Below are 115,343 nucleotides of genomic sequence, written 5' to 3'. Positions count from 1 at the left end.
CAAACGATACGATAAATGTACCAGAAGGAACGTACAAGTTATCGAAACAACTTCTAATCAATAAAGCCGTCACTGTTAAAGGTATCGGGGAAGTGACAATCAAATCTGCGGAAGCCTTTGACGAGGGTACTTATAACGCAGATAAACACCTAGTTTCTATTAATAATGTTAACGGTCTAGTCCAACTGGAAAACCTCACAATCAGCAATGCCAAACGGACTGGAATCAATGTCTTTGAATCTACAAATGTAAAGTTAATAGATATTGTTTCTAAAGATAATGCGGCTGCAGGATTGAATGTTAACAATTCAGTAGTGGTGGCTGACAATTTAGAAACAAGCGGCAATGCTTGGTATGGCGTTAATGTTGATAATGGATCTAGTCCAGGTGAAGGGGCGCCAAAAAGCAAACTCACATTAAATAGTGGAGTACTATCTGAAGCTACTCAAATTGTATCTGATAAAGGCGACGTTACTGTTGTAGCTGAAGGATATGCTGAATACAAGGTGCACGGAACAACAAAAACCATTTGGTCAAACAAACCATTAACGAATGTTATTACAATAGACGGCAGTGATACTGTTTATACGTCTATTCAGACAGCGATAGATGAAGCTAAGATAAACGATACGATAATTGTACCGGAAGGAACGTACAAGTTATCGAAACAACTTCTAATCAATAAACCCGTCACCATTAAAGGTAACGGAAATGTGACAATCACAGCTGCGGAAGGATTTGATGAGGGTACTTATAACGCGGATAAACACTTGGTTTCTATTGATAAAGTTAACGGTCTAGTTCAATTGGAAAACCTAACAATCAGCAATGCCAAACGGACTGGAATCAATGTCTTTGAATCTACAAATGTAAAGTTGAAAGATATTGTTTCTAAAGATAATGCGGCTGCAGGATTGAATGTTAACAATTCAGTAGTGGTAGCTGACAATTTAGAAACAAGCGGCAATACCTGGTATGGTGTAAATGTTGACAATGGATCTAGTCCAAGTGTCGGAGCGCCAGATACTAGTTTTACACTAAATAGTGGAACACTATCTGAAGCTACTCAAATTGTATCTGATAAAGGCGGCGTTACTGTTAAAGCTGATGGATATAGTGAATACAAGGTGGATGGAACAACAAAATCCATTTGGTCAAACAGAATAGACGGCGACAGTGACACAGACGCAGACGCAGACGCAGACGCAGACACAGACGCAGACACAGACATAGACGCAGACACAGACATAGACACAGACACCAACACAGACATTGACACTGAAGCTAACAATGACAATGTTTATGAGTCTATTTAAGCGGAATTCAGGTGCAAAGCGGAAAAAAGATATAGCATTGGCGGTCTGGGAGATAGAGCTATAGAAGCTTTTAAAGCTGCCTATAACACTAATTGACTACCTCTTAACAAATGAGATAGATATAACAATCCTGTTTACGACAACGAAAAAATTCCTCAATCAGTTATTTGGCTGAGGAATTTTTTTTACGTTATGAACCTTTTAAAGGGGGATAGATCAAAAGGTATACTTTGTTAATCATCCAATAGAGTGCTCATTTAAAAGAAAAAGTGTTTGAATCACTCATCGGCTTAGAATTTGAGTATCCACAGAAATAAAAATATTTTAAAGACAAGTGATGTGAATCGAGGTAGATCCATGTATAAGCTATTAGCTTTCGAATTAGACGCGGGCGCTAATTACAAGGGCACAGATACAAAAGGAAACACCAAAATCGGCGGCTATTTCTCCTGAGTTTTTCTGCTTCTTACTTTGAAATATAAAGTGGAAAACCAATTACCATGCCCAGTCAATTACATAAATAGTATGAAAATAGTTCGATGGTAATGGGGTGAATTCATTATGACGTTTTGATGATTATAAAATTGGGACAAACAATATCTAGAGAAATGGACACAAGAAGAATTATGAAACAGACCATGTAAGGAATGACAGAGATTCTCAAGAATCCAACTACAGGTTCGCAATAATTGCATAATAAAAATTAGACTTTTTCCGTCATGTCTACTGATGCAAAATATTGAATGGACCAATTATTAATTTAAAATGAAAAAGGAGTAATAAAGTATGAACAAAAATAAAAAGAAAAAAGGTTGGTATTTGGAAATAAAACATAAGGAAATAGGGGAGAGTGATGTTAGTACACCTATTAATTACGATAGAAGCATAGAAGTAGCAAGTCATTTTCTAAAAGACACCGAGAAAATAACCAGTAAGGCATTGAACCTTGCTATTAAAGACGGTATTTTTTATAAAAAAGATGAACCCCAAAATATAATAGTGCATTTAAATAACTACAATAAAGGGTTAATCATAGGTCGTTATGTTATGAAATTTAATAAAGAATCTAATGAATTAGTTGGACATTATAATGGGTGGGAATATTATACCGTCGATGGAAAAGGAAGTATTGAACCCTTTAAATACTCTTACTCGTTTAAGAAAGTATTTATGCTACCTATAATTTTTGTATGTGTTTTATGTTTGATACTTTTAATTAATATTATATTCAGTTCAGCTGATGACATGGTTAAAACAATTTTAACGTTCTTGGCATTTTATTTAATGATAGTATATTCAGTTATGATTTTAATTAATAAGGATATAGCAAAGCATCACTTTATTAGAGAAAGACGCAAAAATCTTTTAATTTCGACCTTCATTTTTGAGGCTTCATACTGGATAGCAGCTCTTATAACTATTCTTAATATTAGTAGTATAAACGGTGTGATGAACTGGGGGATATTTTTAGGCATCTTAATACCAGTGTATGCATTTCTGATTTTTAAATTCGCTTTGTCAATGGCGTTTGATATTGACAAAATGAAAATTTAATTAGTAAAAAGTTCACATAGAAGTGGTTCTAGAGTTAATCAGAGTTCCTATTGAATTCGGAAATGTCCTGGAAACTAGAACCGCTTTTAATTCTAACGGGTCGAGTACATATATTCGGGAGTAATTCATTTGTTTTATTTAATGAAAAACTGTTTGTCTATGCTGTTGTATTGATGGGTATGAACCTCTTATTGTTAGGAATGCATTCTAATTAGATAGCTTTGTGAATATAGTTGTTATAGGCAATTCTTCTATTAGCTACTGTTAAAACCAGAGTTGCTTTTTTAAAAAAATCTGAATTCCCTTATAATCTATCTTAATATACGAGGGGGACGGGTATGGGGCATACACCGACTTTTGTGTTAGGGTTAGTCGGATCCATCATGGCGATACTGGGCTGTATGTTGTGGATTTGGCAAGGGACGTTTTTTTGGGCTGGTTTTATAGAAGGTATTAAACAAATTGAAGGTGAAGAACTTCTAGATGAATCGATTAGAATTGGATTTATCATCGCTGGTATCCAAACGCTGTTGACGCTTCCTTTTTATATTGTAACGCTCGTCAAAAGCTGTTCTTCAAAAAGTTTGCGATCTGTCGGACTCTGGCTACTGATCGTTGGTATTGCAACACTACTCATAAATGTTTTTCATATCATTCCATGTATTTTACTTATTATCGCCGGAATTTTAGCGCTCATAAAAGAAAAGGGATCGAAAGACGATGAAGAAGTTACTTCTTTTAGAGTTGAAAAGAGTGATCATATCGCATGATTGCTCTTTTTCGCTTGAATCTACTACGCATCACTTTTATTGGAACTAGGGCTTTTTCCTCTAACTTTATCTGTATATAATTTTAGGGAAAAGTTGAAAGGTGAATTAGGAGGAGTTATTTTATGAATAAGATATTTATTAATATCATCTTAATTCTGATCATGATTTTAGCATTTCTATATGTGATTATTTCAAAGACTGAGCCACAACTTGGTTTGCCAAGATTCTGGGCTTATTTTGTGATGTTTTTTTGCTTCTCTTCATTAACGGCGAAAAAGAAAACTTCAACCGATGTCAACAGTGACTCTATTGAAAAGAGAAAAAGGAAACATGATGAAGAATAACAAATGAGTGAACGCTATTGAGTGTTTGGAGTAATTCCGTCATTTGAAAAAATTACATTCAATCATTCGATTCGAATGGGATTTTTTTATATCTATTAGTCTCCTGTCAGAAACTTCATCTCAAACCATTTAGGGTACCAGGTTCTCATTGAATTTAGAATTGTCCCGGAACCTGGTACCGTTTTTGGTTTAGCGAACGATAAGTCGATGCTTTCTTGACGCAGTTCATTCCAGACAAATTGTGAAGTCGCATCGTCTCCTATTACTGTAATAAATGCTGAAGGCGCACCCAGTCTAGAAACGCCCGCCGCCACATTCACTGTTGTCACGCCAAGGAATGTATTAAAAGTCGTGTTTAAATAATCTCTAACTAGATAATCGACAAAAACATCACCGTAAATCCAGACATGTTTTTTCTTAGATACAATCATGTATGTACTTCCTATCATTTCGTTTTTTCAATCATAGCATTTCATTATACAAAAAATACTTCTTTCGTGGAATACTGACCGTTAGAAGACATATCGCTAATGTCAAAGTTTGTATGAATTTGTCGAAAAACTTAGAGATAAGTTACTGATTGTTGTTTCTATGCGTTATAGTATTGTGTCAGCGAGAATTACTTTTATAGCATCCATTTTGTTTTTAATTGTTGGTTAAATCGTTTACAGGAAGGGCAGTCCGGGTGGAGTTATGCGGGATGATTGCATGGATTCGGTGTTGTTATGACGCGATTAACAAAAGAGAAATTATAAAGACAGCCATCTGGGTCTGTCTTTTTTGCTATGTACTTTTATAAACGAGCAGTTCTTTGCTCTGCCCCTCTGCTTGCTAGTATACTTAATGAATAGAAGCATTCGTTCGACTACTACTAGTGGTTGTAAAAACACAAAGTAAAATATAACGTGAAATTTCAAATAGAAGGTGGGAAGATACGTGGCGATTATACAAGTATCTCAAGGCGGGGCATCTCGTTACAAAACGATTCAGGCTGCAGTAATGGCCGCGCTGCCAGGTGATACCGTGGAAGTGGATACGGGCATTTATGATGAACATGTAACGATCGATAAGCTGCTCGTTCTTCGAAGTTCAGAAGGTGTTGCTAGCTCAGTTCGTGTAACTGGAAGTGTTCGTATCGCGATAACTGAAGAAGTGCGTATCGAATCGATTTGTATTGGAGGAGGTACTGATCCAGTTGACTGTGGTGTACATATCGAATCAGGAGATGTAACGCTTCACGATTGTCTGTTCTTTGAGATTCAAGGAGTCGCTATGCGAGTGGATGCAGCTGCAAAAGTATCCGTAGAGCATTCGACATTTCAAAAAACCCTACAGGGAATTGACGTTTTAGGGCGACTGTCTTTGTTTGAATGCATCGTGGAAGACACAATCAAAACTGCGCAAATTCGTGTGCGCGCGGGGGGAGAAGTCGCAATTGCGAGTTCCGGAATTTTAAGTGGGCAAGAAGAAGGACTTTGTTTGTCTGAAAAGAGTCGAGCAACGATTACCAAAAGCTCATTCATCGGAAATCGTGGGGTGCAACTCCGTTTGGAACAAGACAGTTCGATGGATGTAGAAACTACGAATTTTTACGTTGGACATGCCCAAGGGATTTATTGTGATCAATCGAAGGGTATTCTGAAAAATTGTGCTTTTAAAAACCAACGTCTCGAGCATGTGGCTTTTATGAATGGATCCCGTATTGAAGTCGAGTCGAGTACGTTTGAAAATGGTGAAGCTGAAGGAATGAACGTCAGTCGTTCAGCAGTTGAATTAGCAGACTCCCTCTTTAAAAATCAAACAGGTGACCACATTACGTGTAACGAACAGAGCACCGTTTTGATGACGAAAACAGAGATTTTTTCGGGCAAGTCTAGAGGAATTGTGTCTGGACATTCGACTTGTACACTCATCGATTGTGAAGTGAAGTACAATCAGCTGACGCAACTCTCTGCGTTTCATCAAAGCGTTTTGACGATTCGGGATTGCGAAATTGAGAGTGGAAACAATAAAGGGGTTTACGCTACGAGTAGTCAAGTGAACATATTGGATTCACTGATTAGCCATCATCGTGGTGTACAGATTTTTGCTTCTGACCAATCTGACGTCAATTTGTCGGCGACGGAAGTGAAGAGTGGAGATAGTGCTGGGGTCTCCGCGAAAGAATCCGAGTTGACCGCATCCAATTGCATTATCTTCGGTCATAAAGGATCGAATGTGTTAGTAATTGGTGCGGCGAAAGCGGAAATAACCGATTGTAAAATCTCGAGTGGCGATAAGAACGGCATACTTGCAGGTCCTGAAGTAGTTGTTTCATTGGAACGGACGATTGTGTTCAATCATAAGCGAGCGCAAGTACGCGCAAAGGAATGTGCAGAAGTGTTTATAACGGAGTGTGAAATCTATGATGGTCAATCGTCAGGAATCGAATTCAGTCAGGTGGAGCGTACGGAAGTGACTGAAACGCGCGTACACGGCCATCTTGATGATCAAATCATCTTGCAAGATTGTTCGAATGCTGTATTCAATTCGGTGCAATTGATGAATGGAAAGAAGGCTGGACTGCGACTCGAGCGTTCAGTTCCGGTTCTTGACGGTTGTTCATTTAAGGAAAACCGGGCAGGAGATTTAGTTCGTTGGGATGACAGCGTTCCTGTGCTGACGAATACGGACTTACAGATTCCGCCGATCACGAGTAAGTTGGGCGGTAGTACTGGAAGTGCCTCGACTGTAGACACAAATACTACGGATGCAATGAACGTTTCGATGAATGCGTTGACCGGTTTTATTGGACTGGAAGATGTGAAAGACAAAATCCAGGAGTTTAAAAACTTGGCGGAGATTAATCAATTCAAATTAGAGCGTGGCATGAAAGTGAACGCGATGGTAGCGCCCCATATGGTCTTTCAAGGGAATCCGGGTACTGGCAAAACGACGGTCGCTCGCCTAATCGGCCAGATTTTTAAGGAACTAGGTCTCTTGAAGTCAGGACACGTAATCGAAGTGAAGCGAGAGGATCTCGTTGGCACACATGTCGGTGAATCAGAAGAACGTACGAAAGTGATTATTAAGGAAGCAATGGGCGGCGTGCTCTTTATAGACGAAGCATATACGCTTGCGGGTGGGGGTAACTCGAGTCGGGATTTCGGGAAGAAAGTCATTGAAACATTGCTTCCTGCAATGGAAAATGCCCGTGGTGAATTTATTGTCATCGCGGCGGGTTATACGGAAGATATGGATCGGTTCCTTGCATCTAATCCTGGATTGAAAGATCGTTTTACGGAGAAGATTACGTTCCAAGACTATACGCCGGATGAGTTGTTGGAAATCTTCTTAGTGCAATGCGAAGGAAGTTATACGCTGACTCCTGCTGCGAAGCAAGAAGTTTATGAAGAGTTCGTGGAACGCTATCGAATGCGTGATGAGACATTTAGTAACGCTCGAATGGTGCGAATAATTTACGAACAGATCGGGCTAGCGCAGTCAATGAGAATCGCGAAAATGCCGCGTGAGCAATGGACGGAAGAAGTATTGACGACGTTTGAAGAGGAAGATGTTGTCCAAGCAGTTTCAGAGCGTGAAGAGAAGACGTTTGAAGTGCCGATTGATGAGGTGTTGTTGGCTGAGAAACGAGCAGAACTGCATCAGTTTATCGGCCTTGATACGGTGAAGGCTGAGATTGATGAAATGATTGAGTTAATGAGATATTACAGGCGCGAAAATCATTCTGTGGACAAATTGATGAATCACACGTTGTTGATCGGTAAACCGGGAACGGGTAAAACGGAAGTCGGCCGTGTGCTTGCAGGTATTTATCAAGCGCTAGGATTGTTGACACGAGGCGATCTGATTGAAGTGGATCGTAGCGATTTAGTCGGCAGTCATATTGGTGAAACAGAGAAACTGACAGCCGCGCAGATTGAACGATCGATGGGTAGTGCGTTGTTTATTGATGAAGCCTACACACTTGCGAGTGGTGGAGAGAATGATTTCGGGAAAAAAGCAGTGGAAGTGTTGCTGAAGAAAATGTCCGATTGCCAAGGCGAGTTCTTATTGATTGCCGCAGGGTACGAAGATGAAATGAATCGTTTCCTGGATAGCAACGCTGGTCTCCGTCGACGTTTCGGACTAACACTCCATTTTGAAGATTATACACCAGAGGAATTAATGGAGATTACCGAGCTTTATATCGAAGGATATGGAATGACAGATGAAGCGAAGCGTGCGTTAGTGCATCATTATGAAGAGGTTTATGCACGTCGGGATAGCAGCTTCGGAAATGCCGGGCTTGCGAAAAAGATCGCGAAAGAAATGACACGTAAAGTCGATTATCGAATGGCTGTGGCGAGCAATGAGCAGGAGAAACCTGCGTTGGAAAAAGAAATTACGACGGATGATTTAGTTTTGTTAGAGAGTTGAGAAAGTCTGTTTTATGTGCCTGTGTATGGTTGAATGTAGACAATACACTGCATTAGTAAAGCCTATTACTGAAGGTTGGCTTTATGTTACTTTGCCAACGGAGAAAAACAGATTGTTGACATTAAGCCTCATATGAAGGGTATATTAGAAAAGCTGCAAGACCCAGAGTTCTTTAAACAGGTATTTGTTGATTCTGAGCTGGAGACGGTAAGCTGGCCTGGGGAGATAGACCTTGACCCGGACAATCTCTATAAGCAGGGAATTAATATTAGCGTTATAAGATATTTATCAAGTATTTTATCTGAGGATATATCAACATATGATTCGAATGAACATCGGGGTAGAGCATAGATTTACCGGTGCCAGATTCTCGTAGAATTTGGTTTGATTCAGGTGACTGGAATCATTTTTAACATAGTGAAATACGCGGAGGTTGTTGTTCCTAAGAAAGGAGTAGCAACCGCCGTTTAAATAGTGAAATGAACAAGTGCAGGTTCTCATTGAATTCGGAATTGTTTCAGAACCTGGTACCGTTGTTAGCACCATTCTCAATCGCATAGTTCAACGACTGGTATATTTGGTTTAGATGGATGGTGGATTGGCAGAAAAATGAGGGTGCCAAGTTCTAGTTGAGTGATTTCAGCATCTGGCACCCTACTCTAATTACACCTTGTTCCAAATATAGATAAACTGAGCTGCCTCTGATTCTAGTGCAATCAATTGATCGTCATTGCAGTTGTTGTCTGTGATGAAGTTGTTCTTTTGAATGTTTAAGACAGAGTGATGGACTGCTTCACTATGTTTCTCTTCATAAAAAGATGAATTTAGAAGAGCCAACACCGTCTGAGTTGTTCGTTTATCTACTTTTTCTTTTTTTCCTTTAAAATAAAGTTTAATTAGATGGGGTTCGCCATCAATCATTAACCCTAGTTCTGGAGAGGAACGAACCGCCAATTCATCACTTATCCATCTTGCTTTACCAGGGTTAAACCATGAAACGTCCTTATTTTTTAGAAATTTTCGATACTGTCTGATTGCAAATGTATAATTTTCTTTTTTCTTTTCGTCTACGCTTTGAATCAAGGTATCAAGAAACTCTGGTTTATGATGTTCACTGTGGTATTTGATTATCCCATCACGGAGTTGTTTCCAATAATCAAGTGCCGGATGATAATCATCCTGATATTTAATTTTGCGGACCATGTTCATTTTAGCGCTACTACCCTTAACGGTGAAATCAATGAACTGAGTTAGTCCTATATCGACTTTAGCTTGTGTAATCATAATATCACCTCCTCCTATTGACACATTCGATATAGGGAAGCAAAATACCTACCCGAATTGGAATTTACCTAAAATCAATTTGCTGCATGATCAGCAGGATATCACTTTAATCCACCCAGTTTAATAGAGGAGAATAGATATTAGAACACTTCCTTGCTACTCAGTTGGCGGATACTGTTTAGTAACCTGATATAGAAGTTACTACAAATGTAGATCCCTCTCGACTTGCCTACGTATCTGGTAAATGACAGTTGGAACAAACTGTGTAGCAAGCAGGAGTTCCTTCTCGTTCTGTCGAATATCGATTGTAGAGGGATAGGCGTCCGTACAGGACATTCTTTTTTAGAGGGGGATTGGGTTTGGAGCATCAACAGATGAAGCTGATCCATATTGAGTGGACAGGCCCTTATACGTTAGAAAATATTACTGATCTGATGAATGAGGAAATGGACTATGGAATCTATCAAGTCTATGGAAAGCATCCCGTGTATGGGAGTAATGTATTGCTGTATATCGGTAAAGCCGATTTGCAGACGATTGGTAAAAGGATTTCACAGGAGAATTGGTGGAATACGAACGACTCCAATAGGCTTTTGATTTATGCCGGGCGTCTAGTCGGAGAACAAACGCCGGAGGAGATTGATTGGTCAATTGAAATTGATTTAGCGGAAAAATTGTTAATTTACGTGCATAAGCCGGCCTATAATTCCAAAAACCTAACAAATATCCCGCATCATGCTTTGCAAGATATCCATATTTTGAATTGGGGTTCCTACCGTGACTTACTGCCCGAAGTATCTGGATTACGATGGACGAGTAAACTGGATTATCTTGAACATGAAGTGTATAGGTTAGGATGATAGAGGGTTTAATTCAGAAATGCTCCTAGAAGCATGAAAAGCATAAAAGCATTGATTGATCACTTATTTGAGTGGTCTTTTTTATTTTGTTGAAAAAATGAAGAGGAGGTGCTGAGGGGAGGGTGTTGCAGAGAAGTTGCTTGTCGGTAGGATTTTGCTGTCGGGAAACATTAATAGGGACTAATGTTAATTTGAATAATCGATGATACGTATGTTGAAAGGCCTAGTAGTGCATTGGATTGTATGTACTTGACCATGGATTCAACATGCCGCTTCTCATTCCCGCTGTCCGGATTACAGAATTCATAACGAACCCCGTTATGGGCTGCGAAAAACGCTCAAATTCCTCAGTCAATTTCCGTTCCCCATTCGGCAGGACCTTTTTCACTGTTGGTGCAAGGTTATCAAAGCGATTTCGTAAAACCGCCAAGTGCAGGTGAAATGTAAGCCGAAATATAAAAGAACACACCAACATTGTATATGACACGATAGAAATGTGGAAGACAACAGCTAGGTAATATATAATGGTTGTATGGGACTTAAATACCTCTCCTTTCCTAAAATATAGCTATTCCGAAGGGGAGAAATCAAACATACTTAAAATTGAGGGTACCAAGCAGATTACTTAGTTAGGAGAAAAGTTTATATGTCTCAACTGGAAGAAAAAGAGCAATTCCACTACAAAAGGTGCACGTTGTTTAGTGAAAACCATCCGATGTGCACCGAAGATTACATAACGAAATACTATTATTTTACGCTCTTGTATGCTGTCCTTGAACCGGATCGGGAATTTTCACCGTTTTTAAACGCAACGATGAAAGTTTATCAACATCACTTCGGTATTACGGACGAAGATTATGTGAAAGTAGCGAATGACGAGGCAACGAATACGATTGGTGACGTCACCGATAAATTAAAGGCAATTCGTAAAAACTATTATTCATTTACTCGATGGAAATTGTATAAGCGTAACTATAAATATATTTTCATAGCACATATTTTGCTTTTGCATGATTCTGTCCAAGGCACGAAGTTTTTTCAAGAGATCAGAGTCTACTTGAACATCAAGGAAGAAGCGTTTAGCGGCCTCCTTTCATACGTCCAACAGTTGAATCAGGGGGAAATACGCAATGCTAATCATTTACTGATGGGGCATAAGGAACTGGAGAGCCTGACATATTTCTCTGAAGAGCTCAATAAACAGGCTACAGCACACGATGACACAGGCCCTGAAGTACTCGTCGTTGCAACGATGAGTGCGGGAAAATCGACGTTCATTAACAGTATTATCGGTAAAGATCTGCTCCCGAGCAAGAACGAGGCTTGTACGGCAAAGGTAATCTCTTTGACGAACCGAGTCGGCTTGCCATTTTATGTTGGATACAAGACTAGTGAACCGAGTAAGTTTGATAGTTTCGTGGACCGAGAACGGCTGTCGAAGTGGAATGAAGATGATAAGGAAATGCGGATTTATTTGGAGGGTCAGTTTTCGACGATTTTGCCACTTCAATCGAATTTGACGATCGTAGACACACCTGGACCAAATAACTCCATGGATCGGCAGCATTCGGCTGTAACATTGGAGTTATTAGCTGCCAAAGAAAACAGCCATATTTTTTACTTGTTGAATGCGGCGAACATGGCGACTGACGATGATCGGGAATTGCTCCTTCAAGTATTGAAGCATGTGCCGAAAGTGAATTGGTCGAAGGAGATTACGTTCATTATTAACCGGATGGATGAAATCGATATGGAGATGGAAGAGTCGATCGATGGCGTCATCGAAAATGCGACAACTTATTTAACCTCACTAGGAATAAAAGATCCTAGAATCATTCCGTATTCATCGAGGGCATCGCTCTTGCTGCAAAAGGCTTTGCATGAGGAAGATTTCACAAGAAAAGAAAGATTGGATATGGAGAATTATTTGGAACTTTATCAGGATGAAACGTCTTCATTGGCGAAGCGTTCCACTGTGGAATTTATCGAAGCGCCAATGATTGAAGCTGTTATAGATAGAGAAAACGTCAAAGTGGCGTTGGAGAATTGTGGTCTTTACTCGGTTATTCACTGTTTAAGACAGTTGACCGGCATTCCCCGACAAAATGACGTAAAGGAGAGCATTAGCGTATGACGACGATTCACATCAACTATAATCCATTTACTGTAGAAACGAATATTATTTACAACGATGTAGATCTGACGGGAACCGGGTCGTTAAGCCGGTTCAAAAATGAACGATTCCAAGTTTGGGTTGAACAGATCATCCCTATTCTGGTCGATGAAATCCTTAACGAGGTTACGTTTACGCTCGTGTTCCACGGTACAACCCCTGATTTTGATGACTTGGAGGAAGTTTGCAAGTTCTACAATGAAAGTCAGGGTACGAAAATCCAACTGGAGCATATCCATGCGAAAGAGACGGACGATAAAATCTCGGAACTTGCGAAAATCGTTCAACATATGCAAACAGGTCCATTTGAATCATTGCGAAATGAGAAAATCCAGAAGGATTTCGAAAATGCGATCAACTCCGAATTTGAAATCGGTGTAATCGCGACGATGAGCTCTGGAAAGTCGACGTTGATCAATGCGTTGCTTGGTAAGGAATTGATGCCTTCGAAAAACGAGGCATGCACCGCGGTAATCGCGCAAATTAAGAACGAAAAGGAACGCGAAGGATTTATAGCGGCTTGCTATGATCGTGCCGGTTATGAAATCATCAGTGAGATACCAATTACAGCTGAGGATATGGGGCAGTTCAATGAAAACGAGAATGTGTCGACGATTAAAATTGCGGGAAATATCCCAGGTATCCAGTCGTACGATATGAACTTGGTTCTTGTCGATACGCCAGGGCCGAACAACTCGATGAATTCAGCGCATAGGGATCATACATACCGCGTTATTAAAAAAGACTCCAAACCAATGGTGCTGTACGTCCTGAACGGTACAAACCTAAGCACGGATGACGATAATACGCTACTAGCTGCTGTCGCGGAACAAATGCGAGTCGGTGGGAAGCAGTCGAAGGACCGGTTCATCTTTGCGGTGAATAAAGTCGATCAATTCGACCCTGACAAGGATGAGGACGTAGGAAGAATCCTCGAAAACGTTAAGGAATATTTGGCGAAGCACGGCATCCATAATCCAAATATTTTCCCGATTTCGGCAGAATTGGCGAAAGTGATCAGGATGCATCAAAACGGGGAGAAATTGACGGCTAGGCAGAAAATGGCCTTGGGCGGTTCCATTCTGTTCATTGATGAACCTAAAATGCATTTAAGCCAATATAGTCCGATTAGTCGAGCGGCAAAAAAACAAATCCGAATAGCGATTAAAAATGCGAATGATTCTGATGATCTATACGGTGAGGCACTTTATCATACAGGAGTGCCATCGATTGAAGCAGCCATCAATGAGTATTTGGAGAAATACGCATTGACATCCAAAATCTCGAATGCCATTGAGACATTCCAAAAGATTATTGAAGATCAGCAGATGACTCAAAAGCTGATGGAAGAGCTGGAACGCAATAATGAAGAGCGCCAAAACATGCATGAGCAGATGGTACGTATCGAAAAGATACTTGAGGATGGCAATAAAGCATTTACTTTAAAAGCGAAGATTCAGGAGTTAGATCTTGATGTTACGGATGATGTTTTACGAGTTCAAAGCAAAATACAAAAGGAACTCGTTTCCGTTTCCGGGGAGTTCAATGAATCCAAAATAACACTTCGTCAAGCACAAAATAAAATCGAAAGAAGCGAGAAGAAAGTCGAAGCACTCCAAAGTGATGTACTTACGGATTTGGAAAAAATAACGAAGGATTATATGACAAACAGTGCGAAGAAATTAATAGATGAGTACAAGTCTTACGTGGCGGAAATCGTCGATCAAACGGGAATGGATTCGATGAAATTCAATCAAGTGAAACTTTTGACTGCATCCATGCCCGATGCCGATGAATTGGTCAATCAATATACGTACTCGGAAGAGGTAGAGGCTGGCGAAAAAGAAGTTAAAAATCCAAAACGGAAATTGTATAAGCCGTGGACATATATCACGCAGCCTAAGTACGTTACCGTCACGGAATATAAGACAGTTGAATTCGTTGATGGCGTGAAACTGAGGGATGAATTTATCACTCCTGTTAAGCAGTCGTTAGAAGACAATATCGACAGTGCATTGGATCATTTGGAAGAACAAAAAAAGATGTTGCGTGATAGCTTCATAATTGAATTAGATCTTTTGAATGAGAAATTGGGCGAGAAAGTTAATGAAATAAAGGACCTAGCGAAAAACGAGAAGTCCTTGGCGGAACAAATCCAGCGAAACGAAGAAAAGAAAAGGTGGCTGGATGATCTTGTAAAACGTTTGGAAAACGTACTGGAAATATAATCTTGGAGGTTTTTATATATGGAATTCAAACCAAATACACATTTGCAAAAAGCAATCGACAACCACAATCTTCGCCATATCCGAAGTGCCGTTTCCTCTTATATGGTGAGCGATCCGGCTGACGGGAGAAGGGAAATCCAACCCGCAGTCCGGTACGTTGAACAAAGCGGAATCACGGATCTTTGGCAAGACCATGACGGACGTCCGTTCAAAGAGATGGCGGAATGGGATGAGGATTACTATGGCCTTCTTCAAGCTCAATTAATGATGAATTTTTCAAAGGACCGTTTCAATCATACGCTTGAAGTCGGTAAAAAAGTACATGGCAAAGCTCGAGTCGAAATTCAAAGACCGATGGCTGAAACAGCGGCGACCTTTGCAAGACCGGCAACGAATACGAAACCGGCAAACGACTTGGGAAAGTATGCGCCGATTCTAATCGGCGGAATCGGCTTGCTGGCAGTGGCGACACTGATCGTCTATTTGATAAACGAAAAGTGAACCGTCTTGAAAACCGAGAGATGGCGGAACATCTGATGTATTTATCACAGATGACTAAAGAATAGGAAGGGGGGAGTTTTCCGATGCATGAACTTGATACACGAAAGCAGGAAGAGCTCCAACGCGCATATGTACTGTCGAATGAATTTGTGGAGAAGAATTATTTAAGTGAGTTAGCTGAATGCAATGTTGCGACGTTGCCCAAAGAAATCCAGGCGTTCAATACGCAAAACAATGTACGTTTGTTTAAAGTGAATAAACTCGTCTACGATAAAAACGAAAGCAATCTCGATAAATTGGTTACGGTTTTCAACACAATCGGCAATATCGATAGCTCGCTCATCTTTTTGATCGATAGCGATGGGGATCATACGGATCTCTATGTCGGCATAAGGACTAGCGCGGCTGATCAGCTTGCCAACCCGGCGAAGGAGGCGCTCGAAAAGAGCTTTGCCGGGAATTTTCCTGGCAGTGACATAAGAAGTTTGCGGAATTCGGAAATTGAGAACGTCATTGAACGGGTCTTTACATCCGATTTGTCATCTACTGAAAAAGTGATCTCATCGGTTTCAGGGATTCCTTCCTTGAAAGTGGAGGATAAATCAAAGTTCGTCCAAGGGATTGAGAAACTGATTGACGCCATGAAAGGTGAAAAGTTTTCCGCTGTATTTGTCGCTGATTCGGTCAGCTTCCAGCAGATTTCTACCATACGCCGAGGCTATGAAAAATTATATTCGCAGCTAGTCCCTTTCCAAACATCCGAATTGAGCTTCGGCGCGAATGATAGTCAGACAGTCACAGAAGGTATCACGAAAGGATTCACACATACTGTTAATGAAAGTTTGACTGATACCCAAAATTACACGCAAGGTCAATCTGACACGGTAACGACAGGCACGAACTCCTCGACTTCCCGGAGCCCGGGTATGGGACTTACGACAGGTGCGGCGGTTGCCGGCATGGCATTGATGACTGTGAACCCGATTGCGGCTATTGGCGTAGCTGTCGTCGGCGGAACTGTCGGAGGCTTAATTGGGAATAAAACAAAAGGCGAAAGCAACAGCGAGGCGGCTTCAACGAACAGTTCAACTACAACGGGCACATCTTCGACGAAAGGGAATTCGGAATCAACATCGACGACAGAGAATGAATCCGAGGCTTGGACGACTGGGCAGTCAAGAAATTTACAGATGAAATTTGAAAATAAATCCGTAACGAATCTGTTGGAGAAAATCGACGAACAACTTATTCGCCTAAAAAGCTCCGAAGACTTCGGAATGTGGAATTGCGCGACGTACTTCCTTTCGGAAAACCCTCAAACATCACGTGTGGCGGCAAGCACTTATAAAGCGATCATGCGTGGGGAAAATTCATCAGTCGAGCATTCATTCATCAATACATGGGACCACCAAAACAAGAGGAATTTACTCGAAGTCGGCAACTATTTGAAAAAGTTGCACCATCCGTTGATTGAATACAAAACAAATGAGTCTGGACTGCCATTCGTATCCCCGGGTTCATTAGTGAACGGAAAAGAATTGGCCATCCAGTTCGGCCTGCCGCAAAAGTCAATTAGTGGCATTCCTGTCATTGAAACTGCAGAATTCGGACGGAATGTGATGACGTATGATATGAATGATTCGAGGGGCGATCGGATTCCGATCGGACAAGTCTTTCATATGGGAAGGCCGGAAAAAACGCCTGTCCAGTTAGATTTGAACAGTTTAGCAATGCATACGTTTATCACAGGATCCACGGGAACAGGTAAATCGAACGCTGTTTATAAAATTCTAGACGAAGTGAATCGCAAAGGTGTCAAGTTCCTCGTCATCGAGCCGGCAAAAGGGGAGTACAAGCAAATCTTCGGCGGGCGTCGGGATGTCCATGTCTTCGGCACAAACCCTAAATTTGCGCCTTTATTTACAATTAACCCATTCAGATTTCCGGATGAAATCCATGTGTTGGAACATATCGACCGCTTAGTCGAGATTTTCAATGCGTGTTGGCCGATGTATGCGGCGATGCCCGCTGTGTTGAAAGATGCTATTGAGCGTACGTATGAATCTGTCGGTTGGGATTTGGACAGCTCGATGCATTTCGATTTGCAGCCGATCTTCCCGACATTGCATGATTTGCTAAAAATCCTTCCTGAAGTTATTAATGAGTCTGCTTATTCCGAAGAGCTGAAAAGCAATTATATCGGCGCACTCGTTACGCGGGTGAAATCTTTGACGAACGGGTTGGTCGGAAAACTATTCGCTGATGAGGAAACGCCGAACGATGTTTTATTCGATGAAAACTGTCTGATCGACCTTAGCCGCATTGGCTCCACTGAAACGAAGTCGCTGCTTATGGGGATTTTATTCATGCGGCTGCAGGAACATCGAATGTCCGAATCACTCGGCATGAATCAGAAGCTGAAACATATTACCGTATTGGAAGAGGCGCATCATCTTTTACGCCGTACATCGAGCCAACAGTCGCAGGAAGGGGCAAATCTTCAAGGGAAATCGGTTGAGATGATTACGAATGCGATTGCAGAAATGAGGACGTATGGTGAAGGTTTCATTATCGCCGATCAATCGCCGAACCTATTGGACTTCTCTGCAATCCGCAATACAAACACGAAGATCATTTTAAGGCTCCCGGACGGCTCTGATCGCGAAGAGGTCGGTGCTTCCGCCAGTTTGAATGAAGACCAAATCAATGAAATTCCGAAATTGAAAACAGGCGTAGCTGTCATTTATCAAAACAATTGGCTGCAGCCTGTATTATGCGAAATTGAAAAACATGAAAAATTGCAAGGGTATATCCATGAGTACAATGAATCGATGCTGTTGAATGAACGGAAGAAAAACATGGGTTCACTAATGCGGATCCTTTTACTAGGGCGGATTTCTGTAGAGGATCAAGTCGATGAATTGCTTGCAGAAACTGAAGGGCTGAAGAGTTGGCTTTCCACCATTCCAATGGATAGGCGTTTAAAACAGGAATTGCTTGCGGAGCTTGATCGGTTCCAGACAACGAAAAAGATGAAGTACTGGGAGCAGGAAGAATTCCATGAGCTTTCATCTGTAATTTGGAAGCTTATCGACGGAGAAAAGTTCATCGGTTATGCGAAGGAAGCGAAGAACTTTGAATTGTATAATGAGAAAATGGGTCAAGCGGTTAGAAGATTTGTAGAGATTGAACAACCGGAACTTGAACGCGTACTGACGCAAAGTATCTTATATTACCATTCAATTGAAAAGCCGGGATTCAAAGAGTTCTATTTTAATTGGGTGGAGGATAGTAGAAAGAAGGCGTTTTGGTTATGATAGAGATGCTGGCGAAGGAAGTTATCGAAATTCCGAATCAGGAAGTTTTAAAAGGAAGTTCTGACGTCCCTACATTCGCGAAAGGCATGGCACCTGAGACAATCACAAGTTACGACGATGCCAATCTGCCGATTATGAAGGAATACGCTGTAAAAGATGTCCAAGACGTTGAGGGAATGAAAAATGCGTTGACGGATGGGCAGAAGTTGCGGATTAAGGAAGAGAGTGGTTATTCGGATGAAGTGATTGCCCATATTAGTAGTTGGGAAGAGTATGAGGTATACAGTGATGCAGGTTTGAAAGAGACGACCATTAACGGCCGGCCTTGTCTCATCCGGGATATCGACATGGATTACGTCGATCAAAAGACTGGATTAACAAACCGTGAATTGATGGAAAAAGGACTTTCGCCAATAGACGCGAAAACTGGTGAAAAAATCGAGTTGCATCATATTGGACAAGAAGCAGACTCGCCTTTTGCAGAGCTGACTGCTGATAGTGAGCACGGGAAAGAATATAAGACGTTGCATACAAAAGAAACAGAAAGCTGGAGAAATGATACGTCACTGAAAAACCAATACAATAATGTTGAGCGGCCCAACCACTGGAAAAGCCGTGCAACCGAGGAGGTAGGAGTATGAGTAGAATCGATCAGTTTGTACAAAGTCATTCGGCAGATATTTTGACTAGCCCAGTGAAGCCGAACATAGATACAATTCGCGAGGCAGAGGAATTGCTCACTTTCACATTTGGCAAGCAACTGAATTCATATTTGACCACATACGGGTTTTTGATCTATCAATTCATCGAATTGCATGGCATTAATGAAAGACAAAAAATGTCTTCCGATTTGATCATAAACACTCAGAAAGCCCGTGAAAATTTCGGTGACTTGGAAGGATTCGTTGTTATCGAAAACCTAGGTGGAGGCAACTACATTTTATGTGATGAACAGGATCAAGTGCATGAATACCTTCCAATGAATGAAAAGAAGATGAAGCCCCTTAAATTAACGTTTGACGAGTATGTCATTAACCGGTTTAATGAAATTGATTAAGCAACTCGCATGACATTTGATTTTAACTCCTCATATTTGTTGTGAGGTAGTGAATAAACCAAACCAGCCATTAGAACGCGTGCTGTTCTAATGGCTTTTTCAGATTGAAGCATCTTCAGTGTAAGTCCCGATCTAGATGGAAAAGGCCTTTAACCCATATAATTATACAAAATTTTTTGTTGGCTGTTTGCTACCCATTCAGCAGCTTGTTGTGAAAAAAGAAAATAAAAATTTCGCCACCCTTTTTCCGAACGAATATGAATTTATATGCCGTTAATGCCCCAAATGCTGTTACCCTTCAATCCGGAACTATATGTTAGAGTTTTCAATTGTGTTGGTGCCTGGTACCCAAATGCCAAGTTTAAAATACTCAATAATGAACTCTGCGATATAGCCATCATTTAACCGTTGGCTGTAATCATAAATGAAATAACTAAAATATAGTTGCCTAAGGAATTAAATAGAGGGAGCAAAGAGAAATAGGAGGTTGTAACTGTCAAGGAGGATAGACTCCCATGACAGCTTGTTTTTAATTGCTAACCAATACCTAGGCGCTTTGCGGTTTTTCACCTGAATCATCAGAAGGTAAAATGATGTAAATATTAGCCCCAAGTCCACCAATTCCGGGATGGAAATAGTGAAGTTTTTCGATGATCCGCAGTTTAACGAGTTTCCGGATGGCTCGTTGCACTGTCGCGATTGATTTCCCCGTGACTTCCTGCATTTCCGGGTATGTCAACTGGGCCGCACCGTGCATTGCTGAATGGTGTAAAATTGCATCCAATACTTGATGATCTGATTTTGTCAGTTCGGCGGCGTGTAGTGTGATCTGCTTTCTCACAGCTGCGTACATGTCATTGTTATTGTCGAATCGTGTGTACTCTTTTAGATTAAGTGTCATTGGTGATTCCCCTTTATCCTTTATATAGATGGGAGAGGTCAAAAAGGATACTCGTGGAGGAATCTTTTTAAAAATGAGCTATCTTTTGCTTGCAATGCAATGAATGGCCTTCGCAATAAAACGAAAACAGCCTGCAACACAAGGTAATTCAATCACAACGAAACAAAGATCACTTGCAATACAATGTACCTCCATCGCTACGAAACGATAACAGTTTGCAACACAACAAAAGCCGCTCGCATTGTAACAATCCGTACATTTTACCGATACAAATAATAACTAAGCAAGCTCCCCAATAATTCATTCATGACAATAAAACCCCTCAACCGGCTTATCGAACAGCATAAATATATCCTTGAAATACGTCTCCTCGACCAACTTGTCCAACACACCTTTATAATACCCAGGCAAATTGCGGATCGACTTCTTTTTCGTCGCCATCACAGTGATCATGAGCGCACGATAGGCAAGGTCTTCGAAGATGTGCCTGTCGTCTTTATAGATATCATATTTCAACATGCGTCCAGAGATAGCCCGATGAATTCCGAAGAATTCACGGGCTATTTTAGTGTCACCAATTGTTCCCGCAAGCAGTTGTTTCATTCGACTGAATAGACTTGTGGATAACTTTTGCGATTCCGGAGGAGACGTGTAGTTAAGATCTTTAAATCTTAGTAAAGATTTAGAAAGAAGAGCTTCGTCTTCTGAAATCAGCTCGTTTTCCTTGTTGTCATGCGGTTTATCGTCATCAGCCCGGTCGTTCATTTTCCCCTGGTCATCGAACGGCAAAATAATGTAGATGTTGGCACCTAAGCCGCTCATTACTGGGCGGATGTAGTGTGCTTTTTCGATGATTTCAAGACTGACGAGTTTCCTGATGGCACGTCGGACGGTTACGTTTGATTTTCCAGTAGCATCTTCAATCGTTCCATGCTTCAAATGTGCTGCCCCGTATTTCACCGAATAGCGGCGGATTACGTCGAGCACTTGGCGATCTGATTTCGTCAATTTGTCCCAGCGAAGTAGAAGATGCTGTTCGGCAGCTGCGTCCATTTCCGTGATTGAGGCGAAGCGTGAGTATTCTTTAAGATAGTGTGTCATTTTTAGTTCCCCCTTTACCCTCTATATAGATGGGAGAGGTCAAAAGGGATACTGCGTGAAAAAAATAAATTTACGAAAACAATAATCAACCATCCATCCCGCGAAACAGTCGTGAGAATGGATGGTTGTTTATATTCGTCGTTTATTAAGAATCGAAAATAAGGCAATTTCTGCAGTTTTAATGCGTTCATTGAGGAAAATGATGGTTTTTGCCTTGAAAGTTGAAGAATGGCCGGGGAGAATGAATTTTCTCGTTCGGTGAACAATTCAATGGGTCGGTACGATGAAATCACCCGGGAATAAAAGGAATCATGCATGATCAGAAAGAGTTCTCCATGCAGGAATTTGAAGATGTCTTAGCGCAATATGAACCGATGATTTCACACTCGATTCGAAAGTTGAATATTTACCGCGACCATGAACAGTACAGGCAAGTTGGAAGAATCGCGTTATGGCAAGCTTGGAAACGGTTTGATACTGAGAAGGGGGATTTCACGCCATTTGCATACCGGAGTATCCGAGGTGCGATGCTGGACGAGTTGAAACATGAGGCACGTTTCGAAGAACGCTTCATGCCGGCAATCAATGAGGTTATCATTGATTATCTAGGGGCGGAGGAAAAGGGGGTGTATCATTTGCTCCATGACGCGATTGAACAATTGGACCCTCGCGAAAAAGCGTTTATCCAATGGTCTTTTGTCGAACAATGCAGCTTGGCAGAGTGCGCAGAACGAGCGGGAATTTCAGTTGCGGGCGTAAAGAAGAGAAGGGAAAGGATGATGAGGAAGCTAAAGGAGATGATGAAAGCGGCGGGTCAATAACGAAGTGTGGAGAGAAGTGGACTACGGGGTTATGTCGTAGTTCGCTTTTCTATGACGTTTTTTGATAGAAAACGACGATTTTCGCTAGAAATCAACAAAAATCCCATAATTTGTAGACTATTAATAAATTTCATTATATACTAAATATGGTGTGAATAGGGAGTATTTAACTATGTCTGGAATAGGGAGAAAAAGACTAGGGGAACTCCATATACACTGGATGGTATCGCTTACAATCATGCTGTTTGCGAGATGGTTTGAGTGCATTTGAGGAGGTGAGTGAAGTGTGATCCAATTATTCCATGGAAATCCCCAGGTGAGACAAGTCCGGCAAGACATACACCTGAGGAACCGTGTTGGAGTAAACCAACCTATCGTTAGTATACTCCTTCTTACGTTAAACCGTAAACGTTAAATAACAAGGGGGAGTCAAAGATGAGAAAAAATTACTCAGTTTTCATGAATCGAAACACGATTGCTTATGTTAGCGCGTTCAATGAGATGGGGGAACTCGTAACAGACATCTACACCACCAAAGGGATTTATCGGGTCGATATTGAACCCATCAAGCTGATAGATAAAGTATTCAAAAATTACGGTTCCAGCTATAACGGGGCGAAAGAAGGTTCAAAATGGATTTTGGGCGACATTGACATGCCGCCGTTAGTCATCGGTGGGGCGGAAGGATTGTACTTGTTTCCTAGCGAGTCACCATCAAGCCCAACTTGCAAGTGGTTCTTCCTACATCATATCGTTCATCATAAGGCGATCGAAAAGAAAAAAACAGCGGTGTATATGACTGGTGAGCTTGTGTTGACGGCGGATATAAGCAAGTCTTCCTTTGAAAGCAGATTGACGCACGCAACGTTATTGAAAGTCCGGATGGAAGGACAGAATCTGGGCTATCTCACATTTGATACGAGTTTGAACTATCGAATGGTGCAAGAATTGAAGGTCGATGCTTATAAGGTGAATAGGCATTCTTAAATAGATGCGGTGTGAACTCTTATTTCGGAGCAGGATGACCAGCATTATCTCAGGGAATATAGCTATGGGGGAAGTGTGATAAGGGGGAAGTCATTAGCTTGAAGTTGTGGATGGAAGGTAAATTGATTTGAAATAGAAGGAAAGAGCCGCTCTGTACGTTGTTCGGCTCTTTCCTTCTACTGCAGTGCTTCTTTTATTAGATGTCCTACTTAATTGTCTTCTTTAATCACTAAATTTGCCAAGCCGTTCTCTTCGAATTCCTTTTCGTATCGCTCTTCGATTTCAAGCAATCTGAGGAAACGGTCATCCAGCGTGTCAAATGTTCCCCCTTCTTGATCAAGATCTCTCTTGGCTAGGTTACCGGACAGTTTCTCCCAGAATACGTAGTCATCATTGTCATCGATGATTGGATGCAGCTGTTCTTCATACTCTTTTGAGGGATAATAGGCGTTTAACTCGCGGTCATAGGGGACGAGGTCATCGTATCCCATGTCTTTCGCATGCAAGCAAATGTATTGGAACAGCTCATCGTAGTCGGCAAACCGTTCGTCGTCGGGACGGATTGAATTTGCAGTCCATTCCCCTAAATAGGCAAGGTCCAACAGCGTTTTGAATTGCTTTTTCGTGAAATTGATTTTCATTTGTATACTCTCCCTCAGTTTGCTTTTCAGCTATTTTACCATAGGAGGCATTGTGAGGGTTGGAACGCAAAGAATGTGGTCTGCAAAGCAAATTCAGTTTAAGAATGGCACGTCTGACAGTCTCGTTTGATTTCCCCATAGCTTCTTCAATTGTTATTTCCCTCCCTGTTAGTCATTTAAAATCACGATAGTTATCTTAAATAGTATCACTACTAGTAGGGGCAATTTATCTATCTAGGATTGTAATACAGTGTTTTTGAAATTTCGGAAAAAGTGGGAAGGTATTTCCAAACAAATAAAGAATATAGTCTATTATGGGGATTTTTGTCATAGATACCCCCCGAATATCCCTACCCTTACCATGAAAAATAGTAGGGTACCAGGTTATTCATACTGGGCCGACTGCATTATTGGTGAGGAAGTACGGTAACTTTATTCAACAGGAGGTGAAGTACAAGCATCAAATTACTTTATTGCGTAAAACGGTTCATTAGGGGGGATGGGCACTAATACACTGGATCGTAAAGATTTTACGCCACTTGGGGAAAGTACATCTAAGACATCAAAAGAAAGGAATTCACCAACTTTGAACAAGTATATGAAACAATCATTTTTACGGATATGGAAGACCTTAAACCCACACAACTTGTATTACGTTGGAACTTTTGATTTTGTCGTTACGAAAAAGGCCAACGTAAAGTTGCATCGCCAATATAATGGAGCGTATAGCTTATTCGTTTCGGAAAAGGGTGGGAAATATAATGACACTCTTGTTGTAAATCCAAGTACATTTAAAAAAACCGCAGTTGGCTCTACAATCAAATGCGGAGTGATTAAACATCGGGGATATGATGATTTTGCTGTTGTAACAAGGGAAACGGAAGGATATAAAGCGATCAAGTCACTTGTTTCAGGTTCGCTGATAAAATTAATATTTTTCCTCGTGATCCTAGTATTCATCATTCTTCAATTAAGCTTTTTTCTCAACTTTTTGTTAAGTCTTGTACTTTAGTAGATTAATAGAAAATGATGTAGGAAAGTCGAGGTTGAATTATGGATGAAAAGAATTCGGAAACAAATTTTAAGCCTATTCCTCGTCTCACTGCTGGTTATTACTTCATTGCCAGCAAATGCTACCTTTGCTGCAGTCGATAATACAGCAATCGAGGCACAAATCATGGAGGAATTGGAAGCTATTTTGGAAACTATTGACGTAACAGACCCCACTGAACTAACAGATGACACCAACCTCCAAGACTCAACAGACCTCACAGAACAGACAGAAGATCCACTACTCCAAGAATCTACAGAACTCGACAACACCACTGAATCTCAGGATATGAATAAGTCACCTGAAATCACCACAGATGAAGAGATAGAAGCGTATAAAAATTGGGAAAAAAGCTTACGAATTATCCCTCGTGCGTTGGCGTCCGGAACAAACTGTTCAACATTCCGGTTGTCCTTCTATTAACTGTTCATCCTAAAACCAAGCTTCAACTTATATCCTCGCATGGTGTAAATATTAGCCTAAGCTCAACGATGACAGTATGGAAATAGTGAATCCTTTTGTGATCCTCAGTTTATTGAGATTACGGATGACGCGTTGTACAGTTGCAAGTGACGTCCTTACTCTCTGATATATGCCAACTGTGCAGCATGTCATGCCTCGCCGCTCGGATATCTCCCCTCGCGCTCGTAAATCGGAAACTACGCTCGTATATTCCCGTTCGCGCTCGTAAATCGGAAACTACGCTCGTATATTCCCGTTCGCGCTCGTAAATCGGAAACTGCGCTCGTATATTCCCGCTCGCGCTCGTAAATCGGAAACTGCGCTCGTAAATTCCCGCTCGCGCTCGTAAATCGGAAACTGCGCTCGTAAATTTCCATTCGCGCTCGTAAATCGGAAACTGCACTCGTATAAAAGCCTGTTCGTAACGTAATTAAAACAGCCAGCAAAGCACATTTAGCATTGAAGGCAAAGGCCTTGAAATATCCCATACAATGGCTGATTGAAAGACTTTAGAACTGATTAATTAGACCGATATAAGCTATAAAGATTTAAGGGAGAAGGTGTTTCCATGTTTTGTTCAGATTGTGGGTTTAAAAACGCTAAGGGTGTCAATTTTTGCGGGAGTTGCGGTAAACCGATACAAAAAAAGAGCCATACAGGGTGGATGCTGCTAGTCATTTTTGTCTGTATCTGTGTGCTTGGCGGTGTCGGATATGCGTTCATTCAAATCAGTAAACAGGAAGCACTGAAAACATCGACACTTGCGGATGCAAATGAAAAAGACGCTCCTGTGGAACAGCCGGTCCGTATTATTGAACGGCAAGTTGCGGAACGTCCTAAAAATAAGCCGGTCGAAAAAGAGAAAACAGAACTTATCGAGGAAACATTGCCGAGGGTATTTACCATAGTGACGACAGATGGTTTCGGTTCAGGTTTTCTGTATGCCAAGGGTGGTTACATTGTCACGAACGCTCATGTCGTATTGGGCTATACTGATGTGAAAGTGAGGAATTCGGTCGGCAGGGAAGCCCCAGGGAAAGTGATCGGGATCTCTGATACATATGATATCGCACTCATCCAGTCTGATGCGTATAAAGATATCAATCCGCTTAAGACAGAAGTGAATGAAACGAAGGTCGGTACTGAAGTTATCGCTTTAGGCAGCCCGAACGGATTGGAAAACTCAGCTTCTGTCGGTTATTTGACAGGTACAGGCAGAGACATTCGGGATGATTTCATTTATGAAAAAGCTTATCAGATCGATGTCCAGGTCGAAACTGGCAGCAGCGGCGGTCCTTTGATTGACGCAAAGACTGGAAAAGTGATTGGTATCAATTCACTCCTGCTGGAAAAAAACAGACGGATTGGATTCTCTATTCCTCTGTACACGATGACATATTTATTTGATGACTGGATAAAAAGTCCGATGAGTGATCGACAGGTGGCATCCGTGTTTGGCGTGTACGATGACAATGGGTCTTCAAATTTCTACAATGAGGATTCCTATAATTACGATGCGAGCGAAGACGAAGTTGAGGGTTACGAGGGGGACGTCTACTTCTACGAAGAATGGCTGCAGGATTTCATTCTGGAATTCCGGGCGGTTTATGAGGATGCCTTGTCTAACGAGGACTTCTACCAGATCGAGCATTATTTATTGCCAGGCGGCAGTGCACATGAAGAATTCGTGAATTACTTTGCTGAGATTTCCGGTGAAGGCATGCACTTCGACTTTATTGAAAATGTCGTGACGGGAGTAACCATCTATGACGATTATGCACTTGTTTCCACCTACGAAACATTAAACTTCCGCAATAAAGCGGGGAACGAGAAGTATTATGTGAAAGAGAAGAACTATGAAGTGGTTATTCACACTAATGGTACTTACCGGATTAAAGATGTGAATAATAGGTGAAAATAAACACGCCCAACGATTGCTTGCTAGATTGCTGGGCGTGTTTTTACTTTTTAGATCTTGAAATCCAAAACCTACCACCTATTCCACGAAGTGTCGTGAAGATAGGTGGTTGTCTTTGACAGTGCTGATTCGCCTAAGTAGTCGTTACTCCATTGTGACAGGATCTGTTCGGGTATGTATTGGCGTTTTGATTGTTTATAGAGCAGCGTCTTGCATAGGGATACTTTTGAGGAGATAGAATTTAAAAGGCACCAATTCAATAAATGCAAGTTTGTATAGATTTGTCGAAAAATATCGAATAAAGTTATTGCTTGTTGATTCTATTCGTTATATCATTGTATCTAAAATTCAGAAAAGGGAGGGTTCAGCGATGATTACTTTTATAGCATCCATTTTATTATTGATTGTTGGTTATATCGTTTACGGGAAGGTGGTTGAACGAATTTTTGGCATCGATGACAAGAATCCGACGCCTGCTTATACAAGCAACGATGGTCTTGATTATATGCCGATGAGCTGGTGGAAAGCGAGTTTGATTCAGCTTCTGAATATCGCTGGGACCGGCCCGATCTTTGGTGCAATAATGGGCGCGCTTTATGGTCCAGTAGCATTTGTATGGATTGTTATCGGTAGTATCTTTGCTGGGGCGGTACATGATTACTTTTCGGGTATGTTGTCGCTTAGACATAATGGAGTACAATTTCCAACGCTTGTCGGAAAATACTTAGGTGGTAAAATGAAATTCATTATCACAATCGTTTCAATCGTGTTAATGGTTTTGGTGGCGGCGGCATTTACTTCAGCACCTGCCCAGCTACTTACAGAAATAACACCGATTAACTTTACGACGTGGTTAGTCATTATTTTCATTTATTTTATACTTGCGGCGGTTCTACCGATTAATAAGATCATCGGAAGAGTGTATCCTATTTTTGGAGCTATCTTAATTTTCATGGCTGTATCGATCGGTATTGGATTGTTCTTTTTTGATCATTCCATCCCCAATTTAACATTCAGTAATTTACACCCTGGAGACATGCCTATATGGCCATTGTTAATGGTAACAATATCGTGCGGAGCGATTTCTGGATTTCACAGTACACAAAGTCCAATTTTAGCTCGAACATTAAAAAAGGAAAGTGAAGGAAGGAAAGTTTTCTATGGGGCAATGATCGGCGAAGGGATTATTGCAATGATCTGGGCAGCAGCAGGGATGACCTTTTTTGGCAGTACGGGTGCGTTGCAAACAGCACTTGCAGCTGGTGGTCCAGCTGGAATCGTGAATGAAATTAGCTTATCAACGCTAGGTGTTTTCGGCGGATTCATTGCCATTTTAGGTATTGTTATTCTGCCAATAACGACCGGTGATACAGCATTACGTTCCTCCAGAATGATGCTTGCTGAATTATTAACTGACCTGACGAAGAAAGACTTTAATGGGAAAGGGAAATTAGCCTTTCTTATCATACCAGTAGCAGGAATAACGCTATATCTAACTACGATTGATTATAGCTTCCTCTGGCGCTATGTCGGTGGATCTAATCAAATCGTTGCTGCGGTTATGTTATGGACCGCATCTATGTACCTCGTGGAAAACAACAAGTTCCATTGGATCTGCAGTATTCCGGCAATATTCATGACAGCGGTGGTCAGTACGTATTTCTTCTATGCACCGGAAGGCTTTAACTTGGACTACGGTATTTCCCTGGCGCTAGGAGCGGTTATTTGGTTGGCAGTACTTGCATGGTTTGTTATGCGTCTTATTAAACATAAAACGGTTGGCGGCTATAAGGATTTGGATGTTAAAGTGGGATAGTAAGAATCAGGCATGCGCTGTTTGAAACAAACATGCCCAGCAATCGTTTGCTAGATTGCTGGCGGCGTGTTTTTTGTTTTTCGAATCTCAAACATCCAACAACCAACCTTTCCACGAAGCGATTGGAGATGGGTGGTTGTCTTTTTAAGAGTTATTCGCCTTAGTAGTTGTTAAATGGCTAAGGGCTGTGTATTCAATACTTGGTCCTTTGCTTTCTACATCAAACATCATTCAAAGGACCTATCAATTAAACCAATCTCCAACTATATAATGATAATTGGAATAACAAACTAGTTGTCCACTTATAGTAGAAAAGAAAAGGCGATTAATCAGTAGTTGCAAGGAAAAGATATTCTGGAAAATCAGTGTAACTTTAACTGATTCCTGTCGTCTAAGTTATGGAATGAACAAATTAGGAGGTAAACTGTTTGGTCAAAAAACATAAACACGGTAAGCTCTTGACGTCAGCCGCCGTGCTGACGAGTGCCATTGTAGCACCTGCTGTTGTTTCTGCCGCTCCGACGTATTACAAGGATGTCCCACCATCTCATGTTGCTTATGATTCGATTATGTATATGTCTGGCAAGGGCATTATTAACGGGTATGCCGATGGGACATTCCGCCCTTCTGAAAAGGTGACCCGAGGCCAGGCTGCGAAGATATTGGCCATTTCATTGAATTTGGATCTGAACAACGTCCGTAATCCTCATTTCCGTGATGTCCCGACTTCCCATGGGTTTTACAAGTACATTGCGGCGCTTTACGAGGCAGGCATCATCGATGGGTACTCGAACGGCAATTTCGGAGTGAATGATCCTTTGAACCGTGGACAGATGGCGAAAATCTTGGCCCTAGCTTATCAACTCGAAAAGCAGCCATTGCGTACGGCGAAGTTCACTGATGTCTCTTCAAATGCATTTTACGCCGGCTACTTGCAGTCCTTAATTGACAACAAGATCACTTTTGGAATCACGCCTACCCGATTTGCACCAAACCAATATGTAGACCGTGGGCAGATGGCGATGTTCGTACACCGGAGCGAACTGGCAACGAACCGGACAGATACTGTGAATGCAACGATTTCAACTTTTGATGGGTACTCACTGCAAACTGATAAGGGCTTTTACGACATTCCTGCATCCTTGCGCTATTTCTTCTCTTCCCAAAACTACAATGCTTTAAAAAACGCAAGAATCTCTTTCAATCATGACAAAGGTGCCCTGACGTCCATCACGCAACTTGAACTCAGGAACTCAGGAACCTCGTCTAATATAATTACATTGTACGGAAACAACACAACCTTGAATGGCAGTCTGGTCATCGATGCCGATTACCTCAATGTCAGGGATCTGACAGTTACTAAAAACCTCAGCTTCGGTTCTGAAGCACAAAATTATTTCACTGGAGATACGCTGAACATTAAAGGCTCTACGACTAGTAACGAATACACTTCTACTTCTAATCGAACTCTTAACCTCACATTCAATAACACCACGTTAAACACAGTACAATTATCCAAATCCAACACGAATTTCACACTCACCAACAAGTCATTAGCAAAATTCATTACAATGAAGGCAAATGGTACGTTCAGAACATATGACACATCCCGAGTTGAAGAGGTTTCATTGGAGGGATCGGTGTCAGAGGCCGCAATCCATTCGAATGTCCCTAAACTTTCCGTCTCCACTACGAGGGACGTAACAGTGAATGGATCAGGTACAATTACAACCTTCAACATCCTTACGAACCGCCTGGTGACAATCAATACAGCGGGAACCATCTCAACCCTGGACATTCCGCGTGATGGCTATGTAAATGTAGGCACGCAAACATGGGTGTCCAATGTGCTTATTCCGCGGAATACTTCAATTAAAGAAGTCATCCGGAACTACGATTCTGCAAAATACCGTATTGACCGGATTAACGGAGTCAAAAACCCGGATCAGACGCCTCCTTATGAGCCGCCGGTCTACCAGGACATCACGATCCGAGCTGCAAGTATGGACGCCAATGGAGTCATCTCCATGACATTTGACCAAAATCCTACGAAGTACAAGATGACAACGAAAACTAAAATGTATGCTGGGGACGTAAAAACAAACCAAACGCTGGAACTGACAAATCTCTCCATTGGTAATGGGAGTTACACGAGCGGCCAAGCGGGGACATTCACGTGGACCGAAGGAAAGAACCAATATTCCACTTCCTACTCTACAGTCTCTTCGAGTGGCAGCTGGAAGACGGTTACTTTCTATGAGGATACCCGCTTAAAGAACAAGATATTTGGAATTACTTATCGGGTCAGCAGTTTAGGGTTGGAAGTTGCAACTGACTTTACGGACGATACAGTAACTTTCCTGAACAACTCCACATTCTCTGTCGTAGGTACTAAAGGATCGTATACTTCGATTGCCGGTTCAAAAATTGCTGTTCCAACAGGTACTATTACAAATGAAACTGAATTACAAAGAGCACTCTCTTTGAAGGTTCCTGAAATAACGATTTCCAAAGATATTACGATCACTAAGCCAGTAGCGATCAACTATCCAAATGTAAAGATTCAAGCGATCAATGGAGCGGCCATTAAAGTTTCTGATGGATTACGGTACAAAGCCGAAGAAGCTGCCATTACATTTGATGAAAATGCAAAGAATGCAAAGTGGCAGAATGTGAAGTTGGTCGGACATTCCGGTACACGAGGCCATGGAATACTCGTCAATTCCGACAATGTCACTTTCGAGAATGCTGAGGTCACGAACTTCGCAGGCTACAATATCATTTCGTACAATTCGTCATCCGTTACTTTGAATAAAGTGAAACTATCCAATGCCAAAGGCGGTTTGCATGTCTATACATCCAGAACTTCATCCCCGACAACCGTCAATTTAACCAACGTTGAAACAACGAATAACCAAGACGGCGGGGTTAATTTAGTTGCGGATCGGGGAAGCAGTAAAATCATCGTTACTGGGAAAGGCAACAAGCATAATGACCAGTCTAAAGGTGTACCGGCTCCTGCATTTTGGACAGATGGGAATGGAGAGTTCGATTTTAAACTTGCGGACTTACATCTTTACACAAAAATACAAAATGCCTATTATCATATCGACAATGACCTGGAGTTTTCTCATGCTGTCTCACAGTTAAGTAAAACAAAAACAGAAAAGCAGACTCCGAGAATGAACATAGCCGACAATTTCACAACCAACAAATCAATTAAAGTAAACGAAGCAATTTCCATTAACGGGAATGGAAAGACGATAAGTCTTAATTCAAAAGGGGACCCAAAAAAGGATGCTCAAGGACTATTGATCAGCTCTTCTGTTGTCATTGACAACCTCAACTTCACTTCCGGAAAAGACATGATGGATCATCTAATTGAAGTAAGCGGAAATGGAGCTTCACTGGCACTATCAAACACAACGTTGAAAGATTCCAGGTTAGGTGCAATATACGTAGGGAATTCCGAGAAGAAAGACACTAAAGAGAAACTTACACTGAAAGGTTCAATTGCCTTTTCCAACAATGAATTGGGTGGAGTTGGGGCAATGAATGGTGTAACGATTACAGCGAAAGAAGCAAAAATCACTTACACTCCTTCCACACGTACGAACAATGTTGTCTATAAGAATACAAATCGAAAAGGCAGCATTAAAGTGGAGCCGATTTTCTGGGCAGACTCCCTGGATGTACTAGTTGACCTGCCAGATGGATTCAAGAGTTATGAGGTATCTAGGGATAAGAAGAATAACAAGATATTGTCCAATGATCGAAATTCTGCTACTGAGGTTATTTATAGTAGATAACATAAAGGCCTTCCCGCAAGTTAGGGGAGGCCTTTCATCAAATATTAATTATCGAAAGTTGGCGGCGCTCATTAGTCATGTGTAGCCGTACGTAAAATGGGTTTCGCGCTCGTAAATAGTATTCTACGCTCGTAAAATCACCTGTGCGCTCGTAAATAGGAATCCACGCTCGTAAACTTCCTCTTTGCGCTCGTAAACAAGAAGCCACGCTCAAGAATTTCATTTAATTAATTCATTAAGAAAACAGGTGAAAGAATGCTATCCGCATTCAATCACCTGTATTTTCTATTACTTCACAATCACTTCAATAGGCTCACCAACAATATTCCACTCCGTACCAAGCATAGTGAATGTGTGCTTCACGAATACTTGGGCTGTTCCAGGAGAGACAGCTTCGATTGTGTTGCCAGTCAGTTTGACGACGCCGTTGTCATCAGCGACAAACAGTTCGGATGCGATGTTCTCCTTTTTAGCGGTGCGGTAATTGACAAAGGCTTTTGCTTGGACTGTGGATGTTTTGCCTGGCTTCAGATTGATTTTCTTGATGGGTGTTTCGAGTCTGATCGGTGAATCTGTCAGCCATTGCATGTAGTCAGTGATGGGGCCGACGAGTCCTTGGGCGAGTTTATCGCGGAAAGGCTCTTCAGCACGGAATGTCCAGTGCATCGTTAGCATGCCGCGTTGGCGCATATACGTAATGAATTCTTCGTACGTGCTTCCATAGCTTGCATTCAATGTGACTTGATTCGATGTTCCGTAGTCCATCATCTTTTGGGCATTTTTGATTTTTGCTTCTGTCGTTGTTGGTACTGCAGCGGAATACAGGTAACCGACAGGGATTTCAGGTTTTAATTCAAAGGAATCGATCATGCTACCAAGGTCGAAGCTTTGCAGGACGACTTGGTCGACCATTCCTTCTTCTTCGATTTCCCTGATCACCTGCTCCTCGATGCCGACGCCTTTCAATTCAACGAGAAGGATGACGTCTTTCCCTTTGAATTCTTGAAGGAACTCTTTGAATGTCGGCACTTGCTCTCCAGCGAATTCTTCACTGTATTTGATGCCTGCATCAAGCTGACGGATTTCATCGAACGTCAGGTCTTTGACCGCACCCGTTCCATTTGTCGTCCGGTTTACCGTCAAGTCATGCATGATGATGAGGTGGCCGTCTTTCGTCAATTGCAAATCCGTTTCGATCTGGTCAGCGCCAAGCTCGTAAGCCAGTCGGTACCCAGCCATTGTGTTTTCAGGAGCTAGCGACGGGACTCCGCGGTGGGCGGCGACGATCGGTCGTTTGACGATTGTGTTTTCAGGGTACTTTCCGAGCGCTTCGATGGAAGCGGCAGGGTTATTGGTGATGATGCCATCTGCTCCTGTATGGATGAGCACATGTGCATGGTCTTCATCTTCGGCACCGATTCCCCATACAGCCACCATTCTTGTATGCAAGTAGTGGACATTTTCCGCATCTAGCAGTTTTTCCGGAATGAGCGCAACTTTTGCATTGCTAGCATGGACGGTCCGGATCAATTCGTTAATGTCATGCTTGTTGAAGGAATTCTTCGTGTAGATGATTCCCCCTCTTGCTGTAGGCATCAGGTTAGTGATTGCCTTCACGATTTCCGGATGGGACGAGACGATATGAACGTCAGTCGTCTGTGCGGCATCCAAGCTTTCTATGATTGCATCTTCAATGCTTTCCGTTTCGATTTGCAAGATCGGAATGCGCTTGTTTTGTACATTGGCGAGTGCTTCATTCAATGGCACGCCATTTGTCACTAACTCACCTGCGCTATCCTGTTCAACTTTCAGGAGCACGGATGCTGTATTTGAAGATTCTGCGGCCGACAGGGATTGTCCGATTAGCGTAGGTGCGTTTATGATATTCGTCTCCGGCTCTTGTGGAAGGAATGCACCTGCGTTTTCAACTGGCGGCAACCCTTGCTCGAAAGATGAAACCTTCACGTTGTCGAATAGGACGGTGGATCCGTTCGCTTGGAAACCGATGTCGCCGTTAAGTAAACCGGATGCTTGATCTGTATTGATGACAAGTTTGTTATTAATGAACTGCTGGAGTCGATTATTGCTTGCAATGATTTTAATTCGATAAGGCTTGTTGTACTCGAACTTTTCCGTGAAGAATGTCGCTTCGGGAACGACCCATTTGTTCTGGGCATTCCTTTCTGCAAACTCCGCGCCATTCAACGCTGTCGTACCTCTTCGGATTGCGAATTGATAATATGGATAATTCGCCGATTGCACACGGAACATCATTGATGCCCATCGAGTATCTTCGACTGCGGAAACGAAAGTCATATCCGCCTCAAACACGATGTTTCCGTTCTTATCGGGGAGCGGTACAAGCACTCTCGCCGGTGAAGCTGACGAAGGCGAAGTTACCTTCAGTGCTCCATCTTCAACGGATGTTTGTCCTTGAATGACGCTCCATCCTTCCGGCATCACACCATCCAATTGCTCAAAGTCCTCTTCGACGAGTACGGTTTGATCGGCACTCGCCAGATTTCCAGCACCGAATAAATAGCCGATACCCGCCACCAGTGCGACAACGCCAAGGGTTACCCACTTCATAGTTCCTTTCTTCATCCCAATTCCTCCTTTCGAATTAGATCGCCAATCTAGCAACCTAGGTAGCAATCGGTTAGAAGTATACATGATTCCCAATTGTTTGAAAGTTAAATTATTGTAAAGGGGCTAAAAACAATTCTTTATTACCGGAAGCGCTATTAATTCCGTTTCAAATGAACTAGTTCACCTCGTAGGGTGACAGACTCATAACTAATATGGTTATGGAAATGAGTGAAAGATCTAAATAATGTTTATTAAAACACAGAATACTATTGCAATTATATGAATCTACTGTATACTATGGGTAGTTGAATATAGGCAGAGACGATGAGATGAAAGCCTAGAATGTAAGCCCTTTCTGGAAAAGGGGTTCATTTGGCGTTCCTCTCTTTTTTCTTGCCTAATAAAATCTTAGGGGGATTTTCATGAAAAGATTTGGTGGATTGGCTGCTAGTATCTTGTTGGCTACAGGATTGCTAGCCGGTTGTGCAGGGGGAGCTTCAGAAGGTGACGGAGATGGAAAAGGAGGGGGCAGGATCACTCTTTATTCACCGGAAACACCTGACTTTACGAAGGAATTGGCTCAGAAGTATGAGGAGGTACATGGCGATAAAGTCGATGTACACTACGCCGGGACGAATATCCTTGTCAATCAGATGATGGCTGAGAAGGACAATCCGAAAGCGGACGTCTGGTACGGCGGTGGAGGCATCCTTCCGTTTGAAGCAGCAGTAGATCGTGGAATCCTTGCTTCTTATATCCCGGATTTCGCAGCAGATTGGGATGTTGTGGAGAATGGCATTAAATTAAAGCACCAGGACGGTAAATATGTCGGTGTAGAACTTTTCGTATTAGGATTTTCCTATAACACGGATTTGGTGACGGAAGCAGAAGCACCGAAGACGTGGGCAGACTTGCTTGACCCGAAATGGGAAGGGAAGATCCAGTTCCCGAACCCTGCAGCATCCGGTACCGCCACTCTAATGGTTATGGACCAAATGATGCAGCAAGGTGAAGACGAAGCTTGGGCGTATTTCGAAAAACTTGTAAAGCAAGCGAACTCGATCCCTGACTCCGGTTCAGCTCCAACTAAAGCCGTAGCGATGGGTGAAGCGCATATCGGCGTAGGGTTTGACTTCATGGCTTATGAGCAAAAGGCTAAAGGTGAAACTGTAGACTTCATCGTTCCTGATAAAACACCAGTGCTTGTTAACCCTGCAACTTTGATTGAAGGCGGTCCGAATGCTGAAGGCGGCAAGAAGTTCATGGATTTCCTTCTTTCAAAAGAAGCTCAGCAGATCATGGCGGATTGGTACCATATCCCGATCAACCCGGACGTGGAATCTAAAACTCCATTGACGCTTGATAAGGTGAAAGAACATGCTGTCGATCTTGATATCGATTGGGTGAATGAAAACTACGATCGCGTTCGTAACGAGTGGAAAGACAAATTTCAATAAATAAGGGTGAATATGTATGGGGTCAGTAAAAATTAAGAACATGACAAAAACGTTTGGGGACTTTACTGCCCTTCACGACATTAACCTTGATATCGAGGAGGGCGAATTTTTCGCTCTTCTCGGTCCTTCGGGATGTGGGAAAACGACAACGATGCGGTGCATTGCTGGTTTCGAAAATCCTACATCGGGATCCATTTACATAGGAAATCGTGAAGTGGAAAAGATTCCTGCAAACAGACGGAATTGCGGTATGGTCTTTCAAAGCTATGCATTATTTCCACATATGAATGTGTTTGAAAACGTTGCATACAGCTTGAACATCAAGCAGCTTAATGCAAGCAATCCGATTAAACAAATGGGGATCTATGCACGTCTTTTGACGAAGCGTTTCGGAAAATATCCGCAAGATCTGAAGAATAAAGTAATGGAAATATTAGAGTACGTTGAATTGGAAAATCATGCAGAACGGTTGACGAGTGAACTGTCTGGCGGCCAGCAGCAACGGGTGGCGTTGGCAAGAGCGTTGGTCATGGAGCCCGCAGTTCTTCTAATGGATGAGCCGTTGTCCAACTTGGATCAGAAATTACGGCATTCCATGCGAAATACCATCCGGACGATTCAACAGGATTTGGGCATTACGACGATTTTCGTCACGCACGACCAAGAAGAGGCGATGAGCATGGCGGACCGTGTTGCGGTCATGGATAAAGGCGAAATCGTTCAAATCGGAACTCCGACAGAGCTATACAGTAATCCGTCTACGCCATTCATCGCGAATTTCGTTGGTACTTCAAACATTTTGAAAGGCACTGTCGAAAGCGAAGAGAATGGATTCACTGTCGTCAAAGGGGAAGGGTTTTTACTCCGTTCATCCAATAAAGCGAAGAAAAAAGAAGTGGATGTCATCATCCGTCCGGAACACGTAAAAGTGGAAGCTGCGGACAGTGTGATTGATCACGCGAAGACGAATGTAATTGAAGGAACTGTCATCATGTCCACGTATTTAGGGTCGATCGTCAGGTATGACGTCCAAGTCGGCTCCTATCAATTAATTGTCGATACAACGTATTCCTCAGGAGCTAATATTTTTGAGGAAGGAAAGAAAGTGAAGTTGACTGTGGACCACGAGAGGGTGCTGTTAATATGAACCGTATCAAAAACAGCTTCAATGGGTTGACGGTCGTAAAAGTCCTCATTTATGCATTCTTTGGCCTGTTCATGTTGCTGCCGCTTCTCTCCGTGTTCGTTGTCAGTTTCACTGGTGAACCGACGAACCTATTAGGCTCCTTGACGGATCCGGCCATTTTCAATTCGACGCTTGAAAAGTTCAAGAACATTTCATTGGATAATTATAAAAGGATCTTCTCGGGCAAAGGTTATTTCTCTGCATTGAAAAACAGCCTTGCTTTGGCGTTTACCGTTACCATCATCATTATCCTCGTTTGTATTCCCCTTGCATATGGAATTGCAAGGACGAAAATGCCATTTAAAAAGACGATTTCCGCATTATGTATGATTCCATTGATCGTACCGACGTTCATTTCTGCATATGCGTTTATCATCATGTTCGGACGGGCTGGATGGGTGACGCAAATCTATAACGCGCTGGGCGGGGAAGGCATGTTATTGAACCCCTATTCGATGGCCGGGGTCGTTGCTGTGCAAGTCTTCTTCTTTTTCCCTTACGCATTATGGCCGTTAGTGGCGGCATTCAAGGTTAGTGATATCAGTTTGGAAGAGGCTTCCCAAAATCTCGGGGCGAAAAACTGGTTCACCTTCATCTTCGTGACGTTCCCGCTTGCTTTACCGGGCGTCATTTCGAGCGCATTGCTCATCTTTACGGTGAGCTTCTCGGATTTCGGAAGTCCGATTGTACTTGCACCAAAAGAATTGAATTTGCTTGTTGTTGAAGCGTATCGAGAGATTTCCGGGTTCTTCAACTGGGGCGGGGCAGCCATCCTGACAGTTGTCATGGTGATTGTTGCGGCATTCTTCTTCTATCTCCAGCATCTATACACGAAGGGGAAAAACTATGGCTCGGTTTCCGGAAAGCCGAAGCAGCAGAAGCTCATTGAGAATAAAGTATTGACGCGCGTGCTATCTGGCTATTCTCTATTTGTCGTATTGATTCCGCTATTGGCGATGCTTTCAGTGGCACTTCAATCCGTTGCAACGACATGGGGCAAGGATTTATTGCCGAGCGGCTATACATTGAACCACTATAAAACAATTTTTTCAACGTCGATGGGCAATATCCAAAACAGTATTATGCTCGCGACTGGCGCATTAGTGTTAAGTGTTATCATCGCAACATTTGTATCGTACTTCGTCGTCAGACAGAATTCGGCGAAATTGGATTTCATCGCTTCCATTCCATTGGTCGTGCCGGGAATCGCATTCGGGATCGCATTGATCCAGACATTCAATACGATGCCTCTGCAATTGACGGGGACAGCTTTGCTATTGATTATCGCTTATACGATCAGACGACTTCCGTATATGGTCCGTTCGACAATGGGATCCATGCGGGCCATCAAACAGGATATCGAGGAAGCGGCAGTGAATCTGGGGGCCACCCCTCTGACTGCGGCGATTACAATTGTAGGACCGCTAATGCTGCCTGGAATTGCAGCCGGATCCGTACTTGTTTTCATTACGGTCATTAAAGAGGCAAGTGTTTCGATTCTGTTGGCTCCGCCTGAATGGGCACCAATGAGTTTGGCGATCTTCCAAAACATCCTTCGGGCAGAGTACTACTCGGCAGCGGCGATGTCTATCGTCCTCATCGTCTTAGTACTAGTTTTGCAGGGCATTGCCAGTTTTATCGGGAAAAAACAACGTCTTTAATTGGAAGAGTGAAGTGTGAGCTTGTAAACAAATCATGTTTTAGGCATAACTGACTTGGAGTGAGGGTGTTGAAAGGGTTTATCTTTGATTTAGATGGAACAATTTATCTGGACGACCATATTATCGATGGGGCGCCGGAAGTGATAAAAGCGTTGAAAGAGCGTGGGGATAAAGTGGTGTTCCTGACGAATAAATCAATTGCGAATCGCAAAGAGTACGTTGAGAAATTGAATCGTTTAGGGATTGAAGTTGAGCTTGGCGAGGTCATTAATTCCAATTATATTACTGCGCATTACTTGAAAACGGTCATGGGTGATGGTGATTCTGCCTACGTCATCGGGGAAGAGCCTTTATTCGAGGAACTGGCAAATGAAAATATAAAGCTGGCGGATATTCCCGCCAGCGCATCTCATGTAGTGTTAGGATGGGATCGGCAATTCACGTATGATAAATTGAACAATGCCTTCCAAGCATGGCGAAATGGGGCCGAAATACTGGCGACCAATCCGGATCGGACTTGTCCGGTCAAGGATGGTGAAATCCCGGATTGCGGTGCGATGATTGGTGCGCTTGAAGGCGCGACTGGCGAGCCGGTGAAGATGATCACTGGAAAACCGTCTTCGTTGATGGCTGAATATGTACTGGAAAATGTGCTCGGTATGAAAGCGGATGACTGCTTTATGGTAGGTGATCGCCTGGAAACGGACATTAAGATGGCGAATGATGCCGGTATCCATTCCGTGCTTGTCCTTTCAGGCATTACGACTGAGGATATGCTTGCAAGTTCCGAGCATCTTCCTGAACTCGTATTGGAAAGTGTCAAGGATCTTATTACATTATAAATCGAATTTCCACATTGCAGGGTCACCGGAGGAAACCGCCAAAGCACCTGCTTCCAGGGCTTCATGGACTTCGGCCAGATTAGTGATCAATCCGCCAGCAATGATTGGGTAATCAAGTTCCCTTGAGAGCTGGTCAATGACTTTCGGAATGATGCCAGGGAGAATTTCGACGGCATCCGGTTGACAGGATTTGACCATCTCAATCCCTTTCTTAATGGCAGCGCGATCGATGAGGAAGATGCGTTGAATGGTTTTCAACCCAACTTCATTAGACATTTTAACAATATGACTTTTCGTTGTTATGATTCCTGTAGGATTCCAGTACTCAGCGACGTAGTTGAGCGCATTTTTGGAATTGGAGAGTCCGTCGATAAAGTCGAGATGAAGAAAGACATATTTATCCGCCTCGCGCAGCTGTCGGATATAGTCTGCAATGGTCATCAGATTCCCGGTGAGAAGAAAGACAATGTTGCAATTCGATGTGAGAGCGTGCTGTAAATCCTCCTCATTCTTTACGGAGGCAATCATTTGGGATTCGACCATGTCAACTAGACTCAAGTTAATTCATCCTTTCGAAAAATGTGAAGTGGTGTACTATTATAATACCATAGCGTGATGTTAGGAAAAGGAAAATTTTATAAGGTCAGAGATTATGAGAGAAGGCCATTACAATCCCCCTGCAATGAGCAGGGCTATTGTAATGGTCTTCTTCAATGATAGGAGCGTATTACAGATGAAATCATTTTCATTTACAGGCAGACGGGAACTATTGGACAGCATTGAAAACAAGCAATACGATGTCATTATTATCGGGGGCGGAATAACCGGGACGGGCATAGCTCTTGACTGTGTGACGAGAGGTTTGAAAACGCTTGTCATCGAAATGCAGGACATTGCAGCCGGGACTTCAAGCCGTTCCACGAAACTTGTCCACGGTGGACTGCGATATTTGAAACAATTTGAAGTCGGCATGGTTGCGGAGGTGGGGAAGGAGAGGGACGTCGTCTATCGGAATGCCCCCCATGTCACTCACCCCGAATGGATGCTCTTGCCGATTTACCACAAAGGGACGTTTGGAAAGTATTCCACATCGTTAGGATTGAAGGTTTATGATTTCCTGGCGGGCGTGAAGAAGAAAGAGCGCCGGAAGATGTTAACGGAGAAAGAAGCATTGAGGAAGGAGCCTCTATTAAATAGGAAAGGATTACTTGGCGCAGGCTATTATGTGGAGTATCGGACGGATGATGCCAGGTTGACAATCGAAGTGGCGAAAAGCGCTTTTGCGAATGGAGCGGACTTGCTAACTTATGTGCAGGCGGAGTCATTCACGTATGATGCGGATGGAAAAGTATCAGGATTGTATTTCAGAGATATGCTTGAAGATCGTCGATATTTTGTTTTGGGCAAAAAGCTCATAAATGCTACAGGGCCATGGGTTGATGATGTTATTAACATGGATAGAGATATCGAAGGAAAGAGTCTTTTCCATTCAAAGGGCGTTCATATCGTCATAGATAACGGGAAATTTCCATTGAAACAAGCAGTCTACTTCGACACGCCGGACGGTCGGATGGTATTTGCAATTCCGCGGAACGGAAAAACGTACGTGGGCACAACAGACACCGAGTATCATAGCGATTTGATCCATCCTGAAATAACGAAAGAGGATAAGCAATACTTGTTGGGGAGCATTGCATTCATGTTCCCGGAAGTGCAGCTGGACTTGCAGGATATCGAATCCTCCTGGGCTGGAGTGCGCCCACTCATCCGGCAGGAAGGAAAAGGACCGTCCGAAATTTCGAGGAAAGACGAAATTTGGACATCGGATACCGGATTGATTACAATCGCCGGAGGTAAATTGACCGGGTATCGAAAAATGGCGGAGACGGTGACGGATATGGTTTGTGAGCGGCTTAGAGTGGATGGAGTGGGTTGCACGAAATCAGTGACGAAGCGTTTGAAGCTGTCAGGCGGGGATTTTGAGAAACCTGAGGATTATTCACGTTTTATACACGAAAGAGCTGGTGACGTCGCAAAGGTGGGAATCTCATTGGTCGATGCCACTAGCATCCTCGCGACATATGGAACCAATACGGAATCAGTGATACGGTATGCGGACCAAGTGTTGAATGAAACCGATTTGCCGCTATCCATCAAACTGACCCTTCACTACGCGATTGAAGAAGAAATGGCCCTCACGCCGGCCGATTACTTCATTAGACGGACAGGAGCGGTTTTGTTCGACATTGATTGGGTGAATAAGTGGAAAAAAGAAGTTATTGAGTATATGGCTATCGTGATGGGATGGTCAGCTGAGGAAAAGGAAATGCATTGGGGGGAGTTGGAGGCTAGGATTTGGGAAGCTGGGGAGAGTTGATGAAGTTGTAGTGTAATATGTCGATTTTTAACCCCTCCCTTTGTATAAGGGAGGGGTTAAAAGTGAGATATGCAACGCTCGTAAAATGGACTGTGCGCTCGTAAAACTACGCCCGCGCTCGTAAAGTTAGCCCGTGCGCTCGTAAAACTATCCCGGCGCTCATAAAGTCAGCCAGAGCGCTCGTAAATCCCGGCCGACGCTCGTAAAGTCATCTAACGTGCTGTATTTACCGGTATACAACGCAGGTCCGACTATTTGGTTCCCTCTTAAACGAGCACATCATACTTATATTGCACCAACCCGGTTGTGTTGGCATAAAGTGCAGCCTGCGTACGATCGCCAAGATTCAATTTCGATAAGACTTGCCCAACATGTTTTTTTACCGTATTCTCGGTGATAAACAGCCTCTCAGCTATTTGTCGATTTGAAAACCCTAATCCCAGTTTTTGTAATACCTCCTTTTCTTTTGAGGTAAGTTGCTCTATAAAACTGTTATCCACTTGAGGTTTCTTCTCAAATTGCATCAGCAGTTCTATGATGTCCGGATCAAAATACTTCCTTCCCCTGTGAATAACGTGAAGAGCGTAAATGAGTTCTTCGGGATGTGCTTCCAGTGAAATGTACCCGTCCACTTCCAATGCCTTTGCATGTTCAAAAGATGTCAGATCTTTTGAATAGGTAAGGATTGCAAACTTACACTTGTAACCCAGTCGTTTCGCCTCAGAAATCACTTCTAATCCAGATTCTTGTCCCAATTGGAAATCAATGATAACCATATCGGGTTCTTCCCGTTGAATTAACCGAAGCGCTTCTTGCTTGTTCCCCGCCTCTCCGGATACTTCTATCGTATCCTGTAATGAGAGAATCGAGATTACTCCTTTGCGGACGAGCGTTTGATCATCCACCAACACGATTTTCATCAATTCATTGCCCCCTCACTCAAAAGATATGAACGCTTCACATAAAAGGCGTTCAAATGAAATGAGGCCGGTTGCACCACTGACTCCATACATCCAAGGTGCCCAGATAGAGGATGTATTTCCTAGTCTCCTAACTAATTCCTTTGTCCTTTAAGTATACCCAGTAAATTGTAAAAACTTTGTCGGTTTTTCGAAGTGGATAAGCACTATTTTTGAGAGGTTTTAGTTAATTCCGTCGTTTCGTCGCTTTTAGATTGGACAAACCAGATATTCGAAACATCCCATTAAATGAAGCAAAACATGCATGGCACGAAAGTATACTAAACGAATCATCCAAAAGGGGAACGCCAAACTGTGAAAAATCACTCATTCGAGGGAGGATGGATTGTTTCGCTATGTTTATACTAAAGGTAGTTCCATTTCATAGTAATCAAACGAGGCCCAAAGGAGGAGATTGGCTGATCAAGGGGCTAACATCTGAAATTGAATACCTATTAAGAAATTGGCATTCTACTTCATTTATCACTGGTTGAGGAACTACGTTAGCAAAAGTGATTCAGCCGAATACTTCTCAGAGTGGAATATTAAGTCATTACGGCGAAATGAAAGACCGGAAGCAAAAACAGTTACTTGAACTATGAACATGGCGCATGGAACCAATTCAACATTGTTTAGAACATAAGAAACCGTAGGGCAGCTTGAAAAGATTTGAACGATTAAGTACGAGCAAAAAAAAAACTATAAAAAAACTGGAGGAATTTTAAATGAACTTGAAAAAGAAATTGGCAATGAGCATCGCAACTGGAGCATTGGCTGTAAGTATGATCGGTGGGGGAACTTATGCTTATTTCAATGATGTTGAAGTGTCAACTAACCAATTTAAGGCGGGGACACTTAATTTGGCTATGAATCCATCAACGCTTATTAATTTAGATAAATTGAAACCTGGCGACTGGATGCCTCGCTATTTTGAACTGGAGAATAAAGGAAACTTGGATATTAATCAGGTACTTTTATCTACAGAATATACACAAGGCGGTGGAGGAGATGTGGATTTTGGTAAACATATCAGAGTTAACTTCCTTACAAACGTTGATAAGGCCGGAATCTCCGGACCGATTTGGAACCCGAAAGTAAAACCGTCTAATCCGATTGTCAGCAAAACCTTGTATGAATTAAAAACAATGACTCCTGATGCAGTGGCAAACTTGTCAAACACAATTTTCACTTTTGAAGATAGTGGATTGAAAGCTGGAAATACAGATCATTTATTCGTGGTGTTTGAATTTGTCGACGATGCAACAGACCAAAATGCACTACAAGGTGCTTATATAGATCTTAAGTGGTCATTTAAGGCAACGCAGCATGAAGGATCAATGAAATAATATATCCCGGGAGGAGAGCCCTTCTCCTCCCTCATTCTATTTCACCAAGCCGCCGGTGACCTTTCTTATATATATTTCTCAGCATATAACTCTATTTTTGTGTATTGAGTAATATATTTAAGGATATTCTAGCAATAAAACCTCGAAAGGCGGGATCGGTTTGAAAAGCAAACGTATAGATCGGAAGCGCAAACGCCAAGAACGTAGGCGCAGATATAAGAAAAATTATCAAAGTCTTTTCCTGAGTTTGAAAATTGCATGTATATGTTATTTAGCCATCTTTGGCACTAGTTATATGTCGTCAGGAACGTCGGCTTTTTTCAGCAATCAGAATGTAGTCTCGTCGACGATTACTGCGGGTAATTGGAATTATTGTGGTGAGGGAAATGAATTGGATGCAGCATCGGGTGAAGAAATTATTGTTGACGGTGAGGATAATGAAGACATGCTTAATGAAGAAGATGAAAGTGATGCACTTCCGATCGAGGAAAATGGTGTTGACTCCGTTGATCAGGAAGAGTTAATGGAAGAAAACGAACAGAATATAGGTACAAGCGATGAAATTAATATCGACCCAGTTGTCAACGAAGATAATTTTGTTGAAGAAAATGTAGGAGTGGCTGCATCGGGCAATGAAATCGAGGTTGACTGCGAAGAAGATACTGCACCAATCGATGTCGATTGCAAGGATGAAGATGACTCTAAGGAAGAACAAGATGTAACTTCAAGTAAGGGAACTAAAGCTGAGTGCGTGAATAAAGAAGATCAATTAAAGGAAGAAAATGAAAAAGATAACGCCACGGAAGAAGAAAAAGCAACAGAGGGTACAAAGGAAATCGTGGATCGGGATGTCAACGCGGAGAACGAAAGCGAAAATAATGTAGATTCAAATGGAAGTAAAGAGAAGGAACAACCTGACAGCGGCAGTCAAATACAACCGGACAATAAAGATACGATGCCTGTTACCGAAACTACAGAAATAAAACCGGATAACGATTCTGTAGAAAATAAAGGTTCAGAAGAGGAAACAAACGCAGCTATAAATGAAGCAATAGAAAAAGAAAAAGCGGAGGGTGATTCAAATGAAAGAGAAAAAGAACAAGAAGATAAAAGTAATGAAATGGGTGAATAACCTCGTATCCGGCATACTGATGGTCTTGCTCATTACAGTAGCCTCTGTAGTAGTCATCACGAAAGCCTCTGGCGGGGAACCGCAGCTTTTCGGTTATCAAATAAAAACTGTTCTGTCGGGATCCATGGAGCCGGGCATCCAAACAGGTTCAATCATTGCTGTGAAACTGGCTGAAGAGAAAACCAATTTTAAAGCAGGCGATGTCATCACCTTCCGGGAAAATGAAGAGATGTTGATTACGCATAGAATTACGGAAGTGGTTTCGAATGGGGATTCCGTTCTTTACCGGACTAAAGGGGATAACAACAATGCAGAGGACACGGAACCGGTTCTTCCAGACAATGTCGTAGCTGTATACACTGGGTTTACAGTACCATACGTCGGTTACTTTGCTAACTTTGCTCAATCCAAGAATGGTGCTCTTCTTCTGTTAATTCCTGGATTCCTTTTGCTGATCTACTCGGCGGTTACAATTTGGAGAGTACTGTCTCATATTGAATTGCCTCAGAAAAAACAAGCAGATATTTTGGGAGAAGATGGTGGAAAAAGTTCTTCCTGAATCAATCGATTAAATATGTAAGGAGACATTACCATGATTAAACTGTTTCGATATATCCCATTTCTATTATTGATTAGCATGATATGTTTATTTCCTACTACGAGCGCGGTTGCAGATGAAAAAAACGCCTCGGACAAAAAAGAAGTAGAGATCAGCCTTTCACCAAAAGATACTTTATTTGATGTCAGCAATATGAAGCCTGGTGACTGGGCGCCCCGAACCCTTACAGTCAAGAATTCTGGCATTGTTGACTTTGACTACCATATGCAACTTCGAAATAACGGCGATGAAATGCTGTTCAATGAATTGCTGATGGAAATAAAGTCTGGCGATAAAGAATTGTACTCTGGAAGGCTATCTGCATTTCAAGGATTACCGGCAAGATTTCTGGGTAGTGGCAGCGATGAGAATTTGGATATAACAATCCGTTTTCCGGAACACCTTGGAAATGATTTTCAGGGAAAAGGCGTGGAATTCAGTTTCAACTTTATAGCTGAAGCTAAAGATGGAACGGTAGTACATGTCATGACGAATGGGCATGTTGAAGGCGTGATGAGTCCAGCGGTTGCAGGGTTTCGATTGTCTGACGGATCGACAAATTTACTGTTTGGTTTTTTAGCTATAACCGCTGGTGTTATTATGATTATCATTTTCAAATTCTACAGGCAGTTAAAACTTGTTGATAGGACAAACTAATCGGAGGAAATATCACTCTTCTTTTTCGGTGCCTGTGCGGCATACTATTCAGTTTATTAACTACAATTGCATATTGTTGATAAAGAAGGTCAGCCAATTTAATCAATGGCTGACTTTTCTTTGGGTTTTTATACTTTTCGTTGAATTGTCATAAATGTGTCGTGCATAGGCACCGCATCAAACGTTTATTATTATTCGAAATATTTTGGAATCAGGGTCTTTTATTTGGTAGAATGTTGGTAGAGAATTCAAATATATAGACTTGGGAAAGGCTGTGAGATGGATTGAGAAGAAAGATTGAGGCTTATTCCTTAAATACGATTACACTTGAAAACTTATTGGAAATGTCAGTGACTGTGGATTATTGGGAGTTTGAAAGGGAAATCAGCGGGTTAGTGGACGAGCATTTGTTGAAACCAATGAAAAGTTCTCTTCTTAATGGCAGGCAACCGCCTCTTTATAATAAATATCGTATTATCAGAGCAAAACCAGATTACTCGGCGGTATTGGAAAATATCAAGTTGTTGCATCCGAAGTTCGACCATTCCAAGTATGCAGCACAGCCCGAGGCATACGTGAAGCACAAAGAAGAAATTGACGACTTGAGCAGATTTTTATGGGAGAAGGAGGCTTTACTGGCGGAGCCGCTTTCAATCAATGAACGCTCCTTTCAAATATGGGGTGTGGAAAAGTTGTTAAAGGATACTTCGATCGTGAAAAGTATTTTCCGCTTTAACGAATGGGATCTCTCTTCCCTGAATTATTACGAGACCCCGGAACCTTTTTTTGACTACAACTATACGGTTGCAGATGAGATGAATGTGTTGATTGTTGAGAATAAGGACACATGGTATAGCCTGCGTAAAATCATGCAGGAAGGGGGAGGCAACCGGTTATTCCGGCCATACCATATTTTATTGTATGGAGAAGGAAAGAAAATCCTCAGTAAGCATAATCGGCTGAATGAGTATGATCAACTTCTGCCGACTAGTCGCAATGTCTATTATTATTTTGGCGATGTGGATTATGAAGGCATTGATATTTATGAGTCGCTTGTGGAGGGGAATCCTGATCTTGATGTTCGTCTTGCAAATGAGTTATATACAGCAATGCTGGCTCTTGCTGATGGAAGAAAGCTTCCTTTTTCGAAAGAGGGACAGCGTCAAACAGATATTAGCCACTTTTTACAACAATTCGATCAGGAAGCCGTTGAAAAGATACGCTCAATACTCGGACAAGGACTTTATATACCTCAAGAGATATTGAATTATTCGTGGATGAAGAAGAATATGTCAACAGAGATGGAGGTATAGAGGATGGATTTCCTGGAAGGGTTCAGCGAGCGGATGAAGCTTGTGGGCATCGTGGATTCGATTGTGAATCGGAAGCGAAAAAACTTGGAGATTGAAAAATGGTTCCAGGAGCATGAATTGACGAATATTGTCATGTCTGTGTTGTTGAAAATCATGGATAAAACTTTGACGGAAAACAAGGAGTGCAGCAGCCGGGACATCAAGCATTTCCTAGCATCAATCCTTCCCCATTACAAGGTTGCGCTTAACGACTCGCAAACAGAATCTCTGACCCATTACATATTGAAATCCATATTGCAGAACGATGGACAGGCGTCATATTTCCGTTCGATGGATTATGGAAAGGGAGAGGCGAAAGAGGTCGCGGTCCGTCTGATTGCAGATCGGGTAAGGGAGGAGGACGGTCGATTCCATATTACTTATTCATTGACTGATCAAGGTTTCGATTTCATATTCCGGACAAAGGAGGTCAATCAGGAAATCAAGATGACAATCGAGGAATTGAAACTGAGGGAATTTATTAAACGGAAAAATTTCAGCAATGCACAGATTCAAAGCCAGGAACTGATTCATCTCATCCGGCAACAGAAAAAGGCAATTGAACTCTTTATCACGAAAATAAAGGACAATATTTATGATGCAGACGTAGGGGAATTCGAGAACTTGATGGACCACACGTATGATCTTTTGAAAGGCGAGTATGAATTGCTTGGTGAAATCATGGATATGGTGCAGAAATCCGAGGAAATGATCCGACACGAGTTTGAAACTACTAATCATCTCGATGACCGATTACGAAAAGCACAATCTGAAATCAGGCAGATCAATTTCAATATAAAGTCGGCATTAAGTGAGCAAAGAGGATTAATTTTGAGTCGCCAAAACCTGTCTGACCTTTATATCGAAACAATCAGTGAGTCATTCCATTACAGTATGGAAAAACGTTTCGATTTAGAGGAAGCTATCCTCCGACCTATGGAACAACATACAGGCAATGTCGAAAAATTTTGGCGGCTACTCAATCCACTGTTTCTACCAAACCCTTACAAACATTTGAATCCTTCCATCGTTTATGAACCACAAAGTCTATTGAAAGTAGTAGATGAACCTGACGATGAAGGGGTAGAATCCGAAAAGCTTGCAGAAGATAAACAACAGGAAAAGGTGGAGCGGCTTAGCCGGGCTTATGTAGAAATCATGGACTTTTTGCTTGTTACATTAATGGAACTGAAAGGTGAAACTACTGTCGATGAGCTTTTGCGCAAGCTGGAGGAAAAAGCAGATAACCAACTTGGACGGTTAATGGAGGAACGGCTTTTTTTTACAACGTTGCTGAAACTTTATGATATAGGGACGATTGATTTGGAGAAATGGCGTGGTTCGCGCGGTGGGATGTTCATGAATGCTACGGAAGAATTCAACTTGGAATATTGCCTAGAGTGCCTCCATGAGAAAAGTGACCGTTTTGGACAGTTGATGAAAATTGAGTTGACTAAAATTCCTGGCGAAAAAATCAATTATGAAATTAGTAGAAGTATGGAAGAGGGCTTGGAGTTTGTTGAAAAGTTCCAGATTACGAATTTAAGAGTAAAGGCGGTGATGCAAAATGGGGAATATGAAAACAGCGGTACGGATATTCAAAATCCTGTTAGAGGAGGGGCAATTGGACAGGGCAATGCATAATGATTTGTTTATCGACTATTTGGATTCGGGGGTTCAAGAGGCGCTGAATGTTTTCGAGTCGGAAATGGAATGCAAAATCTTGAAGATCAACAATACGATCTATCTATTGCCTGATAATGACAATGGGCTTCTCGGCTTTCGAAATAAAGAGTACCGTGAATGGCTCGGTTCTAATGCGAAAATGAATGATATATACCTATCCTATTACATAACTATACTCATCTTCCATAAATTTTACGGGGGGAAGAATAGAAATCCCAAAAAGATCAACTTTCTGAGTGTGATGGATTTGTTGGATGATCTTGACGAACGATTCGATGCGATACTTACAGCAGGATCAGACAAGATTTCTGCTCAAGAAGAAAGACTTGGCATTAATATGACAAGTGTCGCAGAGGGGTGGAAACAGAGGATAGTCCATCAAGACAATCGACGGACAACGAAGCACGCTTTTGTGATACGAATTTGCGGAATGCTTGAACAGGAAAAGCTGCTTCGCCTTGTTGAGGATAAAACCGAAATCCGCACAACTAAAAAACTGGATGATTTAATGGTGCATTTCTATTTGAACGACAGCAGGCTGGATGAAGTAAATTCAATTTTTGAGGAGGTGTCCAAAGATGCCGCAAATTAATAGGATCCGAATCATCAATTTCTCGTACAATAGCCACAAACGGCATATCGTGGATGAGACATTTGATTTTTACAATGGCGAGAATGCAATGCTGAACTTATTTAATGGCGGCGGGAAGAGTGTCCTCGTCAAGCTGATGCTTCAGCCTGTACTTCCGAAATCAGGTAATATGGCTAGTTTCTTTAAAAGCAAGAAGACTCCTGCTTATATACTTGTTGAATGGAAGCTTGAAGGTGGGGGCGGCTATTTATTGACAGGAATTGGGCTCGCCAATACCGAAACGCAGTTCCGTCAAGAAGCGAACACAATGAGCAATATCAAATATTATACTTTCACTTCAGCCTACAGGCAGGAAAACCACGTTGATCTTGCCAATATACCGCTGGTCCGTATTGAGGGACAGAAGCGTTATGTTGAAAGTTATACGGAAGCAAGGAGATTTCTGTCCACCAACGCTGCAGTGGACTTTTTTAACGAAGATGATCATGAAGCGTATAAAAGACATCTTGAAAGCTTCAATATATTTCAGGATGAGTGGAAATCCATTATGATAAGGATTAATGAATCCGAAGGCGGCGTCCTAGATACATTTGAAAAATGTAAAACATCGTTGCAATTAATGAATGAATGGATATTAAAGTCAATCGAGAAGGTCATTCATAAAGATGAAAGTGATCAGCGGAAGCTTGAGCAGATGTTCGAAAATCTCGTAAAGGAAATGATCGATAACGAACAATATTTATATGAAAGAGAGATATACGGAGAATTCCAAGTGGATGCAGATCATTTTCTTTCACAATTGACCGCTTTGATAGGGTCACTTCAAAATGAAGAACAGCTTCGCGGAAAGATGTCGGAGATGCACTGGTATTTGGCGACGGAACTCGACAATTTGAGCGGTGAAATCCGTGAGCAGGAAATATTGATTGGCAAGTCTCAGCAAGAATTGAAGAAAATCAATTTGGAAGAACGCTCAAAAGAATATTTCGATCATGCTGAGAAAGTTGAAAAGCTGAAAGAGCGAGCGGCTGCAGCTGCAAGGTTTCTGGAAGGTATCCGGTTGGCTATCGCAGAAAACGAAAAGCAGACTGCCATACAGGAAGCTGCAAGGACGTATGATATTTTGCTCCGTCTACAATCCAAAGTACAGGCTACGGAAGCGGACATCAATAGAATCAAGTCCGGCGGTGATACAGAGCAAGAGATGAATAATTTATCATACTCATTGAAGCTGGGTTATGAAAAGCAGATGGTCGAATTAAGGGAGGATCTTGATGCCGCTGAGACGGGGATACGTGAAGCGATAGAAACTGTCAGGCTGTGTGATGAGGAGATTGAACATATTGGGCGGGAGACAGGCGAGCTAAATAAACGTACTGGATCCCTGGAGTCTAAAATAGATGCATTCATTATGACGGAGGAAGGTATCAGGGCGGAGTGCGGACTATTGTATGAACGAAATCTACTTGGGGAGATTGAAGAGGGGTATTTCGACAACTATTTTCAATTGGCGGAAAATAAGAAGGCCGCAGCTGAAGGAGAACAGCGCTCGCTGATGCAATCGGAGATGAAAATTAAACAGCGGAATGAGGAAACGCAGAATCGCCTCGATGCTATCGGAAATGAAGAAAAGAGCGTTGCGGCTAAGAAAGCCAACGTGATAAATAGGATTACAGAATATCAAGGGTTAGAAAAACACACTATATCCATATTATCCCGAAATGGATTGGATTCAAAACAGAGGTTCAGGCATGAAGAGAATGCGCGATTCATTGCAGACGAAATCGATGCTATGGAGATTGCTGAAAAAGAGACAGACCATTCCCTCCGTAAAGTGAAGGGAATCTTATCTTCGTTAAAAGAAGGGACTTTACATGTCTCATCCGAATTCAGGGAATGGCTCTTGAAAGAGGGTATTGACTTTGAGACGGGCGAGAAATATTTGCAGAAGCAAAATGAAGCAATCCGCAATGATCTGATAAGACAAAATCCATTGCTCCCCTTCTCTTTTTTACTGACTGCAACTGAGTTGGAAAAAGTGAAAACGATGAAAATCGACCTTGTGATTCACCAACTCGTACCATTGGTTTCATTCAGCGATATAAGCCGGGTATATGGCTGATGATAATGCCGTATCTCTATCAACAAATCTGCAAGTCCTTTCCCTTTATGATAAAAGGATGCTGGATGCAGGCAACTTAGATGCCTATGCACATGAACTTCAGCGTGAGTATGCCGAATTGGAGAGTCGCCTTACTCATTTTCGAAATCAGTTGAAAGTTTCACGTTCAGATAAGCAATCACTTGAGCAATTCAATTATGGAGAAAACGATTTATTTAATATGGAACAAGAGCTTAATGAATTGGAACACCGAGCGCTAGGTTTGGAAGAAGAACGGGTTGATTTAGTGCGACAACAGGATGAATGCTTAGAAGAATTCTCACTTCTTGAGATGAAAAAAAGTAAGTTGGAGAAACGTTTTGCAGACATCAAGGAAAAGGTAGTAAAAGTCATGGCTTTCATGGAAGAGAACAATGCGTATCTAGCCAATGTAGCATTGAAAAAAGAGATTGGAGAGAAATTCATCCGACTTGCTACACGGATAGAAAATCTCCGCGGTAAAAAAGAAACAGCAGACGGTGTGCGGATTGCAGGGATGGAAAGGAAAATAAAATGTAGGGGAGAACTGGAAAAAGTCGAAAAAAAGTACGCTCTTGTCAAGACTTCACCTGTGGCGCAGATTCTGGATGAGGAATTGATTGTCATGCAAGGAAAGCTTGATAGGCTTAAGGCCGAAATCACCTCGGATTTGAAAAGACTAGAGGCGGACTTGATAGAGTATAAAAAGGATGAGATGCGTGAAAGAAAAAGGCTAGCCTCTTGGAAGGTTGAGGAAGAGGTCTATCGTAAGGTGACGTTTGATGAATCTCTGCTCGAAGATCTGGAAGTTGCAGGGAGGCGGTTAAAAACCGAAGAGGAGGAGCAGGACAAAAAGCATAGGGATTATGAAAATAAAGCTTCTCACGCGAATGGTAAAATGGAAAGCGCTGAAGCCGAAGTGAAGAAATTAGCTGATCGTCCGCTAGATCCCTCATTCATCAAGCTCAATTTCGATGGCAGGCGTGCGAAGGAAAATGAAACGATTTTATTAGCAAATAAATGTATGAATGCCTATGGAGTGACTCAAGTAGAATATAGAACTATTATTGAACAACTGAAACGGTACGGGATTGCTTGTACGAGATCTATTGATACCGGTTATGTTGTCATCAAAGACGTGAAGAAGGACTTTGACGACCTATTCAACGGATTGCAACAGATCAAAGAAGAGAATGGGAAGCATAGAAATAATCTTAAAGTCGAATTCCTTGCTCTCCAGGGAAAGTTTACAAATAAAAACCGAGTAATGAAAGATATTTTGGATGGTTTACGGCTGGTTCATGACAAGGGTCAAGACTATAATCACTATTATTATTTATTCGAACGGATGACGCTAAGCTCCGAGCAATTGAATAAGTTAATACAAGCATCAGAAACAAGGTTGGAAAATATGGAGAAAAGCAAAAATGATCTTGTCCAGCACAGCTATTTGCAGGCAAAACAAGTTTACGAAGAAATCCAAAAGATTTCGGAGAACTCTTCAATCAGGCTTGGAAACGTTAACCGACGGATGCTGAGAATCAACATGGAAACGCCTCATGAAAATGAGGAAGAAAATATATTGAAAATCCGCAGGTACATTGAAACATGTGTTATTTCGGTAAAAAAGCAGTTGCAAGAGGGTGGGGCATCAGAAAATATCCGTAGAAGAATTGGCAAAGAAATGTCATCAAAAGAACTATTAAATGCCTTATCGGATCTTGGGAAAATGAGCATTCAAGCATATAAAATCGATTACAGTGAAAAGAACAGCGGTTACAAGGCTTGGGAGGATGTACTTAAAGAAAATTCGGGCGGAGAACGCTTCGTCTCCTATTTTGCAGTTATCGTTGCACTTATGTCCTATACGAGGACAAGTATGAAATTCGAAGATGATTATAAGCGAAACACAGATACTAAAGTGCTAATCATGGACAATCCATTTGGTCCCATTTCATCCGAACATCTTTTAAGGCCCTTATTTGAAATTGCAAAGAAATATAATACACAGCTTATCTGCCTTACAGACCTAAAACAAAACTCCATAATGAACTGTTTCAATTTGATCTATATGCTGAAAGTTAGACCGAATATCTCGGACACAGCCGAATATCTTCAATCCGAATTGCAAATGAGAGAGGGCTTCACGGAGGAAAGTATGGAAAAGGCTGTTTTCAGAATGGAAAAACAGGGAAGTCTGAATTTGTAGAGAAAAGCTAGGGTTCTTCGTGAGTAGGAGTCTACGAACAATATGGTTACTATATATAGAATAGATTTTCTCGCTAGTTTCTTCATTATAATTACCTGTATTATCTTAAGTTTGTATTTTGTTAAAAATGTGTTTGAATTCACCATCTAGTAGATTCAAGGTCGAGAGTAATGTGAACAACCACCTACCCCGCAGGAAACTGTGAGGAGGGTGGTTGTTTTGTTGTTGTCGCCCCACTTTCCATAATGACCCAAGAATGAATAATCTAAATTTATGTACTAATAGTCATTGACACTACATTATAATTGTAATACCATTAGAATAGTTTAACAGAATGTTCAAAGGGGTGGGGATATTGGGATGGTTCTGAAAAACAGGGAAGTCCAGTCGGGTTTTTTACTTCTTCTTGTAAGCGGTGTCATGTTTACTGCAACGCTGAGCTTTAAAAAGATGACGGCTACAGCGATTGGACCAGCATTCATGCCGCAAGTGATTTCAATCATGATCGCACTAGTGAGCCTTGCGGTTATCTACGAGGGATATAAGAAGGTGAAAGCCGCTCAGAAAGTTGATTCATCAATAAAGACTGAAGATGCGGAAGCCGTGGACAAAGGAGTTTCTTACAAGCCGGTGATTGTGTCGTTTATCTTAATGGCTTTCTATGTTGTTGTAATGCCTATCATCGGTTTTCTTATCACGACTGCGGTATTTATGTTCATTCAGATGATGGTTCTTTCATCAAAATTGGAGCGGCGGTGGTTGCTGTTCGCGGTTGTCTCAATCGTTTCATCCGTGATCATCTATTATGTATTCCGAAATGTGTTCTACATAATGCTGCCATCTGGACTTCTATAAGGGGGTGGGAAAATGGTTGAAATGTTAGTAAGCGGTTTTGCTTCTATTCTTACGATTAAAGGGATTTTGCTCATTATGGGAGGGGTAATCCTTGGCTTGATATTCGGATCGATTCCAGGTCTGACGGCGACGATGGCGATTGCCATCTGTCTTCCAATCACGTTTGGAATGCATCCGATTGATGGAATGGCTCTTCTGATGGGCCTTTATATCGGTGGTGTTTCCGGAGGATTGATTCCTGCGATTTTACTGAAGCTTCCTGGAACGCCATCATCAATCGCTACGACATTCGATGGCTATCCGATGGCGCGTAAAGGGGAAGCGGGGAAAGCGTTCAACTTTGCGATTGTTGCTTCTTTCATGGGTGGTCTGTTAAGTATTCTTGTCCTGATCTTGATAGCTCCGCCGCTAGGCAAAGTGGCCCTTCAATTCGGTCCATTCGAATACTTTGCAATTATTATCTTTGCCCTATCGCTCATCTCTAGTTTGTCTGGAGATTCATTGCCAAAGGGAGTGATGGCCGGGCTGCTAGGAATCGGATTTGCGATGGTCGGTTCGGCGCCGATTGATGCCTTTCCGCGCTTCACGTTCGGTGCAACATCTTTGAATGCCGGATTCTCACTCTTGCCAGTTTTGATCGGGTTATTCGCAATCTCGGAAATTCTGACGAATGCCGAGAAGACGGTGAAGGATAACTTGAAAGTTGATATGAAAAAGATCAGTTACAAAGTGACGTTGAAAGAGTATCTTTCGCAAGGTTGGAACTGGCTTCGGTCAAGCTTGATTGGGCTTGGAATTGGCATCCTGCCGGGTATCGGGGGAGGAACATCCAATCTTGTCGCGTATGCAGCTGCTAAGAATTCCTCAAAAAATCCTGAGAAATTCGGTACAGGGGTTCCGGACGGTGTAGTTGCATCTGAATCGTCGAACAACGCGGCGATCGGGGGCGCACTCGTTCCACTTATCTCGCTTGGAATTCCTGGTGATACGGTAACGGCACTTCTACTCGGAGGGCTCGTTCTTCACGGACTTCAACCAGGTCCGTTGCTAATTCAGAATAATGGCGATATCGTCTACGCCATCTTTGCCGCATTGTTGGTCGCAAACTTATTCATGATTCTGTTCCTTTTCCTGGGGATGCGAGGGTTTGTGAAGATGCTCAGTATTCCTCAGAACATTCTTATGCCTGTCATCCTTGGGCTCTGTATTGTCGGCGCTTATGGAGAGAATGGCCGTGTGTTCGACATTGGCGCACTGTTTTTCTTTGGTCTACTAGGATACTTGATGGTCAAGTTTGGATTCCCGTTGACACCGCTTGTCTTGGGGTTCATTCTCGGACCGCTTCTTGAAACGAATTTACGCCGCGGACTCATGATGTCCCAAGGTGACTTTATGCCATTCTTGACGTCCCCGATTGCGGCTGTATTCCTCATCATCACAGTAGGATCGATCGGACTGAAAATTTATAGCAACTGGAAGAAGAAACGAAGCAACAATGACCAATCGTTCAACCTGTTAGAAGGGGAACAATGAAAGACCAAATAAGATTGGAATGGGGGATTTACAGATGAAGGGAATTTTTAAGAAACTAATGATCGGTACTGCTGCGATTACACTCGTGGCAGGATTGGCAGCGTGCTCGGATTCGGAAAAAGCATCAGGGGATACAAAATCAAACTACCCGACGAAGCCGATTGAAATTGTAGTACCAGCGGGGGCCGGTGGTGACACAGACTTGAACACCCGGATTATGGCGAAAGCAATGGAAAAGGAAATTGGCAAGCCGCTAGTCGTTACGAACGTCACGGGAGCAGGCGGGACAGCAGGTACCCAGAAAGTGAATGATGCAAAAGCAGACGGCTACACGGTTCTTGCTTTCCATAATTCAATCATTCTTAACAAAATCTATGGGCTTGTGGATTATACCTATTCCGATATGAAAGTGGCGGGTGTAGGGGTGCTGGATCAGTCGAATACGTTCCTAGTCTCCAAAAACTCGGAGTTCAAAACGATTGATGAATTGGTTGACTATGCCAAAGCCAATCCGAAAAAGGTGAGTGTCGCAACGGAAGTCGGTTCGATGACCTATATGCAAATTCTCCAATTTGAAGAGCAGACAGGCGTCGAATTCAACATTGTGGACGTCGGCGGCGCTTCCGACAAAATCACTGCACTTCTCGGCGGTCGTGTGGACATCGTCCCGACATCCCTTGGTCTGGTGAAAGGCTATCTTGAATCCGGTGATTTTGTGCCACTTGGCGTAATGGCGGAAGAGCGACTCGAAGATGCTCCGGACATTAAGACGTTTAAAGAGCAAGGCATAGATCTTGTTGTGGATAAAGTATTCCTTTGGGCATTCCCGAAAGATACTCCTGACGATGTCGTGGCTACTTTTACCGAAGCAATGAGCAAGGCCGTTGAAAATGAAACGTATCAGAATGAAATCAAAAAGTCCTGGCTCAGCCCGGTTTATTTAAACCCGGAGGAAGCAAGCAAGAAGCTCGCCGAAATCGAGGCGGAATATGAAGAACTTTATAAGTTGACCGAAGGCCAGTAAGTCTTGGAATCATAAAGAAAAAGTGGGACAGGCCCGGGTACAGTCGATCATGAATCGGCCCCGGGCTTCAAATATTGTTGAAATCTGGAGGAGACGAGAATGATGCATGTTTCTGTAACTGTCAATACAGCGGATTTGACTGATCTTGACCTGCAACAGATGGCGCAATTAGGAATTGATTATATTGATTTCGGCAACGGACAGGGGTTCAAAGGAGTCTCTGAACAGGGTTTCCCTGATCTCGATGAGCTGCTGAGATTGAAAAAGCGTGTACGTTCATTCGGGCTTGATATTAACCGGGTCACACTGCCGAATATTTCAAGACGTTTTATGGAGAATGAAGAGGGCAGTGCTGCGGAACTCGAAAACTCGCTGAATGCTGTAAGGGTTTTTGGCGAAGCGGGGATTAAAATCGTCCGGCAGCGATTCGAAGGAGATGTCTTTGAGGGCCGCGGGTTGAGCTATGAAGCAATTCAACGCGGCGGCGCCATTGCACGCGGCGAGAGCATCGGCCTGTTGAAAGAGAAGAGTGAAACTCCCGGTCAGGAAGAGCTGCAGAACTGGTGGGCCTCTTTCCAACGTGCCTACCGGGAAATTGTACCGCTCGCACAGGATTATGACGTGAAAGTCGCAATGCACCCGTCCGATACACCTCATCCGGATTCTCCTTTTGGCGGCATCGGCCTGAACCGGATCATTGATGATTTCCCAAACAAGAATGTGGGATTCGTCTATTGTATCGGTACCCGAGCTGAAGCGGGTGGATCTTCCCTAGTTTTGGATGAAATCAACCATTTCGGCCGCAAAGAGCGTATTTTCCTAGTACACTTCCGGAATGTCCGCGGCAGTTTGCCGACTGCGGGCGCATTCGAAGAAGCCCTATTAGATGACGGGGATTTGAATATGTTCAAGATTCTACTTGAACTGCGTAAGGTCGGGTATAGTGGCTGCCTGAACCCGGACCATGTTCCGACATTTGCCGGGGATACCGCAGATCTGAACGAAGCTTGGAAATACTCGAATATCGGATGGAAGGCATCAAGTCTCGGCTTTGCGTATTCAGTCGGTTATATTAAGGCATTGTTGAATGCACTGAATGAATTCGAGGGTCATTAAATGAAGGGAAATGTGATGGCTGGGAATACGGTGAGGATTCCCCCGCTTTCGATTAAGATGAATGACTTGGATAATGTCGCCATCATTGCGAATGACGGGGGGCTTCCAGCAGGGGCGGTTCTCCAGGATGGATTGAAACTTACCGAAAGAATTCCGCAGGGGCATAAAATTGCCTTGGAAGATTTTGCGGAGGGTGATGCGATCTATCGATATGGCGAGGTGATCGGCTATGCAGACCGATTGATTCCGAAAGGGAGTTGGGTTCGCGAGACGATGCTTCAAATGCCGGAACCACCTGCACTTTCGGAATTGCAAATTGGCGGGAATACCGAGCCCCTTCCGCCGATGGAGGGTGTCTATACTTTCATGGGCTATCCGAATCCGGATGGTTCGTTCGGAACGAAAAACCTTCTTGGAATTACAACAAGCGTTCAGTGTGTAACGGGCGTGTTGGATTTCGCAGTTGAGAAAATCAGAAAAGAACTCCTTCCTAATTACCCGAATGTCGATGACGTTGTGGCGCTTAACCACTCTTATGGTTGCGGAGTGGCAATTGACGGGCTTGGCTCCGAAATTCCGATCCGTACTATCCGGAACCTGGCAAACCATCCAAACTTCGGCGGGGAATTGCTGATCATCGGACTTGGCTGCGAGAAATTGACCCTTGATCGGCTTGACGCGGGTGAAAGTGCATCCGATGTCCTTTTCTTGCAGGATAGATCAGGGTTCTCTGAAATGATCACAACCATCATGGAGATGTCGCGTGAGCGGTTGGAGCGTCTAAACAAGCGTGAGCGGGTGGAGGCACCACTGTCCAAGTTGACCGTTGGCATGCAATGCGGCGGAAGCGATGCGCTATCCGGCGTCACCGCAAATCCAGCTGTCGGACATGCGTCAGATCTGCTCGTACGGGCCGGTGCGACCGTCATGTTCTCAGAAGTGACGGAAGTCAGGGATGGTGTCCACCTACTGGCGAAACGTGCTGTCACTGAAGAAGTTGGGCAGGCGTTGATTCGCGAGATGAAATGGTACGATGATTATTTGGCTAGGGGACTTGCAGATCGAAGCGCTAATACGACCCCTGGAAATAAAAAGGGCGGTCTTTCTAATATTGTGGAAAAGTCGCTCGGTTCCATCGTCAAATCCGGAAGTGCGCCAATTGTGGACGTTCTATCACCGGGCGAGAAAGTCCGGAAAAATGGATTGAACTTTGCGGCGACACCGGCAGGGGATTTCGTGTGCGGTACACTCCAGCTCGCATCGGGTATGCATCTTGAAGTATTCACGACCGGCCGTGGCACGCCTTATAACTTATCAATGGCTCCGGTGATCAAAGTCTCCACACGGACAGGGCTTGCTGAACAGTGGCGTGACTTGATTGACGTTGATGCTGGAAAAATCGCAGATGGGAAATCGACCATTGAAGAGGTCGGGGAAGAGATTTTCCAGGCGATCATCGATGTTGCAAGCGGCCGCCGTCAGACGTGGGCCGACCATTGGGGGATCCGGAACGATTTGGTCCTGTTCAACCCGGCTCCCATTACATGAGAAAAACAGAGCAAGTGGTGGTGTCCTGACTGACCTAAGTATTGGAGATAAAGCGAGTGTGTTCTTCACGTCAATCAGGACTGCTTTTGTAAAATGATGAGACGGAAGAGCCGGGCGGGTGCCTGGCTCTTCTTTCGGCAAATAACCGGAACATAGCGTTTGGGGGATGGAAGGAAGTCATGGAGTGGGTGCTTTTATTGCCATACGGAAAAGTCGCAGGATGCAGACCCGTCACGGAATCCTGTTGATGCTATTCTTCTTTTCAGCCGTCAGTTTCTCGGAACGATCCGTCCTTTCCATCGCGGGTGCCCCCATCGCATCTGATCTTGGGATTGGTGACGTAGCGATGGGCTTCCTGTTTTCAGCCTTCGGATGGGCATACGTCCTTGGACAGGTCCCGGGCGGGCTCATTCTGGACCGATTCGGGTCAGGGAAGGTCTATGGAACGGTGATTATTGCTTGGATGACCGTCATCGCTCTGCAAGGTGTGACGGGATTCCTTTCACCGGTCGTCGCCTTGATCAGTCTTTTTATCCTACGAATTCTATGTGGATTGATATCGGCCCCGATTTTCCCTGCCAATGCGCGGATTGTCGGGGAATGGTTCCCGCCTTCGGAACGGGGAAGAGCCGCATCGATATTCAGTGCAGCGCAATACTTCGCCATCGTTCTTTTCGGTCCGGTGATCGGTTGGATAGCCCATAGCTTTGGCTGGACGTATGTCTTTTTCTTCTTTGGAATAGTCGGTGCGGTTTGTGCGGCTCTATGGATGAATTTTTACAGAAATCCCTCCGAAGAAGTGGATGGGAAGGTGAGAACGGAAGTAGAACTCAAACGTTGTGAGAAGGGAAAGAAGCCTCGGAAACTTCCGTGGAAACAGCGACCTATCGTGATGTTGCTGACGAACAGGATGACTCTCGGTATTTACATTGGACAATATTGTGTAACGGCGATTACATATTTCTTCATGACCTGGTTTCCGGTCTATCTTGTCACCGAGAAAGGCCTGTCTGTACTGGAAGTGGGTCTAGTGTCGACGATTCCAGCCATGGCTGCCTTTTTTGGTCAGCTTTGGGGCGGCCGCTTTTCGGATGATCTGGTAGCGAGAGGGATAGCGCTGTCGAAGGCAAGAAAAGCTCCCATCATCGTTGGCATGTTGTGCTCTATGTCCATCATCTTCGCAGAATTAGCCGAATCGATTGTCTTGCTGGTCGTCATCATGTCATTCGCCTTTTTCGGGCGGGGATTTGGAGGCATGGGGTGGGCAATTGTTGCGGAAACATCCAACCGGACGAATGCCGGCCTGAACGGTGGACTCTTTAATATGTTCGGTAATTCGGCCGGCATCATCACGCCGGTCGTCATCGGATTCCTCGTACAGTGGACAGGATCGTTTGAACTGGCCCTGCTGTATGTCGGAATTCACGCAGTGTTAGCCATCCTCTGTTATGCATTCTTTGTAGGGGAAATTAAACAAATTCCTATGGATCATGGGGAAGCGTTTTGAAGGCGGTAAGTCGGCCGGGCTCAATCCGGCTTCCGTTTATTTCCTGAAGAGAATATAATAGATTTACAACTACTTTGTCGTTTTGTCGGACTATAGATGAAAGAAGGTGACTAGTATTGCAACTCTATCAAGTTGATTCTGTAAAAAGAAATAGCCTTGCTCAGCAGGTGATGGATCAGATTGTATCTCTTCTGATCAGCGGAAAGTTAAAGCCCGGCGACAAGCTTCCGTCCGAGGTGCTGCTAATGGAACAATTGGACGTAAGCCGACCTGTCGTCCGCGAAGCGCTCAGTTCATTGGAGACACTGGAAGTTATTCATCGGAAGCCGCGTGAAGGCACATTCATCAGTGAAAAGATCGGAAGTGGTCCATTTAGGGCGATGCTTGCGATTTATATCAACAACCTCCCAGCCGTTATCGAAGCAAGGATGACGCTGGAACTCGGACTTGTGACGATAGCAGCCGAGAAGATTACGGACGAAGAGCTCGAGGAACTGGCTGAAACGATTGAAAACATCCGTCGCAATGATGAAGACTACGGGAAGTACGACAAACAATTCCATCGGATCATTGCCTATAGCGCAAAGAATCCAATTGTCGAAGGGATGATCGAGTCCCTGCTCATTGCACACGAAAAGACCGATTCCCTCATTAAATACCGAGAGCCGGAGCTGACGATCCAGTATCATACCGCGATTTATGAAGCATTGAAAAAGCGGGATTCGATTGAGGCGTATCGAAAGATGTATGATCACTTGAAGTATGTGCGTGATAAGATTCTTAATGGGCAAGAGGATCTGTAATTCATTTGAAGAACAGGATTGGAAGTACGTTTTTCCTGTCCTGTTTTTATATTTATAGAGGGGTGATTCTAATAGAGGAGAAAGTGATTGTCTATAGCCCGGTTTCTGAAGAGGGAATTCATAAACTTAAAGAGCGGTTCAATGTTGTCGTGTCCAGCCCCGGAAGTTCTACCTTTACTCACGAACTTCCTGCAGCAACCGGGTTAATCGGAACGGGATTGAAGATTGACGCGGCTTTTCTGGATCAGGTACCTTCCTTGAAAGTCGTTTCCAATATTTCTGCCGGGTATGACAATCTGGATGTAGAAGAACTGACGAGGAGAGGTATCCTTGCCACCAACACACCGGATGTTCTTACGGAAACGACTGCCGATGCCATTTTTGGTCTGATGCTATCGACTGCCAGAAGAATTCCGGAATTGGACAGATACGTGAAAGAAGGAAAATGGAGAGGGAAGCTAGCACCGTCTCAGTTCGGCGTCGATATCCACGGAAAAACACTTGGCATCATCGGAATGGGGAAAATCGGACAAGCCATAGCTAAACGGGCACGCTTCGGCTTTGGGATGGATATTCTCTATCACAATCGTAAGAGGAATTTGGAAGCGGAGAACTTGCTAGATGCGGTCTATTTGGAAATGGATGAATTGCTAAGGCAAGCGGATGTTGTCTGCCTGATGGCGCCGCAGACAAAGGACACGATTCATTTAATGGGACGAAGAGAGTTTGGACTGATGAAAGAGACTGCCATTTTCATCAATGGTTCGAGAGGTGCATTGGTGGATGAATCAGCGCTGGCGGCTGCATTGGAAAGCCGTGAAATATGGGCCGCTGGGTTGGATGTGTACGAAATTGAACCAATCGGGGAAGGTCATCCCTTCTTGATCTTGCCGAACCTCGTGACGCTTCCTCATATCGGATCAGCCACAGCCGAAACAAGATTCAAAATGGAGGAACTGGCTATCCGTAATATGATTGCAGGATTGGTTGGCGACAGGCCGCCTTCGTTGATTAATTAAAAGAATTGAGGTGCCTGTGCAGCACACTATTCAGTTTATTAACTACAATTGTATATTGTTGAAATGGAAAGCTTTTCAGGATATATGCCGTCAAGCTTTCTTTTGTATATTCATGTATTTTGTTGAATTGTCATAAATGCGCCATGCACAGGCACCGAAACAATTTCGGAACAAAGCGCCAACGCATGTGAAAAATCCGTCCACAATTTATGGACGGATTTTTAGATATTCGATCAATTAGATGACAGATATCTGCGCGAACCGGAATGATTCTTCTTATATACTGGCGTGTCGATTGAAATGATTTCGATGCTGCGAGAAGAGTTCGGGGCATGGATCATCTTGCCTTCGCCAATGTATATCGATACGTGATATACAGCTCCCTTACCGCCATTATGTGCGAAAAACATTAGATCTCCTGGCTGCAGCTGACTGCGGCTAACCGCTTTTCCATGAGTCGCTTGGACGAAGGAATCCCGCGGAATAAGTATGCCGTGGTTTTTATAGACGGAATAGATAATGCCGGAGCAGTCAAAGCCATATGCGGAAGTCCCGGCCCATACATATGGGAGTCCCAAATACTGTTTGGCACTGTCAATGATGTCTTTGGCCGTCGGTTTTGGAATAGAGGTGTAATTCGCGTATACTTTGGCGTCGCGTTTCAACATGAATTTCGTGTCGCCTTCCACCGTTAGAACTTCCAGAAACTGACCGTGTTCCGCCACGACTGGCAGGATTGTCGTGTAACTCACATCCAACCATTTCTGTTTGTCATCCCATTTCGCCACATTGTAGAGTGTGGCGATTTTTGCATCAACAATTGCAATTGGGCATTTCGTATCGTTGATAGTGGAGGCGGCAACATGCGATTTTGGGACCCAACCTTGATAGCCGTTCTTATGTCCGGTTTTCGCTTGATTCTTTATTGCGATATAATGCCAGTTCCCGCTAGATTTTATAATTTCGACAGGATCCCCGTATAACGCTTGTGTATCCGTTTTTCCTATGAGCCAGAGCTTTTGGGATATCGTCAATTGGGATGACCATTTTTTCATATCCGGTTTTGCTTGGATAGATATCTCGTCAATAGGGCGGGTCTTGCCAGGGGTATGCCATACGTTCGTCACCGGTACATTTATAGCGTATGACTTTTTGTTTTCCGTAGAATAGCAGGCAGGACGCTGTCTGAATTCCGGGTTAAGGATTCTTGCTAAAAAGGTACTGAAATGTCCTTTTGTCAATGAAGCTGTCGGTTTGAACAGTCCATCTGAATAACCGAATGTAATTTCATTTTCTACTAGAATTCCGATTGCATCGCTCGCCCAATAGGATGCAGGGACATCGCGGAATAGCGTTTGTGACTTGCCCTCCAAACTGAAAGCGGAAACCAAAATGGAAGCGGCTTCCGCCCGACTCAACTGACCATGGGGCATGAACTCCTGATTTGCATTTCCAGTCATGAATCCCGAGGATGCTGCCGCCTGGATGATTGCATAATATTCATCCGAAGGGCTTACATCAATGAAGTCGACATCGGGTAACCCTTCCGTCTCCAGCCCTAACGCCTTTACAATCATTTCAGCAGCTTCGATGCGCAAAATTGTTTCATTGACACCGAATGATGGGCCTTCTGTTAGGATCCCATTACTTACGAGATATTCGATTTCCTTGCTTGCGGAATGAGTAAGGGGGACATCTGAATATGTAGGAGCAGCAGCATGAACAGAAACACTTGCGAACAAAAAATAAACCGCAATAAATAGGCCAACTATCGTTTTTTTCAAAACATAACCTCCTTCTCTCGTAATATGATAATAGTACCATATGAAAATTTTCACTAAGTCAGTAATAGGAAAGAGTTTCATCTCAATTTGGGTGCCTTGTGCGATACATTAGTTATTCAGTTATCACTTGAATAGTTTTATGGAACTATTTTCCTTGAAGTGTTATTATGGATATTATTACCTAGACAACAAGGAGAGAATTGCAGATGATCTGGTTGGAAAATACGTCAAATTACGCGGGAGTTCATCTTTTCGGCGATAAAAAAGACTTTGTTTCGTTGCATGAAGCGATATATTCGGTTGTTGGAGAAGAAGGAGAGTATCCTGGATATGAGCAGATTCGGCTTCGGATCTTAATTCTCTGTAGTGAACTGGAGCAGGCAGTGGTGGGGCAAAGGGATATAATTCTTGTGCCAAATGGTCTCGATCCGGAGAAAATGCTGACATCTCCAATCGAATCGGGGAATAATGTGTACATTCGTATCCAAATACTTTGGCCGGAATTGTTGTTTATTGGGTTTGTCTTGAATGATTTCATTGAATTATCGGCGAAGCACAGAAAACATTTCTGGGATTCAACTCCAGCTCGCATCCGTCAATTTCAGTCAGTGATTGGCGATTGTCTCGAGAATACGGTAGGTGATAGCAAATTTCGACTATTGAAGGGATCCTTGACGCCTAATTTTGTCGGCTACTACGAAAACTTCCTTACCCAATATATTGATTATCTTAATATCGAATTTTTGAAAATGGATAAAGAAAAGCGACTGGCCAATGTGAGTATTGCAGCCAAACGAGTAGCTAACATGGACGCTAAATACATTAAAATCAAGCGCGAAATCGAGAAGATGGCAAAACAAAATGGGGTGACTTCAAGTGCTGTTGAATACGCTGGCGAGTATCCCGAAACCATTCAGTGGTAAGCAAAGTTTGTTGGTGCCTGTGCACCACACTATTCAGTTTATTAACTACAATTGCATATTCCCGAAGTTGAAAGTCAACCATACACGCATTGGTTGACTTTTCTTTGTATTTTCATACTTTTAGGTGAATTGTCATAAATGTGCCTTGCACAGGCACCGACACAATTCCTGAACAATTCTTTTCATGCAATATATGTAAATGGTACACTAGCATGAAAGTGGGAATTATTTTGGGGGTTGGTGGAATTTGAAGATTCGATTGGGTGCTATTGGACCCCGTGACTCGATTGAGATTGTTGAGAAGGCAGTGAAAGAGTTTGACGAGATTACACTTATGATTTTTCCTTATGAAAAAATGGAAGACATCGAGACGATAATTCCGCAAAATAAACAGTTCGTGGATCAGTGGTTTTTTTCGGGGCAGGCTCCTTATAATTTTGCATTGCATCACAATCTTATTCATAGTGAAGAAGGAAGTTTCGTACCTAAAAATAGCAATAGTGTATATAAAACGTTACTTGAAGCACAGTTGCAGGAGAAAAAGATATTTAAAAATATTAGTTTGGATACCATTCAGTCGACAGAAGAACTGATGGAGACTTCCTTACGTTCGATCACTATCCATTCCTTGTCCTATACCGGTTATGTACCGAATTCCGAGCTTATAGAATTCCATACGAAACTATATGAGCAAGGCAAAGTGGATGTAGCTGTAACGTGCATAAACAATGTGTATAATTCGCTGCGCAAGAGCGGTATACCTTGTTATCGCGTCACACCTGATATGATGGCAATCCGTTTGATTATCCAGTATTTGAAACAGCGCGGGGTGACACAATGGTACCGGAAAGCTCAAATCGCGATTTTAGGGATTGAAATATCCGAATCTGATTTGGATAGCCAATTTACGTATAAAATGAAGCACAAAGAATTGGAACTGAAAAGACTGCTCCTCAACTATGCAGAGAAAATTAATGGCTCATACGTTGAAATAGGTGATGGCCGCTATTTCATCTATACAACACGCGGTGAAGTGGAATTTCAGCTGGAAAAGGAATCGTTATTTGATTTGATCATGGAGGCGGACGTGCATAGTAAATTCACGATCCGGATTGGTCTCGGGTATGGTATAACTGCACTCGAAGCCGAGCAGAATGCAAGGTTGGCAACACAATATGCAAGAGTGAAGCAACGTCAATGCATCATCATTGTTGATGAGACTAAACGGATTACTGAATTTGAAGATCAACAGAATTCCATTTCATATGACAACCGTAACTACAATGCAAAATGGAGTGAAAAAATGGCGCAAGCAAATATTAGTCCTGCTACTGTCAATCGGATTCTATCGCTTTCGCTGCATTATAAGAAAACGCATGTCACTGCAAAAGAATTAGCCGTCTGGATGAACAGCACGGAGAGGAATGCCAGAAGGATCCTCACTGAATTGGAGAGTGCTGGCATGGCTGAAATTTCCGGAGAAGAACAATCCGGTCAAAAAGGCAGGCCCCGTAAAGTATATAAATTACTTTTTATAGAAAAATAAATAGATTCTTCTATTCAATTAGCATACTAACTTAGGCGTAGTGTCAGTATTTTTGACACCACTGAAGTTAGTATTTTTTTATTTTATTGAAAAACTAGAAAAAATACTATTGACAAACTATTCTATTTTTAATACTATTAACGGAACAATAAGGGACAATTCCTTAATTGACGTAATTTGAATTGAAACTGGGGCGTTTACTAGTAAAGGAGAAGGCGACTTACGGCGATGTTAATTGGAGGGATGAAAAGTGGGAGAGATGATCTTTACAGCAACTGGAGACACATTCATTACGAGGCGGTTGCCGGGTAAGGATAAAAGCTTTCTGGAGTTATCCGGTTTGCTGAAAAAAGCGGATGTCTGTTTCACCAATTTGGAAATTACTGTTCATGACGGTGAAGGAATCCCTGGGGCAGTGAGCGGAGGGACTTGGGCGAAAACTAAGCCGGCTGCCTTGCAAGACATTAAAGATTACGGTTTTAACTTGGTCGGTTGGGTGAATAACCATACGTTGGATTACTCCATAGATGGTTTGAAGGCAACCGAACGGAATTTAGATACGTATGAGTTTGTTCATGGCGGAGCTGGAATGAACCTTGCAAGTGCAAGTGAACCGAGGTATTTGGAGACGGAAGCTGGACGTGTAGCTATGATTGCAGCTACGTCGACATTCCACGAGTCTTGGGTGGCTGGTGACCAACGGCCCGATATGATCGGGAGGCCAGGCATCAATCCTCTTCGCTATCAAACTATTTATCATGTTACGCAGGAGCAGCTCGCACACTTAAAAAAAATTGCTAGTTCAACAAAGATTAACGCAGTTCGGGATATGAGCATTAAAGAGGGGTTCAAGGTTGAACGGAAAGATGGTTTATTCGAATTTGGCGGGCATCTGTTCAAAGAAGAGGAACAAGAGGGGAAGACGACATCGCCAATTCCGAACGATATGAACCGAATTTTACAGGCGATTCGTGAAGCGAAAAGGCAAGCGAACTATGTACTTGTCAGCATCCATGCACATGAAATGCTGGCGGATGATAAAGAACAACCTGCACAGTTCTTGGAAACCTTTGCGAGGGCATGCATTGACGAAGGGGCGCATGCAGTTGTCGGCCATGGTCCTCATCTAGTACGTGGCATCGAAGTTTATAAGAATAGACCTATTTTTTATAGTCTAGGAAACTTCATTTTCCAAAATGATACCGTAACCCACCTGCCATCCGATTTTTATCAGTCCTATGATCTCTCACATACGAATACTGTTGCTGATGCTTTGGATGTCAGAAGCAAAGACAACTCGATCGGCTTGGGCGTTAATCCGAAAATATGGGAGTCCGTCTTACCGATTTGGAAGATGAAGGATGGGGAGCTGACAGAATTGCATCTGCATCCGTTGGAACTTGGGTTTGGAAAGAAAAGGTTTGAGCGCGGATGGCCAGTTCTTAGTGAAAATACTGGTGTATTGGACCGACTGGCAGAATTATCGGCACCATACGGCACTGAGATTCACATAGAGGAGGGGGTTGGAAAGGTACTGTTGAAGAAAGGGGTGTATGTATGAATAACGTGAAAGCGCTTTCCTATAAAAGTGAAAATGGGAGGAATGGAATGATGAAGAAGTTTGTCCTTTTGATTGTTGCACTAGTTGTTTTTGCACTTGTTGGTTGCAGTAAGGATGAGCCAAAGGAAGGCGAGGGTTCTGCTGAGGCGGAATATGGCGGTACGTTGAAAGTTGCTATGAGTGCCCAGCCGCCGACATTGGATGTCCATTTGACAACATCTTCTGATGCGATCGATGTTTCGCTGAACATCTACGAAACTCTTGTAGCCCAAAATAGCAAGCAGCAGGCTGAGCCGGTGCTTGCAGAAACTGTTGAAAAAAGTGATGACGGCCTAACATATACCTTCAAATTACGGGAAGGAATAAAATTCCATAACGGTAAGGAAATGACCGCGGATGACGTTGTTGCTTCCATGAACAGATGGGTGGAAAAGTCGTCAAGGGCCAAGCTATTACTGGCCGGTTCGACGTTTGAAAAAGAGGATGACTATACGGTTGTGTTAAAACTGGAGAACGCTGTTACAGATGTGCTTGACGTCATGGCAGGAAGAGGGCAGTTTCCGGCTATCATGCCTGCTGAAGTACTTGCATCTGCAGGCGCTGACGGTGTCTCCGAGTATATCGGTACGGGTCCATTCAAATTCACTGATTGGAAGCAAGACCGTTTCATTCATTTGACAAAATTCGATGACTACTCGCCTGCTGAAGGTGAGCCGGACGGATTGGTTGGCAGCAAGACAGTTTACGTCGATGATGTGGAATTCCATATTGTAACGGATTCATCGACTAGAATGGCGGGAGTCCAAACGGGGGAATACGATATTGCGCTAAATATGCCATTCGACAGCTATGAGCAATTAGTGAATACAAGCAACTTGCAAACGTTTTCGCCATTTGACAAAGGGGCAATCAGTCTTGTTTACAATAAAAAATCAGGGATCATGACAAATCCGGACCTTCGCAAAGCGATCAATGCCGGTATTGACTCACATTCCGTCATGCTTGCGGCAGTTGGAAATGAGAAATTATTCAAGTTGAGCCCGAACTTCATGAGTCCGGAAAATGCCGACTGGGCAACGGATGCGGGCAAAGAGGTCTATAACTTGGGCGATGTTGAAAAGGCGAAGCAATTATTGAAGGAAGCCGGCTATAACAACGAAGAAGTTATCCTTTACGCGACTGGGGATTATGATCACCATTACAATTCAGCGGTCGTGTTGAAAGAACAACTTTCAAAAATGGGTGTCAATGCAAAACTTGAAATCTATGACTGGCCAACATTGCTGGATAAGCGGAATAATCCTGAAAACTGGGATTTGATGGTTGCGGGAATCAGTTATGTAACTACGCCATCGCAATTACTCGCTGTCAATCCGGATTGGCCGGGATGGACAAATGATGAAAAGATTTCGACCGCATTGGATGAAATCCGTGTAGCTGCAACAAAGGAAGAAGCGAAGGAACAATGGAGCGATCTGCAATCCTATATGTTGAATGATTACGTTCCCCACACGCAGTTCGGTCATTATGCTTCTGTTATATCGGCAACAGATAAGTTGGAGGATTTGAAGATATTTAATACAGCTCTCCTCTGGGAAGTGAAGAAGACTAAATAATTGATAAAGGAAAAAGTCGGCCCTTATGAATAAGGGCCGATCTCTTATCTGAAATGAAAAGGAGGAACTGCTTATGAAGATGTATTTTCTCAAACGGTTGCTATCGCTCGTTCCGGTCCTGTTCATCGTTTCAATCGTCATTTTCATGATCATCCATTTAACACCGGGCGATCCAGCTTCATTGGTGCTGGGTGAAGAAGCGACAGAAGAACAGATTCAAGCTCTGCGCGCAGATATGGGACTGGATCTCCCCATTGTGACACAGTATTTTCATTGGATTGGAAATGCCCTCCAAGGGGATTTAGGCACTTCTTATTTCATGCGACAACCTGTAACGGATGCAATTGTAAGCCATTTAGCTCCAACCATTTCAGTGGCCATCATTGCAGGAACCATCTCGCTGCTTATTTCCATTCCTATCGGTATTTTGGCGGCTACACGTAGAGGAACGAATACAGACAGAACTGTTATGGGAATTTCATTGATTGGAATGAGCGTTCCAAGTTTTCTGCTTGGTTTGTTTCTGATTCTGCTTTTCGGCGTCAAGCTGCGCTGGCTTCCTGTAGCCGGCTATCAGCCTATTACCGATGGGTTTCTTGGACATATCAAATATCTGATTTTGCCATCCATTGCACTGGGTTCCATGCATGCGGCGCTTATTGCAAGAATGACCCGTTCAAGCTTGCTTGAAGTTTTGAACATGAATTACATAAAGACAGCCCGTTCAAAAGGGGTCCACGAATATTTGATCATTACGCGCCATACGTTGCGAAATGCGTTTCTACCCATCCTCACAGTCATCGGACAGACATTCGGCTCGCTGATTGCAGGGGCTGTCGTGACGGAAACGATTTTCAACATCCCTGGAATCGGACAATTGATCATCAATTCAGTTGAACGAAGAGATTATGCGGTTATTCAAGGCGTAGTTCTATTCGTCACATGCACCTATGTGCTAATCAATCTAATCGTCGACTTACTATATGGTGTCATTGATCCGCGGGTCAGATTGAACAAGAAATGATGGGGGAGGGACTCATGTGCATGTAGCTCAGGAACAAGACAAACTGTTGAAAGATGAATTCATTCTTGCGAAGAAACGATTAAAACGCCATCAGAAAAAACTTCTGTTTCGAAGACTGATACGCAATCGGGGCATTCTGTTTGGCGGAATCATAATGGTGTTATTGACATTGCTGGCGGTTTTCGGTCCGATATTTGTTCCGTACGACCCGTACGAAATGGTTGTGACGGATCGATTAATGGCTCCTGGTGCCCAACATTTTCTTGGTACTGACAACTTTGGACGGGATTTGCTCACCCGAATGGCGTATGGTGCACGCGTGTCTCTTAGCGTCGGTTTGTCAGTCGCTCTTCTCGCTTGTTTCTTTGGAATGCTGATCGGTTTGCTGGCAAGCTATTTCAAAGCGCTCGATAACGTTTTGATGAGAATATGCGACGGTTTGATGGCAATTCCAGGAGTTTTGCTTGCAATCGCTTTGGTGGCGGCTCTTGGCCCTAAAATGGAAAACGTCATCCTCGCATTGACGATTGTATTCGTACCGAACGTCGCTCGTGTCGTCCGTTCAGCAGCAATTGTTATCCGCGAAGAAACGTATATAGAAGCAATTCGTGCACAAGGGGCAAAAACGTGGCGGATCATCGTGTTGCATATCGCGCCGAATACAGTTGCTCCATTGATCGTCCAGGCTTCTTTCATTTTTGCAGATGCCATTATTACCGAAGCGGCATTGAGTTTCCTTGGAGCGGGGATACCGGCCCCGGATCCAAGCTGGGGCAATATTTTGCATGACGGGAAAGTGTTCATTTTCAATGCTTGGTGGATGACTGTTTTCCCAGGGATTCTAATTGTGCTGTCGGTTTTCGGCTTGAATTTATTGGGTGATGGCATTCGTGATTATATCGATCCTCATACAAGCAAATGACACTGGATGTAGGTGAAAAAGGAGGGTGCTAGAATGAGTCGGGAAAAATTACTGGAAGTGAAAAATCTGAAGACGCACTTTAATACGGAAAACGGCAGAGTGACCGCGGTCGATGATGTCTCCTTTCATGTTGATAAAGGTGAAATATTAGGGATTGTAGGGGAGTCGGGATGCGGGAAAAGTGTGACATCCCAGTCCATTCTTCGGCTATTTGACGAAAAATACTTAGTGAAATATGAAGGCGAAGTCTTTTTCAAAGGTGATATAGATTTATTGAAGTTATCCAAATCCGAAATGAGACATGCTCGCGGCAATGAAATTTCCATGATCTTTCAAGACCCGCTTAGTTCATTGAATCCAGTCTTGACAATCGGTTTTCAAATCGCTGAAGCTCTTATGCTGCATGAAAAAATTACAAAAGAGGCTGCGTTTGCGCAGGCAATTGAAATGTTAAAGCTGACAGGCATTCCATCCCCTGAAAAACGGGTGCATGATTATCCTCACCAATTATCCGGCGGAATGAGGCAGCGTGTCATGATCGCTATGTCGCTAGCATGCAAACCGAGACTGCTCATTGCGGACGAACCGACAACTGCATTGGATGTCACTATTCAATCTCAGATTTTGGACCTGATCGAAGATATTAATAAGCGCTTTGATATGGGGGTTATCTTCATCACGCATGATTTAGGGGTTGTCGCAGGCCTTTGTGATCGGGTCGTAGTTATGTACTTGGGTCAAATCGTCGAAGAGGCGGACATCCTGAATTTATTTGAAAACCCGATGCACCCCTATACGAAAGGTCTTATAAAATCGATACCGCATATGGATGGCGACAGGAAAGAGGAATTACATGTCATTTCAGGAACAGTGCCGTCCCTCGAAAATGTACCGGTCGGTTGCCGATTCGCGGAGAGATGCCAATTTGCCGATGAACTTTGCCAAACGAAAATGCCTGATCTAAGGGTGATAGGAGAAGGTCAGAAAGTACGATGCTGGCATGCGGAGAAAATAGCGGAGCAAGAGGAGGCGCCAGTGTATGTTACAAGCTGAAACCGAAAAGAAAGTGCTGCTTGAAGTACAAGGGTTGAAAAAATACTTTCCGGTGAAAGGTCTAGGGATGTTCGGGGGAACCCAACAGTATGTGAAAGCGGTGGATGATGTAAGTTTTACGTTATATGAAGGGGAAACGTTTGGGCTTGTCGGTGAATCGGGCTGCGGGAAAAGTACAACGGGAAGGACGATCATGCGGTTGACCGAGCCGACCGAGGGAAAGGCGGTATATCGGAACGTGGACATCTTCGGACAATCCGGTAAACAGCTTAGGAAGACACGTGAAGAAATCCAAATGGTGTTCCAGGATCCGTATTCTTCGTTAAATCCGCGTAAACGGATTGGGAGTACACTCCAAGAGCCGTTGATCGTCCATAAACTCGGACAGCGGAAAGACCATACGGAACGTGTAATGGATATTATGCAGAAAGTCGGCCTGCAGCTTGACCACTTCTACCGTTTCCCACACGAATTCTCAGGCGGGCAACGGCAACGTATCGGGTTGGCGCGTGCATTGATCGCTAATCCGAAATTAATCATTTGTGATGAACCGGTTTCCGCATTGGATGTATCTATTCAATCCCAAATCGTAAATCTATTGCAGAGAATGCAAAAGGAATTCAACTTAACCTATTTGTTCATTGCACACGATATAAGTGTCGTTCGACATATCTCAGATCGGATCGGCGTCATGTACTTAGGGAAAATGGTGGAGACTGCGCCGACGGATAAACTTATCGAAAAGCCATTGCATCCATATACGCAAGCTCTTTTATCCGCGGTGCCGCTGCCTAATCCACGCATTAAACGAGAACGGATTACGCTAAAAGGCGAAATTCCGTCCCCGCTGAATCCGCCGTCGGGTTGCGTATTTCACACTCGCTGTCCGTTCGTAATGGATAAGTGTAAAACGGTTCAACCCCTCAATAAGGAAGTTGGGCAGGATCATTTTGTCGCTTGCCATTTATATGACTAAGGAGGGCCATTGATGACTGATGAAGAGAAACTATTACTGGATTTTTTAACAGTGAACTCTGCATACGAAGCGAAGGTTATACCGGGGACAGGAACATTCACTTTCCTTTCGAAACTGACAGGTATCCCTCAAGTGTGGAAGCTCGATGCGAACGGTGTACCGTTCCAATTCATAGACATGCATGACCGCGTTCTGAGTGTTCATCATTCACCCGCCGGAGACCGGACAGTCCTGGGGGTTGACAGCAAGGGGAATGAAAAACAGCAACTGTATATCGTTGAAGCGACCGGAAACAATCCCGAAGTTCTTATGGAATCAACCGACCATTTCCATTATGTCGGTGGCTGGTCAAAGGACGGCCGGTATTTATCCTATTCCAGCAACCGTCGTCATCCCGGTTATTTTGATGTGTTCGTTATCGATGTGGATACGAAAGAGGTTGAGCAGATCTTTACATGTGAAAAAAATTGTGTTCCGCTCGGTTGGCTGGACGACGAATCGATTTTTATTAGCATCAAGGAAACGAATATAGACAGTTCCGTTTACATCGTCAATATCCGAACGAAGGAAAAGGTGCTTCTAGGTCCGGATGGGGCAGCTGCCCGTATATTATCCCCGATTACAAGGAATGACGAAGGGTTCGTCCTTACGGATGTAAATGAGGATACGCTGCATTTATGCAGGTTTTCAGTAGGGAATCCTGGCAGCCTTGAAAAGCTTCTCCATTGGGAGAAATGGGATATGGAAGAGATTGCACTTTCGCCGGATGGAGAAGCGCTCTCTTTTACATTGAATGAAGGCGGTATTACGAGATTAGGTGTTTATTACCCAGGCCAGCAGAATTGTGAATTAATTGATCCGCTTCCGGAAGGTGTGATCGGATCACTATTATGGTTATCGAATAAATCATTTTTATTTACACTGAAAACCCCAACGAATCCGGGAGATATTTGGAAATATGATTTGACTTCGAAAAAAGTGGAGCGATTGACATTCATAGGTCAATCGAAGTCCGTCGGCAAGTATTGGATAGAACCCGAACTGCACACCTATCAATCTTTTGATGGCTTGGAGATTCCTTATTTCTTTTATAACAAAGATAAGGAAGGACAGAAGCCTGCTGTCATTTACGTTCATGGGGGACCTGAAGGACAGTCGAAAGCGGAGTACAATCCTGTTTTGCAATATCTTGTTTACAAAGGTTTCGCGGTAGCAGTCCCGAATATCCGGGGGAGCAATGGGTATGGCAGGAACTATTTGAAGCTGGATGACGCGGATAAAAGGATGGACGCAGTGGCGGACTTGGCAAGTTTGGCAAAAGATCTAGCTGCATCCCATACTGTTGACCCTGACAGGATCGGCATTATGGGCAGAAGCTATGGCGGGTTCATGGTGTTGTCAGCATTGACGCACTATCCGGATCTATGGGCTGCCGGCGTCGATATCGTCGGGATGTCCAATTTGAAGACCTTCTTGACGAATACGGGGGAGTGGCGCAGGTATTTGCGTGAGTGTGAATATGGTTCCCTTGAGCAATACAGCGAGTACTTCGATGAAACTGCTCCTATGAATCTAACACATAAAATTACAGCGCCATTGCTCGTTTTCCACGGCAGAAATGATACGCGTGTGCCGGTGAGCGAAGCGGAGCAGCTTGTTGCCGATTTAAAGACAGTAGAGCGGGAAGTCGAATTGGTTATCTTCGAAGATGAGGGCCATCAGACAGAGAAGATTGAGAATCATATTGCGTTGCATACGAAGACAGTTGAGTTTTTTGATCATCATCTAAATACTTCGAAAGTGGGGGACTTGTCACTATGAATGCATTGAAGCCGGAAGTCGTTGAGACAGTCAAAGCGCTTGCAAATGATGAAAGAGTGAAAAAAGCACTCGCGTTTTTGAAGTCGGATAATGACGCGACGACGAATGAGCAAATTGAGCTAACCGGAATTGAATCCCCGACATTCGATGAATGGGTTCGAGGGAAGGCATATAAGGAAAAACTTCAGCAATTGGGTATTCAGGATATCCAGGTGGATGAAGTGGGGAATGTGTTCGGTGTTCGAAAAGGAACCGGGAACGGACCATCGCTCGTACTTTGCGCGCATCTCGATACCGTTTTTCCTGCAGGTACCGATGTTCAAGCAAAGTGGATTGACGGAAAGGTTTATGCACCGGGAATTGCGGATGATGGTCGTGGATTGGCAGTTGTCCTAACGATTCTTCGGGCGCTGAATCATGCGGGTGTCGAGATGAAAGGCGATTTGATCGTCGGAGCGACAGTCGGGGAGGAAGGGCTCGGAGATTTACGTGGGGTGAAGCATCTATTTGAAACACGTGATGATATCGATGGATTCATTTCCGTCGAACCTGGGTCGCCTGAGAGGATCACCTATTTGGGAACGGGCAGTAAACGGTATGCTGTAACGTATAAGGGGCCAGGGGGACATAGTTTCGGCAGTTTTGGGACGGCGAATCCAATTCACGCGCTTGGAAGAGCGATTGCGGGAATTTCCGTCCTTGAGACGCCTACCGACCCGAAGACGACGTATAATGTCGGTGTCATTAGTGGCGGAACTTCGGTTAACACGATATCGGAGTCGGGCAAGATGATCATTGATCTACGTTCCAATTCAGAGGAAGAGTTGGCGAAACTTGAGTCGAAGGTGCTTGAAATAATACAGCAGGCTGCGTCTGATGAGAATTCATTCAGAGGGAAGCCGGGCGAAGTGACGGTCGACATCGAATTGGTTGGAAATCGACCGGCGGGCAGCCAAAGCCATGAGGCAGACATTGTACAAACATCGATGGCGGCAGCAAGTGAACTCGGATTTGAACCGGTTTTGGAAAATGCATCGAGTACGGACTCGAATGTGCCAATCAATCTCGGGATTCCGGCCGTTACGCTAGGGGGCGGAGGAGACGCGGGAGGATTCCACACACTGAACGAATACTTCGATCCAACAGATGCTTTTGTCGGTGCGCAGAAAATCCTGCTGACAGTTTTGGGTCTTCTTGGTTGCGGTAAAACGATTGAACCATTGCTTGCAAAACGCCAAGCGGAAATTGCAAGAGGTTAACTCATGGAAAAAGTGTATCAATTCATTGACGACAATAAGGATATGTACCTTGAATGGTTAATGGAGATTTGCAAGATGCCCAGTGTTGCTGCTCAAAACCGCGGAATCGTTGAAACGGTCATGCTGGTGAAGAAGCACTTGGAGGATTTGCATGCGGACGTGAAAGTGATTGTAACGGATGGGAATCCGATTGTATTTGGGGAATTGAAGTCTGGGAGTGAGAGAACATTATCTCTGTATAATCATTATGATGTTCAACCGGAAGATCCGATCGATTTATGGGAAAGTCCTCCCTTTTCACCTGAAATTAGAGACGGGAAACTCTTTGCAAGAGGTGTTGCGGACAATAAGGGAACACTTATGGCGAGAATTTGCGCCGTTCACGCATACAAGCAAGTATATGGGGACTTGCCTGTGAACTTGAAGTTCATCGTGGAAGGTGAGGAAGAAATCGGCAGTCCAAATTTGGAAGCATTTGCTGACAAATATATTGATATGATACGTGCGGATGCGAATATATGGGAAAATGGCTTCAAAGACGTGGAAGGGAATCTGCAAGTAAGTCTTGGCTGTAAAGGCATGCTCTATGTTGAGCTGCATGCAATGGGCGCCAATACCGACCTGCATTCCGGAAGGGCAGCAATTGTTGAAAATCCTGCTTGGCGATTAGTTTGGGCGCTTGCCTCATTGAAGAATGAAAAAGATGAAATCCTGATTGATGGCTTCTATGATAAAGTTCTTCCTTTGACAGAAGCGGAGCGCAAGTTGACGGAAGGGATGGAGTACAAGGAAGAGGAAGAGCTCGAGCAACTCGGTTTATCCCAATATATCAATGGATTGTCAGGGTTTGATTTGAAAGAGAAATTGATCTTCCAGCCGACATGTACGATTTGCGGAATCGAATCAGGGTACACTGGACAAGGCTCGAAAACTGTCCTCCCTTCTGTTGCCAAAGTAAAGCTGGACTTCCGTCTCGTTTCAGAACAGGATCCCGATGAAATTCTGGAGCTATTGCAGATTCACTTGAGGAAACATGAGTTTGGTGACATTAAAGTAGTACCACTGAAAGGCACCCGGGCCGCCACGACAGACATTGAAGATCCTCTTGTTGATACAATCAAGCACAGCGCAAGGGAGTTTTACGGAAAAGAACCACAATTGCTGCGTTCCCAGGCAGGCACCGGACCGATGTATACATTTTGCCAGAAGTTCGGCATCCCTTCCGCGGGCTTCGGAGTAGGTCATGCAAACTCCAAAAATCATGCGCCAAATGAAAGCATTTACGTCGATGACTATTTTGAAGGCATAAAATTTATGGCACTGGTCATGCGTAATTTTGCGAAGTGATGGTGCTTCAAGGCGGTGCCATCAAAGTGGTGCCTGTGCAGCACGCTATTCAGTTTATTAACTACAATTGTATATTGTTAACTTGGGAAGCCGGTCATTCAGGGAAATGACTGGCTTTTTCTTGTGTATTTATACTTTTAGGTGAATTGTCATAAATGTGCCTTGCACAGGTACCGAAACACGAGGTTAAACGAAAACTCGTTTCATATACTAGTGGGTTAAAAAAGAGGATTTCATCCGATTTGTAGCGAATTCAACTTGAAACAGAATTCATTTAAACGATTTGGGGAAAGCTGTAAGGAATCCGACGGGAGCAGGAGCTGCTGGATCGGTTTTCCAAAAAGTCAATCTAGAACAACAAAAAGGGCTGTCCAGAAAATCGGCGATACCGACTTTCCGTGATAGCCCTGTCGTTGCGCTAAACTTTACTTGGCATTCTCATCAGGTTGATGAATTCCAAACACATTGCCTTCCGTGTCGATATAATATCCTTGCCACGCCATGCCGGGCAGGGCGTATTTAGGCATGGCCACAGTGCCGCCATTTGCCAGTATTTTCTCTTCGGTTGCATCGTAATTCTCCACACCCATTGTGCAAGCAAATCCATTCATAGCTTGTCCCACTTCTGGCGGAGCACTTTGACGCTGCATTAAAGCACCATTGATTCCAGGTTCGCTATCATCACCCGTCACTGCTCCGAAGTAAGGCATCCCCGCAAAATCAGTCCAATCTTGGAATGACCAACCAAATACCTCCCCATAAAACTTCGTTGCCCGCTCCATGTCATCTACATGAATTTCGAAATGAACTAATCTTCCCATGACTTCCTCCTGTTTTCGTGTTTTATTTTTGAATATTTATGTTTGTTCAATTAATTATACCACTGCATTCTAGGCTGTGTAAATGAGCTGTAGATTAGGGAATGATTAGTATTATCTATTGAATGAACAAAGTTATCGATTGAATACGGCGATTTATCTATCGAATTTGTGGAGTTATCTATTGAATCCAAGAAGTTATCTATTGAATATGAGAAGTTATCACCTAAATGGGGCTTTACGCCTAGCGATTGAAGGACGGTTCTACATGAGGAAGACAACCTGGCAGCGATTTAATACTGTCAGGATGTCTTTCTTTGTGTCTTTATCCAATCCGCATAAGTTGCAAACTGGCCATTTTATAACTGCAATGTTCTTGTAACTCAGCAATCAGTTGGACGACATCGCCTTCCTGTAAGGAGACTAGTTGAGTGTTTGTCAATGTCGTGGAAATTAAGGATTCCGTTACGGATGAATGGACATGGACGTTGTCATTTATTTTCACCCGAAATGCTGAAGGGGTGCAGCTGATGACTTTCGATTCCAGAACGACGGTGTAGCTAATTTGGTAAATTCCATCCTTTAAAGCTTGTAATCCATTGCGAACGACTTTGATGTCTTGTAACGGTCCGGCAATTTGGAAATGGACAGTCCCGGATGCCGAGCTTTTTGCTGTTGTATAGGCATAACCGTACGTCGTATCAAACGTTCCGGCAGGGCCGCGTTCCCCTTGAGGTCCTTGAGGTCCGGTTTCACCCCGTTCTCCTTTCTGACCCGGCTTTCCGTCCAAACCTTGATAACCTCGGGGTCCCCGATCTCCTTTTGGACCAGGTGGACCTTGTTCCCCTTTAGGTCCGGGGCGCCCTGGTTCTCCTTGTGGTCCTTGATAGCCCCGCGGCCCTCTTCGTCCTCTGTTTTCACTGCCGCATTTACAGAAGAAATCTTCATTGCATTTTGGACACCGCTCCATTACTTTTCCTCCTTTCATTGAACTGTTTCTCATTGGGCATTCATCTGCGAATCGTAATGGGTACAGATGGAAGTGTGCCGCCGGAGCTGGATTGGATGGAGATTGCCCTCGTTTCATCCGGTTGGATAGTAGACCCCTCGACGCGGAATCCCCATTCGCCAAGTGCGTCGACCGGCACTTGAGCAAGAAGAACACCTGAAGCTTCATTTCCGATGTAGATTGAAATAGCGGCACCAGTACCTAACACATCCGAGGTTCCGGTAATTCTCCATTCTGCATCCCGTGTCCGGAATTCTGCCCGGGTGACCGTTATAGTACCTGTAGGTGTCGGGGTGGAATTAACCACATGGATGTGCACTTGATCGGTGGATGTACCTTCTTCACCGATGACCGTTAATTGAAAGATTAGCGTCTCTGTTGTGTCAGGGGCTATGAAAGAGGGGGTTAACGTATCTTCGTCTAGTAGTGCAACGGGTGTACCTGCCAGTTGTGTCCAAGTAAATGAAGTTATCGTGCCCGTTGAACCGGAGCCGTTCAGTGTCACCGTTGCGCCGAAAAGCACAGTCGCATCATCCCCGGCGTTTGCTGCAATTGGGGCTGGTGGAGACGGAGTACCGTTGACGGTTACCGGGATTGTTCGACTCCCACCAGCTGTAGAGCGAATTGTCACAGTGGCGGGGGCAGATGGGAGATTCATCGTAAGCCCGGCCGATGGAATGATGAGTTCCCCAAGTCCAAAGTCTTCTGCGGATAATGTTGGCGTACCGACTGCGTCACTGGAAACTGCTTGGATCGTCAGGTTTTGCGAATCGATATCAAAGTTTGCAGAAGCTGTAATGAAGTCGATGGGTGCCACATCTTTACGGCTGTCCGGCTCATCGCTCACATTTGTAACGGTAATCGAACTAGGTGGACGGTTTCCGGTAAATTGGACTCTCGCAAAATACAGTCCATTGCTTCCTGCTAATACGGTAGGGTCAAGCCCTGTCCCTGTCACTTGTATCAATTGATCGGTATCGTCGGAAGTAGCAAACACATCGATGACCCCAACATCCTCAGCGGTTTGGGTGTACGTTGCCCTTGGGACATCGACACCGGAAATTGTGGAAATTTTACCTAGCAGACTGAAGTTTCTCGTCTCAATGCAGTGGTCCGGATCAAACCCCGGTGTGGTGGAACGATCTGGCGAGCCGATTCCGATGCCGGGACCTTCAATGCGGAAATAGTTTTGTGGTTGCCCGGACTGGTCGACAAATGGACTTCCGATAATGGGGTGAAGCACGTTCGGATCACCGATGTATCCTGCGGGAGCTGCTGGTGCGACAGCCGGATCCCATTGCAGAAAAGGTTGGACACGGCTATTCAATACAACGTCAAAGTCTACGCCGTTCATTCCTCCAAAGTCTTCCGTGAAATTGATCTCTCCGACTGTCGGATTACGAGGATCGGCTTCTGCTATAAACGTGTCAACTCCATACGGGTGAGTGACGGTGTATTGTGCATTGGCTTGTAAACCGTCGACACGTACGCGGACTCTTGCAAACACGATTTGTTCAGTATCCCTTGGCACTTCATTCACAAATGCAGCTTCCAGCGCCAACACGAGCCTTGCCCTTTCCCCGGTGCCTGTCGTCATTTCCGCTTCTGCGAGTAGATAAAATCCCTCATCCGGATAGTTGTCGGGAAAAGATACAGGTTGTGTAGGTGCGGGTAAATCAGCGGATGCAATGCCCGAGAATGGATCAGTCGGGTCAACGTTCAATTGGAGGCGCAAGCCATTTTCATCCTTATACCAAATTGGAAAACCATCAAACGGATTGATGGGGCCAAGTCTCATAACATCTCTCCTAATAAAATGATAACTAAGGGAAACCACATCCCCTGAATCTACTATATGCCCAAGACTTTTGTAGAGGGGGGACAATTGAATCAGTGCGCCCTCTTTTATAGGGGCATTTCACTAGGACTAGTTTCATTTGGAAACAAATCGCCATAGCGTAAGTAGAGGTGAGGTCTTGGATATACCCATTTGGCTGTTCATCTATGTAGATAGTTGCTTGTTTCTCATCTTTTATTTGTATGTACGGAAAATCAAAAAGCGGATCGGTTTTCAATTGGGGATGAATATAAGCATGGTGATGGGTGGAATGATTGCAATGCTTTCGGGTGTTCTGTTCATTCATCAATTTCCTTTCCATTTCACGTATATTACAATGCTCTCCGCCCTGATCGGAATGGGATCGGGGGCCTTATTCGGCAAACTTTTTGATTATGAGACGTTTGTAACGGGCCTGACAAATGGGGCCGTTGTCGGATTAATGGCACCGATGATCGGGACCGTTGTCGAGATGCCCGGTAGATTCGTTTGGGGCCTCCACATTTTATTCGCTATGAGCATGGTTATGATTTTGAGTTCTGTTATAAGGTCGTGAGGCGACTTGTTGCTCATACTCGTTTTACTTCTGTGGAATGTCGGCGAGATGGTTTATATTTATAGGGTATTCCGGAAGAAGCAAACCCTTTTTGACGATCGGTATACGAAGACGATGTGCATGGCGCTGTCCTCGATTTCTTCATTCGTCATCGCCCTTTATTTGCAATTGCTTCTCCCTCCTCACCCGGTTACGTATTTTCTTCCTTCCTGCGCAGGACTTTGGATTGGTTGGAAGTTCGGTTCATTCATGAAAGCTCCTTCCTCTTTGAACGGAATGTATAACGGCGCTCTCGGCGGCATAATGGGCATGATGTTTGGCGCTGTCCTTCAAAACCCGGCGATTTGCAATATCCCGATTGAAACGGAAGCATCATTCACCTCTAATCTAGTGAGCCTCGTCCTTTTTTGCGCCGCGCTCCATACGCTTGTCCATCATTTCATACGCAAATCGCTGACAAAATAGGAAGGGATGAAGTTGCTGAAACTCGTATGGGGTATCGTTGTTCTCACTCTTGGGTTGGCTGCATTCTACTTTTTTTGGCCTCGCGCGCTTGACCTCCCGCAAATCGGAACTGTGGAAGAATGGCCATTTACCGAGGTGAATGGAAAAGAGGTTTCACAGCAAGATAAGCCGAAGCTCGTGACCTTTTTCTTTACCAATTGTCCGGATGTCTGCCCGATGACTTTCATTGAATTACAAGAACTCCAGGGGGAGATGCAGAAAAAAGGAATTGCGGACGATGAGTACATCATCCTGGCCGTTACGCTGGACCCGGAATTTGATACGGAGGAACGAATACGTCAGTATGCAGAAAATATGGGGATAACGGACCCCAATTGGTTGTTTCTAAGAGGTACGGAAGAAGAGACGAAGCAATTTACGCGAAGCTTTCATTTCACATATACGAAAAATGCCGAAGGGTTTGTCACCCACTCCACTTCGATGTATATCGTCGATCCAGAGGACCGTATCCGATCGCTTCATAACATGGCCGTTGGAACGAAACGGGTGAATGTCGAGGGAATTGCCGACCAATTGGAGCAGTTCATCAAATAAGGGAAGGGGGTTCCAAGCATGTCCAATGAGTTCAGTGAGTTGGCGACGGGCGAGCATCAGGAGTCCAACAAGCCGAGTTTTCCACCGTATTCATCACCGACGAGCGCTGTTTCAGCGGAGGAAACACGGATTCTCACAGAATATATCCAACAGAAAAATCTATTCCATGTCATTCGCCGAGACGAATCCCGACGGAAAACCCTTCTGTTAAAACAGTTTTTTAAAATGAAACGGCATCAGCAAGTTAGCATTATTTCAGCAGTCAATCAGAATGAAACGATCACTACCGTGGGGAAGGTTGCCACAATCGGCAGAGATTTTGTTATGGTAACCGATTTGAAAAAGAGGACTTGGATTCCGTACGAAGCCATCGACTCCGCTACCATCCCCTTTGGATTTCCTACCTATTCAACCCCGCATCAACACCATATCTATGACAATCAACTTCAGCAAAAGCTTGTATTGCGCTTCGGGGAGACCGTAGCTGCAAAAGATGCATTGGTTCGTCAATTTTTTGAGGAAACGCTCCATACGAATCTTTCGACTTGGAATGGTGTCTGGGTAGAGGTCGACACAGTGGAATGTTCATTTTTCGGGAAACTGAAAGGCGCTTCCAAAACGGAATGCGTTTTACAACGAATGAGCAGTGAACACCGGATCCCGTTAAGCGAAATACGATCCATAACAACGATCGGGCCAGTTTCTCTATGGAAACGGTTCGGGAAACAAGTCGTCACGGCCTGTAGCGAAAGAATAAAGGGATGGAGGGCGTAGGGAATGGAACAAATAGAAGAAAATTTGCAAGGGAAGTTAGAGCTGTTGAAAGGGGAAGAGCTGCTCGTCATTACGAAAGCGACACAATTGAATTTATTAGGTCAAGTGTTCCGGCCCATTTTTTCTGGGACGGTGTCAGATGTCCAACTGGGCCATATAACGTTAACACCCGTCATTATAAAAATGGTGAATGCGCCGTTTTATCGGTTTCCTTTTCCGTTAAGCATTCCCCTTGAGCAGATCGTCTCGTATTCAACCGATGTGCCGAGTGATATGGCATTTCCACTAACATAAGCGAGGAGGGATGATAATTGGTTCAATCATTCAATGACAAAAAAGAGGAAGGGATCATCCATTATTTCCGGAAGAATATCGGGCGCCGAGCATTTATGTTAACCGAGGCGTTTCCTTTTATGTTCATTGGGAAAATCAAGTCGCTTGTTGAAGACATGGTCGTTTTGGATGTGGAGACGACATCCGTCCCCGCATTGGAGGGAAAGGAGTGGACGGTGCATATCCATTCCATTGAAGTCTTCTATATTGAAACAGGGATTGGTGCCAAGATTCCTCATCTGAAAGACAGCTAGAAAAGAGGGGGTTGTCAATGCTTAGAACGTATCACGTTGTGGCTATTCCGATTCGGATTGTCTTGAACACGTTTGGCGACCATAATCCGAACGGAATGATGTATGTGTTGAAAGAGAACGAAGAAAAAGTGAAGCAGTCGGTGAAGGAAAATCCGTTCATGCCGGTACATCTCGTACAGCCTCTCATTATTCGGGCGAATGAAGGGGATACGGTGGAAATCCTGCTTGAGAATAAATTGCCGTTCCACGCAGGGCTTCATTTCCAGCAAGCGGAGTATGATGTCCGGACTGCGGATGGCGCGAACGTCGGGTTGAATGAAGATAGTACGGTGCCGCCTGACGAATCAAATGTGTACCGGATCCACGTTGTGAAAGAAGGAATCTATTTCTTTTCGGATTTGGGGCACCCTTCCAGCAGCGAGAACGGCTCGAATGGAAATGGATTATTCGGAGCTCTCTTCGTTCAACGGCGTTTTTCGTGGTGGACGGATCCGGAGACCGGGAAGCCGATGAATAGTGGGGTGTATGCGGATATCCACCATCCTATTTTGCCATCATTCCGCGAGTATGCATGGGTGTTCCATGATGAAATGGAAGTGGATGATCTGACCGGGAATCGGCCGATCCATCATTTGACCAACCAAGAGGAAAGTTCGTTCCACGGCGCCAATTATCGGTTTGAACCGATTAACCGACGGCAACAGTTGATTGCCGAAGGGGTGGTCTGCCCCAATTGTGAAGGGGAGGAAGTCCACCATGATTCGTGGGTGTATGGAGATCCCTCGACACCAATTTTACGCGGCTATGTCGGAGATCCCGCGAAGGTCCGAGTCGTTCACGGGGGTGTAAAAGAGACGCATGTTTTCCATTACCATGTCCATCAATGGCTGAGTGATCCCGATGATCTGGAATCAGAGATTATTGACGCTCAATCGATCAGTCCGCAAACCCATTATACTGTGGAACCGCTTTACGGATTAGGCAGCTTGCAAGGTTCATTTGGCGATTCGATCATCCATTGCCACTTATACCCGCATTTTGCGGCGGGCATGTGGGGACTGAACCGGGTTTTTAATACGCTTCAAGATGGAAGCCAGTGCTATCCGAATGGCGTTCCGATCAAGCCGCTGCACCCGTTGCCAGACCGGAAAGCGCCGCCTAAGCCGACAGCCGAAAGACCGGGGTTTCCGAATTTCATTCCCGGCAAGGTGGGCTATAAAGCACCCCGTCCACCGCTTGGCATCGTAGGGGGGCGCGGGCTGACAGAGTTGGAGCGGCATGCCGCGATCGAGAATCCAAGACCTGGAGCCGTCTTTACGGATCCCTGCCCCGAAGACGCACCCATCCGGGAATTTAACATCTCGTTAATCGAGCTGCCCCTTACGTACAATAAGCAAGGATGGCATGATCCTAAAGGAAGAATATATGTGCTGGATGAAGACTTGGAAGATATTTGCGCAGGGAGGAAAGAGCCGGAGCCACTCGTCATTCATACGCCTGCCCATACGGCTTTTACAATCAATTATACGAACCGTTTGCCGCATATTTTGGACGGGGATGCTTTTCAACTAGTCACCCGGGTATATGAAACCGGGTTTCATATCCACTTTGTCAAATTCGATGTGCTAGTGAACGATGGGGCGAATGTGGGCTGGAACTATGATTCCTCCGTATTGCCGGGTGAGACAATCCAGTACTGCTATTATGCTGAGTCCGAATTGAAAGCGTGGTTTTTCCATGATCACCTCTATCCGAACGCCCATCAACAGCATGGTGTTTTCGGTTCTGGCGTCGTCCATCCCCGCTTTACGGAATTCCTCGACTTGCGAACAGGAGAGCCTGTCGTGCATGGAACACAAATTACTTCTATGAATCCATTGATACCGGATTACCGGGACTTTGCATTATTTGTACAGGATTTCACTTTATTGTTTGATAAAAATGGAAAACCGCTGCAACCGCCAAAGTTTCCAAGTTCCGATGACGATCCGGGTTTATTCGGCGTGAATTATAAGAACGAACCGTTGCAATTCAGGTTAGGGAAAGATTGCGATCCCGCTTATACGTTCAGCTCTTATACAAATGGAGATCCCGTTACCCCTATTTTAAGGGCATATGAAGGGGATTCGATCCGGATCCGGCTGCTGCAAGGCTCGCAGGAAGAGTCCCATAGCTTCAACGTGCACGGGCTTAGATGGCATAAAGAGCGAGGCAGTTTGAACTCGTCGTTGAAAGAACAGCAACATATCGGAATCTCGGAATCCTTTACGATGGAAACATATATCGAAAGAGCGGGCGACTACTTATGGGCGTTTGAAACGGAGGAGGATTTATGGAACGGGCTATGGGGATTGATCCGGGCGTATGATGAGAAAGTACCGGATTTAATCTCATTAACTGACCGACCCGAGCCGTTAAAGCGTTCCAAACCGTTGCCGGAATACACGGGTGACAAGCCGCCGCAAGCAGAAGATCCAACTGTCCTCCCTGTGGAGGGGCCGGTCCGCTATTTTGACGTTGTCGCTTTCCATACGAAGCTGATTTATAACGACTTTGGCGACCATGATCCGCATGGCATCATTTTCGCCTTGAAAGAAGATCAAGAGGCCATTGTAAATGGAACGAAAAAGCCGGAGCCACTCATTATCCGGGCCAATGTGGGGGATACCGTGGAAGTGACGTTGACGAGCGAGTTGGAATTGGCGAAGTTTCCGTTTCCGGATGGGATCTATCCTTATCCTATTGTAAAAGAGCAAGCGTATTATCCACCTTCTTTACGCATTTCCCTGCATCCTCAATTGATACAATACGATGTCAAAACGTCTGCCGGGGAAACTGTCGGATTCAATGGCGACCAAACGGTAGGACCCGGGGAGAAACGGACGTATCGTTGGGTGGTGGATACCCAAGTAGGCGCTTGTGGGCTATGGGATATGGCGGATATCCGGAACCATAAATCACAAGGAGCGTTCGGGGCCTTCATCGCAGAGCCGAGAGGAACGGAATATGTTGATCCGTATACGCTGCAACCCGTTGCATCGGGAGCGAATGTTGTGCTCCGGAACCCTTTCTTGGCCGATATTCGGGAGTTTGTGGTCATTATGCATGATGGGGTGCGGTTGTACGATAAGCAAGGGCAGGTCATCTTTGACCCGGTTGACGGAATTTTAGTCCCGCCGCCAGAGTTGGACGAAGATTTACTCGATACGTACGATCAAGGTTCCCGGGGAATTAATTATAGAAGCGAACGATTGATCAATCGTTATCGAAAACATCCGAAGCTGCATGAGTTGTTCAGTTCGAAAGTGTTCGGAGATCCGGCGACTCCCGTTTTTGAATGTTATGCAGGAGATCCCGTAACCATCCGGCTCGTGACGCCGGCTGAAAGAAGAAGAGCACATTCTTTCCATTTGCATGGACATCGTTGGCGATTTGATACGAAGGACATCGAATCGCGGACAGAAGCCTTTGTCGGATTTCATGTCGCGGGAGCGGCGAAGAACTTGGAATTGCTTGGAGGAGCAGGGGCCTATGGGAAATTTCCGGGGGACTATCTGTACCGATCCGGGAATATCCGTTGGGATATCGAACAAGGCATGTGGGGCATTTTGCGGGTCCACGATAAACCGAATGCTGAACTGCCGCCTTTGGAGCAATAGGGAGAGGAGGGGTGAAAAATGAAAAATGAAGAGAATCGGAAGGAATGTCCGGAAATCCTCCCGAACCCTCAACTCCCTTCTCCGACGGATAACCCGCCTCTTGAACTCCTTGAAAAGATATATGATGCCAATGAGTTATTGCTGGATTTGGCTCTATCGGATGAGCGATCGGCGAATGAAATATATCAAAAAGTGTTCGATGGATTAATTGGCTTGTCCGTTGAAGTTCCCATTCGAGCCGGAAAGCCTGTAGTGGGAAGGGTGACGCTCGCAGGTTTCGATTTTGTCGTACTCCAAGCAGAAAAAGTCACTTTCATTGTACCGTATGTACAAATCGAAAAAATCAAGCCCGCAGGCCGATTTGCCGAATCTTTTCCTGACCCGAGACTAAAGGACGCCTCCCCGGGCTGTCAGCAGGCACTGACCTTCCGTTTCGGTGAGATGGTAGCTTCCTCGCCTGAATTGATCCACCTGTTCTTTAGAATCCGGTTGGACGTCTATTTGCTGACTCTGGAATCACATTCACTTCAGGTTGTTACGGAAGATGCGACATTCCTGGGAACTTTAGAAGAGGTAAACAAAGAAACCATCAGTCTTTCCATGAAGGAAAAGGATATTGAGATTCCAATTGGTGCGATCTGTCTTATTCAAGTGTAGGTACTAAAAAAAGAAGTCAGCTAGTTCTCCACGGTAGCTGACTTCTTTCTGATTGGATCGTTACTGATCAGGTCAGTGCGGCTTCTGACCGGAAACTTCCACATATACGATTTTATCGATTGAAAAGATCCAAGACCGTCCGATTGGATGCTCCCGCTTTTCGGTCGCCGACTCTTCTTCGATGTCCACTTCTATTCCTTCCGGATCTAAGGCAAGAGTTGTCTCACTTTCTGCGGAATGGGTGTCTGCCAGGAGAACTTCAACAAAATTAGACCCGACCGAGATGATGGTCCCTTTTACTTCAGTACCGTCCTCAAGCTTGAACTGCGCTTCACACCACAACAATCGGTGGAGCCTAGAAAGGAGTCCGTTTTGCAATCCAGCCAATCGGATACTGAAGTGATGGCAACCGCTGCACCGACAACAACCACAGTGGCTGTGGGAGTGCCCACAACAATCGAAGTGGCAGTATGTTGAGCAACACCTGCCTATCCATTCATAATTCTCATTCCGTCTATGCGAACAGCAGCAATTATGTGAACTCATACGATAACCTCCCTACGGCTTCACCCTTACTATATGTCGTAATCTGGGAAGTCCTTGGTTGGTCAACCTATGGGCAACTACAACAAAAAGGCATTCATCCACATTGGATCAATGCTCTTGAAGCTACTGTTTAACATCTTACATACTTGCGTTTAAAGCCAATCCTTCCTCGATCAATTTCCTTTTGGATGTTTTCGTAAGCGTTGAGGATGGCAGGTTTTTTATTGTCCCGTTTCATTTCGACTGGTCCCATTGCCTTTGCCGTTTCGACCGCCAGTTCATGGAGCGGTAAATAGGAGAAGCCGACTGTGTACATGAAGTTGTTCATGGCGGACTTTGTTCTTTCTGGCGCATCGTGAATCGTGTTATTCACTAATTCTAGCATGTCGGCAAGCTTGTCCGATGAGAATTCAGCGTCAGGACGGTTCCCGAGCAGCCAGCAATAGCAGCTCCAGCCAGCTGACATCCTCAGTTCGTCACCGCAAGCGATCCATTTATCGGCAACTTCTTGTGCGATATCCGCTTCCGCCAACGTGACCGCCACGACATAATCGGACAGCATATAAAAATACGCAGAATCCATCCAACGGTCAAAATCCGTCGCAGTCATTGCTTTCGGGTCTGCAATGATGCCTGCGAAGTACATGGCGTCGTAGTTCCCAGTCGCGTAGAGTTCTTCCGCCAAAGCTTGGTCTATTCCGATTTTCTTAGCAATCGGCTTCATTGCGCCCGTTGCGACGCCGAATAGCGGCTCATGGGCGCCATTGGACATGTATATTTTTTTCGTGCGTTCCTTGCCGAGCGCTTCGAGTTCTTGCATAACTGATTTTAAATCCAATGTGTTAGCACTTCCTTCTTAGCAATTTGCTTTTTACTTATCTAATCCCACTTCATTATCCTGCAACGAACTGCAGTTTGTCAGTAATACACATCTCACTATACAAGAAAACTGAACTACTAATTCGTTTGGAGAGGTGATAGAATGTTAATTCGAAGTAAAACAATTGGAAAGATTCAACCCTTTAAATAACTTTTAGGGATTTGACTATTAACGAAAGGAAGGGTGCAATTGAGTCGATGGGAAGAATTTGAAGCATTCGTTGAAGAAACGATGGAAGCCGAACAAATACCTGGTATGGCAGTAGCGCTTTCTCAATATGGAAAGACTATTTACAAAAAAGGCTTTGGTAAAAGGGATTTGGATTCAAGTGAGCCTGTCACTCCAGAAACTATTTTTGGAATCGCCTCCATTACAAAATCATTTACAGCACTTGCCATAATGAAACTGGTGGAAGAAGGCAAAATAGAAATCGATGACGCAGTTACGAAGTACCTTCCTAGTTACCGATTGAAAGGCTATGATAATAGTAACGAAATTAAGATCCATCATCTTCTATCCCATACAACAGGGCTTGCTACAATGAAGAGAATGGAACAATTAAACGGATTTGAGGAACACCTTAGCTATATAAATGAAATAGAACGAACATACTTAGGGAAGCCCGGGGAATATTTTTGCTATAACAATGATATGTCTTTGTTGTTAGGAACTATTATTGAACGGGTGACTGGAGAAAATTATCAGGATTTTATTTATAAGCTACTATTGAAGCCATTGAAGATGGATAGGACAACTTACAATCTTGATGAATTACATAAATTTGATAATGTGACGAAGCCCTATATTTTAGACGGCGGCAAAGCAGAAATATGCAGTTGGCCGACCTTGGGGAACTATGCTGTCGGCGGCGGTATTCGATCGACAGTTACTGATTTGCTGAAGTATGGAAATGTATATGTAGGTGCGCTTGAAAAAGAGATCATCGGTCATCAATACACGGCGCGAATGGCAAAACCTGTCCACAAAATAAACAGAAATAGCTTTTATGGGTATGGACTTAAAACAACACCTACTTATTCAGGTGTTACATTGGTGGAGCACGGGGGTGGGCAGCCAGGTGTATCATCCAATTTCGGCTTCATTCCTGAGCGGGGAATTGTAGCGGTCGTGTTAACGAATTTGAGTGATGTAAGCGCAGATGCCATTTGGCTTGCAGCAGTGAATACTGTGTTAAATCTTCCGATTGACCAAAAGAGAAGTACAGAACCTTATTTTGAAATGAATCCTGCAAATTTCCTGCGCATGGTGGGTACATACAGATCCGGTGAGGGATCAGAAGTGGTAATCACTTTAGAAGATGGAATGATGACAGCAATTATTTCAAATAGGACTTACAAACTTCGTGCTAGTGATGAAAGAACTCTTGTCATACTGCCTATTGAAAAACCAATACAATTCTTTTTTGATGAAGAAAACAATGCGTGGGCAATATTTCTAGGGCTTCGAATGCTAGTGAAAAGCGCAAGTCACTCACCTGTAAGTTCCTAAGAAAATAAGGTGCCTGTGCAGCGCACTATTCAGTTTATTAACTACAATTGTATATTTTGGAAACGAAAAGTCGGCCATGAAAGCTAATGGCCGACTTTTCGTTGTATTTTCATACCTTAGGATGAATTGTCATAAATGCACCACGCACAGGCACCGACACAATTAGGTTTCATCAGTTGTGTTGAAATTGAATTGTAGTGTGTCATCTACGCGAATTTTCTCTTTTTTCACTGTGCCGAGGGGGAGGATAAGAGTTGAGTATGCTTTTTTTACAGGAGGCACGACTCGCCAAGGTCGACGATAAGACATTGATTTGATGACACGGTTTGATTTTGTGAGAAAGATGACGTCAATTGGATGCCTGATGAAAAACATACGGAGAGAATTGCAAGGCGTGAGAAGAAGACCTTTATTGACAAGCGGACCTTTGTGACTGATACGCCCCTTGAATCTCTTCCAAAATGTATCAGCACGGTTGATTTGGAATGGTAGAAGAATAGTTTTAGAAATAACTATTGAGCCCCCTTTTTAACTCATCTTATTCTTTGTGAACTGTAAAGATGCATTGGAATGCTGAAGTTAGTTGTATGTCACCTTTAAGATAGCCCCTCACCGTTCAATAGGCGAGGGCTTTTTTGAGAGCTGTTTTATACATTGCGTTCAGAATAACTTTGTTTTAATAAGTGTGTACTATACTTTAAGTTTGTAATTCATGCATTACTGGCTTTTATCAACGTAGAGAATTAGTATAAGGACTAACTGTTGAAAGTGAGGTGTTCCCATGAAAGCATATATTGTAAAATTGACATTTGAAGATATTGAACCGCTGATTTGGAGAAGGGTTATAATGCCTGCAGGGGCAATATTTAATCGACTCCACGAATTGGTTCAAAATGTCACAAACTTTCAAAGCAAGTGGATCGATGAGCCGTATCATTACTTTGATGTAGAGGTAGATGGGCTTTTCATTACAAATAATCCTTCGATCCATGAAGAATATAAGAAGGATTTTAAGGGATTGACACTTAAACGTCCTTCCCATCTGAAGATCGATAAGTATTTTGAGGCAAGTGGCCAATTCTTGTATCGGTATGATTCAGGAGATGATTGGCGTATCATTGTGGATCTTGAGGATATCGTAGAAGATTACTATTTCGGTTTCCCGACTGTTCTTGCAGGAGAGGGGACAGCACCTCCTGAGGATGTTGGAGGTCCACCTGGATATGCTCATTTTTTGACGGTCTATCATGATCCGAAACATCCAGATTATTTGGCGATTCATGCGTGGGCAGAAGCGCAAGACTATAAGCTTTTTACTATGGACGTGATTAATCAACGTTTAAAATATAGTCAATACCAGAAAACCGAGTGGGATCGAATTGACCATGAAAACCATTATGTGAAATCGGATAAGTATCGGGGTCCAAAATAAATTTTTCGTCATATAAGAAATGAGAAGTCAGCCATAGATGTGAATGGCTGACTTTTTTGGATATTTGGGGAGCAGTCAAAATCTCATTGCTTCAATTCATAACCTCACCTATTAAACATTCTTTTTCCGATTCCATGGTGTTCCTAATTTCGGGAGCGCCCAACGATCGAGACCGTACCAGCCAGCTACTTTCCATGCGAGTACGAGCCAGGTTGCCAGGATGAACAGCATCGGATTTGAACTTAGCGTCCCTGCGAATAAGAAGCTTACATTCATTAAGGCTCCGAAGAAGGCTGCGATTCCGGTAAGTAATCCAAAAATGAGACCAAGACCAACTAAAAGTTCACCATACGCAACGAAGAAACTGAATAGCTTTGCATTTGGCAGCACGGTGTTTTCTAAGAATAGGGCATACCATCCCGAAACGTCTCCACCTTCCTGCGCTTTCGTCAATGCTCCGTTAATGAAACCTTGAAGTGCAGTCCCAGCGTGTTCGCCTGTCCATGCATCGCTGGATACTTTACCCCAACCCGCTGTCAACCATGCATACCCAACGTACAGCCGAATGACCAACCAAATGACAGCAGAGCGTGTGTCACTAAATAAAAACCGTGATACCGGGTTTTCTGGCACAATAATGGATGTGTTGTTGTTATTTATCATTAAAAATACTTCCTTTTTCCATCGTAACTCAGAGAAGTTATTTTGTATACTATGTTCAATGCTTTGTTGATTTTGCACAAAAAATTGTGTACATATGTTAACAATTAGTCCGTTGGAGAGATACAGGTGCCTGTGCAGCACAATATTTAGTTTATTAACTACAATTGTATAAGTAAATAAATGAAGTTAGTCGTGTAAACTATCGATTGACTTTTCTTCGTATTTTTATACTGATAATTGAATTGTCATAATTGCACCGTACACAGGCACCTTCTTAAATTTCTATCTTTTCTTATTTCCAAAATCTTTCATTGCATAATAAAAAGTATTTATGTATTATTATGCAATACAATAAATAAAGATTGAAAGGATGAACACTATGGAACATATGGGTTTGTTATCATTGATTCCCCCGCTTATTGCGGTTATTTTAGCGATTGTTACGAAGAATGTTATTATTTCACTGTTTTCCGGTGTTTTCGTTGGTGTTCTTATGCTTGTCGGAGGCAATCCGCTAACAGCGACGACAGGCGTGATCGGCGATTATTTATTCCCGCAGCTGACGGATGGGTATAATGCGGCTGTTCTTGTCCTATTATTTTTCATTGGCGGGTTTGTTGCTCTAATGGAAAAATCGGGCGGAGGAGCGGCGCTTGCTGGTGCTTCGGTCAAATTTATTAAGTCACGTGCGAATGCTCAGGTGTCAGCTTGGTTCGGGGGTATTATTATTTTCTTCTCGGACCTTGGGACGCCACTCATTGTCGGTCCTGTTTTTGAAAAGATTTTTGATAAAGTGAAGCTATCCCGTGAGAAGCTTGCTTGGATTATTGATTCCACTGCTTCGCCGGTAGCCGTTCTTGTCCCGTTCATCGGGTGGGGCGTTTATATTATGGGGTTGATTCGTGCGGAGTTCGATAAGTTGGGCATCGCCGATTCTGAATTCAGCACTCTCATTCAAGTGATTCCATTCCATTTTTACGCGATTTTGACGGTGTTGCTCGTACCGTTGATTGCCTTTACGAAGCTAGATTTTGGACCGATGGCGAGAGCTGAAAACCGTGTACGCCAGACGGGTCAGCTTTATTGGCCAGAGTCGAAGCCGTTGCGGAAGGCAGAGGAAATGAAGGAATATACGACGGGCAGCCGCACAATTCTTATTTGGCTACCGCTTCTTGTTTTATTCGTTACGTTGTTCGGTCTGCTCGTCTCAAAGGGCTTTCCGGTCACTCCGGTTCCAGGCGGCGATTTCCGTGTCGCGCTTAGCACGGCGTATCTGTTTGCAGCCATTACGATTGTCATCCTCATGATTGTTTATAAGGTGAAGAAGTTCAATGAGATTTTTGATATTTATACAGCTGGGATGCAGAAAATGGTATACGTAGCGGTGACCCTAGTCCTTGCTTGGTCGCTTGGAAAGGTGATTGGTGAGATGGGAACGGCGGCTTTCATCGTAGAAGTGACGAAAGGAAACGTACCGGCGTTCATCATCCCTGCCATATTATTTGTCGTCGGTGCGGTCATGTCCCTCGCTTCCGGTACTTCTTGGGGGACGTTCGCCATCATGCTTCCGATTGCAATTCCGATGGCCATCTCACTAGATGCCCATATGCTCGTATGCATCGGGGCGGTTCTATCCGGAGGTATTTTCGGAGACCATTGCTCGCCGATTTCGGACACGACAATCCTTTCCTCGACAGGCGCGGGTGCAGATCATCTCGATCACGTCAAAACGCAATTTCCGTATGCAGCATTGAACGCATCCGTCGCCCTCATCGGATTTATCGTGGCAGGAGTGACGGGAAGTGTATTCACACTAATTTTAGCAATTGCAATCCTCCTCGTAGCGACGTTTGTTTTATCTAGACGGAATACAGTTAAAATGGGAGAAAAAGTGACCGTTTCTTGACGATGCCTCTTGACGGTGCCTGTGCAGCACACTATTCAGATTATGCACTACAATTGCATGTAAAAAAAGAGGAATCCAATGATTGCAAGATGTCATTGGATTTCTTTTGCATTTTCATCCGAAACGGTGAATTGTCATAAATGCTCCCTACACAGGCACCGGCTCAATTCAGTTTATTCACTACAATTGTATATAACAAAGGAGGAAGCCGACGTGGTCAACATGTCATTGGCTTCCTCTTGGATTTTTATCCATATTGATGAATTGTCATAAATGTGTCTTACACAGGCACCGATTGAAAAGGCACCGATTGAAGTCCGGTTACATTGCGACCCAATGACCTTTTGATACTTCCACCAATTGAGTGTTGTGTAGGTTGTAGCGGTCGGCTGCAGCAGTGCTTTCTTCCGGGATGTGGCGCTTTATGGTTGCTTCGATCCGTGGGTCGGGGATCGGGATGGCGGAGAGCAAGGATTTTGTGTATGGGTGCAATGGGTTGCTGTACAGTTCCTCGCTTTCGGCCAGTTCGACGATTTTGCCGGCGTACATGACGGCGACCCGGTCGCTAATATGCTTCACCATCGACAGGTCGTGGGCGATGAAAAGATAGGTGAGTCCGAGTCGGTGTTGCAGATCCTCGAGCAGTTCGACGATTTGGGTTTGGATGGAGACGTCGAGTGCGGATAATGGTTCGTCGCAGACGATGAAGTCGGGTTCGACGGCCAAGGCGCGGGCGATGCCGATGCGTTGGCGCTGGCCCCCTGAGAATTCATGGGGGTATCGCATGGCGTGCGCCGGTTCGAGGCCGACCATTTCGAGCAGCTCTTCCACTCTCTTTTTCCGTTCCGTTTTCGATTTGCTCAGTTTATGGATATCGAGTGCCTGCCCGATAATATCAAGTACCTTAAATCGCGGATTCAACGACGAATACGGGTCTTGGAAAATCATCTGCATATGGCGGCGCATCGTTTTCATTTCATTTTTCGACAACCGGTTGACGGCGATGCCTTGGTAGAGGATGTCGCCCGCCGTTGGTTCGTCGAGCCGCAAAATGGCGCGGCCTGTCGTCGATTTACCCGATCCTGATTCGCCGACGAGTCCTAACGTTTCCCCAGGACGGATGTGAAAACTTATATCATCGACCGCTTTCGTCAATTCGCCTTTTCCGCTATCGAAATGTTGCCGTAATGAATCGACTTGAACAAGCGGAATCGTCGTGTCCACGCCTGCTTTAATATGTGGTGTTCGTTTCGGCTTCTTCTTTTCATCAAGCCGGGGCAATGCGTTCAATAGTTTTTTCGTATATGGATGCTGAGGGTTTTCGAAAATCTCAATCGTCGTCCCAGTTTCGACAATTTCCCCGTCTTTCATGACTGCTACCCGGTCGCACATCCCCGCAACGACGCCGAAGTCATGCGTAATCAAAATGATGGACGTGTCGAAACGTTGCTGCATGTTCTTCATCAAATCCAGTATTTGTGCCTGGATCGTCACGTCGAGTGCCGTTGTCGGTTCATCTGCAATTAAGAGGGAGGGTCTGCATGCAAGCGCGATGGCGATCATTACTCTTTGTCGCATGCCTCCTGAAAATTCGTGAGGATACTGGTTATAGCGCTTCTCACTGTTTTTTATTCCGACAAGCTTCAACAGCTCGATCGCTTCTGTCTTCGCTTCCACCTTCGATAAACCCCTATGCTTTACTAGGCTTTCGGCAATTTGTTTTCCTACTCGTATAGTCGGATTAAGCGAAGTCATCGGGTCTTGGAAAATCATACCGATCTCTTTTCCTCGGATGCTTTCCATCTCTTTTTCCGTCTTCAAGGAGAGGTCTTCCCCTTGAAATTCAATTTTTCCTTGCTTCATATACGATGGAGGGGAAGGGAGTAACCGCATGATGGAACGTGCAGTGACGCTCTTTCCACTACCCGATTCGCCGACGATGCCTAACGTTTCTCCTCTCTTCACTTCAAAGTTCACTCCGCGGACTGCATTGAAATCTTCTTCCCTTCCGGCGAATGAAACATGCAGATCCGTCACGCGCAACACTGTCTCCGACATCAAAAATCCCCCTATCGGTCATCAATATGAAAATTCGTAAATTGACAACAACTTAGTCTTTGAATATAGTATAGTATACCGATAGGGATTATACAATATAGGGAAGGAGGAGACTGCGAATGAAACTTGGCGTATCTGCCTTGCTCAAAAGAACGTTCCTAGAGACGCATGGAAGGCCGATGTATCGATTCTTGCTCTATTTGACGGGACTGCCTCTCCATTTACTTGTTACTCTCTTTTATTTATTGAAGAGAAAAAATAGTACATACGCAGCAACGATGGCAGGAGTCGAGTGGGAGCTAGCAGATGAAAAACGCAACTATTTAGTAGCATATGAGGGGCAATTGCTTCGGAAAGCGGAATTTTTCGGGGAGAAGAGAAGCCACGAAGAGATTCATAGGGAGGCGGAAAAGCTGGCGGACGCACGGCTGAAGGAAGAGGCTGCGCGACGGGCTGATGAAAGGCTAACGCAAAACGGTGTGCGGAAAGAGACATATGCCGCATATTTCCTGTCTCTCCTTGACCGGCCGTTATTCCTCATCGCTTCGATTTTGCCAGGGATTGTCATGTATTGTTGGCTGTTTTTGATGAGCAACCCGTTTTTGAAATACATTATGGAGCGGCTCGTCCAAAGCGTGTTCGTCATTATCGGGGTTGGGATACTCGTTTTTTCCATCCTTTATATTTCACCTTTCGATCCTGCTTCTAACATCCTTGGTGAATCGGCGACGAAGGAGCAGATTGCTGCATTCAATCGGATCCATGGTCTGGACCTCCCTTATTTGCACCAGTTATGGAATGCATTGAAGGGAATCGCGACGTTCGATCTCGGTTCATCGTTTGCGGGAAGTGAGGATGTTGCGTCGAGCATCAAGAATAAATTCCCGGTCACGTTTACGATTGCGATGTTTTCCGTCGTTATGGCCATTGTCATCGCTATCCCGGTCGGCATCTTATCTGCGACACGACCGAATTCGTTCTTGGATACGACATTTATGTTCATTGCATTGATCGGTTTATCGATTCCGAATTTCTGGCAAGGTCTTATCTTCATCCTGAATTTCTCGATTAAGCTGAATTGGCTGCCTGCGACTTATAGCCCGGGAAATGTCTGGTCAATGATCATGCCCGTTGTTGTGCTTGGAACAGGGCTCACCGCTTCGATTGCAAGGATGATGCGTTCTTCATTGCTGGAAATCATCCATGAGGACTACATCATTACGGCGCGCGCAAAAGGGCTGACGAAAAGTCAGATGCTTTGGAAGCATGCGGTCGGGAATGCGATGATTCCGGTTATTACGGTCATCGGTCTCATGTTTGGCGGCATGCTCGGAGGTGCTGCGGTGACGGAGAAAGTGTTCAATATTAAAGGGATTGGCAGTTATATTGTGGATAAGCAATTTATTCCAGATATCCCAGCCATTATGGGCGGCGTCGTCTATATCGCGATTACGATATCGCTCGTGAATTTACTGATTGATATTTTGTACGCATTCCTCGACCCGCGTATCCGTTCGAAGATGAAACAATCATAAAGCAGGTGAAAAGATGGAAGAGAAGCTGAAAAATCGGCATGCATTGGCTGTATCAAGGGAATACCCGCAAGCGAATTTCACGTGGATCATTTCGTTGATCCTCTCATTGATCTTCTTAGGGAACAGTTTCTCGTTCAAAACCGGAGACATGAATATGGTTCTGTTCGCTTTTTTTATTGCTTATTTGGCAACGTCGCTATTTCAGTTTTTCATTGTATGGAGAATGAAGAGGGATCTGCTTGGCCATGGTGAAATCCGGAGAGAGACCAGGCGGCTCGGGTATGTGCAGCTCATCAGTTTAGCGACTGGGAATGTGTTTGCCGCTGCGTTCGCGTTCAATATTATCAATAAACGAAAGACGCCGGAATACACTTTTGCCGTGTATATGTTCTTGACGCAACTGTTCGTCATTGCGATTTCGGCAATGAATATATTCAAGCCGTACGTTACGGACACATTTCCAGTAGCGATGGCCGTTTTGCTGGGTATTGCGGTGTTCCATGTAACGGTTTTGATTATCGTAGCGAAGTCAGTGAAGGAAGTGGAGGCGCCGCGATCATTGGGAGTTGTGGCGGTCATCGTTCTTCTCACTGCAGTGACGGGCAATATTTTCGCATTGCTGCTCGGATGGAGTCTGTTGTTGAAATCAATGAGCAACGACCGTTCGCGCATTATGAAATGGAATGTGATGTGGGAAAAGATTACGCGGAATTCCATGGCGGCTATGGGGATGTTTTTCATTATCCTCATGCTGACGATTTCGGTTGTGAGTCGGTTCACGTTCGATTATGATCTTGCGGTCGCAAACGATTACGGCAATATTTTGCAGCAACCGAGCCTAGCCTATCCGTTTGGCACGGATAACTTCGGCCGCGACGTGTTTTCAAGGATTGTATTTGGTGCAAGGATTTCCTTGATCGTCGGCTTCGCCTCGACTGTCATTCCGGCGGTCATTGGCGGATTCCTGGGAGGGATTGCGGGCTACTACAGTACGCGGACAGATAATGTAATCATGCGTTTACTGGATATTTTGTACGCGATTCCCGGAATCCTACTTGCAATTGCAATTATCGCAGCATTTGGCGCCAATACGATGAACCTGATCATCGCGCTCAGCGTCGGGTCGATTCCGACGTATGCGCGGACGATGCGTGCCAATGTGTTGATGGTGTCGAATTATGATTTTGTCGATTCTGCACGTGCTTTGGGAACTTCGGATATGTCGATCATCTTCAAACAGGTTGTGCCGAATTCAATGGCGCCGATGATTGTGAAGTCGACGTTGACGATTGGCGGGGCGGTCATTGCGACGAGCAGTTTGAGTTATTTAGGGCTCGGCGTTGAGCCGCATATTCCGGAGTGGGGGAATATTCTGCGGGTCGGAAGCACGTATTTGGAATCCCATTCGTATTTGGCGGTTTTCCCGGGGCTCGCCATCATACTGCTCGTCCTTTCCTTCAACTTTTTGGGGGATGGGCTGAGAGATGCGCTTGACCCGCGGCTTGATTGATGGATCTTGTTAGTGGCGTCTGAATAAATACATTTAGAACAGGAGAATTGATTATGGGAAAAAGATTAGTAATCATAATGCTCGCGCTTATCGTTGTGTTGGCGGGCTGTGTGAAAACGAAGTCGGATGTGTCCGGTGAAAAGGATAGCGGAGAGACTAAAGGCGGCGGGGGTTCCGGCAAAGTGACGATAGAGTTGCTTGGAACGAGTGCTGGCGAGGAGGACATGAATATTGTCCGTGACCAGCTCATTAAAAATGGTTTTGACGTGAAATTGAATATCCAGCCGGACTACGGCAGCTTCAAGGCGCAGCGCGATGCAGGGAATTATGATATCGCGTTGTCCAGCTGGACGACTGTGACGGGGAATCCGGATTATGCGGTCCGTTCTTTATTTAAATCTGATGGTGATAATAGCAATATTAATGATTCTGAAGTGGACGGTTTGATTGAGAAGGCGAGCACGGAAACGCCTGATGAATTCAAGGAGACGTATAAGCAGCTTGAACAACGGATTGTAGGAGAGAAGGCGTATATTGCGCCGCTTTATATTTCATTTAAAGCGCAAGGAATCAATAAAGATGTGTTGAACCCGGATACGGTCCGTCTTGCGAAATCGAGAGCGATCGCATGGGAGACGATCGATTTCAATGATGCAGCGAAGCGCGATGCGGCGGCATTGATCACTCAGCAGGCGATCGGTTCATTGACATCTCTTGACCCGATCAAAGGGAATGACGGCTCAATCAATACGTTGAACACGAATATGTATGTGCGCCTCGTCAATTTGACGGATGACGACCAAGTTGTTTCGGACGGATCGCTTTCGTATAACTACGCGATTGGCGATGGAAATAAGGATTATTATTTCATTCTCCGTGATGACATCAATTTTGCAAAAGTGGCGGACGGAAAAGCGGTCGATACAGGGGAGCGCGTTGGTGCGGATGATGTCGTATTTTCATTGAACCGCGCGAAAGACAAGGATTCTGTACCGGATCACCGGACGTACAGCTTGCATGAAAGCATGAAGAACGTCGAAATCGTGAAGGATCTTGCGGATCTTGAGGAGGCGAAAGTTTCCGGCGGCGAAGGGTCTATCCTGGAGGCTCTTAGTGAGGGGCTTGAATCTGAAATCGCGGAACTTGTGACAGACAAAACTGCCGCTGACAGCAGCGCTGGGAAATACCAAGTTGTCAAAGTGACGACAAAAGAGGCTTTCCCGCAAGTGCTGAATTATTTGGCTCACCAATCTGCTGGGATCGTATCAAAGCAGCAAGTTGAAAGCATTAATACGTACGACGTGGCGGCGTTTGATGTGAATAAAGATATTCCGTATGGCGACCAACGGACTGTGACGGAAGGTGCAACGTATGACAACCATCTGTATGCGAGCGGTCCATATATTTTGGTGAAGAAAAACGACTATCAAGCGGACTTCGTGAAAAACCCGGCATACCGTGCGGGCAGCGAATTCGAACCGAAAATTTCTGAAGTCACAGTGCGTTTCATTGAAGACGCGGACAGTTCGTTGTCTGCATTGCGTAATGGCGAAATTCATCTATTCAATGGAGTGCCGGAAACGAAGTATGAGCTTGTTGAGAACGATGATAAGTTAGTATTGCAAAAGAACGACAGCAATGCGGTCACTTATTTGCTATTTAATGGAGCTGACCGCGAAGTTGCCAAAAGCGAAAACCTGCGGAAAGCCGTTCTCTATTCCATCAACCAAGACGAATTCTTGAATTTCTACCAAGGGAATAAGAAGAAAGCCTACTCCACAGTAAGCCCGTTAGTCGACACAGGCAACGAGCTCGTGGCAGACCCGGCGAAAGTCAAAGAATTCTTGGCGGAATATCGCGCGGAGTAAAAGCGGTGCCTGTACAGCACACTATTCAGTTTATTAACTACAATTGTATAATCTAGAGAAGAAAATCCGATCAAATTGACATTTGATCGGATTTTCTTTGTATATACATGCGGATAGATGAATTGTCATAAATGTGTCGTGCACAGGCACCGGAACAATTCTGACACAATTTACACCATCTATCTAAATAGAGGGTTTCCGCAATATTCAGCGAAGTAGTCTTCATAGTTGATTATTAGGAATGGGGGATTTAGGATGCAGCATATGTTGTTCGCAGATCCGATTAGATTGAATGCTAGTCGTTATGGAGAAAAGGAAGCGCTATCGTACATGGGCAAGAGGTTTAGTTATCGTGAATTCAATGAGCGTATTAACCGGTTAGCGCACGCGTTGCTTGAGACGGGTGTTGAGAAGGGGGATAAGGTAGCTTTTATGCTGCTGAATTGCAATGAACTCTTTGAAATCATGTTCGCTTGCGCAAAGATTGGGGCGGTTTTCGTTCCAATCAATTCCCGCTTTGTCGGACCGGAAATTGAGCATGTGTTGACAAACTCCGATGCCGTTGGACTGATATATGGGGCGGAATTCGATATAGAAATATCTTCTATTAAAGAGCGAGTGAAGGATGTTCAGTTATTCGTATCGGTTGGGGGCTCTGCTGAGATGGCGTCCTTTGAATATGAAAGCTGGATTGCACGTTATTCCGAAAATGAACCGATCATAGACTATGAATTGGGCGAGCTTGATACAGTTTGCATTATGTATACCGGAGGAACGACGGGTCATCCGAAAGGGGCGGTCCGATCGCACCGGAGCATGTATCTCGTCGCGTTACTGTTCAGTATTGAATTCGGGATTGTGAGAAACGGAAAAGGATTGGTTTCCGGTCCATTGTATGGCGCGGCGGCTCTGTCGACTTCCGTTCCGAATCTTCTCGTCGGGAATTCACTTCATATTTTGCCGAAGTTCCACCCTGTCGGAGTGTTGGAAGCAATCGATAAGGAGAAAACGACGACTTCATTCATGGCACCGCCGATGTTTGACGCGATTTTTGCTTTGCCTGAGGAGGTAAGAAACAAGTACGATGTCAGTTCGATGAAGGGACTGTTTTCAGTCGGTGCGCCATTACACTCTAGCACGAAAGAAAAAGTGATGGCATTCTTTAAGGATGCTGAATTGAATGAGTTTTACGGTGCAACGGAACATGGGGGATCGACGAATTTATTCCCGGAGTACCAGGAACTGAAGGAACGCTCCGTCGGTGTGCCAATGTTAGGAATGGAAGTGAAACTTGTCGATAACGATGGGAATGAAGTGCCGCCGGGTCAACCGGGCGAGTTTTTAGTGAAGGGCTTGACCCTTTGTGATGAATATTATAAGAACCCGGAAGCGACAGCCGAAGCGTTTCACGGCGAATGGCTTGGACTCGGTGATATGGGAGTTCAGGATGAGGACGGATTTTATTCTATCGTCGACCGCAAACAGGATATGATTTTGTCAGGCGCGCTGAACGTCTATCCAGCGGAAATTGAAGGCGTCCTCCATCGCCATCCGAAGATAGCCGATGTAGCGGTGATTGGTGTGCCGGATGAAAAATGGGGAGAAGCGGTGAAAGCGATTGTTGTCCTTCGTGAAGGAGAAGAAGCAGACTCAAAAGAGATCATCGAATTTTGCGATGGCAAGCTCGCCGACTATAAAAAGCCACGAACTGTCGATTTCGCCGACGAACTTCCACGGAGCCTGCAAGGAAAACTGTTGAAATATAAGCTCCGCGAGATGGTGGCTGTAGAGAAATAGGTTAATTGTTTGGGTGCCTGTGCAGCGCACAATTCAGTTTATTAGTTACAATTGTATAACTCGGAAAAGGGAAGCTAGCCAAATCAATGTTTGGCCGGCTTCCCTTTGTATATTCATGTTTATTAGTGAATTGTCATAAATGTGCCTTGCACAGGCACCGGCGCAATTCATTCACCACTCTTTATTCCATATCGGGGCGAACCATTTTACGCCTCGGCGGTTCATGGGGAGGAGCTTCATGTCTGCGATGAGATGGCTGCCATATCCAGCAATTCCCGCTGCTAGTAGACCGTCGATCGGCCACTCCTGTTGTAATTGATTCAAAATGAACGCATAAAACGCGAGCCCTAGAAGTGAGTGAGTGTAGGAACGGTGCGGAAGAAATGATGCTATGACGATATAACTTCCGACCAACAGGATGCCGATCGATTGATGCATCACAATTCCGAGCCACATTACCATGACACCAGTGAGGGTCAACATTCTTCGTTGTGTAATGAGCCTCGATACGATGAACAGGAGCAAACCGATTCCTGCGTAAAGTAAAATGGATGGGGCGAAACCTGTAGTGAAATATTGGTAGACGATTGCTACTAAAATGCCCGCACCGACTAGCTGCATCAGCCATTGTGTGATCTGTTTGGATAGGGTGATCCGGTTGGTTGCCAACCCATTTGTATCCAGGTCGGGGACAAGAGCTGATACGCCGCCAATCACTGAGGCGACTGCGATTGTGTATACATCGGGTTGCACCTGATACCCTGCGATTGCTCCGGCAGTAACGCCGATAAGTGCATGTGAACTTCCTTTCATCTGTAAACCTCTCTCATGGTGTAATCTATCTATTATCCTTCATCTTGAAGAGTGAACGCAATGGGTGGATGTTAGCACTTGGAATTTTTGAATTGGGTATAATGGTAGAAAATGATTGATATTATTAGTTGCTTAACAAAAACTAGTATAGTGAAATCAGGTTTTGTGTTACAATTATTTACAAATTATACTAGTTGGAGAGATGAAAATGAAAAAGATCTTAACCGGAATCACCGTAATTTCCCTTGCATTCCTTCTATTCATTACGCCAATCGACTCAGCAAACGCAGCGCCAGCCAAGTTTAAGAACTGCACCGAGTTGAATAAAACATATCCAGGCGGCGTCGCTAAAGATGCTAAAGTCCGAAACGTAGGTGGAAAAACGAAGTTTAAACCTTTTGTTTCAGCAGAAATTTACAAAGCGCACACAAAGATGGACCGCGACAAAGACGGCATTGCATGTGAAAAGTGACTTTTAAACAGGTGCCTGTGCAGCGCACAATTCAGTTTATTAACGACAATTGCATAATTAAAACACGGGAAGCTCATCAACTCAATACTTGATGGGCTTCCTTTCGTATTTATATACTCATGTTTGAATTGTCATAAATGTGTCATGCACAGGCACCAACACGATTCAGTTTATTCACTACAATTGTATAAATAGATGTTGCGGACTTTGTCAAATATGGGGTTGGTTGGTTGTGTATTGTGTTTTTATGCTTTGAAGTGAATTGTCATAAATGGGCCATGCACAGGCACCAACATCGGCGCAATAAAGGGTTTTCCGGTTGGGTGTCGTATTGGTACTAGTAATAGATTGTGCGCCGAAGGAAGAGAGGGGATAGGGCGATGAATCTTTATGATTTTGAGGAGGTAGTGAGCTCCACTATCGTCGATCGCGGTTCCGAATATTATAATGCTGGATTCGTTTTAAAGCTAACACGCCAGGGAGATGGACGATATAGTGCGCTTGTTGAGGGGGAAGATATGTATGAGGTTGCCGTCCAGCTAAATGAGGAAGGCAATATCCTTTCGTCTTATTGCGATTGCCCTTATGATTTGGGGCCGGTGTGTAAACATGAAGTGGCGGTTTATTATGAGTTGATTGACAGACTAAAAGCTAATGATTTTCCTGAGATGGCCGGGACAACTCTGCCGGATTTGAAGACGGTCCTTGAAAGCCTATCCAAAGTGGAACTGATTGATATACTCCTTCATTTAGCGGACGACGATCCGAATTTTCATAATGAGTTGCTCTTCAATCATGCAACTGTCGATGAGCAACAGGAGATTGCTCGTTACAAGAGGATGATCGATTCGATCATTGAGAAATATACTGGCAGAGAAGGGTTTATTACATATAAATATGTTGGCGACTTCACGAATGAACTGTCCGCCGTACTGAATAAAGTTGAGTCGGTGAAAAATCCGTTGATTGCCTTTGAAATTGCGCAGGGGTTGTTGATTGAAGGGATTAAATCGTTTCAATACGCAGACGACTCTAGCGGTAATATTGGATATTTACTAGATCAAACGATTGAAACGATGGAAGCGATTGCAGATGGAGCTTTAGGGTTGGATGAACAAAGCGAGATGTTAGAAAAACTCATTTACTTATCGAAAACGGACGTATTTGAAGGATGGAATGACTTTCGAATCGATTTGCTCGGCATCGGTCTGAACTATGCGGGAAATGAGCAATTGCGGGCGACTTTACTGAATGAGCTAGAAGCAATGGTGAACGGTTCGTCTGCAAATGATTATGGTCGGTATGAAAATGAACGAATTTACAACTTAATGTATGACATCTTTGAAACTCACGGCACGTCAGAGAAAGCGAGACAGTTTCTACAGGAGAACATAAATTATCCTACATTCCGGAAACGGTTGATGCAATATGAATTGAAGGAAGGCAACTATGAAAACGTGTTGGCGTTGGCTTCTGAAGGGGAAAGTTTGGACAAGGATTATCGTGGTTTGGTTATGCGGTGGAAGAAATGGCGCTACAAAGCGTATAAACAATTGAAAGCACTTGATGAGCAAATGACAATAGGTCGTGAAATGTTGATAGAAGGAGAATTTGAATTTTATTGGGAATTGAAGGATCTGGCCGAGGACGCGACAGCTTTTTATGAAGGAGTGAAGCAGGAATTGGCTGTTAAAAATCAGTGGATGTTTGTGAAGCTCATTGAAGCTGAAAATGATGTTGAGGCCATCCTTGATTATGTCCGTGAAAATCCTTCAATGGTGGAACGATACTTGGAATACTTGGTTGATTCCCATGCAGAAGAGGCAATCATACTGTTCGAAACTCATGTAAAAGAGATCGCACAAAACTCATTTAACCGGAAGGGATATAAGGAAGTTTGCCAAGTGATGAAGCGCTATGGCAAAGTTGCAGGACGAGAAGCCCAAATGAACCTTGCAGAGGAACTAAAACAGACATACAAAAACCGCCCCGCTTTTCAGGATGAATTGGGTAAGCTTTAAGGGTGCTCAATACGGTGCCTGTGCGGCGTACTGTTCAGATAATTCGTTACAATTGTATAACTGAAAAACAGGAAACCTATCAATTCGACGTTTGATAGGTTTCCTATTGTATTTATATGCGTTACGTTAAATTGTCATAAATGTGTCATGCACAGGCACCGACACAATTCTCGAACAATTAAGGGTTTGTCGACCATAGGCCAGCCGATTTTAAGAGGACGCGCGGGTGCAGTTTCAGCTGCGCGACCATCAATTCAGCAAGGTCTTCAGGCTGCAGCACTTTATCCGGATTGCCGTCAGTGAGATTCTCTTCGAATGCCAAGTCGGTTGCCACTGTGCTCGGCGTTAAGGCAGTGACGCGAATGTTTTGCTTCCTCACTTCCAACATAAGTGATTCCGTCAAACCCAGCACGCCGAATTTTGAGGCGCTGTATGCACTCGTGACAGGAGCACCTTTTTGTCCGGCAGTTGAAGAGACATTGATGATATCACCTGTTTGACGCTCAATCATTTCCGGCAGCACTGCGCGTGTAACGTAGTACATGCCCATTAGGTTAACGTCAATAATGTTTTTGAATTCTTCCGGAGTAAGCTCAAGGAACTTGCCGAATTTGCCGATACCGGCGTTGTTGATGAGGATGTCGATTGGGCCGAGTTCCGATTTGATATGCTCGACAGCGGCAATTACAGATTCATTGTCCGCCACGTCCGCAGCAGCGATAGAAACGTTGACGCCAAATTCGCGAAGCTCTTCGGCGACCTTATCAAGATTCGCTTCGGTTTTCCCGATAAGTCCTAAATGGATGCCTTCCTTCGCAAAGGCGATTGCCGTCGCCCGGCCAATACCGCGTCCAGCTCCCGTAATGATCGCATTCTTTCCAGTTATGTTTTGCATAGTAAAATCTCCCTTCTTTATACGTTGACACGTGTAGTATAGCAAACCGCTGTGTTTACTCCTATGGAAACGGTTTGCGTGTGGAAACTGCGTAGGGTTTTGGATGGGACGTGAGGAGATTACTATTATTACTCTGCTGAACACCCAATTCACCCGTTGCATAGTCTATATGACGAGCGTTATCCAATGGAGGTATACGAATGAATTTTAGATTTTTCACCGGCAGAGTAATGGAGATTAGTGATTTTTCGATACAGCAAGATGATCAAGGATCTGGGTGCTATAAACTGTTTATGGTCGCTGATCGTGAAGGCTCCATCGTCAATTTCGTCATTGAGCCGGGCACATATTTTGTCGATCATGTTTTAGTGAAGGTCGGCGATATCGTAACCGGTTTTTATGATGCGAATGCACCGACCCCTTTTATTTATCCACCGCAATATCGGGCGGTTGTCATGGCGAAAGAAAGATCCGACCAGTTTGTGAAAGTGGATTTATTTGACCAGAATTTAGTGAGCAACGACGGAAGCTTGAAATTGAACTTAAATCGAAATACGCCGATTTTACTGGAAAATGGACAGTCGTTTGCGGGCAGTCCAGCTAATCGTGAGCTGATTGTCATTTATAGCACTACAACCCGCAGCATTCCCGCCCAAACGACACCACATAAGGTGATTGTGCTTTGTTAATGCCGAATTTCGGTGCTGTATTTGGTGCCTGTGCAGCACACTACTCAGTTTATTAACTACAATTGTATAAATAAAAAGAGGGAAGTTGATCAAGTCAATCTTTGATGAGCTTCCCTTTGAATTTATATGAATCTCTTTGAATTGTCATAAATGCACCATGCACAGGCACCCGCACAATTTAAACTCAAAGAGTTAATTAGACTAAAGAAATGTTATAATTTTAGGTGTGAGAATTCTAGATAGGAAGAGGTCGTTCATATGCTGAAAAAGTTGGCTTCAGATGCGTTGGGCTTGTCGGATATCGGTAAAATCATAGGACCCGAAGATTATGATAAGACGGATGCCGATGATTATATTCGACATGAGGATGAAGAAAAGATTTATTTCTTGATTAAGACTAAGGCAGATGAGTATTGCTTTACGAACTTAGCGGTCATTCATGTGGACGGAGATAAAGCGGTCTCTTCGAAACGCGTCTTGAAACGCTATTCATATTCAAAATATCAAATTACCAATGTGTTCTTGGAAACTGCGGGCAAAATTGACTTGGATGTTGAAATCAAGTTCACGCTTGGCGATCAATCGTACAGCATAGACGTTGATAAAAAGCAGCTCGCACAATTGAATGATCTGTACAAAGCATTGGTATATATTTCGGAAAAAGCTCACGAAAACAATATCCTATTCGAAATGGCAACGCAAAGTCTCGATAAGGCGGCAAAAGTGTTGGAGAATTCAAGACCGTCCGACATCCAAATGGCCGACCAATATAAACAATTAACCGAATTCGGTTTCTCCTGGCTAACATCAGCCCGAGACAAGTACCACGTTAAGGATTTCGGTGATGTATTTGAGAAGTATATAAACAATTGAGCCGGTGCCTGTGCAGCACACTATTCAGTTTATTAACTACAATTGTATAAACAAAATGAGGGAAGCTGATCAAATCAATCTTTGATCAGCTTCCCTTTGAATTTATATCAATCTCTTTGAATTGTCATAAATGCACCATGCACAGGCACCCGCACAATTCTCACACAATTTATTAATGAATATTTCGCTTTGTGAAACTTCCGCCTCGGACTTCGGCGACTTCGTAAACAGTGACAAACGCTGACGGATCAATTTCAAGGATAATTTCCTTCATCTTACTATCTTCGAGCCGGTTGATAATGCATGTGATTTCCCTGAATTCTTCATTGGAATACGCGCCTTGAACGATACTATAAGTCGAACTGCGGCCTAGACGATCACGAATCGTTTCGACCATACCTTCAGGTTCGCTAGTAATAATTTTATACATTTTAGAACCGCTAAGTCCTTCTTCAACAATGCTGATCACTTTAGTGGCGATGTAGTAAGCAATTGCGGATAAGAAAGCTCCTTGAAGCCCGAAGACAATCGAGACGATGGCGAAAACAAAGACGTTCAAAAACAGGATCAAATCACTTGTTCCGAACGGCATCCTTCGGGAAAGTAAAACGGCTAACATATCAATTCCGTCAAGAGCGCCGCCATTCCGCAACGCTAATCCCATTCCGAAACCGAGGATAATTCCGCCCACAACTGTTATTAATAACGTATCTCCGTGAATGATTATTGGCACATGATGCATTAGGCTCGTGCTGACCGCCAGTGTAGCAATTCCAAGTACAGAATAGATGGCAAAGCTTTTCCCGATTTGCTTATAGCCTAAAAAGACAAAAGGGATATTCAAAATCGCTATGAGAAGTCCTAATGGAAAGCCGAATAATTCTGACCCGACGATACTTAGACCAGTCACGCCTCCATCAGATACCTTGTTTGGAATGAGTACAGATTCTAATCCGTAGGCGGCAATGAGGGCACCGACCATAACCATGGCGCCGCGAGCAAACAATTTCCATACAGGTGTTTTTAGTTGAGTTTTAGGCATTAGTTGTTCCTCTTTTTAAGCAGTTTTTTCTATTCTACACCTATCTTCAGAACGTTGCCAGTTCATGTCCCTCGGGGTAGAATTGGTGCCTGTGCAGCATTCAATTCAGTTTATTCACTACAATTGAATAAATGGAAAGTGGAAAGCTAATAAAACTGATGTTTAGATATTTATTTTTGTATGTTTATGAATTTAGTTGAATTGTCATAAATGCACCTTGCACAGGCACCGGAACGATTCAGTTTACTCACTACAATTGCATAAAAGTAAAAGGGGAAGCTGATCAAATAGGCATTTGACTAGCTTCCCGTTGTATTTATATAGATCTGATTGAATTGTCATAAATGTACCATGCACAGGCACCGGCTATGGGCACCGGCTGAACAATCGCACCGGCTAAACGAACACATCCAGTTATTCTACTGTTCGTTCGAATGTTTTTTTGTTGGAGGAGAGTTTGCCGATTGTGATCTTGATGTTTCGGATCGAGTCATCGGTCAATTCGATTTTGCCGTCTTTTTGCAGTCG

Annotated in this window: 93 protein-coding genes, 3 pseudogenes and 1 riboswitch (2 of these 97 only partly in view); of the genes and pseudogenes, 72 read left to right on the top strand and 24 right to left on the bottom strand. The window is 43.9% G+C overall.

Going from position 1 to position 115,343, the window contains the following annotated elements:
• From OC538_RS08110 to OC538_RS08095, 4 genes are all read left to right on the top strand, one after another.
• Positions 1–1,316 carry the final stretch of an S-layer homology domain-containing protein gene (locus OC538_RS08110; protein WP_262174250.1) on the top strand. It extends 3,523 nt beyond the left edge of the window, so only the last 1,316 of its 4,839 coding nucleotides appear in the window; the start codon falls outside the window, past its left edge; it ends in the stop codon at positions 1,314–1,316.
• A 786-nt stretch (positions 1,317–2,102) separates the two neighbouring features.
• Entirely contained in the window at positions 2,103–2,870 is a 768-nt protein-coding gene (locus tag OC538_RS08105; RefSeq protein ID WP_262174248.1) for a hypothetical protein, read from the top strand.
• Positions 2,871–3,208: 338 nt separating this feature from the next.
• Entirely contained in the window at positions 3,209–3,640 is a 432-nt protein-coding gene (locus OC538_RS08100; protein WP_262174245.1) for a hypothetical protein, read from the top strand.
• A gap of 122 nt (positions 3,641–3,762) precedes the next feature.
• Entirely contained in the window at positions 3,763–3,984 is a 222-nt protein-coding gene (locus OC538_RS08095; protein WP_262174244.1) for a hypothetical protein, read from the top strand.
• A 95-nt stretch (positions 3,985–4,079) separates the two neighbouring features.
• Here the strand turns inward: OC538_RS08095 and OC538_RS08090 are convergent, their stop codons facing one another.
• Positions 4,080–4,415, bottom strand: coding sequence for a PfkB family carbohydrate kinase (locus tag OC538_RS08090; protein ID WP_262174243.1), 336 nt, complete (start codon positions 4,413–4,415; stop codon positions 4,080–4,082).
• Positions 4,416–4,920: 505 nt separating this feature from the next.
• Between OC538_RS08090 and OC538_RS08085 the strand changes: the two genes are divergently transcribed.
• Together OC538_RS08085 and OC538_RS17970 are read left to right on the top strand one after the other, a co-directional pair.
• Entirely contained in the window at positions 4,921–8,403 is a 3,483-nt protein-coding gene (locus OC538_RS08085) for a right-handed parallel beta-helix repeat-containing protein (protein WP_262174241.1), read from the top strand.
• 75 nt (positions 8,404–8,478) lie between these two features.
• Positions 8,479–8,754: a DUF2442 domain-containing protein gene (locus OC538_RS17970; protein WP_410055854.1), complete on the top strand. Its 276-nt coding sequence runs from the start codon at positions 8,479–8,481 to the stop codon at positions 8,752–8,754.
• 312 nt (positions 8,755–9,066) lie between these two features.
• On the opposite strand, the gene OC538_RS08080 is transcribed toward OC538_RS17970, so the two are convergent.
• Positions 9,067–9,687: a hypothetical protein gene (locus tag OC538_RS08080; protein WP_262174240.1), complete on the bottom strand. Its 621-nt coding sequence runs from the start codon at positions 9,685–9,687 to the stop codon at positions 9,067–9,069.
• A 359-nt stretch (positions 9,688–10,046) separates the two neighbouring features.
• Here OC538_RS08080 and OC538_RS08075 point away from each other — a divergent pair, with 359 nt between their 5' ends.
• On the top strand, positions 10,047–10,547 hold the full coding sequence (locus tag OC538_RS08075; protein ID WP_262174237.1) for a hypothetical protein: 501 nt from the start codon (positions 10,047–10,049) through the stop codon (positions 10,545–10,547).
• Positions 10,548–10,771: 224 nt separating this feature from the next.
• Here OC538_RS08075 and OC538_RS08070 read toward each other — a convergent pair.
• Positions 10,772–10,959: pseudogene (locus tag OC538_RS08070) on the bottom strand (IS21 family transposase); the annotation flags it as partial.
• Between the two features lie 234 nt (positions 10,960–11,193).
• On the opposite strand from OC538_RS08070, the gene OC538_RS08065 reads away from it, so the two are divergent.
• From OC538_RS08065 to OC538_RS08040, 6 genes are all read left to right on the top strand, one after another.
• A complete protein-coding gene (locus OC538_RS08065; RefSeq protein ID WP_262174235.1) occupies positions 11,194–12,681 on the top strand; it encodes a dynamin family protein in 1,488 nt (495 codons plus the stop codon).
• The gene (locus OC538_RS08060; RefSeq protein ID WP_262174233.1) at positions 12,678–14,948 is read left to right on the top strand and encodes a dynamin family protein; all 2,271 of its coding nucleotides are present in this window, start codon (positions 12,678–12,680) and stop codon (positions 14,946–14,948) included. The genes OC538_RS08065 and OC538_RS08060 overlap by 4 nt, the downstream gene beginning before the upstream one ends.
• Positions 14,949–14,966: 18 nt before the next feature.
• Complete coding sequence (locus OC538_RS08055) at positions 14,967–15,449, top strand: hypothetical protein (protein WP_262174232.1); 483 nt, start codon at positions 14,967–14,969, stop codon at positions 15,447–15,449.
• 83 nt (positions 15,450–15,532) lie between these two features.
• Positions 15,533–18,766, top strand: coding sequence for an ATP-binding protein (locus tag OC538_RS08050; RefSeq protein WP_262174229.1), 3,234 nt, complete (start codon positions 15,533–15,535; stop codon positions 18,764–18,766).
• Positions 18,763–19,407: an HNH/ENDO VII family nuclease gene (locus OC538_RS08045; protein ID WP_262174226.1), complete on the top strand. Its 645-nt coding sequence runs from the start codon at positions 18,763–18,765 to the stop codon at positions 19,405–19,407. The genes OC538_RS08050 and OC538_RS08045 overlap by 4 nt, the downstream gene beginning before the upstream one ends.
• A complete protein-coding gene (locus OC538_RS08040) occupies positions 19,404–19,823 on the top strand; it encodes an SMI1/KNR4 family protein (protein WP_262174225.1) in 420 nt (139 codons plus the stop codon). Before OC538_RS08045 ends, OC538_RS08040 begins: the two co-directional genes overlap by 4 nt.
• Positions 19,824–20,370: 547 nt before the next feature.
• On the opposite strand, the gene OC538_RS08035 is transcribed toward OC538_RS08040, so the two are convergent.
• Together OC538_RS08035 and OC538_RS08030 are read right to left on the bottom strand one after the other, a co-directional pair.
• Positions 20,371–20,724 (bottom strand): hypothetical protein, encoded by a 354-nt coding sequence (locus OC538_RS08035; RefSeq protein ID WP_262174224.1) that lies wholly within the window; start codon positions 20,722–20,724, stop codon positions 20,371–20,373.
• Between the two features lie 300 nt (positions 20,725–21,024).
• Positions 21,025–21,825: a hypothetical protein gene (locus tag OC538_RS08030; RefSeq protein WP_262174222.1), complete on the bottom strand. Its 801-nt coding sequence runs from the start codon at positions 21,823–21,825 to the stop codon at positions 21,025–21,027.
• A 311-nt stretch (positions 21,826–22,136) separates the two neighbouring features.
• Here OC538_RS08030 and OC538_RS08025 point away from each other — a divergent pair, with 311 nt between their 5' ends.
• Positions 22,137–22,646 (top strand): sigma-70 family RNA polymerase sigma factor, encoded by a 510-nt coding sequence (locus OC538_RS08025; RefSeq protein WP_262174220.1) that lies wholly within the window; start codon positions 22,137–22,139, stop codon positions 22,644–22,646.
• 435 nt (positions 22,647–23,081) lie between these two features.
• Entirely contained in the window at positions 23,082–23,633 is a 552-nt protein-coding gene (locus OC538_RS08020; protein ID WP_262174217.1) for a competence protein ComK, read from the top strand.
• 209 nt (positions 23,634–23,842) lie between these two features.
• On the opposite strand, the gene OC538_RS08015 is transcribed toward OC538_RS08020, so the two are convergent.
• Positions 23,843–24,274: a hypothetical protein gene (locus OC538_RS08015; protein ID WP_262174215.1), complete on the bottom strand. Its 432-nt coding sequence runs from the start codon at positions 24,272–24,274 to the stop codon at positions 23,843–23,845.
• 499 nt (positions 24,275–24,773) lie between these two features.
• Here OC538_RS08015 and OC538_RS08010 point away from each other — a divergent pair, with 499 nt between their 5' ends.
• The 5 genes from OC538_RS08010 (at position 24,774) to OC538_RS07990 (ending at position 33,330) form a co-directional block, all read left to right on the top strand.
• Complete coding sequence (locus tag OC538_RS08010) at positions 24,774–25,286, top strand: hypothetical protein (RefSeq protein WP_262174214.1); 513 nt, start codon at positions 24,774–24,776, stop codon at positions 25,284–25,286.
• Between the two features lie 45 nt (positions 25,287–25,331).
• Positions 25,332–25,748: a hypothetical protein gene (locus tag OC538_RS08005; protein WP_262174211.1), complete on the top strand. Its 417-nt coding sequence runs from the start codon at positions 25,332–25,334 to the stop codon at positions 25,746–25,748.
• A 703-nt stretch (positions 25,749–26,451) separates the two neighbouring features.
• Positions 26,452–27,702 carry a S1C family serine protease gene (locus OC538_RS08000; RefSeq protein ID WP_262174209.1) on the top strand — a complete coding sequence of 417 codons (1,251 nt, stop codon included), beginning with the start codon at positions 26,452–26,454 and terminating at the stop codon, positions 27,700–27,702.
• A gap of 373 nt (positions 27,703–28,075) precedes the next feature.
• Positions 28,076–29,521, top strand: a complete 1,446-nt coding sequence (locus OC538_RS07995) for a carbon starvation protein A (protein ID WP_262174208.1) — start codon at positions 28,076–28,078, stop codon at positions 29,519–29,521.
• Between the two features lie 428 nt (positions 29,522–29,949).
• Entirely contained in the window at positions 29,950–33,330 is a 3,381-nt protein-coding gene (locus OC538_RS07990; RefSeq protein WP_262174207.1) for an S-layer homology domain-containing protein, read from the top strand.
• A gap of 288 nt (positions 33,331–33,618) precedes the next feature.
• Here the strand turns inward: OC538_RS07990 and OC538_RS07985 are convergent, their stop codons facing one another.
• Complete coding sequence (locus OC538_RS07985) at positions 33,619–35,934, bottom strand: glycerophosphodiester phosphodiesterase family protein (protein ID WP_262174206.1); 2,316 nt, start codon at positions 35,932–35,934, stop codon at positions 33,619–33,621.
• 407 nt (positions 35,935–36,341) lie between these two features.
• On the opposite strand from OC538_RS07985, the gene OC538_RS07980 reads away from it, so the two are divergent.
• The 4 genes from OC538_RS07980 (at position 36,342) to OC538_RS07965 (ending at position 41,065) form a co-directional block, all read left to right on the top strand.
• On the top strand, positions 36,342–37,376 hold the full coding sequence (locus OC538_RS07980) for an ABC transporter substrate-binding protein (protein WP_262174205.1): 1,035 nt from the start codon (positions 36,342–36,344) through the stop codon (positions 37,374–37,376).
• Positions 37,377–37,392: 16 nt separating this feature from the next.
• A complete protein-coding gene (locus tag OC538_RS07975) occupies positions 37,393–38,523 on the top strand; it encodes an ABC transporter ATP-binding protein (protein WP_262174203.1) in 1,131 nt (376 codons plus the stop codon).
• The gene (locus OC538_RS07970; protein WP_262174200.1) at positions 38,520–40,223 is read left to right on the top strand and encodes an ABC transporter permease; all 1,704 of its coding nucleotides are present in this window, start codon (positions 38,520–38,522) and stop codon (positions 40,221–40,223) included. The genes OC538_RS07975 and OC538_RS07970 overlap by 4 nt, the downstream gene beginning before the upstream one ends.
• 65 nt (positions 40,224–40,288) lie before the next feature.
• Positions 40,289–41,065, top strand: coding sequence for an HAD-IIA family hydrolase (locus tag OC538_RS07965; RefSeq protein ID WP_262174197.1), 777 nt, complete (start codon positions 40,289–40,291; stop codon positions 41,063–41,065).
• Here the strand turns inward: OC538_RS07965 and OC538_RS07960 are convergent.
• Complete coding sequence (locus OC538_RS07960; RefSeq protein WP_262174195.1) at positions 41,060–41,623, bottom strand: glycerol-3-phosphate responsive antiterminator; 564 nt, start codon at positions 41,621–41,623, stop codon at positions 41,060–41,062. The genes OC538_RS07965 and OC538_RS07960 overlap by 6 nt on opposite strands.
• Before the next feature lie 175 nt (positions 41,624–41,798).
• Between OC538_RS07960 and OC538_RS07955 the strand changes: the two genes are divergently transcribed.
• Positions 41,799–43,442 carry a glycerol-3-phosphate dehydrogenase/oxidase gene (locus OC538_RS07955; RefSeq protein ID WP_262174192.1) on the top strand — a complete coding sequence of 548 codons (1,644 nt, stop codon included), beginning with the start codon at positions 41,799–41,801 and terminating at the stop codon, positions 43,440–43,442.
• A 266-nt stretch (positions 43,443–43,708) separates the two neighbouring features.
• Here OC538_RS07955 and OC538_RS07950 read toward each other — a convergent pair whose 3' ends face one another.
• A complete protein-coding gene (locus OC538_RS07950; RefSeq protein ID WP_262175221.1) occupies positions 43,709–44,362 on the bottom strand; it encodes a LuxR C-terminal-related transcriptional regulator in 654 nt (217 codons plus the stop codon).
• A gap of 56 nt (positions 44,363–44,418) precedes the next feature.
• Positions 44,419–44,502, bottom strand: a riboswitch (cyclic di-GMP riboswitch).
• Positions 44,503–45,126: 624 nt separating this feature from the next.
• Here OC538_RS07950 and OC538_RS07945 point away from each other — a divergent pair.
• The 17 genes from OC538_RS07945 (at position 45,127) to OC538_RS07865 (ending at position 65,518) form a co-directional block, all read left to right on the top strand.
• Complete coding sequence (locus tag OC538_RS07945) at positions 45,127–45,747, top strand: CalY family protein (RefSeq protein WP_262174190.1); 621 nt, start codon at positions 45,127–45,129, stop codon at positions 45,745–45,747.
• A gap of 160 nt (positions 45,748–45,907) precedes the next feature.
• Positions 45,908–46,879 carry a hypothetical protein gene (locus tag OC538_RS07940; protein WP_262174187.1) on the top strand — a complete coding sequence of 324 codons (972 nt, stop codon included), beginning with the start codon at positions 45,908–45,910 and terminating at the stop codon, positions 46,877–46,879.
• Positions 46,830–47,438 carry a signal peptidase I SipW gene (sipW, locus tag OC538_RS07935; RefSeq protein ID WP_262174185.1) on the top strand — a complete coding sequence of 203 codons (609 nt, stop codon included), beginning with the start codon at positions 46,830–46,832 and terminating at the stop codon, positions 47,436–47,438. Before OC538_RS07940 ends, sipW begins: the two co-directional genes overlap by 50 nt.
• A gap of 33 nt (positions 47,439–47,471) precedes the next feature.
• Positions 47,472–48,134: a CalY family protein gene (locus tag OC538_RS07930; RefSeq protein WP_262174182.1), complete on the top strand. Its 663-nt coding sequence runs from the start codon at positions 47,472–47,474 to the stop codon at positions 48,132–48,134.
• Between the two features lie 284 nt (positions 48,135–48,418).
• Positions 48,419–49,447 (top strand): Wadjet anti-phage system protein JetD domain-containing protein, encoded by a 1,029-nt coding sequence (locus tag OC538_RS07925; RefSeq protein ID WP_262174179.1) that lies wholly within the window; start codon positions 48,419–48,421, stop codon positions 49,445–49,447.
• A 3-nt stretch (positions 49,448–49,450) separates the two neighbouring features.
• The gene (locus OC538_RS07920; RefSeq protein ID WP_262174176.1) at positions 49,451–51,130 is read left to right on the top strand and encodes a hypothetical protein; all 1,680 of its coding nucleotides are present in this window, start codon (positions 49,451–49,453) and stop codon (positions 51,128–51,130) included.
• On the top strand, positions 51,111–51,764 hold the full coding sequence (locus OC538_RS07915; RefSeq protein ID WP_262174173.1) for a DUF6063 family protein: 654 nt from the start codon (positions 51,111–51,113) through the stop codon (positions 51,762–51,764). The genes OC538_RS07920 and OC538_RS07915 overlap by 20 nt, the downstream gene beginning before the upstream one ends.
• A complete protein-coding gene (locus tag OC538_RS07910) occupies positions 51,751–53,886 on the top strand; it encodes a hypothetical protein (protein WP_262174170.1) in 2,136 nt (711 codons plus the stop codon). The genes OC538_RS07915 and OC538_RS07910 overlap by 14 nt, the downstream gene beginning before the upstream one ends.
• Entirely contained in the window at positions 53,879–56,113 is a 2,235-nt protein-coding gene (locus tag OC538_RS07905; RefSeq protein ID WP_262174168.1) for a hypothetical protein, read from the top strand. The genes OC538_RS07910 and OC538_RS07905 overlap by 8 nt, the downstream gene beginning before the upstream one ends.
• Before the next feature lie 360 nt (positions 56,114–56,473).
• Positions 56,474–56,968, top strand: coding sequence for a tripartite tricarboxylate transporter TctB family protein (locus OC538_RS07900; protein WP_262174165.1), 495 nt, complete (start codon positions 56,474–56,476; stop codon positions 56,966–56,968).
• Positions 56,969–56,980: 12 nt separating this feature from the next.
• Positions 56,981–58,501, top strand: coding sequence for a tripartite tricarboxylate transporter permease (locus OC538_RS07895; RefSeq protein WP_251693655.1), 1,521 nt, complete (start codon positions 56,981–56,983; stop codon positions 58,499–58,501).
• A gap of 34 nt (positions 58,502–58,535) precedes the next feature.
• Entirely contained in the window at positions 58,536–59,525 is a 990-nt protein-coding gene (locus tag OC538_RS07890) for a tripartite tricarboxylate transporter substrate binding protein (protein ID WP_262174161.1), read from the top strand.
• Positions 59,526–59,624: 99 nt separating this feature from the next.
• A complete protein-coding gene (locus tag OC538_RS07885; RefSeq protein WP_251693657.1) occupies positions 59,625–60,641 on the top strand; it encodes a mannonate dehydratase in 1,017 nt (338 codons plus the stop codon).
• Entirely contained in the window at positions 60,642–62,189 is a 1,548-nt protein-coding gene (gene garD, locus OC538_RS07880) for a galactarate dehydratase (RefSeq protein WP_410055853.1), read from the top strand.
• Between the two features lie 220 nt (positions 62,190–62,409).
• Positions 62,410–63,696, top strand: a complete 1,287-nt coding sequence (locus OC538_RS07875) for an MFS transporter (protein ID WP_262175215.1) — start codon at positions 62,410–62,412, stop codon at positions 63,694–63,696.
• A 116-nt stretch (positions 63,697–63,812) separates the two neighbouring features.
• Positions 63,813–64,499, top strand: coding sequence for a FadR/GntR family transcriptional regulator (locus OC538_RS07870; RefSeq protein ID WP_262174159.1), 687 nt, complete (start codon positions 63,813–63,815; stop codon positions 64,497–64,499).
• A 71-nt stretch (positions 64,500–64,570) separates the two neighbouring features.
• Positions 64,571–65,518, top strand: coding sequence for a 2-hydroxyacid dehydrogenase (locus OC538_RS07865; protein ID WP_262175212.1), 948 nt, complete (start codon positions 64,571–64,573; stop codon positions 65,516–65,518).
• A gap of 233 nt (positions 65,519–65,751) precedes the next feature.
• Here OC538_RS07865 and OC538_RS07860 read toward each other — a convergent pair whose 3' ends face one another.
• From OC538_RS07860 to OC538_RS17960, 3 genes and pseudogenes are all read right to left on the bottom strand, one after another.
• Positions 65,752–66,951 carry an NlpC/P60 family protein gene (locus tag OC538_RS07860; RefSeq protein WP_410055869.1) on the bottom strand — a complete coding sequence of 400 codons (1,200 nt, stop codon included), beginning with the start codon at positions 66,949–66,951 and terminating at the stop codon, positions 65,752–65,754.
• A pseudogene (locus OC538_RS17965) lies at positions 66,928–67,116 on the bottom strand (S-layer homology domain-containing protein); the annotation flags it as partial. The pseudogene OC538_RS17965 and the gene OC538_RS07860, both read right to left, overlap by 24 nt.
• A pseudogene (locus OC538_RS17960) lies at positions 67,111–67,383 on the bottom strand (hypothetical protein); the annotation flags it as partial. The pseudogenes OC538_RS17960 and OC538_RS17965, both read right to left, overlap by 6 nt.
• Before the next feature lie 125 nt (positions 67,384–67,508).
• Here OC538_RS17960 and OC538_RS07855 point away from each other — a divergent pair.
• The 11 genes from OC538_RS07855 (at position 67,509) to OC538_RS07805 (ending at position 81,350) form a co-directional block, all read left to right on the top strand.
• Positions 67,509–68,225, top strand: a complete 717-nt coding sequence (locus OC538_RS07855) for a DUF6904 family protein (RefSeq protein WP_262174154.1) — start codon at positions 67,509–67,511, stop codon at positions 68,223–68,225.
• 247 nt (positions 68,226–68,472) lie between these two features.
• Entirely contained in the window at positions 68,473–69,771 is a 1,299-nt protein-coding gene (locus tag OC538_RS07850; protein ID WP_262174152.1) for a hypothetical protein, read from the top strand.
• 259 nt (positions 69,772–70,030) lie between these two features.
• Positions 70,031–71,332 carry a CapA family protein gene (locus tag OC538_RS07845; RefSeq protein WP_262175208.1) on the top strand — a complete coding sequence of 434 codons (1,302 nt, stop codon included), beginning with the start codon at positions 70,031–70,033 and terminating at the stop codon, positions 71,330–71,332.
• The gene (locus OC538_RS07840) at positions 71,329–72,948 is read left to right on the top strand and encodes an ABC transporter substrate-binding protein (RefSeq protein WP_262174149.1); all 1,620 of its coding nucleotides are present in this window, start codon (positions 71,329–71,331) and stop codon (positions 72,946–72,948) included. Before OC538_RS07845 ends, OC538_RS07840 begins: the two co-directional genes overlap by 4 nt.
• Positions 72,949–73,021: 73 nt before the next feature.
• Positions 73,022–73,972: an ABC transporter permease gene (locus tag OC538_RS07835; RefSeq protein ID WP_262174146.1), complete on the top strand. Its 951-nt coding sequence runs from the start codon at positions 73,022–73,024 to the stop codon at positions 73,970–73,972.
• A 16-nt stretch (positions 73,973–73,988) separates the two neighbouring features.
• Entirely contained in the window at positions 73,989–74,894 is a 906-nt protein-coding gene (locus OC538_RS07830) for an ABC transporter permease (RefSeq protein WP_251693664.1), read from the top strand.
• A 33-nt stretch (positions 74,895–74,927) separates the two neighbouring features.
• Positions 74,928–75,947 carry an ABC transporter ATP-binding protein gene (locus OC538_RS07825; protein ID WP_251693665.1) on the top strand — a complete coding sequence of 340 codons (1,020 nt, stop codon included), beginning with the start codon at positions 74,928–74,930 and terminating at the stop codon, positions 75,945–75,947.
• A complete protein-coding gene (locus OC538_RS07820) occupies positions 75,934–76,923 on the top strand; it encodes an ABC transporter ATP-binding protein (RefSeq protein ID WP_251693666.1) in 990 nt (329 codons plus the stop codon). Before OC538_RS07825 ends, OC538_RS07820 begins: the two co-directional genes overlap by 14 nt.
• A 12-nt stretch (positions 76,924–76,935) precedes the next feature.
• Entirely contained in the window at positions 76,936–78,744 is a 1,809-nt protein-coding gene (locus tag OC538_RS07815; protein WP_262174139.1) for a S9 family peptidase, read from the top strand.
• Entirely contained in the window at positions 78,741–80,003 is a 1,263-nt protein-coding gene (locus tag OC538_RS07810; protein WP_262174136.1) for a M20/M25/M40 family metallo-hydrolase, read from the top strand. The genes OC538_RS07815 and OC538_RS07810 overlap by 4 nt, the downstream gene beginning before the upstream one ends.
• A gap of 3 nt (positions 80,004–80,006) precedes the next feature.
• The gene (locus tag OC538_RS07805; protein ID WP_262174133.1) at positions 80,007–81,350 is read left to right on the top strand and encodes a M20/M25/M40 family metallo-hydrolase; all 1,344 of its coding nucleotides are present in this window, start codon (positions 80,007–80,009) and stop codon (positions 81,348–81,350) included.
• 425 nt (positions 81,351–81,775) lie between these two features.
• Here the strand turns inward: OC538_RS07805 and OC538_RS07800 are convergent, their stop codons facing one another.
• From OC538_RS07800 to OC538_RS07790, 3 genes are all read right to left on the bottom strand, one after another.
• Positions 81,776–82,171 (bottom strand): VOC family protein, encoded by a 396-nt coding sequence (locus OC538_RS07800; RefSeq protein WP_251693670.1) that lies wholly within the window; start codon positions 82,169–82,171, stop codon positions 81,776–81,778.
• Positions 82,172–82,493: 322 nt separating this feature from the next.
• Positions 82,494–83,138: a collagen-like protein gene (locus tag OC538_RS07795; protein WP_262174129.1), complete on the bottom strand. Its 645-nt coding sequence runs from the start codon at positions 83,136–83,138 to the stop codon at positions 82,494–82,496.
• Between the two features lie 40 nt (positions 83,139–83,178).
• Positions 83,179–84,975, bottom strand: a complete 1,797-nt coding sequence (locus OC538_RS07790; RefSeq protein ID WP_251693672.1) for a PKD domain-containing protein — start codon at positions 84,973–84,975, stop codon at positions 83,179–83,181.
• A 178-nt stretch (positions 84,976–85,153) separates the two neighbouring features.
• On the opposite strand from OC538_RS07790, the gene OC538_RS07785 reads away from it, so the two are divergent.
• From OC538_RS07785 to OC538_RS07750, 8 genes are read left to right on the top strand one after another with little or no spacing between them, the layout of a single operon-like run.
• Positions 85,154–85,570 carry a hypothetical protein gene (locus tag OC538_RS07785; RefSeq protein WP_251693673.1) on the top strand — a complete coding sequence of 139 codons (417 nt, stop codon included), beginning with the start codon at positions 85,154–85,156 and terminating at the stop codon, positions 85,568–85,570.
• A 9-nt stretch (positions 85,571–85,579) separates the two neighbouring features.
• The gene (locus OC538_RS07780; RefSeq protein ID WP_251693674.1) at positions 85,580–86,035 is read left to right on the top strand and encodes a hypothetical protein; all 456 of its coding nucleotides are present in this window, start codon (positions 85,580–85,582) and stop codon (positions 86,033–86,035) included.
• Positions 86,036–86,047: 12 nt separating this feature from the next.
• Positions 86,048–86,629, top strand: a complete 582-nt coding sequence (locus OC538_RS07775; RefSeq protein WP_251693675.1) for an SCO family protein — start codon at positions 86,048–86,050, stop codon at positions 86,627–86,629.
• A gap of 18 nt (positions 86,630–86,647) precedes the next feature.
• Positions 86,648–87,403: a hypothetical protein gene (locus OC538_RS07770; RefSeq protein ID WP_251693676.1), complete on the top strand. Its 756-nt coding sequence runs from the start codon at positions 86,648–86,650 to the stop codon at positions 87,401–87,403.
• Between the two features lie 3 nt (positions 87,404–87,406).
• Complete coding sequence (locus OC538_RS07765; protein ID WP_251693677.1) at positions 87,407–87,697, top strand: hypothetical protein; 291 nt, start codon at positions 87,407–87,409, stop codon at positions 87,695–87,697.
• Between the two features lie 17 nt (positions 87,698–87,714).
• Entirely contained in the window at positions 87,715–87,990 is a 276-nt protein-coding gene (locus OC538_RS07760; protein ID WP_251693678.1) for a hypothetical protein, read from the top strand.
• 17 nt (positions 87,991–88,007) lie between these two features.
• Complete coding sequence (locus tag OC538_RS07755; protein ID WP_262174118.1) at positions 88,008–91,649, top strand: multicopper oxidase domain-containing protein; 3,642 nt, start codon at positions 88,008–88,010, stop codon at positions 91,647–91,649.
• Between the two features lie 18 nt (positions 91,650–91,667).
• Positions 91,668–92,306: a hypothetical protein gene (locus tag OC538_RS07750; protein WP_251693680.1), complete on the top strand. Its 639-nt coding sequence runs from the start codon at positions 91,668–91,670 to the stop codon at positions 92,304–92,306.
• Between the two features lie 72 nt (positions 92,307–92,378).
• Here OC538_RS07750 and OC538_RS07745 read toward each other — a convergent pair whose 3' ends face one another.
• On the bottom strand, positions 92,379–92,651 hold the full coding sequence (locus tag OC538_RS07745; protein WP_251693681.1) for a hypothetical protein: 273 nt from the start codon (positions 92,649–92,651) through the stop codon (positions 92,379–92,381).
• 331 nt (positions 92,652–92,982) lie between these two features.
• Positions 92,983–93,690 (bottom strand): DNA alkylation repair protein, encoded by a 708-nt coding sequence (locus OC538_RS07740; RefSeq protein ID WP_251693682.1) that lies wholly within the window; start codon positions 93,688–93,690, stop codon positions 92,983–92,985.
• 225 nt (positions 93,691–93,915) lie between these two features.
• Between OC538_RS07740 and OC538_RS07735 the strand changes: the two genes are divergently transcribed.
• A complete protein-coding gene (locus OC538_RS07735) occupies positions 93,916–95,241 on the top strand; it encodes a serine hydrolase domain-containing protein (RefSeq protein WP_251693683.1) in 1,326 nt (441 codons plus the stop codon).
• Between the two features lie 162 nt (positions 95,242–95,403).
• Here the strand turns inward: OC538_RS07735 and OC538_RS07730 are convergent, their stop codons facing one another.
• A complete protein-coding gene (locus tag OC538_RS07730) occupies positions 95,404–95,721 on the bottom strand; it encodes a DUF192 domain-containing protein (protein ID WP_262175204.1) in 318 nt (105 codons plus the stop codon).
• A 301-nt stretch (positions 95,722–96,022) separates the two neighbouring features.
• On the opposite strand from OC538_RS07730, the gene OC538_RS07725 reads away from it, so the two are divergent.
• Positions 96,023–96,673 (top strand): plasmid pRiA4b ORF-3 family protein, encoded by a 651-nt coding sequence (locus OC538_RS07725; RefSeq protein WP_262174111.1) that lies wholly within the window; start codon positions 96,023–96,025, stop codon positions 96,671–96,673.
• A 111-nt stretch (positions 96,674–96,784) separates the two neighbouring features.
• Here the strand turns inward: OC538_RS07725 and OC538_RS07720 are convergent, their stop codons facing one another.
• Positions 96,785–97,336: a DoxX family protein gene (locus tag OC538_RS07720; RefSeq protein WP_262174109.1), complete on the bottom strand. Its 552-nt coding sequence runs from the start codon at positions 97,334–97,336 to the stop codon at positions 96,785–96,787.
• Between the two features lie 379 nt (positions 97,337–97,715).
• Between OC538_RS07720 and OC538_RS07715 the strand changes: the two genes are divergently transcribed.
• The gene (locus tag OC538_RS07715; RefSeq protein ID WP_262174107.1) at positions 97,716–99,242 is read left to right on the top strand and encodes a Na+/H+ antiporter NhaC family protein; all 1,527 of its coding nucleotides are present in this window, start codon (positions 97,716–97,718) and stop codon (positions 99,240–99,242) included.
• A 321-nt stretch (positions 99,243–99,563) separates the two neighbouring features.
• Here OC538_RS07715 and OC538_RS17915 read toward each other — a convergent pair whose 3' ends face one another.
• Positions 99,564–101,300: an ABC transporter ATP-binding protein gene (locus OC538_RS17915; RefSeq protein WP_316044283.1), complete on the bottom strand. Its 1,737-nt coding sequence runs from the start codon at positions 101,298–101,300 to the stop codon at positions 99,564–99,566.
• A 119-nt stretch (positions 101,301–101,419) separates the two neighbouring features.
• Between OC538_RS17915 and OC538_RS07700 the strand changes: the two genes are divergently transcribed.
• From OC538_RS07700 to OC538_RS07685, 4 genes are all read left to right on the top strand, one after another.
• Positions 101,420–102,835: an ABC transporter permease gene (locus OC538_RS07700; RefSeq protein WP_262174106.1), complete on the top strand. Its 1,416-nt coding sequence runs from the start codon at positions 101,420–101,422 to the stop codon at positions 102,833–102,835.
• 13 nt (positions 102,836–102,848) lie between these two features.
• Positions 102,849–104,345, top strand: coding sequence for an ABC transporter permease (locus OC538_RS07695; protein WP_262174105.1), 1,497 nt, complete (start codon positions 102,849–102,851; stop codon positions 104,343–104,345).
• Positions 104,346–104,398: 53 nt separating this feature from the next.
• Positions 104,399–106,213, top strand: a complete 1,815-nt coding sequence (locus OC538_RS07690; RefSeq protein WP_262174104.1) for an ABC transporter substrate-binding protein — start codon at positions 104,399–104,401, stop codon at positions 106,211–106,213.
• Positions 106,214–106,468: 255 nt separating this feature from the next.
• Positions 106,469–108,010: a class I adenylate-forming enzyme family protein gene (locus OC538_RS07685; protein WP_251693690.1), complete on the top strand. Its 1,542-nt coding sequence runs from the start codon at positions 106,469–106,471 to the stop codon at positions 108,008–108,010.
• Between the two features lie 171 nt (positions 108,011–108,181).
• Here OC538_RS07685 and OC538_RS07680 read toward each other — a convergent pair whose 3' ends face one another.
• The gene (locus OC538_RS07680) at positions 108,182–108,823 is read right to left on the bottom strand and encodes a metal-dependent hydrolase (protein ID WP_262174103.1); all 642 of its coding nucleotides are present in this window, start codon (positions 108,821–108,823) and stop codon (positions 108,182–108,184) included.
• A 208-nt stretch (positions 108,824–109,031) separates the two neighbouring features.
• On the opposite strand from OC538_RS07680, the gene OC538_RS07675 reads away from it, so the two are divergent.
• On the top strand, positions 109,032–109,295 hold the full coding sequence (locus tag OC538_RS07675) for an excalibur calcium-binding domain-containing protein (RefSeq protein WP_262174102.1): 264 nt from the start codon (positions 109,032–109,034) through the stop codon (positions 109,293–109,295).
• 380 nt (positions 109,296–109,675) lie between these two features.
• Positions 109,676–111,316: an SWIM zinc finger domain-containing protein gene (locus tag OC538_RS07670; RefSeq protein ID WP_262174101.1), complete on the top strand. Its 1,641-nt coding sequence runs from the start codon at positions 109,676–109,678 to the stop codon at positions 111,314–111,316.
• Positions 111,317–111,494: 178 nt separating this feature from the next.
• Here the strand turns inward: OC538_RS07670 and OC538_RS07665 are convergent, their stop codons facing one another.
• Positions 111,495–112,211: a 3-ketoacyl-ACP reductase gene (locus OC538_RS07665; RefSeq protein ID WP_262174100.1), complete on the bottom strand. Its 717-nt coding sequence runs from the start codon at positions 112,209–112,211 to the stop codon at positions 111,495–111,497.
• Positions 112,212–112,411: 200 nt separating this feature from the next.
• On the opposite strand from OC538_RS07665, the gene OC538_RS07660 reads away from it, so the two are divergent.
• Positions 112,412–112,900 (top strand): hypothetical protein, encoded by a 489-nt coding sequence (locus OC538_RS07660; protein ID WP_262174099.1) that lies wholly within the window; start codon positions 112,412–112,414, stop codon positions 112,898–112,900.
• Between the two features lie 258 nt (positions 112,901–113,158).
• Positions 113,159–113,773, top strand: a complete 615-nt coding sequence (locus OC538_RS07655) for a PH domain-containing protein (protein WP_262174098.1) — start codon at positions 113,159–113,161, stop codon at positions 113,771–113,773.
• A 172-nt stretch (positions 113,774–113,945) separates the two neighbouring features.
• Here OC538_RS07655 and OC538_RS07650 read toward each other — a convergent pair whose 3' ends face one another.
• Both OC538_RS07650 and OC538_RS07645 read right to left on the bottom strand, forming a co-directional pair.
• Positions 113,946–114,761 carry a YitT family protein gene (locus OC538_RS07650; RefSeq protein WP_410055868.1) on the bottom strand — a complete coding sequence of 272 codons (816 nt, stop codon included), beginning with the start codon at positions 114,759–114,761 and terminating at the stop codon, positions 113,946–113,948.
• 468 nt (positions 114,762–115,229) lie between these two features.
• Positions 115,230–115,343: the 3' end of a Ger(x)C family spore germination protein gene (locus OC538_RS07645; protein ID WP_262174096.1), read on the bottom strand. It continues 1,041 nt past the right edge of the window; only the last 114 of its 1,155 coding nucleotides appear in the window; its start codon lies off the right edge, out of view — the gene reads right to left on this strand; its stop codon occupies positions 115,230–115,232.

The sequence above is a fragment of the Saccharococcus sp. Marseille-Q5394 genome, from assembly GCF_946901335.1.
Classification (GTDB): Bacteria; Bacillota; Bacilli; order Bacillales_A; family Planococcaceae; genus Sporosarcina; species Sporosarcina luteola_C.
The sequence above is the reverse complement of the archived record's forward strand: the minus strand, read 5'-3'. Positions and strand labels throughout refer to the sequence as shown.

Excerpts from the sequence above, each read along its gene's own strand:
- OC538_RS08105 (WP_262174248.1), top strand. The coding sequence starts at position 2,103 with ATGAACAAAAATAAAAAGAAAAAAGGTTGGTATTTGGAAATAAAACAT.
- OC538_RS08100 (WP_262174245.1), top strand. The coding sequence starts at position 3,209 with ATGGGGCATACACCGACTTTTGTGTTAGGGTTAGTCGGATCCATCATG.
- OC538_RS08095 (WP_262174244.1), top strand. The coding sequence starts at position 3,763 with ATGAATAAGATATTTATTAATATCATCTTAATTCTGATCATGATTTTA.
- OC538_RS08090 (WP_262174243.1), bottom strand. The coding sequence starts at position 4,415 with ATGATTGTATCTAAGAAAAAACATGTCTGGATTTACGGTGATGTTTTT.
- OC538_RS08080 (WP_262174240.1), bottom strand. The coding sequence starts at position 9,687 with ATGATTACACAAGCTAAAGTCGATATAGGACTAACTCAGTTCATTGAT.
- OC538_RS08065 (WP_262174235.1), top strand. The coding sequence starts at position 11,194 with ATGTCTCAACTGGAAGAAAAAGAGCAATTCCACTACAAAAGGTGCACG.
- OC538_RS08060 (WP_262174233.1), top strand. The coding sequence starts at position 12,678 with ATGACGACGATTCACATCAACTATAATCCATTTACTGTAGAAACGAAT.
- OC538_RS08055 (WP_262174232.1), top strand. The coding sequence starts at position 14,967 with ATGGAATTCAAACCAAATACACATTTGCAAAAAGCAATCGACAACCAC.
- OC538_RS08050 (WP_262174229.1), top strand. The coding sequence starts at position 15,533 with ATGCATGAACTTGATACACGAAAGCAGGAAGAGCTCCAACGCGCATAT.
- OC538_RS08045 (WP_262174226.1), top strand. The coding sequence starts at position 18,763 with ATGATAGAGATGCTGGCGAAGGAAGTTATCGAAATTCCGAATCAGGAA.
- OC538_RS08040 (WP_262174225.1), top strand. The coding sequence starts at position 19,404 with ATGAGTAGAATCGATCAGTTTGTACAAAGTCATTCGGCAGATATTTTG.
- OC538_RS08035 (WP_262174224.1), bottom strand. The coding sequence starts at position 20,724 with ATGACACTTAATCTAAAAGAGTACACACGATTCGACAATAACAATGAC.
- OC538_RS08030 (WP_262174222.1), bottom strand. The coding sequence starts at position 21,825 with ATGACACACTATCTTAAAGAATACTCACGCTTCGCCTCAATCACGGAA.
- OC538_RS08025 (WP_262174220.1), top strand. The coding sequence starts at position 22,137 with ATGCATGATCAGAAAGAGTTCTCCATGCAGGAATTTGAAGATGTCTTA.
- OC538_RS08020 (WP_262174217.1), top strand. The coding sequence starts at position 23,082 with ATGAGAAAAAATTACTCAGTTTTCATGAATCGAAACACGATTGCTTAT.
- OC538_RS08015 (WP_262174215.1), bottom strand. The coding sequence starts at position 24,274 with ATGAAAATCAATTTCACGAAAAAGCAATTCAAAACGCTGTTGGACCTT.
- OC538_RS08010 (WP_262174214.1), top strand. The coding sequence starts at position 24,774 with ATGGGCACTAATACACTGGATCGTAAAGATTTTACGCCACTTGGGGAA.
- OC538_RS08005 (WP_262174211.1), top strand. The coding sequence starts at position 25,332 with ATGAAAAGAATTCGGAAACAAATTTTAAGCCTATTCCTCGTCTCACTG.
- OC538_RS08000 (WP_262174209.1), top strand. The coding sequence starts at position 26,452 with ATGCTGCTAGTCATTTTTGTCTGTATCTGTGTGCTTGGCGGTGTCGGA.
- OC538_RS07995 (WP_262174208.1), top strand. The coding sequence starts at position 28,076 with ATGATTACTTTTATAGCATCCATTTTATTATTGATTGTTGGTTATATC.
- OC538_RS07985 (WP_262174206.1), bottom strand. The coding sequence starts at position 35,934 with ATGAAGAAAGGAACTATGAAGTGGGTAACCCTTGGCGTTGTCGCACTG.
- OC538_RS07980 (WP_262174205.1), top strand. The coding sequence starts at position 36,342 with ATGAAAAGATTTGGTGGATTGGCTGCTAGTATCTTGTTGGCTACAGGA.
- OC538_RS07975 (WP_262174203.1), top strand. The coding sequence starts at position 37,393 with ATGGGGTCAGTAAAAATTAAGAACATGACAAAAACGTTTGGGGACTTT.
- OC538_RS07970 (WP_262174200.1), top strand. The coding sequence starts at position 38,520 with ATGAACCGTATCAAAAACAGCTTCAATGGGTTGACGGTCGTAAAAGTC.
- OC538_RS07955 (WP_262174192.1), top strand. The coding sequence starts at position 41,799 with ATGAAATCATTTTCATTTACAGGCAGACGGGAACTATTGGACAGCATT.
- OC538_RS07950 (WP_262175221.1), bottom strand. The coding sequence starts at position 44,362 with ATGAAAATCGTGTTGGTGGATGATCAAACGCTCGTCCGCAAAGGAGTA.
- OC538_RS07945 (WP_262174190.1), top strand. The coding sequence starts at position 45,127 with ATGAACTTGAAAAAGAAATTGGCAATGAGCATCGCAACTGGAGCATTG.
- sipW (WP_262174185.1), top strand. The coding sequence starts at position 46,830 with ATGAAAGAGAAAAAGAACAAGAAGATAAAAGTAATGAAATGGGTGAAT.
- OC538_RS07930 (WP_262174182.1), top strand. The coding sequence starts at position 47,472 with ATGATTAAACTGTTTCGATATATCCCATTTCTATTATTGATTAGCATG.
- OC538_RS07920 (WP_262174176.1), top strand. The coding sequence starts at position 49,451 with ATGGATTTCCTGGAAGGGTTCAGCGAGCGGATGAAGCTTGTGGGCATC.
- OC538_RS07910 (WP_262174170.1), top strand. The coding sequence starts at position 51,751 with ATGCCGCAAATTAATAGGATCCGAATCATCAATTTCTCGTACAATAGC.
- OC538_RS07905 (WP_262174168.1), top strand. The coding sequence starts at position 53,879 with ATGGCTGATGATAATGCCGTATCTCTATCAACAAATCTGCAAGTCCTT.
- OC538_RS07900 (WP_262174165.1), top strand. The coding sequence starts at position 56,474 with ATGGTTCTGAAAAACAGGGAAGTCCAGTCGGGTTTTTTACTTCTTCTT.
- OC538_RS07895 (WP_251693655.1), top strand. The coding sequence starts at position 56,981 with ATGGTTGAAATGTTAGTAAGCGGTTTTGCTTCTATTCTTACGATTAAA.
- OC538_RS07890 (WP_262174161.1), top strand. The coding sequence starts at position 58,536 with ATGAAGGGAATTTTTAAGAAACTAATGATCGGTACTGCTGCGATTACA.
- OC538_RS07885 (WP_251693657.1), top strand. The coding sequence starts at position 59,625 with ATGATGCATGTTTCTGTAACTGTCAATACAGCGGATTTGACTGATCTT.
- garD (WP_410055853.1), top strand. The coding sequence starts at position 60,642 with ATGAAGGGAAATGTGATGGCTGGGAATACGGTGAGGATTCCCCCGCTT.
- OC538_RS07875 (WP_262175215.1), top strand. The coding sequence starts at position 62,410 with ATGCAGACCCGTCACGGAATCCTGTTGATGCTATTCTTCTTTTCAGCC.
- OC538_RS07860 (WP_410055869.1), bottom strand. The coding sequence starts at position 66,951 with ATGCCCCATGGTCAGTTGAGTCGGGCGGAAGCCGCTTCCATTTTGGTT.
- OC538_RS07855 (WP_262174154.1), top strand. The coding sequence starts at position 67,509 with ATGATCTGGTTGGAAAATACGTCAAATTACGCGGGAGTTCATCTTTTC.
- OC538_RS07845 (WP_262175208.1), top strand. The coding sequence starts at position 70,031 with ATGATCTTTACAGCAACTGGAGACACATTCATTACGAGGCGGTTGCCG.
- OC538_RS07840 (WP_262174149.1), top strand. The coding sequence starts at position 71,329 with ATGAATAACGTGAAAGCGCTTTCCTATAAAAGTGAAAATGGGAGGAAT.
- OC538_RS07835 (WP_262174146.1), top strand. The coding sequence starts at position 73,022 with ATGAAGATGTATTTTCTCAAACGGTTGCTATCGCTCGTTCCGGTCCTG.
- OC538_RS07825 (WP_251693665.1), top strand. The coding sequence starts at position 74,928 with ATGAGTCGGGAAAAATTACTGGAAGTGAAAAATCTGAAGACGCACTTT.
- OC538_RS07820 (WP_251693666.1), top strand. The coding sequence starts at position 75,934 with ATGTTACAAGCTGAAACCGAAAAGAAAGTGCTGCTTGAAGTACAAGGG.
- OC538_RS07815 (WP_262174139.1), top strand. The coding sequence starts at position 76,936 with ATGACTGATGAAGAGAAACTATTACTGGATTTTTTAACAGTGAACTCT.
- OC538_RS07810 (WP_262174136.1), top strand. The coding sequence starts at position 78,741 with ATGAATGCATTGAAGCCGGAAGTCGTTGAGACAGTCAAAGCGCTTGCA.
- OC538_RS07805 (WP_262174133.1), top strand. The coding sequence starts at position 80,007 with ATGGAAAAAGTGTATCAATTCATTGACGACAATAAGGATATGTACCTT.
- OC538_RS07800 (WP_251693670.1), bottom strand. The coding sequence starts at position 82,171 with ATGGGAAGATTAGTTCATTTCGAAATTCATGTAGATGACATGGAGCGG.
- OC538_RS07795 (WP_262174129.1), bottom strand. The coding sequence starts at position 83,138 with ATGGAGCGGTGTCCAAAATGCAATGAAGATTTCTTCTGTAAATGCGGC.
- OC538_RS07790 (WP_251693672.1), bottom strand. The coding sequence starts at position 84,975 with ATGAGACTTGGCCCCATCAATCCGTTTGATGGTTTTCCAATTTGGTAT.
- OC538_RS07770 (WP_251693676.1), top strand. The coding sequence starts at position 86,648 with ATGTCCAATGAGTTCAGTGAGTTGGCGACGGGCGAGCATCAGGAGTCC.
- OC538_RS07765 (WP_251693677.1), top strand. The coding sequence starts at position 87,407 with ATGGAACAAATAGAAGAAAATTTGCAAGGGAAGTTAGAGCTGTTGAAA.
- OC538_RS07755 (WP_262174118.1), top strand. The coding sequence starts at position 88,008 with ATGCTTAGAACGTATCACGTTGTGGCTATTCCGATTCGGATTGTCTTG.
- OC538_RS07750 (WP_251693680.1), top strand. The coding sequence starts at position 91,668 with ATGAAAAATGAAGAGAATCGGAAGGAATGTCCGGAAATCCTCCCGAAC.
- OC538_RS07725 (WP_262174111.1), top strand. The coding sequence starts at position 96,023 with ATGAAAGCATATATTGTAAAATTGACATTTGAAGATATTGAACCGCTG.
- OC538_RS07720 (WP_262174109.1), bottom strand. The coding sequence starts at position 97,336 with ATGATAAATAACAACAACACATCCATTATTGTGCCAGAAAACCCGGTA.
- OC538_RS07715 (WP_262174107.1), top strand. The coding sequence starts at position 97,716 with ATGGAACATATGGGTTTGTTATCATTGATTCCCCCGCTTATTGCGGTT.
- OC538_RS17915 (WP_316044283.1), bottom strand. The coding sequence starts at position 101,300 with ATGTCGGAGACAGTGTTGCGCGTGACGGATCTGCATGTTTCATTCGCC.
- OC538_RS07700 (WP_262174106.1), top strand. The coding sequence starts at position 101,420 with ATGAAACTTGGCGTATCTGCCTTGCTCAAAAGAACGTTCCTAGAGACG.
- OC538_RS07695 (WP_262174105.1), top strand. The coding sequence starts at position 102,849 with ATGGAAGAGAAGCTGAAAAATCGGCATGCATTGGCTGTATCAAGGGAA.
- OC538_RS07690 (WP_262174104.1), top strand. The coding sequence starts at position 104,399 with ATGGGAAAAAGATTAGTAATCATAATGCTCGCGCTTATCGTTGTGTTG.
- OC538_RS07685 (WP_251693690.1), top strand. The coding sequence starts at position 106,469 with ATGCAGCATATGTTGTTCGCAGATCCGATTAGATTGAATGCTAGTCGT.
- OC538_RS07680 (WP_262174103.1), bottom strand. The coding sequence starts at position 108,823 with ATGAAAGGAAGTTCACATGCACTTATCGGCGTTACTGCCGGAGCAATC.
- OC538_RS07675 (WP_262174102.1), top strand. The coding sequence starts at position 109,032 with ATGAAAAAGATCTTAACCGGAATCACCGTAATTTCCCTTGCATTCCTT.
- OC538_RS07670 (WP_262174101.1), top strand. The coding sequence starts at position 109,676 with ATGAATCTTTATGATTTTGAGGAGGTAGTGAGCTCCACTATCGTCGAT.
- OC538_RS07665 (WP_262174100.1), bottom strand. The coding sequence starts at position 112,211 with ATGCAAAACATAACTGGAAAGAATGCGATCATTACGGGAGCTGGACGC.
- OC538_RS07660 (WP_262174099.1), top strand. The coding sequence starts at position 112,412 with ATGAATTTTAGATTTTTCACCGGCAGAGTAATGGAGATTAGTGATTTT.
- OC538_RS07655 (WP_262174098.1), top strand. The coding sequence starts at position 113,159 with ATGCTGAAAAAGTTGGCTTCAGATGCGTTGGGCTTGTCGGATATCGGT.
- OC538_RS07650 (WP_410055868.1), bottom strand. The coding sequence starts at position 114,761 with ATGGTTATGGTCGGTGCCCTCATTGCCGCCTACGGATTAGAATCTGTA.